Source organism: Cobetia sp. Ld8 (genome assembly GCF_045066615.1).
GTDB classification, from domain to species: Bacteria; Pseudomonadota; Gammaproteobacteria; order Pseudomonadales; family Halomonadaceae; genus Cobetia; species Cobetia amphilecti.
On record NZ_JBISHF010000007.1, the window covers coordinates 1,381,249 to 1,465,413 of the forward strand.

The window sequence follows — 84,165 nt, forward strand, 5'->3', positions numbered from 1 at the left end:
GCTCCATCAATGAATCTGCCGTCACCGGTGAGTCTGCACCGGTATTACGAGAATCCGGTACCGATAACAGCGGAGTTAGTGCCGGTACTAAGTTGCTCTCTGACGAGCTGGTGATAGAGGTCAGTGTCAATCCAGGCGAGTCACTCCTGGATCGTATGATCGCCCTTGTGGAAGGTGCCAACCGTCAGAAAACGCCAAGTGAATTAGCTTTATCAGTATTGATTACTACCCTCACACTGATTTTTCTGATTGTCATTGTCACCTTGGTGCCCATGGCAGAATTTGTCGGTATCACACCATCGCCAGTCATGTTGGTGGCACTGCTGGTATGTCTAATACCAACCACCATTGGCGGATTGTTACCGGCCATCGGTATTGCCGGGATGGAGCGGGCAATGCGCGCCAACCTCATTGCCAAATCGGGCAAGGCCGTCGAAATTGCTGGTAGCATCGATACTCTGCTGCTCGACAAGACCGGCACTATTACGCTAGGTGACCGCCAAGCTACTGAATTCACTCCTTGTGATAATGTTCCCAACGATCGGTTACGTGATATCGCGTTCCTGTGCTCGCTGGATGACCCCACACCGGAAGGGAAGTCCATTGTCAATCTGGCTCGTGATAAGGGTGCCGCACTCTCTCTAGATAATCGAGCCACATTCATACCCTTCTCGGCCTCGACACGCCTTTCCGGCATCGATTCTCCCGATGGTAGACAGCTACGAAAAGGCGCTACGAATGCCATCGCGACGTTCGTACAAGAACAGGGCGGCCATGTACCTGCCTCGTATCAGCGTCTTATAGAGCGTATTTCTCGCGATGGGGCTACGCCACTAGCAGTAGCCGAAAACGACCAACTGTTAGGGATCATCGCCTTATCCGATGTTATTAAGGACGGTATCGCGGAACGCTTTGCCCAGCTTCACGAGATAGGAGTCAAGACGGTGATGATCACCGGCGATAACCCAATCACGGCAGCAGCGATCGCAGCAGAAGCTGGGGTAGACGATTACGTAGCGGAAGCCACCCCAGAGCGCAAACTGGAGATCATTCGAAAGGAGCAGGCTTCGGGACGCTTGGTGGCAATGATGGGGGATGGCACGAACGACGCTCCGGCACTGGCCCAGGCCGATCTTGGCCTAGCCATGAATTCAGGTACCCAAGCAGCCCGTGAAGCCGGCAATATGGTGGATCTCGATTCTGATCCAGGCAAACTCCTGAGTGCGGTAGAGATCGGCAAGCAGCTACTCATTACCCGAGGGGCGCTGACTACTTTTTCGCTCGCCAATGATATCGCCAAGTATTTCGTCATATTGCCAGCACTCTTTGCCGCCAATATCCCGGCCCTACAAGCTCTGAACGTCCTCGAGCTGCATTCACCGCAGACTGCTGTGTTATCCGCTGTGATCTTCAATGCTCTCGTCATCCCGGCACTGGTGCCGTTTGCGTTGCGAGGCGTACGCTTTAACGTCTCTTCAGCGACAGAACTGCTTCGTCGAAACCTGCTGATCTATGGACTCGGTGGTATCTTGCTGCCCTTCCCTGCAATCAAGCTGCTCGACATGCTAATGGCTAGCTTTTACTAGGAGTTCGATCATGAACGCTATACCTATGACACGTATTTCAATGCTAGCGTCGCTGCGGCTAGTGATTGTACTGGCCAGCTTACTGGGATTGTTTTACCCCTTTGTGGTTACAACGTTAAGTGGCACCTTCTTTCCCCACCAAGCGACTGGCAGTATGCTATATGGTCCTCAGGGTAAGGTGGTGGGCTCAACGCTGGTGGGCCAGTCATTCAGGGGGGCCGAGTACTTTCATGGGCGTCCTTCAGCAGCCGAGAATGCCCCTAACGAAGTCTCAGGCTCCAACCTTGCACCGAGTAACCCCGCCTTACGAGCACGTGCTCTAGAGGAGGTACACCAACTGCATTTGCGCGATGGGCTTAAGCCTGGAGAAATCCCTATCGACTTGCTGGCCGCATCGGGTTCAGGTATCGACCCGCACATCTCTCCTGCTGCCGCCATGGCTCAAGTCCCTAGGATCAGCCGGGAGCGGGGTCTACAAGCATCGTCGATAAAACAGGCGATTCAGGCGGCAACTCAGTACGAAGGCTTTCTTGGCAGACCTTCCGTTAATGTCCTGACTTTGAATCTTGCCCTGGATACAGGTGCACTCGAGGGTACCTCAGATGAGCTACAAGAATACGACGAGTGACACCACGATTTCACGCCCTACCCCAGAAGCTTTTCTAAAGATCGCGCGCCAAGAGGGGCGCGGTCATCTACGAATTTTCCTCGGCGCCGCCCCTGGTGTCGGGAAGACGAGCGCCATGCTCCGAGCGGCCCATGAGCGAGCCGCCGAAGGCGAGAATATCGTGATAGGAGTTATTGAGTCTCATGGGCGGACGGAGACTGAGCAACTCTGCCATGGCCTCGACCGCATTTCGCTCGTTACGCGAGAACATCGGGAACATCAGTTTCAGGAGTTCGATTTAGATGCCACTCTCGAACACGCACCAGCAATCGTATTGGTCGATGAATTAGCCCATCGCAATATACCCGGCGGCCGTCATCCACGTCGCTATCAAGATATCGAGGAGCTTCTCGATATAGGCATTGATGTCTGGACAACTCTGAATGTCCAGCATATCGAAAGCTTGAATGACGCTGTTGCTCGTATCACTAACATTCGAATGCGCGAAACGATTCCTGATTCTCTCATTACCCGCGCCCGCGATATTACACTCATCGATTTGACACCCGAAGAGCTTATCCAACGACTAAAGCAGGGCAAAGTCTATATTCCCGAGCAAGCACGCGCGGCGTTAGACGGGTTCTTCAACATAGCGAATCTAACCGCACTGCGCGAGCTAGCGATGCAGACCATGGCAGAACGCATCGAGAACGATGTACGCGATTCCATGGGCATACATGGCGTACCTGGCCCATGGCCGGTACGTCCAAAAATTCTCGTTGCCTTGAGAGGCAGCACCGATGATGCCACTCTGATTCGTGCAACCCACCGTATGGCTGAACGAGGTAACGCTACTTGGCAAGCTGTGTATGTGGACATAGGCAATGCCGATTCTTCAGAACGCTCGGAACTTGAGAAAAGTAGCCAGTTGATCGAGCGCCTCGGTGGCGAAATTACTGTATTGTCCGGAGAAAGCCGTGTTGGCGAGCTACTTGATTATGCTCGTCGTCTAAATGTTACCACTCTCATGGTCAGTCGTTCTGAGAACTCTTTTTGGTGTAACTGGCAGCGCTCCTTCAGCAAACAACTTTTGCGGAAAGCTCATGAGTTCGACCTGATCGTCATCGCCGAAACTGAGCGATATAAGCCCTTGCATCGTATGAAGCGATCACTAGCACGATTGTCTATTCGTGAATGGCTCCTTCCAATATGTATATTGCCTATCACGCTGGGCTTGTCATTACTTATCGATCATATGATGACACTTGCGAATCTATCGCTAATCTTCTTGACAGGGGTGCTAGTAACAGCTGTCTATAGTGGCACACGGTCTGCCATGCTTAGCGCTCTACTCAGCTTTCTGGTTTATAACTTCTTTTTCACCGAGCCTCGTTACACCCTAGCGATGAGCCATCGGGATCAATTTATTACAGTATTCTTCTTTCTTGTCGTAGCCCTGATTGGTGGCCAATTGGCAGGACGAGCTCGTCGTCAATTAGTTGCCTTGCGGGAAAGCCGTGACCAAACTCAGCGACTTTTGCAGTTCTCACGTGCTTTAGCAGTAGCAGCAGATCACGCCAGTGTCCGTACTATTGGCATGAGCACTCTAGCCGATTGGTTACAAGTCCCCACAGTCTACCTAGAACTAAGTCCAGAAGATGAAGCTCCGCAAGTGACTGAGTCATATCCCGGCTTGATAACGCTGGATAATACCGCCAAGCAAGCGGCTGCGTGGTCTTATCATCAACGGAGGCGGAGTGGCCACGGATCTCACACACTAGCGATCCAGCGGTGGCGATTTATCCCATTGGTCGAGGGAGATACTACTCTAGGGGTCGTCGGGTTGGCTCTAGGAGACAGGGAGGCCCCGCTCGACCATAGTCAGGAAATTTTGACCGATACTCTGATCAACCAGCTGAGCATGGCTCTCGGACGAACACGACTGGTCAATGACCTTGGTACAGCGAAATTGGCGGAGGAGAATGAACGGCTACGCTCAGCCTTGCTCTCCTCTGTATCTCACGATCTACGTACTCCTCTAGCATCTATCATAGGGTCAGCCAGCTCTCTGAGAGATCTCGACGACCAGCTCTCCCAAGATGACAAGCGCGAACTGCTCGACGGAGTACTGAGTGAAAGCGAGCGTCTGAACCGCTATATTCAGAACCTGTTGGACATGACGCGTTTAGGCCATGGCTCTTTGAAAATCGAACGAGATTGGGTCAGCCTCAGCGATCTGATCAATGCCGCCTTGAACCGCTTGGGGTCAGCACTAAGTGATATCAGAGTCGAGCGAGACTGGGCCGATAACTTGCCCCTACTCTATGTTCATCCCGCGCTGATCGAACAGGCACTAGTCAACGTTATCGAGAATGCAGTCCGATTTTCACCTTACGATGGGCGAATCCACATTAATGCCGCCCGCCAGCACGATGATATGATTATCCGTATCACCGACGAAGGACCTGGTATTCCCGAGTACCTGCGCGAACAGGTTTTTGACATGTTCTTTACCGGTGGTGAAGGCGATCGTGGTAAACATGGAAGCGGCTTAGGATTGGCTATTTGCCGAGGTATGATCGGTGCGCATGGTGGCTCTATCGACGCCGAAGCCAATTCAGGAGACACAGGAACTCGTATTGTGATACGCCTACCATTGATTGATTCAGAAGGTATTAAACAGAAGACCGAGGGCGAGCATGGGCGCTGATCATCCCCGCATACTGGTTGTCGACGATGAAATGCAGATTCGGCGATTTTTGCGTATCAGTTTAACCTCACAAGGCTATGTCGTATCCGAAGCTGAAACAGGTGGCTTAGGACTACTCATGGCTATGAGTGACAAACCAGATCTTGTCTTGCTTGATCTAGGCTTGCCCGATATTGATGGCCAGGAAGTGCTTCGCACTATCCGCGATCAAAGCGATATTCCAGTCGTAGTCGTCTCGGTCCGTGCCTCAGAGAATGAAAAGGTCGCATGCCTCGATGCCGGTGCCAATGACTACATCACCAAACCCTTTGGCATTCAGGAACTTCTCGCTAGAGTTAGGGCAGTACTGCGACAGCGTCGTATTGTTAGCCAAGTAGATATTTCGCAACGTCTGCAAGCGGGTGAACTGATCATAGACCTCGAAACACGAAGAGTGACACTCTCCGACTGCCCGATCAAACTCACTCCCAAGGAATACGCTGTGCTCACCATGCTCACTGAGCATCCGGGTCGTGTTATTACTCAGACACAACTTCTCAAGCAAATCTGGGGCCCGATACATGTAGCAGACACTCATTATCTCAGAATCGTAATCAGCAAACTTCGACATAAACTCGGCGACTCTTCTGACAACCCCCAATTTATTCAAACAGAACCGGGAGTAGGATATCGACTATCAGATTTATAAACACCTTATAAGAGTAGAGCATCACATGCTAAAATCATCAAACTTTATCAAACCATTTATCCTACGCTATTTACTTTACACTATACAATAGATTACAGTCACTATACTCATGACAGTAACCCGCTCATATCTAGATTTTAAACTCCTACTTGAATTGCTTTCATAAAAACCTTGGAAAGCCATTAATCCGATACGCTATACCATGGCCCATAGTTAAAAATCTCGTTTAGCATAACTAAAAGCTAAGCCTTTACTACTGTAGGCATACAGTCTATAAGAAAACAATAAGCAACCTTGGAGCTTATCAATGAAAACAGACTCTAATAAAAGACCTCACTCTGAACAAGACTTTAAATCTCGCCATCTTGTTCACGAAGAACTTCCTCAAGCGCACGAAGATTCGTTAATCAGAGTCTTACACAAGATTATTCGAATTGGAGTTAAAATTCTAGCTTTTCTTATGGTGTTGGTAATCATCTGGGGTGACATTAACATCCTTTATGTGCCATACCAACAATTAGTTTCTGCTCCTTTCCTCTTGCTGGAGGTCAGTGATATATTTTGTCTTATTGCCGCTTTCATGGTAGTGTTAATTGCTATTGAAATATTTGTCAATATTCGATTTTATTTGGGGACAGATGTTTTTCCTTTGCAACTGGTAATCGCGCAGCCTTGATGGCTATTGCGAGAAAAGTAATCATCATGGACTTCAACACCATTTCTGCTCAGTATATTTATGCAACTTCTGCTGTCATCATCTCTTTAGGAATCGCTTATTGACTGGTGGCACACAAAAAAATAATGCTGCTCCGACATCAGCGCCTCGCCTTAATCAGCGGCGCCTTGCCTGCCCGCTCAGATCGAAGTCTGCGAACCCAATACTCCATGGTGGATTTGCTCCACCATGGCCTCACACGCCGCCTTCAGCGTGTAACCCTGGCAGACCACGAATTGGGCGACTCCAAACGGAATTCCGGGCTAAGCCTTCTTTTTTCGTCATCAGTCGCTTCGAAAACTCCGTCAACTCCTTCAGGGCTCATTAGTGACAGAGGCAAGCTCATTTCTGGTGGTCTACCAAGCAGGATATATCAGAAGTGACGCTTCAGGATGTGGCAGGTATCATCCCCAGCCCGTTCATCGCAGCCGAGGGAGGTTTCCATGCCGATCCTGCACAGCATCATTCACCGTATCGACAAGGGCAATAGCGAGACGCCGGCCCAGCTGGTGCCTGCCGCCACCGCCCTGCCGGCATCCGATGCACTGGAGGATCTGGTGTCCGGGCTCAATGATGCCTACCACGGCAAGGCCAAGAACTGGGGCCGTTTCAATGAAGACGCGCCTGCTGCCTTCCCCGCCGAGCTGGCGTCTTTCCTCGCAGGTGATACCGATTTCTCGAGCCTGACCCAGACGCTTGCCAGTCGACTCATGCCGTTGATCGATGACAACCTCCCGACAGGCGGCCATCTGCTGGTGGTGGATCACCAACAGGGTGAGACGCGTCATCTGTTCATGGCGTTGCTGCACCATCGTGATGGCTTCGCGATCGACGAGTCCCTCGCGGTAACGCCCGCCCGACAGCTCAACATGACCCAGATGTCGCTGGCCGCACGACTGGATATCAGTCAGTGGCAAGGCAGTTCGACGTCTCACCCCTATCTGTCCTGGGCGCGCGATCGCGGACGCACCAAGCTCGCCGAAGCTTTCGCCGAGACGCTGGGCGCACAGGAGCAGCGGGATGCCGGCCAGGAAACCCGCACCCTGCTCAAGGCGTTCAGCGACTATGTCGAGAAGGAAGACATGGCCGAGGAAGCCAGCCGGCAGAAGACCGACACCCTGGTCGATTACGCCACCGATCAGGCCAAGCTCGGCGAGCCGATCACGCTGGATCAGCTGTCAGAGCTGATCGATGAAGAGCACCCGCAAGCCTTCTACGACCACATTCGCAACAGTGACTATGGGCTGTCACCGGAAATCCCGCCGGACAAGAAGACGCTCAACCAGTTCAAGCGTTTCACCGGGCGCGCCGCGGGCGTCTCGATCAGCTTTGACTCGCACCTGCTGGGCGACTCGGTGGAATACGATGAAGCGAGTGACCGTCTGATCATCAAACAGGTCCCGACGGGCCTGCGTGATCAGCTCAAGCAGCGCTGAGCCATGCCAACTGGCAGCTGACGCGAACAGAGGTGCTCTGACCCGCCAGCAGTGCATCATAACGACAAGGGCCCGCTGCTGATGCAGCGGGCCCTTGTCGTCTACCTCTGTCTTTCTGCGCTCTTCGTCCTTCTGCGCTCTCTGTCCTTCTCGCTTGCCAAATGGCAGTGGCGGGTCACGCCACGCTCTTGAAGCGCCCCTGCACGATACGGTCAATCACCATGGCGCACAGCAGTATGGCGATACCGGCCAACAATCCTTGCCCCTTGGCGGCGTACTGCAGCGCCATCAGCACATCAGACCCCAAGCCCTCGGCACCGATCAGGGAGGCGATGACCACCATCGACAGGCACATCAGAATCGTCTGATTGACCCCTGTCATGATGTTGGGCATCGCCAAGGGAATCTCGACATCGAGCAGCAGCTTGCGTCGCGTGCAGCCGAAGGCCAATGCCGCCTCCACGATGGTGGGTGGCACCTGACGAATCCCCAATGCCGTCAGTCTGACGACCGGTGGCAGCCCGAAGATGATGGTCGCCATGATCCCCGGTGGCTTGCCGGTCCCGAAGAACGCGATGATGGGTATCAGATAGACGAAGGCAGGCATGGTCTGCATGAAGTCCAGCACGGGCTCTGTGACGGCATGCGCGTACCGATTCTTGGCACACCAGATGCCAAGCGGGACACCGATGAGCACGCAGATCGTGGCGGCGGCCCCGAGCAGCGCTATCGTCGACATGCTCTTTTCCCAGAAGCCCAGGAATGCCAGGTAGCCCAGGGCCGCTGCGGTGAAGATGGCGACTCTGGGCCCCGCCAGACGCCAGGCCATGACCAGCGTCAGGATCATGATCACCGGCCAGGGCGTATCGACCAGAATGACTTCAAGCGTGTCGAGCAGCAGGCTGATGCCGTTGGCGATGCCGTCAAAGACACTCCCGCCGTGAAGGGCGATGTAATCAAAGACACCGTCGGTCCAGCTGGCCGTAGAAGAATAGATGGCCTGATTGCTGGGGAATGCCAGCAACCAGCTGACCGGCTTCTCAACCGTGTAGCGATAGAGCGTGACCGGGTATATCAGCACCAGGGCAAGCACCCCATAGAAGAGACTCAGCCAGCTGAAACCACTACGTTCCCGCTTGTTTACCCGCCAGCGGCAGTACTTCTTCTCATAGACAGGAATCGCGACCAGACCCTGTACGACCATGATCACCACCAGGGCTACCCCACCCCACAGCATCAACTCATTGCCACCGGAGGCTGAGGCATTGGCCGCCGTCATCATCCTTTCCGCGGCTTGCTGCAGGTTATCCGAGGCACGTTGCAGGGAGTCCGCGTTGGCCGCCCCCGCCTCAAGGGCCACCCTGGCCTTCTCGGCCATTTCCTCTGACTTGGCCATCAAGCCAGTGGCGCGGGAGATCTGTTCTGCCCCAAGCTCCCCCCAGAGGCCCTTGCCGATCTGCACCATCGCCAACAGGCTGGCGATCGCACTCAACCAGAACATGCCCCAGAGATGTCGTGATGCAGCCCACAGTGGGCCAAAGACGGCAGCGGTGACATTGAAGGTCCACGCCATGCCGGTATGTGACTGCACCTTGTGGAATTGTGTCTCGTAGTACTTGCCGTTTCTGTCGGCAAAATTCTGAACCGAATGATCGGTTCCTGATACCGTCGATGGCTTCACGTTATCTTTCATCCTGTTGCCCTCCCCGGATACCCAACAGCAGCCTGTCCTTGGTAATCATGCCGACCTCCTCGCCATCGCTCTGAGTGACGAGTACGGGCAAGTCGCTGGAGGTGGATACCTCGATCAATGCTTCCAGAGACGTCTCTTGTGTGACACGTGGCGCTTGGCGCATCGCATCTGCATCACTGAGCATCTCGACATCAATCTCCTGCATGATCGCGCTGGCCGAGATGAGTTTGAGGTTCGAGATATCCTTGACGAATTCACGTACGTAATCGTCTTCAGGATGCATAACGATCTGCTCAGGCGTTCCCACCTGCACCAGCTGACCATCCTTCATGATGGCGATCCGATCGCCGATACGGATCGCCTCATCCAGGTCGTGAGTGATGAAGATGGTGGTCTTCTTGAGCGTCTTGGTCAGTGATACGAATTGGTCCTGAAGCTCACGGCGAATCAAGGGATCCAGTGCACTGAATGGCTCATCCATCAACAACACTTCTGGGTCACTGGCCAACGCCCTCGCCAAGCCAACACGCTGCTGCATCCCTCCAGAAAGTTGAGACGGATAATAATCCTCATAGCCATCGAGATTGACGAGGGACAGGGCATGTTGGGAGATATCCCAACGCTTGGACTTGGGAATTCCCTGGACCTCGAGCGGAAAGGCGACGTTATCCAGCACACTGCGATGGGGAAGCAATGCCATGTGCTGAAAGACCATGCCAATATTCTTGGCGCGTATATCACGTAATTCATCGCGCGACAGTGTCGCCATGTCTTTGCCAAGCACCTCGATGGTGCCTGAGGTAGGTTCAATGAGCCGATTGAAGTGGCGAATCAAGGTCGACTTGCCACTGCCCGATAACCCCATGATGCAAAATATCTCACCGCGCTCGACGCTGAAGGAGACATCAGAGATCCCGACGACACAGTCGTATCTGTCTCTGACACTGGCTTTGTCCAGATCCTCTTCTTCAATGGCCTTCAAGACATCCGAAGGGTTTTGACCAAAGATTTTCCAGACACCCTCCAGGCGAATGACCGTTTCCTGCATGATGCGTACCCCTTGTCCTGTCGGCAGCGCCGTGACTCTAGCCAAGCCAGTGGGCGAATCCGTGACTGATGCCCTCCCCTCATGGAAAGGCAGGAGTCGTCTCACTTGTCAGTCGATTGTCATGCATGGCGTCACTGCGCAAGCCATGACTCCACAAGATCCGCGTGGTCAGCCACCCATTCATGGGCGTAGGCCTCAGGGTCTTTCTTGTCGACGGTCAGGGCATAACTCATGTCATTGATCTGTTCGAGATCCAGATTTACATGACTCAGAAGGTTCGCGGCAGCAGGTTGCTCGGACTCGAGTTTCTTGGCGTAATGGATATAAAGCGCGGCCTCCGGCCAGGCGCTGTCGGCATTGGACTTCTCCAGCCAATCAGGGTCATCAGTCGGCTGGATGATATGCCAGGTATCCGGGTTATGCGGAGGTTCCTCAAGATGGACCAGGTCATACATCTGGAACATCTGGTGCGGGCTATAACAGAAGAAGACGATCGGCTTGTCAGCCTTGTCTGAGGCAGATAGCTCGGCGACGAACAAGGTTTCGTCCAGCTCGTAGAGCTTCATGGTTTGATCATAGCCATAGCTCTTGGCCTTGATTCTTTCGACCATGCTGGAGGCTGCAGCAGGAGGCCCCGCCCAGAGCTCGCCGTAACCATCCCCGTCACGATCAAATAGCTTCGCCGTCTCGGGATTGGTCAGATCATAGATGGACGAGATGCCATATTGCTCTGATACCTCTCGGGTCACACAGATACCCTGTGTTGCCTCCACTCCATTCATGTCCTGAAGCACGGTGCCGCGCTCCTTGACGTACTTGTCATGCAGACTCTGCTGATTGGGGAGCCACACCTCGGGATGAACGTCGATAGTGCCCTTGTCCATCGCCTCGAAGATGACGGCGTTGGTGCCATTCTGCAGCCCGACATCCAGACCGAGATAATCCTCCATCACGACTTTCAGAATGTGGCTGGTCGCCGCAGCGGTTGGCCAGTTGGGGACGCCCACGGTGACATCTGCAGCGTTTGCCAGGCCACTGGACAGGGAGAGTATCAATGTCGACGTGATATGTTTCATCGGTATCATCACTGCTTCCTTGTATTGTTGTTGTCTTGGTATGAGTGACTTACATGTTGGGATAGTTGGGCCCGCCGCCACCTTCCGGCACGACCCAGCGAATGTTCTGCGCCGGGTCCTTGATGTCACATGTCTTGCAGTGAAGGCAGTTCTGCGCGTTGATCTGGAAGCGCTTGCCTGCCGTTTCCTGCACGACTTCGTATACACCAGCAGGGCAATAACGCTGCGCCGGTTCCTCATATCTGGGCAGGTTGACGCTGATCGGAATCGACGCATCCTGCAGTGTCAAATGACACGGCTGGTCTTCTGCATGCTGGGTATTGGAGAGGTACACCGAGGAGAGCTTGTCGAAACTGAGGACGCCATCGGGTTTGGGGTACTCGATAGCACGGCATTTTTCGGCGGGCTTCATCTGAGCGTGGTCTGGGGTATCATCGCGCAGACGAAATGGCAGTTTGCCTCGGAATAGATTCTGATCGAGGAAATTGAAGGCCCCGCCGAGCACTGGTCCCAGTTTGTGCAATGCCGGCCCAAAATTGCGACTGGCATACAACTCTTCGTGTACCCAGGACGCCTTGAAGCGCTCGCGATACTCATGCAGCTCATTGCCGCCGCTATCGCCTTGTTGCAGCGCTTCAAAGACAGTCTCTGCCGCCAACAATCCCGACTTCATCGCGGTATGTGTGCCCTTGATCTTGGCGAAGTTCAGTGTGCCCGCGTTACAACCAATCAGTAGCCCGCCCGGGAAGGTCATCTTTGGCAAGGCGTTGTAGCCCCCCTTGCAGATGGCACGCGCCCCGTAGGAAACGCGCTTGCCTCCCGTCAGGTATTGCGCCAGCGCCGGGTGATGTTTGAGTCGTTGGAACTCATCGAAGGGACTGACATGCGGATTGGAGTAATTCAGATCGACGATCAAGCCGACAACCACTTGCTGCTTGTCGCCGTGATAGAGGAAGAAGCCACCTGAGGTGCCATCGCTCAACGGCCAGCCAGTGCCATGCACAACCAACCCCGGCTGATGGAGCTCCGGTGCGATATCCCACAGCTCTTTGATACCCAGACCGTAATGCTGACTGTCGGCTTCGGCGTCCAGCGAGAAATTCTGATAGAGCGACTTGCCCAGGTGGCCCCGGCAGCCTTCGGCAAACAGCGTATAGCGGGCGTGTAACTCTATCCCCTGCATATAGCTGTCGTTGGGCTGGCCATCTCGACTGACCCCCATGTCCCCGGTGGCGATACCCTTCACGGCGCCATTGTCGTGATACAGCACCTCACTGGCGGCGAATCCGGGGAATATCTCGACCCCCAATGCCTCCGCCTGCTCTGCCAGCCAGCGACACAGGTTGCCGAGGCTGACGATGTAGTTGCCCTGGTTATGAAGTGTCTTAGGCACCAGCCAATCGGGAAACTGCAACGTGCGCTCCTGATTGGGCAGGTAAAGCACCTGGTCCTCAGCCACAGGCACACCAAGAGGGGCCCCGCACGCCTCCCAATCCGGGAACAGCTCATCAAGAGCACGCGTTTCCAGAATGGCACCGGACAGGATATGGGCCCCGACCTCCGAGCCCTTCTCGACGACACACACTGTTAACTCTGTCTCGTTCGCTTGCGCCTGTTGCATCAGCCGACAGGCAGCCGATAGGCCCGATGGGCCTGCTCCGACGATGACGACATCGAATTCCATGGCTTCGCGATCATCTTGACTCATGAAGTCTTTCCTCCCCCGGTCACCGAGGTATGTGAACGCTGACGCGCCGCCGCCAGGGTATTGCGCATCAGGCATGCAACGGTCATCGGGCCGATCCCCCCAGGGACCGGCGTCAAGCCGCCGGCCTTGCTGGCCGCTGCGTCAAAATCAACATCCCCCACCAAGCGCTTCTCGCCCTTAGCGTTCTCGATGCGATTGATACCCACGTCAAGGACAGTGGCCCCCGGTTTGATGTGCTCGGCGCCGATCATTTCCGGCAACCCCACCGCGACGACGAGAATATCTGCCCGCCGACACTCCGCCACCATATCCCGACTACGCGAGTGCAGTGTGGTGACCGTGCAGTTGGCATTGAGCAGCAACTGACCGATGGGTTTGCCCACAATATTGGAGCGACCGACCACCACTGCCTTCATGCCAGATAGATCGCCAAGGCGATCTTGCAACAGCAATAGACACCCCAGTGGCGTGCAGGGCACCATGCCCGGCTCGCCAGCACTCAGGCGGCCTACATTGATGGGATGGAATCCATCGACGTCCTTGGCAGGATCGATTGCCTCGATGACAGCGCTTTCATTAATGTGCTCAGGCAACGGCAGTTGTACGAGAATGCCATCCACACTGTCGTCTTCATTGAGCAGTGTGATCAGTGACAGTAGTTGCGTCTCGGTCGTCTCACTCCCCAGTAGATGCTGGAATGAGGCGATGCCGACCTCTTCGGCCTGACGCATCTTGGTACGAACGTACACCTGACTGGCGGGATCACTACCCACCAACACCACCGCAAGCCCCGGCTGATGCCCGGTGTCGGCCACGAAGGAGGCGACCTCTTCGGCCACTTCGCCTCGCAGCCGCTTGGCGAAGGCCTTGCCATCGATCACGATGCTGCACGTCTCTTCGATTGCCTGGGAGGCACTCAGCTGATTCATTGCTTAACTCCTCTGCATCAGAACACGACAGTTCTCAACCCATTCTGGAAGACACGATGCGAGACGTGATATTTGACAGCTCGCGCCAGCGCCTGCGCTTCCATGTCACGCCCGACCTGGGTGAGATGCTTCGGATCATGGGCATGGTCGACCCGCTCGACCATCTGCTCGATGATGGGACCTTCGTCCAGGTCTCCCGTCACATAATGTGCGGTAGCTCCGATCAGCTTCACACCACGATCGTAGGCCTGGTAATACGGCTTAGCCCCTTTGAAGCCGGGCAGGAAGGAGTGATGAATATTGATGCAGCGCCCTTCCAGCTCCTTACTTAGCGTGTCGGAGAGAATCTGCATGTAACGTGCGAGGACGACCAATTCCGTATCAGTGCTACGGACGATTTCCAGCAGGCGCGATTCTTGTTGCGGCTTGGTCTCCTTGGTCACTGGCAGATGAATGAATTCGATGCCTTCGCGCTCAGCCATCTCCCGCAGGTCTTCGTGATTGGACACGATGGCCGTGATGTCGATCATGAGTTCGCCGGTCGCACGGCGATACAGCAAGTCACGCAGACAGTGATCATATTTGGACACCATGATCAGCACCTTGGCGCGTTCCGAGGCATCATGGATTTCCCACTCCATGTCGAAACTCATGGCAGTGACTTCAAAGGCCGCCTTCATCTGGTCGACCGTGAAGGTGCGATCCCCTTCAAAGACAAACTCGATGGTCGAAAAGAAGCGACCGGTTTCCTGGTCATCGAATTGGTGCAGTTCCTTGATGAAGCAACCACGGTCGGACATAAAGTTGCCCAGTGCCGCTACGATGCCGACACGTCCTGGGCAGGAGACTTTGAGGATATAGGAATTCTTGTTTTTCATGATTGTTGTTTTTACGCTCCTGGATCGGGCTCTTAGAGAGCGGAATCGAATTGCGGCATAACCTCGAAGAGATCACCGACGATGCCGTAGTCAGCGACCTGGAAGATCGGGGCATCCGGATCCTTGTTGACGGCCACGATGACCTTGGCGTCCTTCATGCCTGCCAGGTGCTGAATGGCGCCGGAGATGCCTACAGCAATGTAAAGCTCAGGTGCGACCACCTTGCCGGTCTGGCCAACCTGGTAGTCGTTGGGAACGAAGCCGGCGTCCACTGCAGCACGCGAGGCCCCCACGGCAGCCCCCATCTTGTTGGCCACGCTGTCGAGCATTGCGAAGTTCTCACCGTTCCCCATGCCGCGCCCGCCTGAAATGACCACACGGGCGGTGGCGAGCTCCGGGCCCTCGGATTGTGGCGCGGAGCGCCCCATGACCCGGGCTTTCTCTTGCGGTGACGGCGCCGGCAATGCCACACACTCTGCGCTGCCCTCCATTTCACTGAAGGCCTCGAACTTGGTGCTGCGTACGGTAATGACCTTGGTCGCCTCCTGGCTGCGATAGGTCGCCAGCACGTTTCCGGCATAGATGGGACGCTCGAAGGTATTGGCGTCCACTACCGCACTGATGTCGGAGAGTTGCGCGACATCGAGCAGCGCCGCCACTCGCGGCATCAGGTTCTTGCCGAAGCTGTTGGCTGGGGCCAGCAGGTGCGTATAGCCCTCTGCACACCCCTTGACGATCGGTGCCATATCTTCTGCTGCCGGCAGCGCGAATTGTGCTGCGTCTACCGTCATTACCTGACGAACTCCACTGAACCGAGCGGCTGCCTGGGTGACTGCCTCACAGTCATGCCCCATGACCAGCAGGTCGATGTCACTGCCTAGCTGATGTGCCGCCGTCAGTGTATTGAGAGTGGCCGAGGCAATTTCACGATTATCGTGATCCACGATGACAAGAATCGACATGACGCACTCCTTAAATGACGGTGGCTTCGTTTTTGAGTTTTTCCACGAGTTCGCCGGCCGAATTGACCAACACTCCCCCGGATTCGCGTACCGGCATCTCGCTCATCGACACCAGCTCGAGTCGTGGCGTGAGGTCCACGCCCAACTCACTGGCCTCCACGGTTTCCAGCGGCTTTTTCTTGGCTTTCATGATCGCCGGGAGTGAGGCATAACGCGGCTCATTCAGACGCAGGTCCACACTGACCACCGCCGGTAAGGACAACGCCAACGTTTCCAGGCCGTTGTCGACCTCACGCACGACTTCCAGTGCACCGTCCGTCGTGGTCAACGTCGAAGCGAAGGTGCCTTGCGGCCAGTCCATCATGGCGCCCAACATCTGGGCGGTCTGGTTGCAGTCATCATCGATGGCCTGCTTGCCCAGCATGACCAGGTCCACCCCTTCCCGCTCGACCAGCGCCTTGAAGACCTTGGCCACTGACAGCGACTCGGTACTCCCGTCGAAAGGCACATGAATGGCTCTATCAGCTCCGACTGCCAGTGCCTGGCGAAGCGTTTCCTGGGATTTGTCCGGCCCGATGGAGACGACGATGACTTCCTCGGCGACGCCGGCTTCCTTCAGTGTGATGGCCTGTTCGACGGCCACCTCATCAAAGGGGTTGATGGCCATCTTGATGTTGTCGAGATCCACCCCGGAGCCATCGGCCTTGACCCTGACTTGTACGTTGTGATCGATGACACGTTTGACACCTACCAGAATCTTCATGCGATCCCTCCACGACTAGCGTCGATTTGTATTGTTGTAAGCAACGGTGTGCGCGAGACGATGATTGTTTGAGAGGCAGTGAGTGTTTGAGAAACAGTGATTGAGAGACAGCACCTCTCGGCAGGGCCATGACGGCCCGCCAAACAACGACGACAGAGAGGTGCTCTCAACATTGCTCAACAACACGCATCACGGCACTGCAATGTGATGGCTCAAGACCTCACGCGAACGTCATGACTTGAGTAACGCATTGTCGGGATCGAGCAATGGCACCGCCACTACACGTGCCGCATGCTGCTCACCGATGATGTCGACATGCAGATCCGCGCCCTCTTCAGCGTGCTCCGGGTTCACGAAGCCCATGGCGATGTTCTTGTTGACCCGGTAGCCGTAGCCAGCCGATGTCACGGTGCCGACCACCTTGCCATCGGCGTAGATGGAATCACCGGGGTGCGCGGCAGCATGCTGGCAATCGACCACCAGGGTGACGAACTTGCGGCGCATCGGCTTGCCTTCCTTGGCCAGCAGCGCTTCCTTGCCCGGGAAGGTCGGCTTGTCCATCTTCACGAAGCGGCCCAGGTCACTCTCGAAGGGATCAAATTCGGTGATCAGATCGGCTTTCCAGTGGCGATAGCTCTTCTCGAGACGCATGGATTCCGTAGCCAGTGAGCCGAAGGGCTTCAGATCAAAGGCTTGTCCTGCTTCATCCAGCAGCTTGTAGGCCAGATAGAGTTGCTCGTTGGGGACGTGCAGCTCCCAACCCAGTTCCCCGCTGAAGCTCACCCGCAGCGCCATGGCCTCGGCATGACCGATATAGACCTTCTTGGCCGTCAGCCACGGGAATGCCTGGTTGCTCCAGTCGGTGCGAGGCGAGAGAGAGGCCAACAGATCACGTGACTTCGGCCCGCTCACGACCAGGATGGTGTGTGAATTGGTCATGGGGACCAGCTCGACACCACAATCCGGCAGGTGCGCTTTCAACCATTCCATGTCGTGATATTCGGCGGCGGCGGCAGAGCCGTACCAGAAGCGATCATCGGCCAACTTGGCCAGCGTCGCCTCACCGGCGACATTGCCCTTGTCGGTCAGGAAGTAGCACAGCCCCACACGGCCGACCTTCTTCGGCACATTGCCGCACATCAGGCTATCCAGCCATTCTGCCGCCTTGGGCCCCTTGATCTCGTAGCGGTTGAAACCGCTGACTTCCATCAGGCCGACATTTTCATGCACCGCCTTGACCTCTTCGGCGACGATCTTGTCCACCTCGGTAAAGCGGAAGCTGTGCTTGAACTCGAAGTCCGGCGTCGGCTTGTAGAACAGTGCACGTTCCCAGCCATTGACGGTGCCGAACTCGGCGCCCTTCTCTTTCAACACGGAATACAACGGCGTGGTCTTGGCCAGACGTCCCGCGTCACGATGCTCATGCGGCATGTGGAAGCGGAATTCATTCTGATAGTCCTCGATCGCCTTCAGCGCGGTGAACTCGGTATTGGCATGACCGGTGAAGCGCGCCGGGTCCAGACACCAGGTGTCCCACTCGGATTCACCATGCACAATGAGTTCGGCCAGAATCTTGCCGTGGCCGCCACCTTCGCCCAGCCCGGCACGCAGGCCGATGATGGAATAGGCATTGGTCAGCCCCGGGGTCTTGCCGACCAGCGGGTTGCCATCGGCAGAATAGGTGATGGGGCCATTGATGATGCTGTGAATCCCGGTGCGCTCCAGGCATGGCATGCGCTTGAAGACACGCTCCATGTTGTCCAAGCAGCGGTCCAGATCATCCGGGCACAGGGCATTGACGAAGTTGGGGTCGATACCGTCCATGCCCCAGGTCTTGCAGCGTTGTTCGTAGATACCGACCAGCAGACCTTTCTTCTCCTGACGGCTGTAGAAGTCATCACGCGGGTCACGTAGCAGCGGAACACGTTCCTCGCGGGCTTCCAGCTCGGGTAGCGACTCGGTCAGGAAATACATGTGCTCCATCGAGATGACGGGGTACTCGACACCCAGCATCTTGCCGACTTCGTTTACCCGGTACCCGCAGGCGTTGACGATGATCTCGCAGGTGATATCGCCATTCTTGGTCTGTACGACCCACTCGCCATTGGGTTTCTGATAGACATTCTCCACCGGGTTGTGGCGATAGATCTCCGCCCCGGCTTTACGCGCCCCACGTGCCAGCGCCTGGGTCAGCTGGGCCGGATCAATATCGCCATCGAGTGGATCCCAAAGGCCACCCAACAGCTCTTCATCGGCCTCCAGCAGCGGATGACGCTTGGCACACTCCTGAGCATCGATCAGTTCAAAGTCGACCCCCATGCCCTTGGCCAGGGAGATAAAGTGCTTATAGCCATCCATATGTTCCTGGGTCGACGCCAGGCGGATACCCCCGGTGGCATGGTGGTAATTGATGGGATGATCCGGATCCTGAGACAACTCCTTGTAAAGTTTTATGCTGTGGCTCTTCAGCCCCACCATCGTCTGAACCGCGCCGAAGTTGGTCACCTGTGCAGCAGAATGCCAGGTTGTCCCTGAAGTCAGTTCGTTGCGCTCCACCAGCACCACATCGGTCCACCCTTCCTTGGTCAGGTGATACAGCGTGCTGCAACCGCCAATCCCACCGCCGATGACTACGACTTTTGCATGTGTCTTCATTGATATTCCTCAGCTTGTTCTTATTGATAAAACATCAAACATTACCGGCACGAACGAGCTCATCTCAGCGTTGTACTTGTTCCTTGGGCGGTGTCTTTCGGCCGTGCGTCACAATGAATGAAAGCGCTTTCATTTCTAGCAGTAGAATCCAGGGCTGACAAGGTACGCCTGCTCACTTTTTTACCTCTAAGCAAATGACCTACTTCCAACCCCAGTCCAACGCGGAATCAACCAAGCTCGTTATCCAGTGGAAAAAACTGGCAAGGATTCGGCACATAGCAATTGCTATCGCCCTATGAAAGAAAGGCAGTCCTGAAAAGGGGTTGCAATCGCGGAGTTATTGGCAGGCTGGTAACACGGGAGCATGAAAAAAATCACAGCCGTCCCCTCTTCGTGATCGCCCAAGGGGCCATGGGGAGGCACCAGACGAAGGGTCGCAATGCGACAGACGGTGTTGGCAGATGAGAAATCAGAGGAAAAGCGCACCAGGCGACAGGTAGTGAAACAGGAGGCGTGTTCAAGCAGCCAGCCACATGCCATGGCCGGAGAATGATATCTCCCCCCATGGGCTGAGGGGTGAAATAAGGGTCAGACGTCAGAAAGCCATTCGCGTGACGGGCAAGCGCGGCAATGGGGAGCGCAAGAGACAAATGACCTGCTGCAGTGAACTGCCCCCTCGATCAAGAACGCGGGGGCGCACAGGAGTCGCGTACGACCAGCTCGACGTCCAGCAAGGCGGGAACCGGATGCGCCTGCTCCTTCAGTCGTGCGACCAGATATTCCGCAGCCAGTACCCCCATTCGCCGTTGCGGGGTTCGCAACGTCGTCAGGGCCGGTACCAAATGCTCTGCCAACCAAGTGTCATCAAAGCCGGTAATGGAAACATCGCGCGGCACGTCGATCCCCATGGACTTACTTTCGAAGATAGCCCCATAAGCAAAGGGATCCGAGCCACAAATGATGGCGGTTGGCTTCTTGTCTCGAGACATCAGGGTTCGAAACCCCTGCTGGCCATGCTGCACGCCGAAGGGACTCTGTATGACAGAGCTATCGGGCATGACAATTCCATGTGATGACAAGGTATCCTGTATTCCCTGCAATCGATGCTGGGCGCGATCATTGCCTTCCAGTCGTCCGGAAATCATCGCAAAGTCACGATGCCCCAAGTCCAACAAATACTGAGTTACCTTACTGGCTGCATCATGATTGTCGAAGCCGATACAAGGATGCCTCAACGTCGTATCAATTGACCAGTTGATGACATATGGGATCCCCTTAGCGTTGAGAAGGTCGTAGATGCCGTCATCTCGTGACAGGCCTACTAACAGCAATGCATCTACGCCATGCGCCACCATCTGGATGATCTGCTCACGCTCTTCATCGACATCATAGCGCGACGATGCCGCCACCATAGTATAGCCGGAATTGGAAATATATTGATGAAACTCTTCAAGTGAGTGGCCAAAAAGCGTGTTGTCCAATGATGGGACGATGGCACCGATCATGCGTGACTTATTGGATGCCAAGGCACGCGCCGCCGCATGCGGGACGTAGCCAGTCATCGAGATTGATTTCTCTATCTTGAGCTTGGTGCGCTCGCTAACGATATCAGGATTATTGAGATAACGAGAAACCGTCGCCGGCGATACACCCGCGTGTCTTGCTACATCGTCAAGTGTCACACTATTCATCCTGGATTTCGCCTTCTTGATATCCTGCCCTGGAAGATCAGCATTACATAACTGGCCTAGCAATACTTTGCCATGCGACTTTTCCTGATTTCTGTTAACACGCACGGAAGCCCCGCGTGTGCCCCAGCATAGCAACCACTCCTAGAGTAATAATCCTATCAGATCATACTTTGCGTGAGAAAAATCACACCATTCCATAACCTGGTCCAACGCAGCATCGTAAATCGTGTTGGAATCTGTTCAGCGTCGATCGGCATCCATAGATGATGCACTGATAGACGACAGACTCTCTCCTTGCAACGCCAAGGGCCCGCTGAATCGTCAGCGGGCCCCTGAGCCACCTAGTCAGTCTGCATTTTCCAGCCGCTGGAGCGCTACCTGGCGAGGATGAAGGATGTGCGAATACCTCACTACCGCCACGAAACAGGTCGCTCAGCGTATCAACGCTTTTCTGGGGCATTTCTCTCTATCATGCTGATGGATATCGCCAGGAAAAGTATATCCTTTACCAGGAAGAAGTTGGCGATCAATACGCCATCGGTCACTTTCCACACGTCGGGGGTCGTGAACAGAAAGCTCAGTGTCGTCAAGAATATGGCACTGGCCGCGAGACCAGAATAGAACGCTACTTTCCTGTACTTGAGCCCAATCAGAATACCGATAGCGACAAGGATCTCGGACAGGCCGACCAGGTTCGATACCGCTTGTACCGACATCACGTCATAGAGCCAACCCACGGCGAAATGGTTCTCGACCAGCGGCTGAATGAGGCCCGCTTCCGTGGGAGTGAATTTGTAGACTCCCAGCCATAGCAAGAGCAACGCAACACCGAATACGCCAACGTAATAGCCGATACTGCCCTGCTTGATTTCTTGATGATTACCTTGCATGCCTCATCCTCACTCCACTCATCTCGATTCACGAAACCTGTCGGCCTCAGCGTTCATCATGCTCCCCGGTAGTGATGTCTTCAGGGCTATTCTTCCTGCATGACTGATGCAATGAAATACGGCAGTTCCCAGAGCGCGGATGCAAAGAAGGGTGTTTTAGTTCTCTTCTCAGGAACGTCAGACCCCGTATCGGGCGCATCTGTTCCTGTAGCGGCCGCACCCTGCAACGCAAAGCATGCAACGCGATGCATAGAACGAAAAACACCGCTCTGCAGACTGCCAGAGCGGTGTTGGTAGTGGTCTAAGCGTGATCTTACAGTCCTTCGAGAATCTCATTCATCTGGGCCCGCACGCTCTGCAGGCCGCTGCCGGAGAGATACCAGAGGCCAGGTGAGAGCACGGTAACGCCAATGGTCTCACCGCCAGCGTCGGCCAACGCGGCTCTCAGCGCCTCAGCATCCATCGGGGTCTGACCGATGGCGGCACTGCGATCGATCACATAGAGCTCATCCGGCGCCATCTCGGCGATGTTTGCCGGTGACAGCGGGTAGAAGGTGCGCTTGCCACGGCTGACCGGCTCCACGGAATCCGGCAGCTCAGGCTGAGCGATCTGCAGAAGCTCCGTCACGACTGGCTCCTGGCTCAGGATGTAGCGACCGTCGTTATGGATCACGACCAGTGCCTCGAGATCCTCCGGCAGCCCTTCACGAGCCGTCGCGATATCCGACTCAAGCGCTGCCAAGTGCTCACGCGCCTTTTCCTCAGCATGATACGGGGACGCCAGGCTCAGTACCTTGCTGTTCAGTGCTTCGAAGTAGTCGCCTTCTTCGAGAGTGACATCACGCGTCTCCGCCACAGCCTTGAGCGCCTCAAGTGATCCAGATTGACGACCGGTGACCAGAATCAGGTCCGGCTCCAATCCCGCGATCGCCTCGACATCAGGCTCCTTGAGCCCGCCGATATCTGACCGACCTTTGACCAGATGTGACACATAGGCGGGCGCAGACTGATGTGGAACCCCGACGAGGTGCTCGGCTAAACCCAACTCATCCAGCGTATCGGTAGCGCCCCAGTCCAAACTCACGACGGAAGGGCCATGCTCTCCCCCGGCGACTTCGTGTGCCTGGGCACTAAAAGGTAAAGCAGCCAACAACAGAGTAGAGACAGACAAGGTGAGCCCAGCGACGTTCATCGACACCCCCTATATTGAATAATAATTAATATCATTTAATTTCTCAATCATATCACGGCTGTTTACTCAAAATCATGCAACTGTGCGTTGCACAACCCGCAATTTATGAGCAACTCCCTGCCACCACCGAGGGTTGCGAAAAACGCAACTCTGATAGCAAAGAAACACACCTAAACTAAAAAATACGAATGTTTATCATTTGTTTTCTTAAATACGAGAAAAAGATCGACACTGATGCGATAGCGCCTGTCGCATTCCCTACTCGAAGTCGACGTCAACAGAGCACTCAATGGCCCACAACTCTAAAAAACCTCGTGGCTCAATAACGGCATAATCGCGACCTCAAGGATCCAGGAACATGACAGCCCCCGCACTCCCCTTTGCTCGATCAGCCTTGGCTATCGGTATCGCCGCCGCTTGCCTACCTGCTGGCGTACAGGCTGACGAATCCAGCCAGTTGGAACCTGTGGTGGTGACAGCTTCCGGCTACGAACAGGTGATCTCGGATGCCCCTGCCAGTATCTCGGTCATTACCGGCGAGCAGCTCAACAAGCAGTCGTACACGGACATCACAGATGCCATGGATAATGTGCCTGGCGTCTATGTTACGGGGGGCGGAAATTCTCAGGACATCAGTATTCGAGGGATGGATAGCAGCTACACGCTTTACATGATCGACGGCCGCCCTCTCTCGGCTGGCCGCTCCGTCAATACCAATGGCAATGATGAAGGCAAGCAGATTGGCCTCCCCCCGATCTCGATGATCGAGCGAGTGGAAGTGATTCGCGGGCCGATGTCATCGCTGTACGGCTCACAAGCTATGGGCGGCGTCATCAACATCATCACCAAGAAGGTGGCGGATGATTGGTCGGGGTCTGTCACGACGGAATACACCCATTCGCTCAACGACATCAGCAATGACGGGCAGCAGCTGAGTTTCTATACCAGCGGGCCGCTCATCGAAGGCTTGCTCGGTCTCAAGGTCCACGGAAACTGGACCGGTTATGAAGAAAGCGATTACCAGGGCGGTAGCGACAATGCTGAAAGCATGCCCGACAGCGACACACGTCAAGGAGGAGCCGAATTCACGCTGACGCCGGATGAGGACAATGCGTTCACGCTCGGCTATACCGCATCCAAGAAAGAATATACTCACAATGCGGGTGTGAGCATCGCAGACGACTCCGAGACCAGTCGCTACCGCTATGACAAGGACGTCTACACCCTGGGTCACAAGGGAAGTTACGGCAGCTTCCTCACGGACACCTATCTGCAGCACGACATCTCGGAGAACGTGCTGGATTCCGATGACGAAAAGCGCGAAGAAGTCACCACGCTCAACAACCAGACTACGTACTTCTGGGGCGACCATATGCTGACCTTCGGCGGTCAGTACAAATTCGAGCAGCTGACCGATGAGACCAATGGTCTACTGGCCTCAAATGTCCCCGGCGCCGTCGACAACGTCGATCGCTGGATTGCCGCGCTATTCGTCGAGATGGAATGGAGTCTGACCGAAGATCTCAACGTCACCACCGGAGTCCGCTACGACGACGATGAACTGTTTGGGGGCCACCTCTCGCCACGCGTCTATGCCAATTATCGCCTTGACCCACAATGGACACTCAAGGGCGGGGTTTCCACGGGCTATAGTCAGCCAAGCCTATCCGCTGCGACAGAGGGCTTTGGACGCCTAACCGGTCGGGGCAGCGCCGTCATCATCGGTAACGAGGAGCTGGATCCGGAAACCAGCACTAACTACGAGCTGGGCACCGTCTTCCAGAACCAGTCAGGGACGCTCAGTGCCGGTGCTACCCTGTTCTACACCCAGTTCAAGGACAAGATCTCTGAAGACCGCCTCTGCCAAGGCCCGGATGCAGGTTTCTCCGATCCCGCCTTCCGCGAGTGCAGCTATGCCGGAACTGACTACTATTTCGTCAGCACCTACCGCAACATCGACGAAGCTGTCATGCAGGGGATCGAGCTGTCACTTGACTATGCCATCACCCCTAGCGTGAACCTGAGTTCCAGTTACACCTACACCGACTCCGAGCAGAAAAGTGGTGAGTTCAAGGGCGAGCCCTTGAACAAAGTCCCGGAACATATGCTCAACGTCGGGCTGGACTGGCAAGCGACTTACGACCTCAATCTATGGGCACAGGGGAACTACCGTGGCGAAACCAGTGATTATCTGTCACGTACCAGCATGAGCGAAGGCACGCCCAGCTATACCTTCTTCGATGTGGGTGTCGTCTATGCCTTGAACGAGAACGCTCGCGTCAAGGCAGGCCTCTACAACATCGCCGACAAGGAAGTCACCAATGACACCTACGGCGTGGTGCTGGATGGCCGCCGGTTGAACCTGGGGCTGACCATGGACTTCTGACCCTCGACCAGATCCACTCATGCTTACGCATCAAGGGGAGCCGAGGCTCCCCTTGATGCATTGCAGCTCATGGTTTCAAAACAAGACGTCAGTCATGGGGCCGGTGTCTTCATCAGCAGCTTCCATCAGATCCACGAGACTCGCTGCCACTTTCCTCCAGCAACCACTCGCGAAAGACTTGCACCTTGGCAAGCGTTGCCCCCAGGCCGATGAATCACGTAATAGGCCAAGGAAGACGCGCATATTACCTCATCGAAAAGTCTCACCAGACGCCTTCAAGCAATTACATCGTGAGCCATTACCGCACGAGCCAGTGCAATACCCTGCTTATCAATTGCAACCTGCCGCTCCGAAGCGGAGTTATTCATCGATGATCCATGACGTATTGCGAGTGGGTTACCTGGCAGTTGTTCTCAAGGATTGCTCGAACCTGTCCAGGAAGAGGTCGGCTTCCGAGCGCTCGATGCACAGTGGCGGGCGTATCTTCAAGGTACTTCCGGACTTGCCGGCCCCGCCGATCAACACGCCATTGCGCTTGAGGTCGTTGATCAACGCCGTGGTGCGCTGGGCGTCCGGCGCTCCGTCACGCGTCGGGTCACAGAGATCCAATCCCAGGAACAGCCCGGCGCCTCGTACATCGCTCACCTCCTCGAAACGTGCCTGAATATCTCGGAGCTGTCGCTTGAAGTACTCGCCTTGACGTGTGGCATTGGCCATCAGGTCTTCCTCGTCGATCACGTCCAGCACCGCCGTGCCCGCCGCCACGGCGACCGGTGAGCCGCCGAAGGTATTGAAGTAGCCCACATCGGTATTCAGGACCGCCAGCAACTCCTCGCGTGCCGCCAGCCCGGACATCGGGAAGCCGTTGCCCATCGGTTTGCCCATGGTCACCACATCCGGCATCACGCCGTGGCGCGAGAAGCCCCACATCCCCTGCCCCGTGCGCCCGAAGCCGGGCTGGACCTCATCGGAGATGAACAGGCCGCCCCGGGCCTGCAGGAGTTCGACCGCGGGCTTCAGGAAACCGGCGGGGTCTGCATAGATGCCATCGCTCGAGAAGATGGAGTCGACCAGCAGTGCCGCACATCCATGACCACGGGCCTCCAGCTGCTCGATGCCGAACCGCACCTGCTCGGCGAACCAGGCGGCCGGGTCTGCCTGCTCACTCATCCGGGAGATCGGCAGGATATGCACGTGATCCGGCGGCGTTCCCTGCTTGTAGGAGGATGGTGAGACTTCCGTCACGGCGGCCGTGTTGCCGTGATAGGCCGCCTCGGTGACGATGATCCCCTGCCGGCCCGTCCAGCCACGCGCCAGCCTCAGCGCCATGTCGTTGCTTTCACTGCCGGTACACATCATCACCAGTCGATTGAGCGTGCGCGGCAGCGTGTCCAGCAGGCGCTCGGCATAGCGATGGATGCCTTCGTGCAGATAGCGGTTGTGCACGTTGAGGGTCCCCATCTGTTCGGCGACCGCCTGGACCACGCGAGGATGGCAGTGGCCGATGGACGGCACATTGTTGTAGACATCCAGGTAGCGCTTACCTTGATCATCGAACAACCAGACCCGCTCCCCTCGTACGATGTGCAGCGGCTCCTCATAGAAGAGCATGGACGTCGGCCCTACCGTTTCCAGCCGCTTGCGTACCAGTGCGCCGATTCGCGCATCTGCCTTGTCGATGTGCGCCATGCTGAAGGCGTTCTGATCCAGAATCCCGCGTACCTTTTCCATCACGCCATCCTCACCTTGTCATTGATTGTCCGATCTGTACCTGTCCGAACAGTACTCGTCCGATCAACATCCGCCTGATCGTCGTGTTCCTGCATGCCCGGTGTCTGCACGCCCAGTGTCTGCACGACACCTTGCTGGCCCTCTCGTGACTGGCCCCCTCGTTGCTGAACATAGCGCCGCGCCATGAGGGCCGTATCCCGGCTGAAACCATCACTCAATGTCTTGCCTTCCTTGCTTTCCTGATGCGTGGCCAGCCAGGCACACAGCAGAATGCGACGCAGCATGATGAAGGTATCCAGCATTGCCTCATCTGCCGCCGAAAACTCGGCCACCGAGCGGTACCCCTTGATCCAGGCATCGCGCAGCTGCGGGACGCTCGGCTCCATCTCGTGGAAGCTGATCGCGGCAGCGAAGTCATAGGCATACCAGCAGAAGCCGCAGTCATCGAAGTCGATGATCGCCATGCTGTCCCGTGATACCAGCAGGTTGGTCAAGCGCAGGTCGGCATGGACCAGTCCGAACTGCTCTGGTGCCGTGCCATAAAGCGCGATTTCCGACTTGAGATAGGGGATGGCAGCATTGATGGCCTGGGCCTCTTCCAGCGTCATGCGCGGCGCATTTCGCCAATCGCCCCACAGCCCACGGGGTGAGATCATGCTTTCCATGTCCCAGCGCTTGCGCACGAAGCCTTCCGGCGGCTGCCAGCGACGGCTGTGTTCGTGCAGCGTGGCAGTCATCGCGCCCAGCCGTTCGAACCACTGCGGCAGACCCTCGTCGATATCCGGCTCACTGCCGACCACATGCTCGAAGGCCACCACATACAAGGATTGCCCGCCGGCGGAGATGCTCAGCACAGGGCTGGCTGTTGTGGTCATGACCGGGGCAGGCGTATTGATCCGTGCCGTCGTGCGCAGGTCATCGATCCAGGCCAACTCGGACTCGATCTCCTCCCGGCAGTGATAGTCCGGGCGGTGGACCCGAATGATGATCCTGCGCCCCTCCTCGTCATCCTCGGCCAGAAAGGTCGCGTTCTCTGACATGGTCAGCAGCGAGATCCGCGATGTTTCCGCCATGTGCCACTTTTCCAGGCAAGTGACCAACTCGTGTCTTGTTTGATTTATCAGAGCTTCCGTATACATCTCACCACCTCGCTGACATGGGAAGACCGGGGATCTTGCGGTCTCGGTGTCACACTTCGTCTGCGGTCAGAAGCCAGTGGCCAATCTCACGACCCACGATCTGGCTCACGGCATGACGCTGTGCGCGAAAGTTGCATGACTCAGACTAACGACAGCGTGAGGTGATGCGTTATCAGCATCCGGCAAAGCTGAAAACACCATCAAGAACAATGAGTTGATTGATCAATGCACGAAGATGTATCACGAACGGACGACAGTGATGCCACCTGGCGGCACGGGATTTTCGAGCATGCACCAGGCAAGTGCACACGGGAGGCATGGGACGTCAATGAGCAGGCGCACAACCTGACCGACTGGTCGCAACACTACGACCAATACGGTCAGGGCGCCTTCTATGGGCGTATCGATGAACTCCATCTGCCGGGAATGCAGGTATTCAAGGAATACACCAGTCAGGCATTGGACCAGCAATGTCATGTCTGGCCGGATTCGCTGTGGATCGGTATTCCTGCCGAGCGACAGCCCTGCCGGATCAATGGCTACGCGCTTGAGAAAGGCGACATCATGTGTCAGCCGGGTGGGCAGGATTTCGCGCTGACCACGCCCGATACCTTCGCGATCCATTGTCTCGTGCTGCGGCGTGACTGGCTGCTCGAGGTCGCAGGGGAGTCGGCACTGACGCTATTGGAAGGGGATCCGCAGCACACGATGCGACTCGGGGTGACGCAAGGGACTCGGCGAGGGGTCACCTTCCTGATGGACCGCCTGATCAAGCGACAGGGGCCGGGATTCGAGGTTCAGGTGCATCAGGGCATCCTGTCACTGGCTGTTGCCGCCATTCTTGAGGAGTGGACACCTCTCACCGACCGCTACCCCAGCTATCACCACCGACGGCAGGTAGTGGAGCGCGTACGCGAGCATGTAAACCGAGGGGAGCCTGCACCGGTCAGCATCGAGAGTCTCTGTCGTATCGCCCACGTCAGTCAGCGGACACTGCACAACAGCTTTACCAGCATCCTCGGTCTCAGTCCGATGCAGTTCATCCGCTTCAACCGACTCAATCAAGTACGGCGGCGGCTTTGCGATCCTCAGTCAACAAGCACGATCGGTCAGGTCGCCAGCGACTGGGGGTTCTATCATCTGGGCCAGTTTGCCCGGGACTATCGCCGTCTGTTCGGTGAGAGTCCCTCGAGTACTCAGGCGCGTTATCGGGCAGGATGAGGCGTGCGATGGCTACCCCGATACTGCCCAAGCTGCAAGCCGAGGGGACCTGCCCACTCGACCACGTCAACTGAACACTCAGCTGACCTCTTCCAGTAACCATTCCCGGGATGCCTGCTCGTTGATGTCATTGGCTAATGGCCCGCCAGGTAGACTTGCTTGACCACAGAGCCATTCACGACGCTGGGATGGAAGGTATTCGGCAACTGAGCCCGGCTTCTTCCAGCAACCATTCCCGAAATGCCTGTACCTTGGCCACCTGAGTGACCTCGGGCCGGTGGATCACGTAATAGGCCAGAGAGGAGGCACACATCACCTCATCAAACAGCCTGACCAGGCGCCCCGAGACAAGGTCGTCATGCACCATGACTCCACGCGCCAACGCAATGCCCTGACCATCGATCGCGGCCTGCAGCACTGCGGCAGAGTTGTTGATCTGCAGACCGCGCGATGAATCGACATCCGTGAGACCCGCCTTCTTGAACCAGCCACTCCATGACGGAAAGCCGTCATAGCCTTCCATGGACAAGTCGTGAATCAGTGTCTCCTCCAACAGGGCTGCGGGGGTCTTCAAGCTTCCGGGGTCACGCAGCAGCTGGGGCGAGCAGACGGGGTAGACCTCTTCGTGCATCAGCTCCTGCGCTACCACCCCCCTCCATTTGCCTGGCCCGTAGCGTACCCCGATATCCACCCGCTCCCGTGAGAAATCGACCGGCTTGTGATTGGTGTCCAGATGCACATCGATGTCCGGCCACGCCGTCTGAAACCGATGCAATCGCGGCAGTAGCCATTTGGCGGCAAAGGCGGGGCTGACCGTTACCGTCAATACGCTACGCCGAGTGCCATCCTTGAGGCGCTCCACCCCGAGCGACAACTTCTCGAATCCGGCACGGATATCGGGTAGTGCCTGCTCTGCAAGCTCTGTCGGGACAAGGCGTGTCTTGCCACTGCTGGCACGATGAAACAGCGAGTCACCCAGCCACTCCTCCAGTCCCCGCACAAGTTGGCCGACAGCGGCAGGGGTCACGTGCAATTCCTCTGCCGCAGCGGCAAAGCTCTTGTGGCGGGCGCTCGCTTCGAAGGCACGCAAGGCATTCAGATGATTGGGCGATGTCATTGCGATAAAGTTTTTCTTTCCCTACTGCCTAGTTAATCTCGTTTGACGAAGGAAGTGCGTGACAAGGAAGCGAAGGAAATCTTCGCGGCCAAATGACCTCAGCCATTTCAAGCCGCGGGCTATACCCCCCCCCTTCCAGCGCGCCATCGCAGTCTTGAGCGTAGTGACAGCCCTGAAAGCAGTAACGGCCCGGAAGCGGATGGCCGACCACTCTTCTCTCCCCCTCTTCCCCTTCTCCGGCCCCAGACATTATCGCTTGCTGGGGCCGGTGCCGTTGACCGACACCATCACACAATGTCCTTGCCTCTTGGAGCATCAGGTAACGGCACTGACGACAAATCGAGACAACAGGGCCTCGATCTCGACTTGTTGGGAATCTTGCCCAACCCGGCGCTCTTGGCATGCGTGCGGTGCTTATTGCGGCGTTTGGGCTGACGGAGATGCCGCCAAAGGGTCACCACCCCGTGCCTTATCGTCCCAGATCAAGGAGTAGATCCATTGATGACTGACGCTGACGCCGGCCAAGGGCGCCATGAAGCCACTGATTTGCTGTGGGCTCCACTCCTCACGTAGCCGACCGGCAACGGCGGCCATCATGCCTGGAAGGCGCTTTGTCCACTTGGTAGCAGTGCGGCGTCGATGATCACTGAGTGTCTGGGCCTGCTCGGGATCATAGCCATCAGCGGTGGCGTTACGGCGAATTTCACGGCTGATCGTGCTGCTGTGGAGGTTCAGCTCCCTGCCGATCTGGCGCTGGCTCATGCTCAAGTCATAACGGGCGTGGATCTGGTATCGTTGGGTCTGGGTCAGCTGTCGGTATTCCATACTCTGCTTCACTTTGGTCGGTGAGCCGAGAAGGGTACCGGGGCTGGACCTCCTGCCTCTACCATGCGGTCCAAAGTGCTGCGGTTATTCTATGAATCCAGGTACGACAGTCTTCCAGAGAACTAGATCCATAACACTTAAATGAGAATAGCTATATTTACTCTAGAATTGAATTTTTATTCATGGTCAAGCATCCGTATATGGCGATGAAGGCGTATACCTTAATTTTAGGGTGAACACTAGCTAAGCGTTACTCATGGGCTAGTTCAAACTATCGTTGTCATCAAGTGGAAAATAAAGCATCTCAGGTCTTTACCTCTACTAACCATCATTATAAGAATGGAGGCATGAGACTTCGGAGGATTATTATGAAGCACACCCCTGACGACCTAAAAGCATCTGACACTTCCAATAACAATCACCATATTATCCATGAGGAGCTTCCCCAAGAGCATGAGGATCCGCTCATATGTGTGTTGCACAAAATTATTCGAGTCGGAGTGAAAATACTCGCCTTGCTTATGGTGTTAGTGATCTTCTGGGGCATCATTGATATAGTTTATGTTTTATATCAACAGCTAATGTCTCCCCCTATCTTATTACTGGAAGTTAGCGATATATTTCGCCTATTTGGCGCCTTCATGGTTGTATTAATTGCAATTGAAATATTTGTCAATATAAGACTTTATCTCGGCACTGATATATTCCCGCTACAACTGGTAATAGCAACTGCGCTAATGGCAATCGCGAGAAAAGTTATCGTCATGGACTTTGGAAACATTTCTCCTCATTATGTATATGCTACCGCTTTAGTGGTACTCTCTCTAGGGATCGCTTACTGGCTTGTAGCACATAAAAAATAATGATTTTATTAAATTAAATGGAAATACAATAACTTGGCTTTTTAATTCTTGAATAACATCCGCATATTATTATGTGGGAGCTTCGGGATAGATTTTCATTACCAGGCGTCAAACAACTGAATCCTTTGGTCTATTCCATCGCATATTTGATGAGCTCTCGTGTATAGCATTATGCCTTACAAAGCCTCGCAATGAATTTGAGCAAGACTTTCGCTTCAACTGACGTTCAGCGACATAGCGATATTTCAAAAAGGGATCTCAGTAACGGCTCGGTGCATCAATAACATTGCACCTAAAAGCTATGATATGGTGATAACGCTTGCGGGGTGCGTCGTCGTACCCCGACACAGCACTTTTGCTATGATAGGTCAAAGAGTTGTATATCCGGCTGATACTTTCGAATTCTATGTAACCAATAACCCAGGATTTCCTCAAGCTTCAATCGCACGTTATAGATGAGACTAGGCCCCTTACCTAACCAGGTCCTTCGCCTATACCAACCACTCGACAGGTAGCGCAATTCGCCTCGTTTAAAACAGCTCTAGCTCTAATACACTACATACTAGAGAGACATCTCCCAGCACGCTTAGCACGGCCAACAGCCAAAGCTTGCTCGGCAATGTCACGAGAGAGAGATGCAAATGTACATTCAAAAACAATCTGATCTAGTGATAACCCTAAATCGTCATGCATTATACAAATACTTTCACCTAAGGGCTGTAAATTCCCCTTCATTGCTCTCTGCACGTATTCAAGTGGCACTATATCATCAAACATCGCGTTCACCTTAAAATGGGCTTTTCGAGGACTTCAAACTTCTATAAAGCACTGAAGAGCTAGCAGTTAAAAATCTTCTACGCCAAATCATCGGGCAATTTACTTACCTCAACTTATAACCAATTATTGCAATACTAGTGAGTAGGCTATACTCTCCCTTCAAGCAATTGATTTAACGAACGACAACTGACAACGCTGGTCTTCGCAGGAGCACCATCAACACTACCGATTTAGCAAATTTCATCCATAACAACGACACAGTATTGCATTTCTTCGCTACTAACATAGATATTCGGCTATACAAACATTATTACAGTGATAATCTGCAATCTCTTGATCAATTTTAAATTCAATATGTGCAGACTTAGCCAATGTGTAATTTAGTCCAAGTGCGCTATATTCCAAAACGACTTCTCGAAACGTAATGTTACGTTGGCAAATTTCATGCTCTATCGCCTCACCTAAAGCAGATAGTTGACCTAACCTGCCATTATCAATAAGTTCTCTAGTTAGTTGACTCATTGCAAGAAATCTCTTGAACGAAAAAATTGTAACCATAGCGTAATCAAAAGGAAGGCTTGATAGAAGTCAATGTCTCAACGATACAACAACGCATTCTGTCAATAAGAAATATTTCTAATTATCCTCTCATAGATAACCGCCTGTTATGGCGCCTGACTAAAGCGCACCCTCTCTGTTCTAGCTGGGACTCTCCTAAGTCATACCAATGCCAGCACATCACAACGTCATCGGCTGCAACTCACCCTGCTTTACTCTATGCACTGTCACCCATAGGTGGCCGCTCCGAACAATGAAAAGAACAGCAGACACGCCAAGTGACTTAACAGCTTAGTAGCAGCAGACCTAGGCCTGAATGGCATGCCAAATGCATCGCTGTGTATGCTCACCCTTCCTTGCATGATGTCGGTTTGTCGGGTGTAGCTTGTAGGGCACCCGGGCCTCAGATGCGAAGACACGACCTCAACCGTAGAAGGGTCTAGCTACTTCGTTCGGGCTCATGAGCATATCGCCATCACTACCGTGCAAAGATGGGCCGCTTATTCCGTCCTAAGGCGGCCAGCCCCCAAAGCGATGTTCTCGAGGACTACGTCCTTCACAGCAAGCCCGGCAAATCTTGATGCCATGACGTCGTTTCAAGAGATCCCAGGGCTAGAAGTCAGCGACGATCTCTAGCGTCAATGCCTCGCCGGTATTGCCAGTGAATGCTCCCCACAGTTTCCAGACCATATCGCGAGGGCTATCAAAGCCCCACGCTGCAGCGTCTAACGGATATTGGCCGCTCGCTAACAAGACACTAAGCCCGCTGGCCACTCGACGCTCTTCTCTCACCCCACCCGCGAACACACACAACAAGAACTCGCACAACTACCGTCTTCCCTTCCAATACCTTGAGCGCTCTCTGGGTATTTTCCCCCAACCTCCCCCCTTCTGCGTCCCACCAAATTCGCCCAATGGCGCTCCCCTAGAGTGGAATCTGATAGGTACGACTTGACTGCGAATACACGTCATTGAGCCGTATCGACGCTCCCCGGGAATTACTTCATAATCGCAACGCTGATGATAATGATATGCAACTGCTGGTGATGTGAACTCCTGTGCAAAAGTCAGCATCTCCCCATCGCTATCGCTGTCCCTCCACTTCTCAACGAGCACACCATGAAGCCCTTTCTCACCACGGCCACCTGCGGCCTGTTACTAGCAGTCAGCAGCAGCGTCTCTGCCGAAGCCATCACTTTGACCGACATCGCTGGCCGTCAGGTTACCGTCGATGCTCCCGTGAAGCGCATGATTCTCGGTGAAGGCCGCCAGGTCTATCTGCTGGGCGCACTGGAGCCCGAGGCTCCCTTCGACAAGGTAGTAGGCTGGCGTGAGGACTTCTCTCAAGCCGATCCGGACAACTACGCCCACTATGCCAAGCGCTTCCCCGAACTCGAGAAGATTCCGACCTTCGGCGGCTTTAAGGATGGCACCTTCGATGTCGAGCAGGCAGCAGCCCTGAAGCCGGATGTGGTGCTGATGAATCTGGAAGCCCGTCAGGCAACCGAGGACGCAGCCTATGACGACAAGCTGGCACAGCTGGACATCCCGATCGTCTATGTCGACTTCCGCGAGGATCCACTCGAGAACACCACGCCTTCCATGCGGCTGATGGGCCAGTTGCTGGGCAAGGAAGACAAGGCGGAGGCGTTCATCGCCTACACCGAAGAGCAGATGGCACGCATCACCGATGTCATCGCGAAGCAAGACCCACAGCGCCCTGACGTCTTCATTGACCGCGCCGGCGGTTACTCCGACGACTGCTGCATGAGTTTCGGGCCGGGCAACTTCGGCGAATACGTTGATCTGGCCGGCGGCCACAACATTGCCGAAGGCATCATTCCCTCCACCTTCGGCACCCTGAACCCCGAGCAGATCATCGCCGCCAATCCTGAGCATGTCGTCGTGACAGGGGGGAGCTGGAATGCCTATGTGCCGGGCGGCAAGTGGGTCGGTGTCGGCCCGGGGGCCGATCAGGGTCTCGCTCGCGAGAAGCTTCAGGCTCTGACTCAGCGCACCGCCATGACGGGCATTCAAGCCGTCGACGACGCCAACTTCCACGCCATCTGGCATCAGTTCTACAACAGCCCCTACTACTTCGTGGCGGTTCAGAAAATGGCCAAGTGGTTCCACCCGGAGCTATTTGCCGATCTTGACCCGGAAGCCACCATGCAGGAGCTGCACGAACGCTTCCTGCCCGTGGACTATGCACCTGGCTACTGGGTATCGCTGAAAGATGAATGATGTCACCTCTTCCACTCCCCTCTCGCAAGGGGGGAGTCACTACCGCGCCTCAGTGGTCAAGCGGCAGCTGATTCTAGTGTCACTGGGGTTGGCACTGTTAGTGAGCCTGTGTCTGGATCTATCGCTCGGTCCGGCACGCTTCCCTCTCGACGAGGTCATCGCGGCACTGATCTCACCGGACTCCGTCAGTAATCAGGTGCGTGTCATCCTGTGGGAGATCCGCATGCCCGTCGCGCTGATGGCGCTTGTGGTCGGTGCCAGCCTGTCGGTGGCTGGCGCCCAGATGCAGACCATCCTGAGCAACCCCCTAGCAAGCCCCTTCACTCTGGGCATCTCGGCAGGCGCAAGCTTTGGTGCAGCATTGGGACTCGCCTTCGGTGTCGCGATCATCCCGGCGGCCCTCGACTATGTCGTGCCGATCAATGCGTTCGTCATGGCCATGATCACGGCCTTCTTCATCCACGCCTTGAGCATGAAGCGTGGTGTGACGATCGAGACCATCGTGCTGCTCGGCATTGCCATGGTCTTCATCTTCAATTCGCTGATGGCCCTGATCCAGTTCTTCGCCAGCCAGCAAGCCGTGGCCGCCGTGGTCTTCTGGACCATGGGCAGCCTGACCAAGGCCACCTGGCCCAAGTTCTGGGTCTCACTCGGCGTTCTGGCGATCGTGCTGCCGCTGCTGGCACGTCATGGCTGGGCACTGACGGCCATGCGTCTGGGAGACACCAAGGCGGAAAGCATGGGCGTCAAGCCCAAGGCGCTGCGCCTGGAAGTGCTGGTGCTGGTCTCGCTACTGGCTGCCATTGCCGTGGCCTTCGTTGGCACCATCGGCTTCATCGGTCTGGTAGGGCCTCACATCGCGCGACTGCTGCTGGGGGAAGACCAACGCTTCTTCGTACCCGGCTCTGCCCTGTGCGGGGCGCTGATTCTCTCGATCGGCTCGGTGCTATCGAAGATCATCCTGCCGGGGACGGTGATCCCGATCGGTATCATCACCTCACTGGTCGGCATTCCCTTCTTCCTGTTCCTCATCCTGCGACAGAAGTCATCCTCATGGTAACGCTCACACTTGATCGCTTGTCCGCCCACTATGGTCGCCGCCAGATTCTGGCGGAGGTCACGACGCCCTGCTTTGAAGGGGGCCAGGTGGTGGCCTTGCTGGGGCCCAACGCCGCCGGCAAGTCGACCTTGTTCCGGCGTATCCTCGGGTTGATCGACGGCGGTGGGGAGGCACGCGTCGAGGGCGCGACTCGTCAGCGCCCCATCGGCTACATGCCACAGGACACCGGCGTCAATGCCGTGCTGACGGTCTATGAATCGGTACTACTGGCGCGCATGCAGGGGCGCAGCCTGAAGGTTCAGCCTGAGGACATGGCCGAGGTGGAGCGCGCGCTGGACGATCTGGGAATCAGCGCGCTTGGCGAGCGGGATATAGGTGATCTGAGCGGGGGGCAGCGCCAGTTGGTGGGTGCCGCCCAGGCGCTGGTGCAGTCACCGGAGATCCTGCTGCTGGATGAGCCAACCTCCGCACTGGATCTGCACCGTCAGCTGCAGCTGTTGACCATTCTGCGCCGCCTCGCCCGCGAGCGAGGCATGCTGATCATTGCCGCCTTGCACGACCTGGGCCAGGCACTGCGCTTCACGGACCAGGCCATGCTGCTTCAGAACGGCCGCCTCATCGCCAGCGGCCCGACCGCTGAGGTGGTCACTCCGGAGCGGCTGCGAGAGGTCTATCGCGTGGCTGCCCGCATCGAGCCCTGCTCCCAAGGGCAGCCACAGCTCATCGTCGAAGAGGCCATTTGATCTGACGCCCTTCGAAGGCGGCCAGCCCTGCTCCTGCCAGCATCAGGGGCAGGGCAAACAGGAAGCCGCTCGAGATGGGAGCATGGAAGATCAGCAGGTCCGCCAGAATCGGCCAGAGCAACGCGACATACTCGAAGGGTGCCAGGCGGGACGCCTCAGCGTAACGCAATGCCAGTGTCATGCAGATATGCGCGGCACCCCCGAACAATCCCGACAGCACCAACAGTCCCAACGCCTCCTGGGAAAGCGGCGCCCACCCCATCGGTAGCGTTGCCAGGCCTGCCAAGGCCGAGACCAGGATGAAGTAGAAGGCGATCGCCCCGGCCGTCTCGGTACGCGAGATACGCCTCACCGTCAGCAACGCACCAGTCGTCAGCAGTGCCGAGAGTACCCCCAGCACGTAGCCGGTCACATTGCCGGTACTGCTCTCGAGGTTCAGCGACGGCAGAATCAGCACCAATACTCCCGCCAAGGCCAACCCCAGCGCCAACGCCCGCTGGCGACTGAACCGCTCCCCCAGCAATATCACACCGCCCACGGCCATCATGACCGGGGTCAGCTGTGCCAGTAGCGTCGCCTCCGAAATGGGCAGCAAGGCAACCGCCGCAAAGGAGGCAAACATCGCGGCCGCACCAAAACCGGAGCGCAGCAGATGCCCTCCCGGTCGACGGGTCGCCAGACCACGCGGGAACTCCTTGCGCCACATCATGAAGATCATGATCGGAATCAAGGCAAAGGCCGAACGAAAGAACACCGTCTGCCCCACTTCCACCGCCTCGCTGACCGCCTTCACACACACCATCATGCCGGTGAACAACACACCGGACAGCAACCTGAGAACAATTCCGGCCAAGGGCCGATCCACCAACTCCGTCATGACTGTCGATTCGCTACGCGGCTGAAAGAAAGGCAGCATTCTCCCGATTCCCTCGATCGAATGCCATGACAACGTGCCACGCCAGAGGCGAATTTTCGCGATATTGAGGACAACTTCGAATAGACGCCTCTTTTCCCGCTGGGTGATATTTACGACCTCTCTTTCATCTGCTAGATTTGGTTTATCGAGGCAAAATCCTCGGTCGGGTTTGGCGACTCGAAATCATCCAAGGCGCACAAGCGCCCCAGACCATGGTTGGCGCTTTTTTTGTGGCTGCCATGCGTTATGGCGGTCGTGCGCGGGAGACCTCCGGGTCTGCCGGTTTCTTGGATGCCGGTTCGCCAACCCGTGTACGGCCGCCCCCATCACTGTTTGGCGACAGCGGGAGCGGCTCCCATATCCAAGGAGCTTCAACCATGGTCATTCAGACTACGGCATCTCCGCGTAGCCCCGATCTGCCCACCCCCTATGGCGGCTATCCCGATCCCCCTTCCCAAGACTGTCGTGCACGTATCGCTTGCGACTGCAGCGAGGTGCTGTCATGACCTCGAATTCTTCTCACACCACACCAACACCCTCATCTACTCCTCATGTGCCCTCTGCTACGGGCAAGACAATAGCTGGGTCTACCAAGACGCCTGAGACTTCAGCGTCACCTGATGACTCGTCATCTGCTGCCATTTCAGAAAGTCAACATCGCTCTCCTCCCCCTCACACCCCGAGCTCTTCAACTTTCCAAGATTCCTCGACTGCGGCAGCTTATCGGCGAGGACAGCTGATCAAACAGCACTTCCAACAGTGGCTTCAAGTACTGAAGGATAAGCCGACCCATTTCACAAAAGTCAGCTGCCGTAACGAGCTGATGAAACACCCAGAGTTGGCGGGCTACAAGCCCATTATTGTCCTGCAGCGTGTCGGTGACCTGATCGACCGCCTAGTCATTGATGGTCACGTTGTGCAATCCGACACCATCGGCAAGCGTCGTCGCGTCTATCAACTCATCGATAGCACTTCGGAGGGCCCTAATGGCACCTCACTGCCAAGTAATCGGCAGGATATCGCCACGTCGAAAACCGATGACACATCGCACCTGTCACTCGATGAAGCACTGCAGGAACAACGTCGAGTCTTGAAAAAATCCATGCGGGCCGCGAAGGCGGAAGCCGAGCACCTCTATCAGTTGGCAAAGAACTATCCAGAAGCGAAATCCGACATCGTTCCACTTCAGGAAGATGCGATTCAGCGCGCCTGTGAACTTCAGGGACAACTATCCGCCGTGCTAGCGCTCTCTGCAAAACGCCATGCTGGAGGTGCATTATGACGCCGCGTCAGATCAATCGATTACTGCCCTCTCTGACAAGCCCGACACTCAGAGCCTGGCAAGCGCGTTGTATTGAGACAGCGCTTCAACGCCTTTCGGATCAGCAGCCCCATTTCCTGTGCCAGGCCACCCCGGGTGCAGGCAAGATGCTGATGGCAGCCGTCCTGACTGAGGAGCTGATTCTCAACGGGAGCATTGAGCACGTCATCTATCTCGGCCCCACCTCCGCCGTGGTAGAGCGTGCACGTGAGACGTTTTCGCAAATTCTGGGGCGCCCCATGCAGGGCCGGCTGGGGGATGTCGGTATCGCACTGACCTATCAAGCGCTCAGCTTCCGCCTGGAGGAGCTCAAGCAACTCTGTCGCCAAGGACGTGTCCTGCTGGTCTGGGACGAAAGCCACCATGCCGCCGGCGCAACAGCATGCGCCGCAAAAAACGCCTACACCAGCTCGGCAGCCACCGGCGCCAATCAGTGGGGATTGGCGCTCTTGGCATTGGAGCGCGATGTTCGCTTTACCCTCGCCTTGTCAGGCACTCCTTGGCGCACTGATGGCAGCTGTCTCCCCATGCTGCGTTATATGGCGCCGAGTCATGAAGTCGCCACGACATCCGAGCAAGCGGTGCCAACACTGACATCGGCTGACAGTGACCGCCTCGCGCTGATCCCAGACTTCACTTATCCCCTGCGTGATGCCATCCAGGATGATGTCTGCCGTACTCCCCAGATATACCTGATAGATAACGACGACATACGCCTGGTGGCAGAACAGCAGGCGCAGCGTGAGACACTGTATTACCAAAGCATCCCGGCCTTGTTACGTCATCCCGGGGTGCATTACGCCGCCTTGCTGCGTCACCCGGGGCCTCAGCAGCATTTGCTGGACATCAGCTGCCAACGCTTGCGACAGCTTCAGGAGAAAGACCCGACCGCCGCAGGATTGGTGGTGGCATCCAATATTTCTCATGCAGAAGACATCGCCGATTGTCTGAAACAGATGGGGCAGACGGTGTGCCTAGTAACCAGCCAGACGGAAGGAGCGCACGCACGACTTGAGGCGTTTCGCTACGGCCATACCTCGTGGGTTGTCTCTGTCAACATGGTCAGTGAAGGGATCGACATTCCCCGCCTGCAAGTATGTTGCTACCTCAGCCACGTCAGAACCGAGCAGTATTTTCGCCAGGTACTGGGCCGAATCATTCGGCGTCGACATGCACAGGATGATGCGTGCTATTTCTATGCGCTCAACGAAAGCACGTTACGGCACTACGCCTACCGGCTGTTTGACGACTTGCCCGACGAGCATGCTGCGATCCAACTGGATCCCTTCTCTTACCCGACAGTACCCGCCCCAAACGTCTATCCAGCCAATGATTCGATAGGCTCCAACGATCCTGGCACAAGCGGTGAACTCCCCACGATTGAAATGAATGGCGCGCTACATGCTCAGGCCCCCATGAGTGAGTGTGTGAGCCTGTCAGAGGGAATACGAGAGATAACTCTCGATCTGGCAAATGATGTGGCGTTCTCCAACGCCTTCTTGGCGCGCCTGGTATCGCTCTGACCACAGGCAGCGATTCGGCTGCACCGCCTGCACGACCAGGCAGATGATTTCACTTTTTTTCAGCCCCACACCAGAGATAACACACACATATCATTCACTTGCTAGTGGTATCCCTCCAATGACCCTAAGCATGCGTGACTCTCGACTTTCCATGCCTTCTGAGGCATGCATTTCGGGTTGGCTGATTTACGAAGAGTGATAGCGTGAAATTGGTTGGCCGCCTCACAAGCGCATGTCGGCCATCATTCCAACTTTTCGACATCGATGGAGACCCCTCATGATGTCCAGACCACCGACAGGCATTCACCCGCCTCAAAGACGAAGACATCAGGCAATGCAAGTGATCCCCTATCAGGGAAACCAGGACTCTCTGCCGGGACTTTGCCTGACGGTCTCGGCACGAAAGCTGATCATGGCAAGCCTTGCACCGAGTACCATCCAAGCCTTCCAAAGCGACATACGGATGTTTCTCAGACGTGGCGGCACCCTCCCCAGCACCGACACGGAGATTGCCAACTACCTCACCCGGTGTTTCGAGGACGGTTATAAACCGAATACGCTCAAGCGACAGCTGTGCTCGTTACGGCGTTGGCACCTTGTCATGAATTGCCCCACCCTGGGCAATGAGCAAATGATCAAGGGGGTCATGCGCGGCTGTGCACGCCTCAATGAAGTGCCGGTGAAACGTGCACCAGCCTTGATGAGAGATGATCTGCATCAGCTGCTGAATAGCCTGGATTTGAGCGAGTTGCGAGATCTGCGCGACGCCGCCATGTTCTGCCTGACGTTCTATGGAGCATTTCGTTACAGCGAAGTCCTCAACCTTCGTGTCGAGCACCTCACATGGGATACACGAGGCGTGTTGGTCAGGCTCTCCCGCAGCAAGACCAATCAAGAAGGACGACATGAAGTCAAAGCCATTCACCATGCGGATACCTCGCTCCCCTACTGCCCCGTCAATCTCCTGTATCGCTGGCTGGAAGCCGCCCATATCCAGAGAGGTGCGGTATTTCGCAGCGTCTCGCTGGGCGGCAGGCCAGGAGGCTCGAAACTCTCTCGAACTGCCTTTCAGAATGCGTTGATCAGGGGGCTTGAGCGGTCAAACCTGGCTTCACGCGGATTCAGCACACATAGCATGCGTGCTGGCCTGATCACTGAAGCTCATCTGAGGGGGAAGAGCCTGGAGCAGATACAACGCGTGACAGGTCACAGACATCTCAGCACCTTGACGGAGTACATTCGGGTCGCAGACCCCTTCGAAAACAGCGCCAACGACTTTTGATGAACATGAGCAGCATATTACCGTTCAATAATCGATGAATTGACAAAAGCAATTGCTCGAGGCGTCGTAATATAAAACATCTACCAAGTTTGACGTCAAAAATCCCTAATGCTCTCGAAACGGTCGATTTTGACGGTTAAAAGATACCTTAGATTCTTGCCACTTGAGTTATGCTATTAGTACACACTGATTCAGCTTGGATATATCAGGAGGCGGCACTCCCAGAGATATCGTTCTACAGGTCGGGTGTATTACTCGACTGATCATCACTACTCAAAGTTACTCGCGTTTGCTGGACATGAACTCGACGAATGATTCTCTCATACGTCTCGGCCCCCCTTTGCCTATCGTTGGAGTCATCAATATGCCAGATGCTACCTATACACCGTCACTAGTGAAAATCAGCGCTGAAAAGACGCTTGTCATCTATCAGCGAGTACTCGAGGTGGACACCGCCGAGCTTATGAACGAGGAGCATGCTTTTCGACCAACGGTCGCGACAGAGAGCCTGCCCCTAGCGCCTGTCCGCTTCCGCAGCAACGTTCAGTCGACTCACACTTCCGAGGAGTTCGTGAATTTTCATGTCATCAAAGCCATCGTATCCACACAGAAAGTGCCCGTCTCACAAAGTGTATTTTGCATCGAGATCGATATCGGCAGACTCAACGAAGATGAAGTCCAGGTGGTGAGATTCTATTACCAGGTGCTACAGCCTCTGCTCGAGCTTGGCTGGGAATGGATCAATATCCACAAACTACATACCACTGGCGATTTCAAAATGAACGATAAAAAAATATGGAACTATATACTCAGAAACTTCATTAGTGATAAAAGATTACAATACGCATGGAGCAATGTAGTCACTCAACAAAACTTGCCAATAACACACAAGCAAATCTCATCAATGTTCAAGCATCGCTATTCCACTGACTCGATTAGAAAGTTTATGAACACAATAATGGATAGCGCTAATAAAAGTCAAAGTAATGCATCTAAAGATAGAAATATAGCAAACGGCGCCACTGTCGCTAAAACAAGTAAGAAGAACACCCATAGCAAAAGAAAAGATAATAGGAAGCAGCAACCAGATATCAATAAGAAAAGCAACGCTAAAGAAAAAAGCAAGCACTCGAATAACAAGGAGGAAACCGACTCGAATCCGCAAATGGGACTTGCACTTCCAAGTTCGCTTGACTGATAAACAGGAGGCTTTCACGTGAGTGAACACCAACTACCTGACCAAATATTGGCTAATTACGACCTCAATGCGATCGGGTCCCGCTGGCCCCTTGTACCGGAGTGGCTCAAGAGGAGCCTCCCACCCTTGATTGCCTCAGAATATCGCCTCAGTGCTCGCCTCTTTGCCGCCGATTACTCGGAGCCAGACCTTGTGCCCCAAGTAGAAGAGTTTCTAGAAAGCCAATTTTTTATGGAAGATGAGTCACATCGAAATCATAGAATGTCTCACTGCCTTCATTACACGGTGAACTACCGATTTACATCGCTCACTGATCCTCGCGTAAGCAGTATCCGAAAGCTGCTTAGACTGATTTTTTGTCAGCCTCGTCGTACTGTAAGACGTGGCTCTGCCATCAAATATTACACCCAGATACTTGAGCTTAGAAAGACGCTTAAGCGGCTACTTAACTGGGGCGACCTGGATGATATTCAAAACAGTTTCCCCAGACCCATTCCCCCTACCCTGGGAGAGCAGTTAGTTCCTCCTCCGGAGCATTTTTCCGATGCTGATTTGGAGCTGCTCGAACAGTTTCTTCATGCCTATGATACAGCAACTGATCGTCCATCGGAGCATCCCAACCATCTGCGCAATAAGAAAGCGACACGCGCTTTGCTTGACGAAATTTATCAGTCGAGCCAGCTCACTCGTAGCCCAATAAGAAAACAGCATAGAGCTCGAAATGAAAATCAAAAAAGACGTCAACATGTCGATACCATTCTTCGTGATTCGCCGCTTTGGGCCAGTGACAAATCTTACAAAATTCATGCTGAATATACCGACTATCGCTCCCTTGACAGGTCAATCCAAGCACTTGACCATGCCTTAATAGAGGATGATGAAGAGCTCACGGATGGCAATGAATATCAGAATGAATCATCATCTAATGATCTGAACCAAAGCAGTATCTCACCCCTCGACCCAGTGAAAGAGCTATTCCATAACACGCTGCTTTCACAAGGCGATCAGGCGCTTCACCTTGAGAGCGTACAGCTCTTGCAACAGGCCCGCAGTCTCAAGACATCTGCAGACATCAGCCTACGCCCACAAGAAGAGGTTCTAGCAGCTTTACGTATCTTCCAGCCACCGAAAGATGAGGAATTTCTCATAGAATCTGAGAGTGCTATTGCAAACCGACAAGCCTTGGCATTTCTTAGCATTCTACTTTGCAGTGGAATAGCACCTGAGCGCTTGCTGCAGACGACGGTAATCTCCCGATCCCCCAAGCTGCCCCTCAATAGCGACAGCAATCGTGAGTGGATCATCTGCCAGACGCTGGATCAAATTCCCAGCTGGTCACCGGAGGAGGGGCTACTCCACTACTCTGTCAACAAGGCACCTACCGAAACCATCATCACGTTGCCCTTGCCCAACGCTCTCAATCACTCACTCATGGCCGAAAAGGTATGGCTACCCGGCGCCCAGCCTTTCAAAGCACTGAAATCAATAATCGAGAAAAAACTCAAGCGCTGGGGGGATAATCGCCCGGGAAGTACCCTGACGTTGAGGCGCGTGTCTGCCAGTCATCATCATTGGGTGGTGCCTGCCTGTGAAGATGAAGTGATCGCGACCTGGTTGCGAGGCGAGCTCCCGCTCTCACTCTCTGCCCCGGCAACGTATCGAACGATACCTCTGCACAAGATTCAGAAGGCTTTTCTCTCGGCTCAAGCTGTGCTTGGCCTATTTCCCTTATTAGAAGAGGACTGTCGTACATCTCGCGAAGATCACACCGTGGGATCCACAAAAGCCCAGGAGACGAGCTATTTCAAACGTCCGCTTCATTTGCTGACGCAACTTACCAAGAACCACGCCATGCTGGTTACCTCATTGATTACCTCACAAGGGAATCGTAGTAACGACTTACGGGCAGTCGGCGAAGCCATTGCCCGGCAAGGTCAGATACTGGGAGCGCTGACCTTACTTGCATGGCAGCTCTGCACCTTGGCTCGCCCAATTGGATCCAAAACCCAATGTGAGCAGCTGGAAAATACGCTCTGGCTACGCGACAAGGATTCGGCTCGGGCACAGGAAAGCCGCCAAATTCCACTTGTCCCTGCCCTTGGCGCATTGCTCCGGCTTCAGCATGAGTGGCGGGAGGAATGGCAACGATGGTGGAAACGCCACGGTGGCAAAGCAGACTTTCTTAGGCATGAACAAGTCGCCTACCCCGTTCAATGGAAGTTCAATGCCTCGACAATGATGTTGACGCAGCAACGCATGCAGCATGCTGACTGGCGACAGTGGCTCAAGGATCTTCCAACATTCATGCCTTCGCCTTTGGCAACTGAATTGAGCCAGTGGGGCCACCAGCCTTCCAATATCACGCGCCACAGCATGCTCACCGCGCTCCAATCGCGACTTTCTCACGCTGAATTTAGCGCACTCGCTGGGCACACCACCCAGGGGCACTCACTCCAATCCCCGGCCAGTGATCGGAGCCTGATTCAATCGGCGACACGAAGCGCACTAACCGATATCGCCAGACTATGCGGCTTGACACCGGATCTGCTTCACAGAGACGACCTCCCATGGCCCATTGAGCACGCCGGACCAGCCATTCAAGGAGATAGAGGATGAGCGCTGTTACCACCATTGATCTTCGGAAGAAAACCGATGTACCTGCCCAGGTCACGCACCAAGAGCTTACAACTCCGAAGCTGTCTCCGATCGAGCTTTCGAAAACACTGGGTAGGATATTCCGTCGCTGGGATGATCCAGGTCATCGCCTTTTTTCCTCATCTGAAGAGCTCAGACATTTCCGCAAGAATGTCGCACGCTACGCCTGGCGACGGCATAAGAAAAAGGTAACCAGAGCACAGGCTAGAGCGCAAAGTGCGCCTTCCACCAAGCCGTCTCGCGCTCGACACAATGCCACACGCTTGAACCAGCGAGCTGTACAAGCCTTGATTCGCAACGCCATCCAGCTTGCCAAGGAAGCTGAACTCGACTTCAGCTCCCGAAAGGTCACCAAGGAAGTCGCGCTTGTACTGACTCATCTCAACCGAGAGCCTGACTTCGAGGCTACGATTCCGACCAGTATCAAACGCCCGGTCAGACCCTCATCCGCGGCTACCTCATCACGAGATATCAAGGTTCAGCGACGGGTGCTGGATTCAGTACGCGCCCTGCAGCGCATTCCCGCCAACCAATGTACGCCAGAGCAGTCTCTTCTCTTCCTGGCCTTGAGCATGGGTACCCTGCTGGGGATGGAGGAAGAAGTGATTCGCCATACCTTGCTGAACTTGAGCTCAGAGCATCTGCCACGCCTGAACACCAAGCGCGGTCCCCACCATTGGTTCATCGGCTGCCTGCCAGGGTTATCTCGAACACATCCAGCCCATTACCGGCTAAAAATCCCGAATCATCTCAGAAGGCTACTCAGGGCTTGCCGTCAGTCCCCTGTCCCATCACCAGCCACCTCCTCCCAGCAAGCAGATGTATGGTGGTTCTCCTCGGATGCTACGCTGGATCTGAACAGTCCATTGGAAGCACGAGCTACCCATCTGGACCAGCTCTTGGTCACCGGTCTGTCACAGCTACTAGATAGCCAGGCATCACGCAGGACTGGTTCCTCCGCTTCGCTGAAGAATGCCCGATCATTGCTTCGTCATGCCTTCCGGTGCACGACATTATTGGGCCCTGCGCCCCTCTGGTCACAGCTGCTTCGACGCTATCCCCTGCCAGTGTGTAGCTGGCGTTCTCCTTGGCAACATGACGAAAGCCTCTTTTTTTCGGCGGCATCCCGCCCTACCTCCGGTACGTCAAGCGCTTCCGGCGCCATGGATGCCTCTGAACCGGAAGACATCGAGACCGATCTTCACACCCCTGAACTTCTTATGGGAGGAGGCGACAGGAGCAACGAATCGTCACCATCTACCTCTTCCCGATACCGGCAGGATCAACTATCAACAGACTGGTATGTGAAAGCAGGCAACCAACTATATGCGTATATCACCGAACTGGAGCATGAAGGTCTGATAACCCCCAGAGGGGAATCTGCGATCCAGCGGCATGACGCCATTACGTCTCGCTACGCGAAGAAGCTGATACACATGCTGGGCGAAGACAGCTACCCACTCTGGATACTGCTATGGCTGTCTTATCAATCGAGCACTCAAGGCAACAAAGCCAGCACGCTCAGGACTTACCTGAGTCGACTGACGCCCACCTCCTTGATGATGTTGCCCGATATCCCATGGTTGACGCTCTGGGATGGAGAACTGATGGAGGCGATCAGCGAACAGCTACCGACTCAGAAAGGCTGGGACACTTCGACGTCCCACAACTTCTTCCAGACGTTCAATCAGTTCATCAGCTTCTGCCAAGGTAACGATCGATTAACGGGTATCCCCCCCGTACAGGGTGAGGGAGGTCGCTTCATCAGTACATTGCGTACACATCTGATCATGCCGCACGAAGCGGAACATCTGACCCGAGCGCTCTCCCGAAGACGGAGTGGATTACGGCGCAGCTGGCTGATCGCCTTCCTGCTTGGCTACTACGGGGGCCTGCGAGCTGGAGAAGTCATGGCATTGACACTACATGACGTCATCATCAATCAGCCAGGAGAGGACGGCCCCACCTACTGTTACGTAGAAATCCATGCTGGCAAGACTGCAAATGCTCGGCGCAGCGTTCCTCTTCATCTTCTGATATCCCCAGAGTTGATGACGCTGGTGAGAGAGTGGATTGATAGACGCCGAGAGTCCTTTGCTGGCCAGCAGCGTTTGAAGAACATTGCCTTGCTGGGGCCAGAAAGCTCTCCGCTGGGCTATTCAAGAGAGAGCCTGCTGACCCCGCTCATGGCATGGGCCCGGGAGTCTCTCCGCGGTGCTCTCACACCCGGATTGGAGCTGGAGGACATCCACTTCGACTTTCATCTCTTGAGGCACAATGCAATCTCGTGGCTCGTACTGCGCCTCTACAGCGACGACTACCCTCAGCTTCTGGATCGTCTTTCCTCCGCCTGCCGAGGGCATTGGTCCTTCACTCCTGCAGCACAGGCGAACTGCCGCCGAGCGGTCTACGACGTACTGGAAAAAGATGCCAAGGCACGAGGTCACCGTCTCGAGTTACTCGCCAAGTTGATCGGGCACCGCAACTCTCAAACACTGACATATCACTACACGCACGTGCTGGGTGAGATACATGGTGAGGTACTTCTAGAGCTGATGAAGCGACGCTGAAGGCGAAGGCCGCATACTCGCATACTGGCTGTCGCCTATCGAAGCCGAAGCGCAGGTGGTCGACGGGCTAGAGATAGCCCAACCCCGATGCATCACCCTCCATCACTTGCGGTGTTGCACTCAGAGTCCACCTGCGCCATCTCACGCCCGGCGGTCGGAATGAATCAGGAGGTGCAGTAGGCCGTCCGAGTCTGTACACACGGATGGGGCATTAGCAGTTCATGCGTGGTGCGATGATCTCCTTGATACTTTGAAAGACTGATCGCCCCAAATTGTCCTTAAAGAGAAAAATCAAAGCGCTCACAGCTCGCATACTAACCATTTTCCCTGCAGGGAAAATTTATGGTTAGCTTCGCTATGTCTGGCTAATTATCCCTATAGGGATAATTTTCTGGATTCATAGAATAATTGCAGCACTTGTTCCCTAAATCCAAGCATCACACCGCCTGTGTTGCACGACACTCCGGATAGGCCGAGCATCCCCAGAACTGTTGGCCCTCTCGCGCACCGGCCTTGACAGTGCGCAGCACCATCCGGCTGCCGCATTTCGGGCATTCACGTCTCGCCTGTGGTTCATTGCGCTGTTTGAGATGCTGTACATGGGCACGCTGCGTCGCCCGAGTCGGTGCCAGACGCCCTGTCAGCAGCGCCTCGTGCATGGCCTCGACCTGCGCCTCGCTGAAGACGGGGGTCTTAAACGACTGTACGAAGGGAACGAAGTCAGTGCCGCGCGTCACGTTGGACGGCATCTCACCTTTGAGCCTGGCCCTGCCGATGAAGATGATCACCGAATGCAGGTGTTCGAATGGCACGCCAAGCGTCGTCTCCAGCGCCTTGAGGTGACGGTAGTTCTGACGTAGCGGGTTCTGGAAGCTGAACGATTGGCGAGGAAACTGCTGGGTCCAGTTCGCCTCATGCTCACTGCCGAAGATCCAGCCCTTCATGTTCTTGGTTTCCAACACGAAGCAGCCGTAACGCGACAGCAGCACATGATCGATCTGGGTAGTGCCGTTCGTGGTATTGAGGGTGACATTGTGCAAGGCCCGATAGCCCTGCTTGCCGAGTCGGCGCGCCATCCAGCGCACCCGCCACTCGCCGATGCGACCTTTCATGCGGGGAGACTTGAGATAACGACTGACGCAGGAGGCCAGCACGAGGCATAGCAGTACACTCATCACCGACGCGATGTTCGATGGGACAACCACTGTCATGACTCCTGGTGCAGCCTGTACGGAAAGGAATCAAGCGGGGTGATTCGTCCAACCGAGAGTACTGAGTCGTGATGAAAGAGCGATAAGGCTGCGGCGCGCTTGCGGCAGGCCAATGCAGATGAACACTGACCGCGCCCGATGGCTGGGCGCGGTGCAGCAAGCGCAGGATTCTAATGACTGACCAGCGATCAAGCCACTGTTTTCATTAACTTATTGGGCATTAAACAGCGATGAAACGAATTCATTGACCGGGTCTGGCAAGAGATCCTGAGGATGATCCCCTCCCATGGTGGCCAGCCCACTCTTGCCCTTGGCTATCGCGGTGGCTTCCGTGGTATTCGTCGCAACGTCTATCACCTGCATCTTGACCTCGACTCGGTCAGGCTTGCCCGACCACTCAGTGGCCCTATCCTCCCAGTGCAAGATAGTGGGATAGACCAGATAGAGAGCGCCAGCCTCCATAGCAGCTTCCCACGCATCGTCTCTTGACTGCGTTGAGTTGCCGTAATTCACGCTATCTACGTGCTTGAGAAACGCGCCTTGAATTATCTGAGCGGTCGTCATGCCAGAGCCGGTATAACGCTGAGAGCCATAAACACCATCTCTTGGCACTGATACATAGATAGTGTCAGAGGAATCCAGGGAAAATGTCGGTGAACCAGCCGACTTCGTGAGCTGATGGCTATCCGCACATGCCGCTAACAGCAACATTGCCGAGAATAATGACAGCGCTCTTATCATTTTTCGCATCTTGTCATCTCCGTCCGAGTTGGAGTTATCAAGCTATAGCTCATGTTAAACATGCGGTGATTTGGATCAGCGGGTCAAGCCAGGGCTGCTAGCCTGGTGCCCTGAGTGGCATCACTACGCCTCCAGCGTGACCTTGTCGGCATCAAACGCCAGTCGCCCGGCGATCGCCTGCATTTCCTCGATAGGATGATCGTAACTCCAGGCGATATCGGGCAGATCCGGTAGCGAGTAATAGGTGCTGTCGCCCTTGAAGGGACAATGGGTGACGGTGTGAGAGACCGAGAGCTTCGCGATCGCCACATCGGCGCGCGGCAAGTAGAGCCTCGGCGGATAGCCCTTCTCGCGCAATTCCAGCGCGGGGCCGGTGTCAGCGATCACTGTCTTACCGACCAGGATTCGCACCCGCGAGGATAGCGGGTGCAGCGTGATACGCGGTTCTGGTTGGTCGGCCATGAACACTCCTTTACAGGTTGGCAGATGAAAGCGGCAGATGAAGGCACTTGGCAGCGAGTCATGAAGGACTTCAGCCCATCACGCACCATCATCCTTGGCGAGCCGAAAGCCAGAGAACGCCCAGCGCGCCTCGGGCGGGAAGAAGTTGCGATAGGTCGCGCGGATATGATCGGCAGGCGTGGCGCAGCAACCCCCGCGGAGCACCATCTGACCGGACATGAACTTGCCGTTGTACTCCCCCAAGCTGCCCGGCAGTTTGCGAAAGCCCGGATACGGAAGATAGGCACTGCCCGTCCACTCCCAGACATCGCCGAACATCTGACCCGGCGTGCCTTCGGCTCTCGCGGCCGCGACTGGCTGCAGATGATCCTGATCGACGAAGTTGCCCGTAAGTGGGACATCCTGACCGACTGTCTCCCACTCGGCCTCGGTGGGCAGGCGCGCGCCCGCCCACTGGGCGTAGGCATCGGCCTCGAAGAAGCTGACATGGCAGACCGGCGCGCTCAGATCCACCGGCACCAAGCCACCCAGCGTGTAGTGATGCCAGACGCCGTCGCGCTCGACCCAGTAAAGCGGCGCCCGCCAGCCTTCCGCCTTGACCGTCGCCCAGCCATCCGCCAGCCAGTGCTCGGGGGTGGCGTATCCGCCGCCCTGCATAAACTCGAGAAACTCGCCGTTGGTCACCGGACGGTCGGCCATCTGGAACGCTTCGACGAACTGACGGTGACAACCCATCTCGTTGTCGTAGGCGAAGCCGCCTCTGGATGCGTCATGGCCGATATCGCGAATCCCGGCAGGATAGGCCAGCCAGCCGAGCGGCGGCACTTTCTGCGCAGATGTCGGTGCCAATCCCGGAGTCAGATCATCTCGATAGGCCGGACACAGCGGGTTCTGCGCCAGGATGTGCTTGATGTCCATCAACAGCAGCTCCTGATGCTGCTGCTCATGAGGCAGCCCCAGCTCCAGGCGGCGAAGAATCTCGGGCAGATGTTCCCGTGGCGGATTCTCAAGCAGCGCCTGCATGGCCTGATCGACGTGCGCGCGATAGCGATAGACATCGTCGACGGTCGGGCGCGAGATCGTGCCACGCTCGGCGCGCGGGAACGGTACGCCATGGGTCTCGTAGTAGGAGTTGAAGAGGTGGTCGTAGGCGGGGTCGAGCGTCTGATAGTCCGGCTGAAACGGCTTCAGGATGAAGGCTTCGAAGAACCAGGTGACATGGGCGATGTGCCACTTGGGCGGGCTGACATCTGCCATACTCTGCACCATGTAGTCTTCCTTGTGCAGCGGCGCACAGATCGCCTCGGTGGCGGCGCGTACCCGCTGGTACGCGCGTAGCCACTCCTTGGCATGCAGGCTATCGGGTCTTTCGATGACGGTGTCATGGGCAGATGACATGATGGCTTCCTTTGCGAGTCTGGTTCTCTCCCTGAAACGTGATCGGACAGGCTTGGACGGCCAGCACGGCTGACACGCCTCCCCTGCCCCATCAACGCTTGGCCGGGATGATGTCCCCACCCTATCACTCGTGCGGCTGATGCCAACTCTTCAAGGGCTCTGGTCTTTCCTCTGAAACTAGGTCTGCACCTTGATCTCCCCCTGATCTGATCTGCCCTGATCTGCCCTGGCCTTCACTTCGCCGTAACGCACGTCCCGCTGCAAGTGTCTTGCCTGAGCGCGCCAGCCTCAGTTCTGCATCGGGATGTTCTCTTCCCAACGAAAGCCGATACCGCCGCCCTGCCATACACCATTCTCCAGCGGGCTGGGGCCATGGATATCCACCTGCAGCGGCAGGCCGAAGCCAGGTGCCAGATCCTGAGTGCCACGCACGGTACTGCGATGCATGATCCGCAGGCCTTGCTCCTGTGCCGGCAAGTGCGCGCCGGGCGCGGCCCGATGGGCCACCGCCAGGTTATCGATGAACACGCAGTCGTTTTCCTGGTACTCGAAGTCGAGGGCGTAACCCTCGGTGAAACCGGCATTCAGGATGGCGTTGTACTCACGGCAGAGCTGCGTCAGCTCTTCGGCGGTCAGCAGCCGGAAGGCTTCCTGGTCGGGTAGCTTCTCGATCACTGCGCCGGTCATGCCCAGATGAAGCCAGATGCACTTGCGACCGGTGATGGGGTGTTCGTGTACCACAGGATGTACGGCCCCGGAGGAGGAATTCACTGAAGCAAGACGGCGCCAGAAAGCCTGACGCTCGGCAGACAAGGCGTCATGGGCCGCACCCTGATGGGCAAAGCAGGTACCGCCGCCTTTCTCGGCCGGACGGATGATGTGGTAGCCCGAGTGCGAAAACGTATCGGTATTGAAGCTGCCGTCGTTATGCCATTGCGGCCCGACACCGGGGATGCCGTGACGGCGATCGTTCGACAGCCGGAAGATGTGCCGGTTGCCATCGGGCGTGGCCGGATGCATCCCATGGGTACTGTGCAGCTCCTTGCCGCCCCACCAGCAGCTGGCGCGCAGAAAGTCATCGGCCTCCAGGGGCGTATCGCGCTTGAAGACCAGGAAGCCGCGCTCGGCCATGATCTGCTCCAGCGCCTCAAGCACTGGCGCGGTCGGCGCGTCCTGAGCGGATAGATCGATCCCCCGCACCTCGGCGCCAATCGGCTCCAGCGGAGTGATGCTGCCGCCGAATTGCTCGATGACAGCTACCTGTGCCGGGTCGAACGGAACGCCCGGTGCTGACTCGGCTACCTCAGTGCGTGTTGGATTCGCCATGACACTGACCTCCTGTCGCGGCTCCCACGCTGGCGAGACGCTGATGTGTCATCAGGCCGCGCTATCGCTGCGCGACGACACTCGCGGCTCACAGACTCTCAGCGTGGGATGAATGTATCAGCATTCTCGCAAACACATTTCCATGCGCCAAACCCCAGCCCATCTCATCCCGTACGCCGCGAGTGGCCCATCAGGGTGACGCAGGTCAATCACATCACTCGTATTTCTTCTGCCAACTCTTCACGGCGATCCGCTCCTTGAGCAGATCCAGCATGTCGATCAGCACCTGCTCGGTGATCTGCTCCGTCCTCGGGTCAGTGCGCGACCAGGCATCGAAACCACTCTCTGCCAGATGCCCCACTAATGCCGAGAACTCCTTGGAGCGCAGGCCGACGAGCGCTTCATCGACGAGATGGCAGGCCAGATCCGACAGCGAACTTTCCAGCCCTTTCGTCAGCTGAGTGCCCATGGGCAGGCGCGAGACACGCTGGAGCTCCGGACTCTCGGCGAGGGTGCGGCTGACCAGCCCCCGCACATAGCGCAGGGTATCGTCGCGATTCTGGGTGTAGACGTCCCCCGCCATGGTCTCGAGGCGCTGGGTAATTTCACGGATCAAGGCCTGCTTGCGAGGCTCCACGACACGCTCGATCACCGAAGATGAGAGATCATCGCTGTCGCGCAACTGCTGCTGGACGTTATCGAGCATGCGCAGGGAAATACGGTCCGTCAGCTCCTCCAGCAGGATATCGAGATACTTGGCCGCCACGCCGTAGACGTACCAGCGGCGAACATCGATCAAGCCGAGACGTTGCAGGCGGAACAACAGCGAGATCACACGCAACACACGCAACAGGCGGAAGCCACTCAGCGGGATACACCCCAGCACGTCATACCAGTGCACGAAGGGATAGAAGAACCAACGGTGATAACGCCGCTCCGCAATGGCCACTGCCCACCCCGCCAGCACATCGAGCAGGAAGACGGCGACGAACGCCAGGTCGATGGAGAGGAAATTGGCGTGGATGTTCTGCTCATAGGCCTCATGCAACCCGGGTGTCACGGCCTCGAAGGCCGTGTTCAGTGGTGGAATCAGGAAGAGGCTATCGAACAGCAGCAATGCCAGATTGGCGATCACGAGCACGATGATGAACAGATCCCACCACAGATGTATCCGCTCCCTGGCGGACGAGGGCGTGCGGGTGGCTGGCATGACAACTCCTTGGCGATTGTTTCAGAATGCGTAACGCGTCTTCCTGATTCAGCCTACAACGCTTCAGATGACCACGCTGGCGATGTTGCTGTTTGCGAGAGCCTCCAGCGCTCCCGGAACACAGCCCTTGAAAGCACAGCCCCGAAATCGCCGTAGACAACCTATTAGTGAGGGAGACATCCGCATGAAACAAGCGCAAGTGATGACATGGGCCGCCGTGATGAGCGCAGCACTCACCCTGGGCGGCTGCGCAGGCGCTCAATCCTCTAAGGATTATCAAGGCGTCGACGAGCCGCTGGAGAACACCTATTGGAAACTGGTGGCACTCGATGAGCAGCCGACACCCGTAATGGAAGGCAAGCGTGAAGCCCATATCGTCTTGCATACCCCTGACTCTTCGACACAGAACTCGCGAGTGGCTGGCTCCACCGGCTGCAATCGCCTGATGGGGGAATATCACCATGATGAGCAAGAGCTCGGCTTCGGCCGTCTGGCCACCACGCGAATGGCGTGCCCCGGTGAAGTAGCAACGCTCGAACGCGATTTCCTCGCGACACTCAATGACGTGTCGGGCTGGCAGATAGACGGCAAGACACTGACGCTGACCGATGAGCAAGGTGTGTCGCGTGCCCGCCTGGAGGCCGTTCACCTCTACTGATCCCTATCGCTGGCCGCTCAGTGCAGGGTGAAGCTGGACTGAATACTCTGCGCAACAGACCAGACACCACAACGCCGCCTCCCGTTGCCGGAAGGCGGCGTTGTGTCATGCGATCAGCCCTTGCCGTCAGCCACTGAGCTCAACCTTGCTCTCTGTGCTGACTCAATGCTGGCTCATTGCTGACTCACAGCGTGAAGCCACCATCGACGGCGATGGCCTGCCCTGTCACGTGTTCGGCCTGGGCGAGGTAGACCACCAGCTGCCCCATGTCCTCAGGTGTTTGGGCGACTCCCTGGGGCAGCAGGCTCTTCTGCAGGCGCTCCCATGCAGCGGGCTCGCTTTCGCCTTCCTGACTCCAGCGTGCCGAGAGCCCGCTCTCGCCCCGCCACATGCCGGTACCCACCACGCCCGGGCAGATCGCATTGACGGTGATGCCTTCCGCTGCCACTTCCTTGGCGACGGCATTGGTAAAGCCGATGACCGCGAACTTCGAGGCACAGTAGTGCGACAGATCAGGGAAGCCGACCTTGCCGGCCATCGAGGCCACGTTGATGATCCGCCCGACGCGGCGTGCGCGCATCACGGCGACCTCGGCCTGAGTACACAGGAAGGTACCGCGGGCGTTGACGTTCATGACGCGGTCCCACTCCTCCATCGTCAGCGCGTCGATGGAATGGATGCCGATGATGCCGGCATTATTGACGGCGATATCGAGCGGGCCGAGTCCGACTTCGGCCTCCTCGATCAAGCGCCGCACGGACGCCGCATCCGCGACATCGACCTGTAGCGCCAGACACCGTCTACCCAGTGCCTCCACTTTTGCCGCCGTCTCGCGGGCGATGGCGAGATCCAGATCCGCCACCACGACATCCACGCCCGCCTTGGACAATGCCAGCGCGATCCCCTGCCCAATACCGCGCCCACCCCCTGTCACCAGTGCAATCCTGTCGTTCAGCTGCATGAGTCGTCTCCTGAATCTCTCACTGAAATCTACAAATGCTGCGCTGCTGCCATGGCGCTGGCACACGGTCCAGCGCCACTGGCCTCAGCTCAGGTGGTGGACTTCCTGAAGGCCGTAGACCGGCGTCGGGATACCCTCGAGCCGCGCCTTGAGCTGCAGCGCCAGATACTGGGAATAGTGGCGGGACTGGTGCAGGTTGCCGCCGTGGAACCATAACGCCTGCTGCTGGGTCGGCTTCCACATGTTGCGCAGCTCGCCCTCCCAGGGCCCGGGGTCCTTGAGCGTATCGGAGCCCATGCCCCAGCATTTGCCGACCTTGTCGGCGACGTCCTGCGAGATGATTCGTGCCGCCCAACCGTTCATCGAGCCGTAGCCGGTGGCATAGACGATCAGATCAGCGGGCAACTCCGAGCCGTCCGTCAGAGTGACCGAGCGCGGATTGATGCGCTCGATGCCGACGCCACTGCGCAACTTGATGTCACCATTGGCGACCAGATCACAGGCGCCCACATCGATGTAGTAGCCGGAGCCGCGGCGCAGATATTTCAGGAACAGGCCCGAGTCGTCATCGCCGAAATCGAGCAGGAAGCCTGCCGCCTCCAGCCGACGATAGTAGTCCGCATCACGCTTGCGGATCGCCTCGAAGATCGGGCGCTGGAAGTCAGGCAGTATCCGGTAGGGGATCGAGGCAAAGATCAAATCCGCCTTGTGGTGATCGATGCCATTTTGCACCGCCTGCTCGGAATAGAGCGGCCCCAGCGCCTCTTCCATCAGCGAGTTGGACTTCACCACATGCGTGGAGGAGCGCTGCAGCATCGTCACATCCGCGTCGTGCTCCCACAGCGCGGCGCAGATATCGTGAGCGGAATTGTTGGCGCCCACCACGACCACCTTCTTGCCACGATAGGCGTCCGGCCCCGGATGCTGACTGGAGTGTTGCTGCTCGCCTTCGAAGGACTCGGCCCCCGGGAAGTGCGGCACGTTAGGCATGCCCGACATGCCCGTGGCCAGCACCAACTGCTTGGGACGCAGGGTCACGGGCTTGCCGTCGCGTACCACCTCGACCACCCACTCGCCGCTCGCCTCATCGAACTGCGCACTTTCACAAGCCGTGGAGTTCCAGTAATTGAGCTCCATGATCTTGGTATACATCTCCAGCCAGTCCGCGACCTTGTCCTTGGGGGCGAACACAGGCCAGTTTGCTGGGAAGGGAATGTAGGGCATGTGGTCGTACCACACCGGATCATGCAGACACAGGGACTTGTAGCGATTGCGCCAGGCATCGCCCGCGCGCGGATTCTTGTCGATCACGATGGTTGGCACATCCATCTGTCTGAGCCTTGCGGCCAGCCCGATGCCGCCCTGACCGCCACCGATAATCACGCAATACGGCTGGCGCTCGTAGCCCAGCTCGGCCTCTTCGCGCTGACGCGACTCAAGCCAGGTCTCACGCTGCTTGTTGGCACCATGCTCGGCGCCCTTGGGGCGTTGCATGCCCAGCGGCTCCGGGAATTCCTTGAGTTCGCGCATGGCAGTCAACAGCGTCCAGCAGCGCCCCTCCTTCAGGCGCAACAAGCCCTTGCCGCGTGCATCTGCGGTCTCGAAGGTGAACCAGGCTTCGACGATGCCGCCGGCCTCACTGGCCTCGCCATCCAGTTGCCAGCGAGAGGGAGCGACATGCTCAAGGGTCGCCGCGAGCATCGACTGGATCTCGTCCTTGCCCTCCGACGTCTTGAGATTCCAGGTGAAGGCGATCAAATCGCGCCAGTAGCATTCCTCGCCAAACAACGAGAGAACCCGGGCGATATCGCGCTGAGTCAGGGAGGACTCGAAATCATCGAGCCATTGCTGAGCGATCTGAGTTGGCGTGCGTGCGGTCATGGCGTTTCTCCGCGTGTTGTTGGATGTTGTAGTCACGCCTTCCATCCAAGGCATCAAGCATGCCAGCTTTGTCATGCACGACTGACAAAGCTCGTAAGCACTTGTCGTGAATGACAAAAATTCGCCACTACCGCGCCACCAACCTCCTCGCCTCGCCGGGCTCTCCACCTTCCTTGTGACAACTGTACGCCGTACGCCTGACACGGGGCGTTACACCTGTAACGCCCCGACCAAGGATGCAGGGCAGGGTGATTGACGCTCCCGCCACACCGCATACGCTTGAAGGAGCACACGCCGCTTTTGCTATGGACGCTGTTGTGACAACCGCGATTGCCACTTTCACAAGAGCCATCGCCACTTGCACGAGAGCCATAGCCACTACCAAAAGAGCCGTCCCGAGACGGCCAGCGCCGAGGCAGCCATGATCCGCCAACTCGAAACGATGCAGCCCGACAAGCGGCAGCATATCCAGACCCTGATGCAACTGGGCGAAGGCCGCGACGTCTTCCCTGAGACGCAGCGCGATGTCATCCGTCGTTCCTGGCAGCGCTGTCTGGAGGAATATCAGCTGGACCCTAGCCGCCCTCGCCCGGTCCGCGTTCTCACCCAGCAGGCGCTGCGCGATCATCAGGAGTCGGCGGATGAGCTGCTGCATGTGGCGCGCGCCGGGGTGGAGCGGCTCTATAGTCAGATCGCACAACATGGCTATGCGCTGATCCTCACCGATCAACGCGGCATCGCGGTGGATTTTCGCGGTCAGCGTGATCAATTGAGTGAGCTGCGGCGCGCCGGCCTCTATCTCGGCTCGGACTGGAACGAGCGCTATGCCGGCACCTCGGCGGCGGGCACCTGTCTGCACGATGGTGCAGCCGTCACCTGCCACCAGCGTGAGCACTTCGACGCCACGCACATCGACCTGACCTGCACCGCAGCCCCCATCACCGATCCCCAGGGCCGAGTGATCGCTGCTCTCGACATCTCGGCGCTGAAGTCACCCCGCCCGCAGGAGAGCCAGACCTTTGCGCTCTCCCTGGTCACCCTGCACGCTCGCATGATTGAGGATGCCTACTTCCTGCATCGCTATCGGGATTGCCTGATCCTGCGCTTCGACACCGCCCGGGAATTTGTGCACCTGAATGGTCGTGGCCTGTTTGCCATTCAGGAAGATGGCAAGGTGATCGCCGCCAACCACGAAGGCCGACGCCTGATCGATGCGCATCTGGAGCGCTGGCCACCGTGGACGGTCTCCACCCTGCCCGCCGTCACGCAACTGTTCGATGGGGAGCTCAATGAGCTGTTGAGCATTCCGCATGCAAGCCGGGATCAGATTCGCGCCTTCCGCCTGCGGGCGGATGACGCCATCGTCTTCGTGACGCTGATCGAGCCACGCGGCTATCCAGTGCGGGCCCTCCCCACTGTCAGTCAGCAGGATGACCCGGTGCCCGAGCTGGACCAGCTCGCGGGAGATGACCCTTCCATGCACCGGCTGCTCAAGCTGGCGCGCCGCATGCGCCATGAGAGCGTGAGCATCCTGATTCGTGGCGAAACAGGTACCGGCAAGGAAGTGTTGGCGCGGGCGCTGCATGACAGCGGGCCACGCGCCAAGGCGCCCTTCGTGGCGGTGAACTGCGCCGCCATTCCGGAATCGCTGATTGAAAGTGAACTCTTCGGCTATCTGCCGGGCGCCTTCACGGGAGGAAGGCCCAAGGGCATGCGCGGCCTGATCCAACAGGCCGACGGCGGCACGCTGTTTCTGGATGAGATCGGTGACATGCCGCTGCCGCTCCAGTCGCGCCTGCTGCGCGTGCTCGCCGAGCGAGAGGTGTCGCCACTGGGGGCCGAGACGCCCATCAAGGTGGATATTCGCGTCATCACTGCCACGCATCGCGATGTCACGGAGCTGATCGCCAGCGGGCAATTCCGCGAAGACCTCTACTACCGACTCAATGGCGCCGAACTCCTGCTACCTGCATTGCGTGAGCGCGCCGACCTCCACTACCTCATTCGCCAGCTGCATGCGGAGCTACAAGCCGAACGCGACCAGACACTCCACCTGCGCGCCGATGCCATCAGTGCGCTGCTGAGTCATCACTGGCCGGGCAATATCCGCCAACTGCGCAATGCGATTGCCTTCGCGATGGCCACCGCGGAAGGCGATGAAATCACCCTGCATAATCTGCCGGAGGTCTGCCAGACCCACACCGGCAGCGCCCGCGGGGCTGCCAGCCCGCTTGCCGCTGCCACCCCCTTTGCCTCCGGCGCTTCCCCGGACCCGGCCTCTCCTGCGCTCGCGTCTGCTGGGGCTGATGCGGGCGCCAGCGAACTGCTCGAGCTGTTGCGTCATACGGACTGGAACGTCAGCCAGGTCGCCCGCCAACTCGATGTCTCACGCCCCACCATCTACCGCCGCATGCGACGCCACGGCCTGGTGGCGCCCAATCATCAGCCGCTCGCCTCATGAGCCAGCTGCATCTTCTTGGCCGAGAATGAATGGCGTGAGGGGTGCATCAGAATGTCGTGCCCTGAAGCGTCAGGTGCTTGCCACACACGCTGGCCCGAACGGAAGTTCGGGCCAGCGTGTATTCTTAATATCTGCGCTGTAATGATCTATTAACGCGACCAGACCCAGTAGGATCCGATCCCCTCTTGGCATCATGGTGTTTAAAATATGACCGCAGTAACTTTGCGATGCAACAATGGAAGAGAATTTTCATGCCAACCAACAAAATGGCAAAATAAATTCAAGCGATTACACATGCAGGCAACAGATAGAGCAGAAATCGAAGACACAATACGCGTAGGGTAATCGAATATTTTATTGGCAGAACCCATGACATGTCCTTGAAGATCGCCATCAAGAATATTAGACTTAAATAAATCTTGATGTATATTGGATGTAACTCTATTCTCTTGGACATGGACACGATGGCCACATTTATACCCGCGCTTACCACTATATCAAGAATGACAGCTGGAGAGCGTCGCTTTGGCCGACGATTGGACTCTCTGCTAGAAGAGGATTATCTCGTCTGGTACGACATTCCTATAGGCCGTAAACGCCGATTTCCTGATTTCATTATCTTGCATCCTGCTCGCGGCTTGCTGTTCCTCGAAGTCAAGGACTGGAAAGTCGAAACCATTCGATCGATAACTCCTGATACTGTCGAGATCGACACTCAAGAAGGTAGAAAGACTGTTAGTAACCCCTTAGTGCAGGCGAGACAGTGCGCCTACTCAGCTATAGATCAACTTAAGTGTGACCCACAGCTCACTCAAGATAGTGATCGCTATCAAGGTAAATTATGCTTCCCATACGGACACGGGGTAGTATTTCCCAATATCACACGTCGCCAATGGAATAGTATCGTACCGGATACAGAGCAAGAGCTACTACTACCATCAAATCGTATAATTTGTAAAGATGAAATGGTTACGACAATAGACCCTGAAGTATTCCAAAAGCGTCTATGGGACATGTTCGATTATCAATTTGGCGAAAAGCTCACCATTCCACAGATTGATCGAATTCGGTGGCGCCTCTTCCCAGAGGTCCGAATTGATGCCCCCACAGGAGACCTATTCGCAGAAAAAGAAGAAATAGATGAAAATCTTACGAACGCACCAATTCCTGATATTGTACGTGTCATGGATCTGCATCAAGAGCAGCTCGCCCGGAGCATGGGGGATGGTCATCGTGTCATCCATGGGGTAGCCGGATCAGGTAAAACATTGATTCTCGGTTATCGTTGCCTGCATTTGGCACAGGCCTCCAGCAAGCCGATTCTTGTATTATGCTTCAATATAACCCTTGCTGCACGGCTGCGCTGTTTTATTGAAGAGAAAGGAATTAGCGAAAAAGTTAAAGTTCATCATTTCCACGAATGGTGTAGTCTTCAACTAAAGACCTATCACGTCGACATAATTGAAGGCCAACAACCTATTTGGGAAAAACAAGTAGAAAGTGTCATTCAAGCAGTAGATAAGTCGCACATCCCTAGGGCCCAATATGGTGCGGTAATGATTGATGAAGGACATGATTTTGATCAAGCCTGGCTTAAATTGATCGTCCAAATGATTGATCCTGATACCAATTCATTGCTGCTGCTTTACGATGATGCACAATCTATCTATCAAAAAAACTCACTCTCCTTTCCTCTTTCGGCCGCCGGTGTTCAAGCGAGAGGGCGAACTACAATACTCAAATTTAATTACCGTAATACCCGAGAGATTCTGAACTTTGCCTACGACTTTGCCAAAGACTTCCTGAAAGCACATGACGCTGATGATGATCATATTCCGCTAATAGCTCCAGAAGTCGCTGGAGTAAGCGGCCCTGAACCAGTATTTCGCCTATTAAATAGCCAAGACCATGAGTCGGAGTACCTGGTCCGCTGTATCAAGACTTGGCGCGAAAAAGGATACAAATTAAACAGTATCGCAGTTATCTATACTGAGAATAAAAAAGGACGACTTTTTGATAAGGCATTGCGTGATGCAAAAATCCCGACCCACTTCATGCAAAGCAAGAATGATAAACAAACATACAATCCTCAAGATGACTCAGTAGTAATACTTAGCCGACAAAGCAGCAAAGGGCTTGAATTTGACACTATAGTACTATGTGGTCTAGGCGCATTAAATGAGAAAGAATCAAAGCAAGCTCAAGAAGCGCGTTTACTATATGTTGGTATGACGAGAGCCCGACGTCACCTGCTGATCACCAGTAGTAAGAGCAACTGGTATACAAAGCGGATATCGGAGATGGCTCGCACTTAGATGCCCTGATTCAAGCAATAAGCGCAGCACCTGCGGTATCCAAGCCTCCTGAGTATTCCCCCAGAAATGCCTGCGTCGGTGTCCGATAGCCAAGTCGTTTACGAGGGCGGCCTTTCAGCTTCAGACCACTTTGCGCAGCTTGGCATCGGTGGCCTGGCGGAAATCCGTTTCTTTGGGGAAGTACTGCCGCATTAGGCCATTGGTGTTCTCGTTGGTACCACGCTGCCCGGAGCAGTAGAATTCACAGAAGTACATTCCCCCTCTCACAGCCTTGACCACCACTTTATGGCTGGCGAACTCCGAATCATTATCTAGCGTGATCGTCTGGATCGCTCCCGACACGGCTTCAACAAGCGGACCGTGGCCGCTTACGTTAGCTCGGCCAAGTCCAGGGCAGACGTACCGCCAGTGGATAGCCGCTGCGTCACACGACCAGCGTGACCAGGCCTGACTGCTTGTGGTCCTGAATCACGGTGTCGCCCTCCCAATCTCCGATAAAGCGCCGATCATCAAATTCATCTGGGCGGTGCTCGATCCCGACTCGGTTAGGGATCTTGCCCAACCCAATGCTCTTGGCGTGCGTGCGGTGCTTATTGTGGCGTTTGGGCTGACTAAGATACCGCCAAAGATCACCACCCCATACCTTGTCATCCCAAATCAAACATTAGATCCATTGATGACTGACACTAACGCTGGCCTAAGGCGCCATGAAGCCACTGATTCGTTGTGGAGGCCCAGCTCCCTGCCGATCTGGCGCTGGCTCATGCCCAATTCACATTGGGCGTGGCTCTGGCATGAATCTTTCGAGATATCGTGTCTGCACGCTCATCATGAATTTTACTCAACTTGAACATTAAAAAATCCAGTTTGTCTCATGGAGCCAGGCACTAGATACTCACCTGCATCAGATCGTTGATGAAGACTTCCCATGACGCTGCACTTCACAGCCAGCACACGGAACGTGATGGCGAGCAGCGTGCCTCTCCCGGCATGGATGCGTTCTCACAGAGAGCAACCCGCTCACGAGACGCCTGAAAGATCACGGGAAGATGTCGACGACACAGTGAATTTTCTCTCTCAGGATCAGGGTGAACGCCATGAGCAACGAATTCGGTTTCAGCATCAACAGTCTGCGCTTTGACGAGAACTACGTTCCGGCGGAAAACACCCGCCTGACCACCAACTTCGCCAACCTGGCGCGTGGCGAAAGCCGTCAGCAGAACCTGCGCAGCACGCTGAACATGATCAACAACCGATTCAATGCGCTGGCCAACTGGGACAACCCCAAGGGCGATCGTTACTCCGTCGAGCTGGACATCATCTCCGTCGAGCTGAATCTCGATGCCGCGCGTTCCGACAACGCCCTGCCGATCATCGAGATCCTGCAGACCACCATCGTCGACCACCAGACGAATCAGCGCATTGACGGCGTGACCGGCAACAACTTCTCGTCCTACGTGCGCGATTATGACTTCAGCGTGCGGCTGCTGGAGCACAACAAGGGCAAGGACTCCTTCAGTGTGCCGGAGCAGTTCGGCGTGCTGCACGGCAATCTGTTCCAGGCCTTTGTGGGTTCTGCTGCCTACAAGGAATGCTTCAAGAAGCCGCCGATCATCTGCATCAGCGTCTCGACCACCAAGACCTACCAGCAGACCGAGAATGTGCACCCGATCCTCGGGGTGGAATATCGCCAGGACGACGATTCCCTGACCGATGCGTACTTCAGCAAGATGGGCCTGAAGGTGCGTTACTTCATGCCGCCGGGCAGCGTTGCGCCGCTGGCCTTCTATCACACCGGCGATCTGCTCAACGATTACAGCAATCTGGAGCTGATCAGCACCATCAGCACCATGGACACCTTTCAGAAGATCTATCGTCCCGAGGTCTACAACGCCAATTCCGTGGCCGGAAAGTCCTATCAGGCGAGCCTGAAGCAGCAGGACCATTCACTGACGCGCATCGTGTACGACCGCGAAGAGCGCAGCCAGCTCGCCATCGAGCAGGGCAAGTTCGTGGAAGAGAGCTTCATCAAGCCCTACCAGAACCTGCTCGAGCAGTGGTCGGCCAACTGGGCCGCCAACCAATAAATTCATCATTGATCAGCTCACCAATCCGCAAACAGCGCGCGCTGATCGACGAACGACATTCGCTATCTGAACCATTCCAAGGACAAGGTTATTCATCATGACGAGATTACTCCCGACCTCCACCGCTGGCAGCCTGCCGAAACCGTCCTGGCTCGCTGAACCGGAGGTCCTGTGGTCCCCCTGGAAGCTCGAAGGTGAAGCACTGATCGCGGGCAAGCAGGATGCCCTGCGCGTCTCCCTGCAGGAGCAGCAGCACGCCGGGATCGATATCGTCAGCGATGGCGAGCAATCGCGTCAGCACTTCGTCACCACCTTCATCGAACACCTGAATGGCGTGGATTTCGAGAAGCGCGAAACCGTCAAGATCCGTGATCGTTACGAGGCCAGCGTGCCGTCCGTGGTCGGCCCGGTCTCTCGCCAGAAGCCGGTGTTTGTCGAAGATGCCAAGTTCCTGCGCTCGCAGACTGATCAACCGATCAAGTGGGCACTGCCTGGCCCGATGACCATGGTCGACACCCTCTTCGATGGTCATTACAAGAGCCGCGAGAAGCTGGCGTGGGAATTCGCCAAGATCCTCAACGAGGAAGCCAAGGAGCTCGAAGCGGCAGGCGTCGATATCATCCAGTTCGATGAACCGGCCTTCAACGTGTTCTTCGATGAGGTGAATGAATGGGGCATCGCCACGCTGGAGCGTGCGATCGAAGGCCTCAAGTGCGAGACCGCCATCCACATCTGTTACGGCTACGGCATCAAGGCCAACACTGACTGGAAGAACACCCTGGGCTCCGAATGGCGTCAGTACGAAGAAGCCTTCCCCAAGCTTCAGCAATCCAACATCGATATCGTCTCGCTGGAATGCCACAACTCCCACGTGCCGATGGAGCTGATCGAGCTGATCCGTGGCAAGAAGGTCATGGTTGGCGCCATCGACGTTGCCAACAACACCATCGAGACGCCGGAAGAAGTCGCCGAGACCCTGCGCAAGGCGCTGCAGTTCGTGGATGCCGACAAGCTCTATCCCTGCACCAACTGCGGCATGGCCCCGCTCTCCCGTGAAGTCGCCCGCGGCAAGCTGCAGGCACTCAGCGCCGGCGCCGCTATCGTGCGCAAGGAACTCGAAGCACAGCGCTGATCGCTTGGCCGAGACAGAGCGCGGGCCAGGGCACAGCACTGACAGATAGCGTCCAGCTAGTTCCAAACCGAGTTGGCCCGACGATAGTGCTCGAAAGTGAAAGCAGCAGCGGCTGATACCGCCGCAAACAAAAATGGCCATCGTGAAGGATTCACGACGGCCATTTTTTCATCACTCACATCCTTGTCACTCAAGCCCCCAGTCTCGCGCTATCGCTGCAGCCCCTCCCCCACGGCTGATCATTACCACCTCCCCACTCTCCCAGGATTTGCCATGTCACTCTCCGATACTGACACCAAAGCTGACACCACCATCGACCCCGCCAGTTTCCGTGAAGCCCTCGGCCACTTCGCCTCCGGCATCACCATCATCACTACCCAGGTCGACGACGAACCGATCGGCTTCACCTGCCAATCGTTCTACAGCGTCTCGATGAACCCGCCGCTGATCTCCTTCAGCGTCAAGGCCAGCTCCTTCAGCTACCCGAAGATCCGCCAGGCAGAGCGCTTTGCCGTCAACATTCTCTCCAGCGAGCAAAGCCATGTCTCCAACCAGTTCGCCATGCGAGGCGCGGACAAATGGCAAGGCATAGACTGGCAGCTCTCCCCCCTCGGCAACCCGGTGATCAATGACAGCCTGCACTGGCTCGACTGCAAGATTCACGCAGAGCACCCCGCAGGTGATCACCTGATCGCGATCGGGGAAGTGAAGGGAATGAATCTGGATGTGGTAGGGACGGCGCAGCCGTTGTTGTATTTCAAGGGGAGATATTGCGATCTTGAAGCGACGGATGTGTAACCTCTGAAGCATCGCCACATGAAGATACAAGAAGAAATCCTGAAGTCTGGTGATTACCACATCTTGATGGGGTAGTAAGAGGCTTGGGCTACTGATTGCCATGACTCATGGCCTGGTAGTGAAGGCTTAGAGCAGAGGGGGTTTTCGCTCTACAGACAGATAACGAACTCAGACAAGGCAGGCGTGTTTTAATTCAACAATATCCACGCCTGCTTCACTCATGAAAACTCGTGATCACATCCTTGTTGAAGACAGTAGCACCAATGAGCAAGCCCCTTGCCCCTATTAGCGCCTCGGATCTTGAGCCGCACTTCTCTATCTCGTTTCTCAAGGCTCAAGCACCACCTTGGCCGCTGAGGTCTGGCCAGCCGCAAGCTTGGCAAATGCATCAGCTCCCTCTCCCAGCGAGCGAACCTCCACCCAGTCAAGAGGCCCCAGCGCTTGAGAGTCCAACAAATCGACAGTCGCTCTCAGGTCTGAAGGGGTATAGGTGTAGGCGCCAAGGAAAGTCACCTCCTTGAGGGTGATGGCTCGGACATCCAGCCCCCCCTCATTGTCCTGCAGACCGAGGTGCATGATTGCGCCGCCAGGGCGCACTGAACGAACAGCCATGTCCCGGGTAGGCGCAGCCCCAACACAATCGAAGACGGCTTCCCAAGCACCATCCCCAGGTGATGTGCTCAGAGGATCAAACACGCAAAGCCCTGCTTGCTCAGCGGTCTGACGACGCAACGGGTTGGTATCAGCGAGCTGAAGATGGCGCACTCCTTTATGGCGCAATATCAATCCAGCCAACAGCCCCACGGCACCGGCCCCGATGACCAGCACCCGAGCTTCGGAGAGCGGCCGGGACAGGAACCGCTCCAGTCTGTTGATCCCGTGCAAAGCGGTGGCAGCCGGCTCTGTCAGCGCCGCTGCTACGGCAGGCAAGGAGTCGGGCAGCTCTATCAGACAATGATCCGGGATGGTCAGCGTCTCGGCGAAGGTCCCGGGTCGCGTCATGCCAATCATGGTGCGATTGCTGCAGAGATTCTGGCGCCCTTCGAGGCAGTAATCGCAGTGCCCGCAGACGATCAGCGGATTCATCGTTACCCGCTTGCCCGTCAGAGCTCCTTCCACGACCTCCCCGGCAGCCTCGTGCCCCAGAACCAATGGTGGCTGTCGACGTGGATCATGACCATGGAAGGCGTGTAGATCGGACCCACAGATGCCGGTGGCCTGGATGCGTACCCGGGACTCGCCCTCGGCCAATGGTGCCTCTTCGGTCTCTCGCAACTCGAGCCGCTCGGGGCCCACGTAGTAGAGTGCTTGCATGAGACATCTCCTTGAAGGTGAGTCTTAACGGGCCGTGAAGCCGCCGTCGACATACAGGGTCTGCCCAGTCACATAACACGCTGCCGGGGAGGCCAGAAAGACCGTAGGTCCCGCGATATCATCCAGAGTACCGTTGCGCCCGATGGCAGTTCGCTGAGCCAGTGCCTCGGCTGAGGCGGGATCATCAAAGACCGGAGCGGTAAGCTCGGTTGGGAAGAACCCTGGAGCAATGGCATTGACATTGATTCCCTCGCTCGACCAGGCCTCCGCCATGGCGCGTGTCAGCTGCACGATCCCTCCTTTCCCCGCACCATAGGGCGCACTGTTGGGGAATGCGCGCTGGGATTGCAGTGAGGCCAGGTTGATGATGCGTCCGTATCCCAGCTTCCGCATCCCGGGCACCAAGGCTCGGGAGAGGAAGAAGGGAGTCCCCAGGTGCAACTGCAGCGTCAGCTGCCACGAGGCCAGATCGACTTCGTCGATAGGCTGACGCAGATTGACACCTGCAGCATTGATGAGGATGGAAACAGGACCAAAAGGCTCAGCGGCCTGCCGGGCAACCTCCTCCAGAGAAGCTGAATCGGCAAGGTCAGCGACAAGGGCAGCCGCCTGGCCGCCCTTTTCTCTGATCGCCGCTACGCTCTCTTCCAAGGCTTCTGGGCGGCGAGCGGTGACGACAACTTTCGCTCCCGCTGCTGCCAGGGCCTCGGCCATGGCTCTCCCGAGGCCACTGCTACCGCCAGTGACCAGGGCTACCTTGCCGTCGAGATCGAAGACTGGCTGCATCTCATACCTCCTCGGGGATCACTAGATCGAAGCGCTCGTCGGGATAATACTTGGCCAGACGAACGTCACCTGTGCGTGCATGTCCCTCCATGCCCTCACAGCGAGAAAGACGGGCGGTGGCAGCTGCCACACTGCGTGTCGCTTCCTGATTTTGACGCTGATACGTCACGATCTTGAGGAATTTCTGGGCGCACAGGCCGCCGGTATAACGAGCTGCACCTTTGGTCGGCAGGATATGGTTCGTCCCGGAACACTTGTCCCCGAAGGCTACTGTCGCTTCTTCACCGACGAACAAGGAGCCATAACTGGTAAGCTGGCTCATCCACCAATCGAGATCGGAAACCTGAAGCTCCAGGTGTTCGGAGGCATAGCTGTCGCTGACCTTGACGACTTCCTCACGGGAGTCGCACAGGATGATCTCTCCATAATCGCGCCATGCTGCATCGGCCGCCTTGCGCTGAGTCTCAGGCAGAGCTTCGATCAGACCCGGCATCAATTCTGTCACGGCATCTGCAAGCTCACGCGAGGTGGTAAAGAGCCAAGCGGGGGAGTCCGGGCCATGTTCGGCCTGCCCGACCAGGTCTGCCGCGACGATTGCAGGGTCCGCGTTCTCATCAGCGATGATGCCGATCTCGGTCGGGCCAGCGAACATGTCGATGCCACAACGACCGAAGAGTTGCCGTTTGGCCTCAGCCACGAACCGATTGCCAGGCCCGACAAGAATGTCGGCCGGCTTGCCTGTGAACAGACCGAAGGCCATGGAAGCGATCCCCTGCACCCCTCCCATCTGAAGAATGGTATCGGCACCGGCCAGGTCCATGGCATAGAGAATTGCCGGATGAATGCCATTTTCGTCTCTGGGAACAGAGCAGGCCACGACATTTCTGACGCCCGCCGTCTTTGCTGTAGCGACACTCATGATCGCAGACGCGATATGGGCATAACGTCCGCCGGGTACATAGCAGCCGGCCGTTTCCATCGGGATCAACTTCTGACCGGCGAACAGCCCCGGTGACAGCTCACGCTCAAACTCGCCGATACTGTCGCGCTGGGCCTCTGCGAAACGGCTGACCCGTTCATATGCGAAGCGGATATCCTGCTTGAGCTGTTCAGGCACCTTACTCTTCGCTGCCTCGATCTGTTCGCGGCTGACGATGATATCCCCTTCCCAGCCGTCAAGGGTTCGACAGTATTCCTTTGCCTTGGCTTCTCCTTCGGCCTCGATCTCCGCCAGCATGCGAGTAACGATTTCCTGAGTCTGGTCGTAGCCGGTAGACGAGTTTTTCTCGGCTTTCTTGTAATAGTGAATCGCCATTTTCATCAGCCTCTCAGTGTTGTTGTCAAAAGAGCTCGAAGGAGCCCGAGTTCCATAAATGTGGCAAGCCCTGTCGAGCAGCTTGCCAAGCCGTGACGTGCCTCATGCACCCCTGCAGCTTCTGGTTGCTGGCGAATACCAGCCACGTATTGCCAACGAATTCTTGTAAGCGCTTACAATCAGTTGAGGGATAAACTGGATGATTTGATTGTTCGTTCATAACCCCCAGGTCGACAGCCAAGGTACGAAAGCGATCAGCAACACTATCAGCAGCATGCCGAACACGAACGGTAAGGCGTATCGAGCAATGGAAAGTATCGAGCAACGCGTTAGCCCGGAAACCACGAAGAGATTGAGCCCCAGTGGCGGCGTGATGAACCCAAGCCCCAGAGTGGTAACCATCATGATGGCGAAGTGGAAATCATTCATGCCTGCCTGATGCGCCACCGGCAGCAGAAGAGGCGCGAGAATCACTATATTGGGCGTCGTTTCCATCACGCAGCCAGCCAGGATCAGAATGCCGATCATCAGTAGAATCATGACTGTTGAGGAATCGGTCAGCTCACTGATACCACTTACCAGGGACTGCGGTATCGCCAGACTTGCCAGCGTCTGAGCCAGAGGAAGAGACACGGCGACGATGGGCACGATGACACCACATACACGTGCCGATGATTCAAGCATTCTCGGTATGTCGCCAAGGTTGAGGCGCTTCTGATGAAATCCGATCAGAACCACAACCACCACGGCGATTGAAGCAGCCTCCGTCGGGGTAAAGAGGCCGGAGTAAATTCCCCCGAGAATCACGACCGGGACGAACAGTGCCCAACGAGCATCCCAGACCGTTGCGATCCAGCGGCGCCAGGAGAAAGGCTCGCGACCACCCTCGAAACCATGCAAGCGATTGACCACCACATTCGTGGTCATCACTGCAAGCATCACCAGCACCCCGGGAATGGCAGCAGCCAGGAACAAGGTAGATGCTGACATCCCCAGTACTAACCCCATCACGATATAGGCAATCGACGGTGGGATAAGGATGCCAGTGCAGGCGCCCGAAGCGACAAGCGCACAGGCTGCCGGCAACGGATAACCACGCTCTACCAGGCGATGGATGGTCATGCGGCCTACGGCTGCCGCACCCGCGGCATCTGAGCCAGAGATACAGGCAAAGAAACCACAACCCAAAGTAGTGGAACTTCCGAGCCCGGTGCGCATGCCTCCGACGGTAGCCTCGGCGACATCGAGCAACTTGTCCGAGAGCCCGGAACGTACCAGTGCGTCCCCAGTCAGGATAAACAACGGTACGGCAATCAGAGCAAAGGCATTTATCCCTTCGAACAGAGATTCGCCAAAGACCGAAAGCGGGAGTGTTTCAGTCATCGTCAACATTCCGAGGGTGCCCAAGCCAATGGATACCCAGATAGGAACCCCGAATACGATCAAGCCAACCAATATCGCCAGAGGAAGGTAGAAGGTCCACCCCAGATTTGCGGCGGCCTGTTGCAGAGCTAGAAATTCCATGACCGCCTCCTCAGTCGAATAGCTTGTGGCCACCGAAAGGCGGTTCACCGCGACGCATACGGCGAATGTCCGCCAACATGGTCTGAATGACTCGCCAAGCGATCAGCAGGAAACCAACGGGAATTGCCATGAGAAAGATGGCTTGTGACAATCTCAACCCTGGTGATACGGAGCCAAAGTTCATCGATGTCAGTACTGGTGATAGTGATAACCAGAGAGCCCACACTGCCAGGACCAAGGTGGCAATGTCGGAGAGCCACCAGGCCAGACGCTGTATCCGTGGGCCGCCAAGATTGACCAATACATCGATACGGATATGGGCGCGATCACGGACTGCGGCTGCCGCTGCTATCCAGACAAGATAAATGAAAGCATAGCGGGCCAGCTCTTCTCCCCACACCGAAGAATAATTCAGTGCGAATCGCCGAATGACCTCAATAGCCACAGTCAGAATAATCAGTGCATAGAAGGTCAACAGAAGCCACCGCTCACCCTTGCGATCAACTTGATCACACTTGAGGCGTAATGCCCGCCAGGAATGCTTCTTAGACATCACTATCGACGTAGTAGCCATTCGACACCTCCGTAGCGGCTAACAACCGATCGAATTCTTCGAGTGACCCAGCCAGTGTTCGCTTGGTATCGTCCCAGGCCGGTAGCTGATGGCCGCACTTGGCTTTCCATTGGTTCAACTCGCTCTCCGTGGGAGAGTAGACTGTAACGCCAGCCTGGCGCATTTGATCATGCGCATAGGCACGCGCCGCAGGTACCTTGGCCAGGTTCTCACGAAATGTGACATCCGAAGCTTGCAGAATAGCGTCCTGAATCGCCGCAGGCTGTGTATCAAACCATTCCTTGTTGCAGGTATAGACTTGTGCATCTGGCACAGACTGTATATTCGAGATGTGGGACAGAACATCAGTAAACCCGAACACTAACAAAGCCTGAACACTCGGATCGAGGGCATCGACAACCCCTTGCTTCATTGCTGATGAAGTCTCCCCCCAGGAGACGGGAGTGGGATTGGCTCCCGCTAATCGATAGACTTTCTGTAAAATCTCAGAAGCTGGAACTCGGAATTTTACCCCCTGGATATCTTCTGGAACGCGAACAGGCCCATCCAGAAGTCCCTCTCTAACGGCAACCGTCCGCGGGTCTATGCAGATATAATTAAGTACCTTGAATCCTCGCTTCTCGATCTTGTGGTGAACAACGTCACTCCAGGTCTTGGACGTGAGCAAATTGACCATCCGTTGGTTTTCACCACACCAATAAGGAATGTTGACCAGGTCGACTTCTGGAGCGAATGACGAGAGATTTGAAAGAGAGTGTTGTGCCATGGCGATAGTGCCATTCTGCACCTTGGTAATCAGTGCGCTACCCGCTCCGAGCTGACCACCCGGAGACAACTTCACGTAAAGACGCCCATCGGTAAAATTCTGTAAATTCTCCTTGAAATTCAACTGCATGATTGGATATGCACGCGATGCACCCAATGCATAACCAGTCGCCATAACCAAGGTAGTGTCCGCAGCAGCCTCACGCTCATTCTCTTCCTGAGAAGTCGCCGCCATGGCGCGTTCAGAGAACAGGGTGCCACCTACGGCTCCAATGACTGCAGCGCTGAAACCATAACGGGCCGCTGTCTGCATGAAGTGCCGCCGCTCCGGTTGGCTGGGCTCCTCTGAGGTGTGCTTCATGTGGCGTAGGGTTCTGATAAGGCGCGCCATGATCAAGTCTCCGCTGTATTGTTATAGTTGTATTGGAAATTACGTTCAGTGCCTTTGACTATCTTGCCTGGAGGCTACCTGTATTCGCTCGCTCTGCAGACAGCCGGTGATAAAGCACGCTATCGTCAAGACAAGGAGCACAGCCTCCTCTGCCGGCGCCACTTCCAGAGTTCCTGGCCAAAACCTTTGCATTACGATATTGGCAAAAAACAACAAAGTCATAATCAAGGCAGCTCGCAGCCCCCACCTAGTTGATTTTTCTTTCTCATAATCATCACTGACAGACATGATCATGACTCCTTTCGCATGGCTTTATGGCATATGAAAATAATACAATTACCAACAATCGTCGCTCATAGCTTGCAGGGACATGCAACAGACCCCATATTCACTTCAGGCCATTATCTCTATCGACCCAGAGCCTGAATTTCTCAGACGAGGAATTGTATGCGCTTACAATTTCCACTCTTTTGAAACTAGACTCATATATATGACCTGTCCATCTATCCTTTCGTCTAGCCATGATGCTGAATAAATCATGAGGAAAAACCCAGGAGAGAAATGCGAATGACAAAGGCTTCTCAACGATATTTACTCGAAGATGTTGCGCGTGCGGCGGGCGTTTCGACCGCCTCCGTGTCTCGTGTACTCAACAAGGCCCCTCATGTCAGCGAACGGCTAAGGGCACGTGTCCAGGAAGCCATTGATCAATTGGGATATGTCCCTCACGGTACTGCTCGAGCACTGGCAACGAGTCGTATCGGAGCCATAGCAGCGCTTATTCCAACACTCGATAATCCAATCTTCAGTGCCATGATCGCGGGACTGGAGAGGAGACTTAAGCAGCACGACTATCGTCTACTGATCGCGACATATCATTATGACCTCCAGGATGAAGTGGAGGCTCTGAGGGGCATGATCCAACAAGGTATCGATGGTGCTGTATTGATTGGCCACGAACACCGCCCGGAAATCCTGAACCTTCTCAAACTATATGATGTGCCCTACCAGAGTTGCTGGCATGGGGAGCATGACCCTGATTGGCCAAATGTCGGTTTCGACAATGCCACACCTGCCTTCCAGCTCGCCGAACACCTAGTCACCCTCGGGCATCGGGATATCGCCATCGTATCTGCACCGACCAAGAGCAATGACCGCGCTAGATCACGATTGAAAGGTTTCCGAGATGCTCTTCTTTCTGCCGGCATTTGCATAGATGAAGGCCGTATCATCACTATCGACTATGGCATTGCAGAGGGATCATTCGCCTTGAATAAGTTGATGAGCACCTCTCCTCGGCCTACTGCGATCCTTTGCGGGAATGATACGCTTGCCTTTGGTGTGATGCTGGCCGCCCAGCGATCAGGATTGAGCATCCCCGAAGAACTTTCAGTAACGGGCTTTGACGACCTCCCCCAGGCACGATTCATGTCACCTGCACTGACCACCGTTGCAGTGCCTGCAACCCATATCGGTACCTGTGTGGCAGATACCCTGGTGGCTCGCATCAATGGGCAAAGCGTGACACATCATCATCTGATGGAGGCCCCCTTGGTAATCCGTGAATCTACGGCCCCGCCCAAAAGCCGATAATCTTCAATTCGAGGCGGCATGAGCCTCCAGTTCAGCAACAAGCGATGCCGGTAGTGACATATGGCCTCTTCGCTCACGGCGTAACGCATAGCGCCGATCTCCAGGTAATCGCACTCCCGGTTGGTCCTGCATGGCCGCAAAGAGCTGCTCAGCGTGATCGACGAAATCCGCCGAGAAACGGCTTGGATCGAAAAGCAGGATCAGTTGGCCGATATTCGGAGCTCCCCCCTCAGCATCGAAGAAAGAGGATGCTTGAAACCCGAAATGGCTCCCGGCAAGCCCCGCCGTCAGTAACTCCACCATCAGAGCCAAAGCGGCTCCCTTGGCATCCCCAGCGGGTACCATGCTGCCTGACAGCGCTTGATCAGGATCAGTAGTAGGCCGGCCTTGCTCACTCAAGGCCCACCCCTCAGGAATTGGTTCGCCCTTCTTTTTGGCCAACATCACCTTGCCACGAGCCACCTTGGATAAAGAGAGGTCAATCAGCAGCGGCTCACCGTCACGGCGTGGGCAAGCGAAAGCGATGGGATTGGTGCCAAACAGCGGTTTCGTTCCTCCCCAGGGCGCCATGGCAGAGGGAGCGTTGCTGAAAGCCAAAGCCATGTAACCACGACGAGATGCAGCTTCAACGGGAGCGCCAGCGACGCCAAAGTGGTGGGAACGCGCAATGGAGACTGCGGCAATGCCAAATCGAGATAGGCATTCATACCCAGCCTCCAGTCCACGCGCGATGGCGGGGAAAGCCAGACCGTGCGCTGCATCAACACGAATCACGGCACCATCGGCCTCGACCCGCGGAACCGCGCCAGCATTCACTTTGCCATTGGCCGCCTGGTCCAGGTAGAAAGGCAGACGAGACAGGCCATGGGACGGCAGACCATCACGCTCGGCAGCCAATAATGCCTCGACAGTGATCCGAGCCTCACTCTCTCCAAAGCCACGCCCACACATGGCAGCCATGGCCAGCTGTCGTGCCTGTGATACTTCGAGCTCGATGTTGGCATTCATGCGCCGACCTCCAGTTGCCCCAAAACCTCGCGAACATTGTCCGCGGTCATTTGGCTGATACGAGCATTTGACTGCTCGGTGACACCGGCGATATGGGGCGTCAGGATGAGATTCGGGACTCCCTGAAGCAGCGATCCCGCTGGGAGGGGCTCCTGTTCGAAGACATCCAGCAGTGCTCCAGCCAGGCCGCCTTGACGCAGAGCGGTTGCCAAAGCCTTCTCATCGACGATGCCCCCTCTGGCAGCATTGATCAGCACAGCATCTGACTTCATGTGCGCAAGAGCCTTCGAGTCGATGAGATGATGAGTCGCCTCAGTCAACGGCACATGCAAGCTGACCACATCAGACTCCGCCAGCAATGAGTCCAGGCTTTGATGGCGTACGACGGTAGGCCAGCCCTTCAGTGCATCGAGTGCCAGATGAGGGTCGAAAATCACTACCTGCATGTCCAGTGCAAGTGCGCGACGCGCCGTTTCCCGAGCGATGGCTCCGAAACCTACCAATCCCAGCACGCTACCCGCCACCTCGCGTCCAATGAGCGACTGACGCGGCCACTTTCCTGCCAGCATGTCTTGACTGGCCATATAGGCTTGGCGGCGCAACATCAGGGCGCCGCTCAGAACGTACTCGGCAACCGAGCTGCCATTGCCCCCATGAGCCGGTTTGACGATGACTCCAAGGCTTTCGCATTCAGGCAAGTCGATGTTGTCCAGCCCTACACCGAGGCGGCCGACCACTTTCAGACGGGTAGCTGCTTTCAGTAGCTCGCCATCTACTCGAGTACGGTTGCGCACGATGAGGCCATCAGCATCCGCGACTGCAGCTAACAAGGAGCGCCGATCGTCGACCAGGTCAGTATCGAAGACCACCTCGAAATGACGCTCTAGCTCTTTGACGACGCCCTCATCCATGAATTCTGTAATCACTATCTTTGGCATGACACTTACCTCCTTGTCGGAAATTCGACTCCAGTGTTGGCTTTCATCCGGAGCCTTACCCCAGCCACCATCGGCCTACTGGCAGCGGTACATGAAGCAGCAATGCGAAAAGTCCGTAGAAAAAAGCGACCAGAATGGCGCCGATGGCCAGGTGTGCCAACAACCTGCGTGATGTCCAGCCCCCATGTTGAGCAATCATCATCAATAGGAAAAAGCTCGTCAGCCCTGCTGTCAGAAAGCCTATCCATGGCATGGCCAGAGCCCAGGCCACCATTGCCACAACCAGCAGCAACCTGCGAGGGGCCGATCCTCGTGTTCTCTGCGCATTCCCTTGCACCCCTCGCAGCATCAACTGCACTAGCCGGAGCACACCCGCCATCAGGATCACCACAGCAATGGTGGCGGGAAAAACGGCACCGAGCTGGCTCATGTCTCGGGTCTGCCAGAGGCAGATCACACTTACGGTCATGAAGAGAGCCGGCATAAGGAACTCAGCCCGCCCAGAACACTCCGCCTGGACCTTGCGAGAAACCACTGTCATCAGAGCACCTCCTGGTGGGTATTACCCTCTGCAGAAACGCTCCGCCGAGCACGGAATGTCTTGATCATTGGGTAGAAGACACTGAGCAATGACAAGGTGATGATCGTCAGCGAGATCGGTCCTCCGAAGAAGGTCATGCCATATGAACCGCTGGCACGGCCCATCAGGAAACCTTGTACGAACCCCTGCTCAGCAATGGGGCCAAGGATAAGTCCCAGCACGATGGGAGACGGCCGAAAGCCATAGCGGTTGAGCAGCCAGCCCACAATGCCGAGGGTCAGCATAATGATCACATCACTGACGCTATTGCGAATGGCATATGTGCCGATCACCGTCATGAAGGCGATAGTGGGCACCAATAGTGCCTTGGGAATAGTTATGATCGACTTGAAAGCGTAGCGCCCGATCAACAACCCGAGCGGCAAGAGCAAGCAGGTGGCCAGGAAGAGTCCGGCAACAAAGGTGTAGGTGATGCTGGCATTGGTCGTGAATAATTCTGGCCCGGTGCGAAATCCTTGTACCAGCAACGCCCCCAGGATCACTGCATCCGGCGGAGTTCCGGGGATACCCAGTACCAGTGTCGGGATAAAACCGCCGCCTACGGTGGCGTTGTTGGCGGACTCGGTAGCCAGTACCCCCTGGGGATTGCCCTTGCCGAAAGAAGCGCTGTCTCGAGCAGTACGCCTCGCTTCGGAGTATGCGACCAGGCTGGCGATGGAGCCTCCGGCACCAGGCAGGATCGCGACCCCCGTGCCGATCGTTGCAGAGCGCAGTAAATTGAACTTGCCACTCAATACATGGCTTATCCCTTCACGCAGACGGATCCCTCGCTGCTGCTCACCTAACTTGAGGTGCGCCTCGGGCGTCGCGACCAGATCGATGAGCACGGGGATGCAATACAGCCCTATCAAGGCAGACACCGTCTCGATACCGCCCAGCAGTACCGGGGTTCCAAACGTGTAACGAATATCCCCGCCGACAACCGCCACCCCTACCGTCGAGAGCAGCAGCCCCAGGCCCGCTCCCATGAACCCTTTGAGAGTGGAGCCCTCGGACAACGCGGAAATCAAAGTCAGTCCAAAGATCGCCAGCCAGAAATACTCTACAGGCCCGAAGCTCAACGCCACTTGTGCCAACAGGGGCGCCAGGGTCAACAGCGCCAGCACCCCGACCAATCCCCCTGCCACCGAGGCCAGCGTAGAGAGCGTGACAGCCAGATCGCCATCTCCTCGCTTGGCCATCGGAAAACCGTCGAAGGTGGTGGCGATAGCCGAGGGGGTCCCTGGGGTATTGACGAGAATGGCGGAATAGGAGCCACCATAGATTGCGCCAGTGTAGATGGCGCCCAGCATGATCAGCGCAGATTCCGGCGCCATCCCGAAGGTCACGGGCACCAGCACAGCCACCGCCATCGTAGCGGACAGACCCGGCAGCGCTCCGATAATGATCCCCGAGGTGACACCGACCAGCGCCAACCCCAGATTGATCGGCGACAGGGCCGCCAGTGCATAGGCGAGCATATCCATTGAGACACCTCCTTGAAGTCAGTCGATCAGGCCAGACTCACGTGCGGATGCCTCGTAGACACGCTGCTGCTCACTGATGAAGGTATCCATATTCTCCAGCGGGACATCTATCAGCATGAAACCAAGGTCCTGCATCTTCTGCTGGAACTCCGGGTTGCGGTTAATCTGCTGGAAGATGTCGGATAGCGTCTTCTGCACCTTTTCTGGCGTTCCCTTCGGCACCGCCATGCCACGGTAAGCTCCCCCTACCATGTCGTAGCCGAGCTCGCGGAAAGTGGGTACATCAGGGAACAGGGGGTGGCGCTCCTCTGCCGATACAGCCAACATGCGCAGCTTGTCCTGATGGTTGGCTGCAACCGTGGTATAGCCCCATTCCGCCTGGACCTGGCCACCAAGCAGTGCCGTCACGGCCGCGCCAGTGCCCTTGAAAGGAATATAGGTAGTCGTCACATCTGCAAGCTGTTGGAACCGAGTATTGGCAACGTCATTTGCACTATAGGTACCGCTTCCCGACAAGGTGACGGCACCGGGCGCGTCCTTGGCGGCTTGTATCAAATCGTCGAGGGTCTTGTAGGGACTGTCGTTGCGAACCAGGATGGCATCGGGTGAGTAATGGAAATAAAAGAAATTGTCGAGGTCCTCGGTCTGGAAGCCGACATTCTTGCCCAAGGGTTTAAGAATGATATGCGGGAGATTGGAGCCCATGATCGTGTAGCCATCTTTGGGCATTTGCGAGAGTTGAGACCAGCCTACCGCCCCGCCACCACCAGGCATGTACTGAACGATCAGCTGCTGACCGGTAATTTCCTGAAAATACTTCTGTTGAAGCCGTGCACTGATATCGGATTCCCCCCCTGGTCCAAAGGGGATCACATACTGCACATCCCCGGCAGGAAACTCCTCTGCCGAGGCATTGGTGAGAAAACTAGATCCCAAGGCCAGGCTCAGGACAGCGACTATCCTTGACAAGCGATTGAAACGCATGGCTTTTCTCCAGATATTATCGTTGTATTGTGAAAGCCACCAAGACAGATGCACTCAGAAGCCGAGGTGTTCTCCATTGCTCCTTGCGATTAAATATTAGCAACTACTTATATTAAAAGGTGTCCAGCCACCGAAATGTGACTGAACACCCGCTTCTGATTAGGCGCTTTCGTATAAGCGTGTCAGTACAAACTCACGATGCCCAAGTGCCTCAGCATTGGTATTACGCCCATTGGCCGTGCGCAGCATCATCTCGAGCAGCTGATCACCAGCCTCTTGCATGTTGATCTCACGATTGAGCAAATGTGATACATCGACGTCGATATGCTCGCCCATGGTGCGTACGGTACGCGGATTTGCACAGATCTTGATGACAGGCAGGATCGGATTACCGATCACGTTCCCCTGCCCCGTGGGGAAGAAGTGCACCACATATCCAGAAGCGGCACAGAGTGTCACCATTTCCGCAGCAGCAGATGATGAGTCCATGAACCACAGGCCAGGTTTGTCAGGCATTTCAGCCTTGTCGATCACGCCATCGACGCGGCAACGATGGCCAATCTTCTGAATATTGCCCAAGGCTTTTTCCTCGATGGTGGTCAAGCCCCCCTCGATATTGCCCTTGGTCGGCTGCGATTCAGATAGATCACTGGTCTTGTGCCGATCGATCATCGCGCTGTAGCGATCAAACATTTCCTGGAATTTCTTGCGCACCTCAGGGGTGGCACAACGTTCTGCTACAAGATGCTCACCACCGGTAAGCTCGGATGTCTCACCGAAGACCAACGTACAACCTGCCTCATAGAGCTTGTCAAAGGCATCACCGACGGTCGGGTTGGCACCGCAGCCAGAAGTCGTGTCGGACTCGCCACACTTGGTCGAGACCCACAGCTCGCTGACATCACACTCCTCGCGCTGTAGCTCACTGGCGTACTGCACGTATTCTCGAGCGACCTTCGCGGCAGCACAGATGGTGTTGTGATCGCCATTCTGCTCGATCCAGAAGCCTGACACTGGCTTGCCAGTTGCCTTGATGCCATCCACCACCTTGTTGGTCCATCCCGGCTCGATGCCGATCACGATCACGGCCGCCACGTTGGGGTTGCTACCGGTGCCGATCAACGTCCGGAAGTGAAGATCGAGATCTGGCCCGAACTGCAGACGCCCATAAGGATGCGGCAGTGCCAGAGCACCCTTGATATTGTTGGCAACCGCCTCTGCAGCAGCATTGGAAATATCGTCAACCGGCAGCACGATAACGTGGTTACGTACCCCAACCCGGCCATTGTCACGACGATAGCCCATGAACTTGCGTCCCTTGAGTTCCATGATTACCACCTCTTGGTTTTGACGTTGTGGACGTGAAGATGCTCACCCTTGTTGATCGGCTGTACGACTCGGCCGATATCGACGCCGTACTTGACCACCGTATCCCCTTCGGCCAGGTCACGAATTGCCAGCTTGTGACCAATGGGAATCGCATCCAGAACTTCGAAGGTGACGGTCTCATCCTGATGCATGACCCAGCCGGTCAACTTCTGTCCGGCTTGAACGCCTTCGACCACCACCACCCCGACCGCATCGTCAGCGTCGTGAACCACGAAATCGATACTCATCGATACTTCCTCCCGCTTATGAACCTTCTCGACTGAAACCCCATCACGTGTCAGATGAGGCATTGGAAAACGGATCAATGTTGCCAGCCACAACTCATGTATATGACATATGACACAGGGCAGTCAAGTATCATGTATATGACATATGTGATAGACTTTGGTCACGCATGCGGGAAAAATATCGAGCAGAACCCTCTGACACCGGAGACAGGGATTGCCAATGAATACAGATGTCACCCCGGCCTATCGGCCGCTGTACCAGCAGATCAAGGAAGTGCTGATGGGCCGTATTGTCTCGGGAGAGTGGGCCCCGGGAACCTTCATTCCCAGCGAATCCGCTCTCTCCCAGGAATATGGCGTCAGCGTAGGGACATTGCGCAAAGCACTGGATTCCTTGGTCAATGACCATGTGGTCATCCGGCATCAAGGGAAGGGAACGGTGGTGGCGACACATGATGCTGATCGCTCACTGTTCCAGTTCTTTCATATCGTGAGGCACGACGGCGAGCGTTGCCTGCCGATCTCACGTGTGCTGGTCAGGGAAGTACGAGAAGCCAATGCGACAGAAGCCGCGGCATTGGAAATCAAGGAGGGGGAACAGGTCGTACATATACGCAGGGTGCGCGAACTGAAAGGGAAGCCAGCCTTACTGGAAGACCTGGTGGTCTCTTCGGCGCTCTTTCCCGCGATGGAATATGAGCCTGAAACACTACCCAATACGCTCTACCAGCTCTATCAGCAGCGCTTCGGGCTCAGTGTGGCCAAGGCAGAAGAGAGACTCTTTGCCGTTGCAGCGGGCAAGGCAGAGCAGGAGCATCTTGGCGTGATGCCAGGGACGCCTCTGCTGGAAATTCATCGGGTCGCACGGAATCTACAAGGAGAAGCATTGGAGTTCCGAGTCTCGCGTTGCGAAACCCAGCAGCATTGCTACTTGAACGAGCTATGATCCCCTGACAACGGACAAGCATCACCGCTTTTCAGGTGAGAGCGGTGTGCTTCCCGACATCAGGCAGAAGGCCTGACTTGGCGAGACACAGCGCGTGCCAAGACATAGAACTGACAGATAGCGTCCAGCTAGTTCCAAACCGAGTTGGCCCGACGATAGTGCTCGAAAGTGAAAGCAGCAGCGGCTGATACCGCCGCAAACAAAAATGGCCATCGTGAAGGATTCACGACGGCCATTTTTTCATCACTAACATCCTTGTCACTCAAGCCCCCAGTCTCGCGCTATCGCTGCAGCCCCTCCCCCACGGCTGATCATTACCACCTCCCCACTCTTCCAGGATTTGCCAT

69 protein-coding genes (1 of these 69 only partly in view) are annotated in these 84,165 nt (G+C 56.1%); 27 read left to right on the top strand and 42 right to left on the bottom strand.

Translation table 11 applies throughout. The features are described from left to right. From kdpB to ACJJV2_RS10615, 7 genes are all read left to right on the top strand, one after another. Positions 1-1,586: the 3' portion of a potassium-transporting ATPase subunit KdpB gene (kdpB, locus tag ACJJV2_RS10585; RefSeq protein ID WP_405280600.1), read on the top strand. It extends 454 nt beyond the left edge of the window; 1,586 of the gene's 2,040 nt are visible here — the last part of the coding sequence; its start codon lies off the left edge, out of view; it ends in the stop codon at positions 1,584-1,586. 10 nt (positions 1,587-1,596) lie between these two features. After that, positions 1,597-2,214, top strand: coding sequence for a potassium-transporting ATPase subunit KdpC (gene kdpC, locus ACJJV2_RS10590; RefSeq protein WP_405280603.1), 618 nt, complete (start codon positions 1,597-1,599; stop codon positions 2,212-2,214). Further along, complete coding sequence (locus tag ACJJV2_RS10595; protein WP_405280606.1) at positions 2,189-4,903, top strand: DUF4118 domain-containing protein; 2,715 nt, start codon at positions 2,189-2,191, stop codon at positions 4,901-4,903. The genes kdpC and ACJJV2_RS10595 overlap by 26 nt, the downstream gene beginning before the upstream one ends. Beyond that, on the top strand, positions 4,893-5,591 hold the full coding sequence (locus ACJJV2_RS10600; protein ID WP_405280609.1) for a response regulator: 699 nt from the start codon (positions 4,893-4,895) through the stop codon (positions 5,589-5,591). The genes ACJJV2_RS10595 and ACJJV2_RS10600 overlap by 11 nt, the downstream gene beginning before the upstream one ends. Positions 5,592-5,898: 307 nt before the next feature. Then, the gene (locus tag ACJJV2_RS10605) at positions 5,899-6,267 is read left to right on the top strand and encodes a phosphate-starvation-inducible PsiE family protein (protein ID WP_405280612.1); all 369 of its coding nucleotides are present in this window, start codon (positions 5,899-5,901) and stop codon (positions 6,265-6,267) included. A 26-nt stretch (positions 6,268-6,293) separates the two neighbouring features. Then, positions 6,294-6,371 (top strand): hypothetical protein, encoded by a 78-nt coding sequence (locus ACJJV2_RS10610; protein ID WP_405280762.1) that lies wholly within the window; start codon positions 6,294-6,296, stop codon positions 6,369-6,371. A gap of 378 nt (positions 6,372-6,749) precedes the next feature. Next, the gene (locus tag ACJJV2_RS10615) at positions 6,750-7,742 is read left to right on the top strand and encodes a nucleoid-associated protein (protein ID WP_131431768.1); all 993 of its coding nucleotides are present in this window, start codon (positions 6,750-6,752) and stop codon (positions 7,740-7,742) included. Positions 7,743-7,917: 175 nt separating this feature from the next. Here ACJJV2_RS10615 and ACJJV2_RS10620 read toward each other — a convergent pair whose 3' ends face one another. The 12 genes from ACJJV2_RS10620 to ACJJV2_RS10675 form a co-directional block, all read right to left on the bottom strand. Then, complete coding sequence (locus ACJJV2_RS10620) at positions 7,918-9,435, bottom strand: ABC transporter permease (protein WP_405280616.1); 1,518 nt, start codon at positions 9,433-9,435, stop codon at positions 7,918-7,920. Continuing rightward, entirely contained in the window at positions 9,425-10,483 is a 1,059-nt protein-coding gene (locus ACJJV2_RS10625; RefSeq protein ID WP_054556098.1) for a glycine betaine/L-proline ABC transporter ATP-binding protein, read from the bottom strand. Before ACJJV2_RS10625 ends, ACJJV2_RS10620 begins: the two co-directional genes overlap by 11 nt. 131 nt (positions 10,484-10,614) lie before the next feature. Further along, positions 10,615-11,568 (bottom strand): glycine betaine ABC transporter substrate-binding protein, encoded by a 954-nt coding sequence (locus ACJJV2_RS10630; protein WP_165874018.1) that lies wholly within the window; start codon positions 11,566-11,568, stop codon positions 10,615-10,617. Positions 11,569-11,608: 40 nt separating this feature from the next. Then, complete coding sequence (locus ACJJV2_RS10635; protein WP_405280620.1) at positions 11,609-13,267, bottom strand: electron transfer flavoprotein-ubiquinone oxidoreductase; 1,659 nt, start codon at positions 13,265-13,267, stop codon at positions 11,609-11,611. Continuing rightward, positions 13,264-14,196 (bottom strand): bifunctional methylenetetrahydrofolate dehydrogenase/methenyltetrahydrofolate cyclohydrolase FolD, encoded by a 933-nt coding sequence (folD, locus tag ACJJV2_RS10640; protein ID WP_131431766.1) that lies wholly within the window; start codon positions 14,194-14,196, stop codon positions 13,264-13,266. The genes ACJJV2_RS10635 and folD overlap by 4 nt, the downstream gene beginning before the upstream one ends. 17 nt (positions 14,197-14,213) lie before the next feature. After that, positions 14,214-15,074 carry a formyltetrahydrofolate deformylase gene (gene purU / locus ACJJV2_RS10645; RefSeq protein WP_054555821.1) on the bottom strand — a complete coding sequence of 287 codons (861 nt, stop codon included), beginning with the start codon at positions 15,072-15,074 and terminating at the stop codon, positions 14,214-14,216. Between the two features lie 32 nt (positions 15,075-15,106). Further along, on the bottom strand, positions 15,107-16,036 hold the full coding sequence (locus tag ACJJV2_RS10650) for an electron transfer flavoprotein subunit alpha/FixB family protein (protein WP_054555820.1): 930 nt from the start codon (positions 16,034-16,036) through the stop codon (positions 15,107-15,109). Positions 16,037-16,046: 10 nt separating this feature from the next. Then, positions 16,047-16,799, bottom strand: coding sequence for an electron transfer flavoprotein subunit beta/FixA family protein (locus tag ACJJV2_RS10655; protein WP_131431764.1), 753 nt, complete (start codon positions 16,797-16,799; stop codon positions 16,047-16,049). A gap of 231 nt (positions 16,800-17,030) precedes the next feature. Beyond that, positions 17,031-19,454, bottom strand: a complete 2,424-nt coding sequence (locus ACJJV2_RS10660) for an FAD-dependent oxidoreductase (RefSeq protein WP_131431763.1) — start codon at positions 19,452-19,454, stop codon at positions 17,031-17,033. 680 nt (positions 19,455-20,134) lie between these two features. Continuing rightward, positions 20,135-21,136, bottom strand: a complete 1,002-nt coding sequence (locus ACJJV2_RS10665) for a LacI family DNA-binding transcriptional regulator (RefSeq protein WP_165873914.1) — start codon at positions 21,134-21,136, stop codon at positions 20,135-20,137. A 449-nt stretch (positions 21,137-21,585) separates the two neighbouring features. Next, positions 21,586-22,035, bottom strand: a complete 450-nt coding sequence (locus ACJJV2_RS10670; protein WP_405280627.1) for a DUF417 family protein — start codon at positions 22,033-22,035, stop codon at positions 21,586-21,588. 313 nt (positions 22,036-22,348) lie between these two features. Beyond that, positions 22,349-23,119, bottom strand: coding sequence for an ABC transporter substrate-binding protein (locus ACJJV2_RS10675; RefSeq protein WP_165873913.1), 771 nt, complete (start codon positions 23,117-23,119; stop codon positions 22,349-22,351). A gap of 466 nt (positions 23,120-23,585) precedes the next feature. Between ACJJV2_RS10675 and ACJJV2_RS10680 the strand changes: the two genes are divergently transcribed. Next, positions 23,586-25,613, top strand: a complete 2,028-nt coding sequence (locus tag ACJJV2_RS10680; RefSeq protein WP_131431759.1) for a TonB-dependent receptor domain-containing protein — start codon at positions 23,586-23,588, stop codon at positions 25,611-25,613. Between the two features lie 396 nt (positions 25,614-26,009). Here the strand turns inward: ACJJV2_RS10680 and ACJJV2_RS10685 are convergent, their stop codons facing one another. Together ACJJV2_RS10685 and ACJJV2_RS10690 are read right to left on the bottom strand one after the other, a co-directional pair. After that, complete coding sequence (locus tag ACJJV2_RS10685; RefSeq protein WP_131431758.1) at positions 26,010-27,344, bottom strand: aspartate aminotransferase family protein; 1,335 nt, start codon at positions 27,342-27,344, stop codon at positions 26,010-26,012. Further along, complete coding sequence (locus ACJJV2_RS10690) at positions 27,344-28,417, bottom strand: phosphotransferase (RefSeq protein WP_286173703.1); 1,074 nt, start codon at positions 28,415-28,417, stop codon at positions 27,344-27,346. The genes ACJJV2_RS10685 and ACJJV2_RS10690 overlap by 1 nt, the downstream gene beginning before the upstream one ends. Positions 28,418-28,708: 291 nt before the next feature. On the opposite strand from ACJJV2_RS10690, the gene ACJJV2_RS10695 reads away from it, so the two are divergent. After that, the gene (locus ACJJV2_RS10695) at positions 28,709-29,704 is read left to right on the top strand and encodes a helix-turn-helix domain-containing protein (protein WP_131431756.1); all 996 of its coding nucleotides are present in this window, start codon (positions 28,709-28,711) and stop codon (positions 29,702-29,704) included. Positions 29,705-29,879: 175 nt separating this feature from the next. On the opposite strand, the gene gcvA is transcribed toward ACJJV2_RS10695, so the two are convergent. Together gcvA and ACJJV2_RS10705 are read right to left on the bottom strand one after the other, a co-directional pair. Beyond that, entirely contained in the window at positions 29,880-30,821 is a 942-nt protein-coding gene (gcvA, locus tag ACJJV2_RS10700) for a transcriptional regulator GcvA (RefSeq protein ID WP_131431755.1), read from the bottom strand. 414 nt (positions 30,822-31,235) lie between these two features. Continuing rightward, positions 31,236-31,646 (bottom strand): helix-turn-helix domain-containing protein, encoded by a 411-nt coding sequence (locus ACJJV2_RS10705; RefSeq protein ID WP_131431754.1) that lies wholly within the window; start codon positions 31,644-31,646, stop codon positions 31,236-31,238. Positions 31,647-32,014: 368 nt separating this feature from the next. On the opposite strand from ACJJV2_RS10705, the gene ACJJV2_RS10710 reads away from it, so the two are divergent. Further along, the gene (locus ACJJV2_RS10710; RefSeq protein WP_131431753.1) at positions 32,015-32,509 is read left to right on the top strand and encodes a phosphate-starvation-inducible PsiE family protein; all 495 of its coding nucleotides are present in this window, start codon (positions 32,015-32,017) and stop codon (positions 32,507-32,509) included. A gap of 1,056 nt (positions 32,510-33,565) precedes the next feature. On the opposite strand, the gene ACJJV2_RS10715 is transcribed toward ACJJV2_RS10710, so the two are convergent. Further along, on the bottom strand, positions 33,566-33,808 hold the full coding sequence (locus ACJJV2_RS10715; RefSeq protein WP_131431752.1) for a hypothetical protein: 243 nt from the start codon (positions 33,806-33,808) through the stop codon (positions 33,566-33,568). Positions 33,809-34,963: 1,155 nt separating this feature from the next. Between ACJJV2_RS10715 and ACJJV2_RS10720 the strand changes: the two genes are divergently transcribed. Genes ACJJV2_RS10720 through ACJJV2_RS10730 form a run of 3 tightly spaced genes read left to right on the top strand, consistent with a single transcriptional unit; the run spans position 34,964 to position 37,891 of the window. Further along, a complete protein-coding gene (locus ACJJV2_RS10720; RefSeq protein WP_131431751.1) occupies positions 34,964-36,088 on the top strand; it encodes an ABC transporter substrate-binding protein in 1,125 nt (374 codons plus the stop codon). Next, the gene (locus ACJJV2_RS10725) at positions 36,081-37,148 is read left to right on the top strand and encodes an iron ABC transporter permease (RefSeq protein WP_131431750.1); all 1,068 of its coding nucleotides are present in this window, start codon (positions 36,081-36,083) and stop codon (positions 37,146-37,148) included. Before ACJJV2_RS10720 ends, ACJJV2_RS10725 begins: the two co-directional genes overlap by 8 nt. Further along, entirely contained in the window at positions 37,142-37,891 is a 750-nt protein-coding gene (locus ACJJV2_RS10730) for an ABC transporter ATP-binding protein (protein ID WP_131431749.1), read from the top strand. Before ACJJV2_RS10725 ends, ACJJV2_RS10730 begins: the two co-directional genes overlap by 7 nt. Here the strand turns inward: ACJJV2_RS10730 and ACJJV2_RS10735 are convergent. Further along, positions 37,869-38,768: a DMT family transporter gene (locus ACJJV2_RS10735; RefSeq protein WP_131431748.1), complete on the bottom strand. Its 900-nt coding sequence runs from the start codon at positions 38,766-38,768 to the stop codon at positions 37,869-37,871. The genes ACJJV2_RS10730 and ACJJV2_RS10735 overlap by 23 nt on opposite strands. Positions 38,769-39,309: 541 nt before the next feature. Here ACJJV2_RS10735 and ACJJV2_RS10740 point away from each other — a divergent pair. The 6 genes from ACJJV2_RS10740 (at position 39,310) to ACJJV2_RS10765 (ending at position 49,356) form a co-directional block, all read left to right on the top strand. Continuing rightward, positions 39,310-40,089 (top strand): hypothetical protein, encoded by a 780-nt coding sequence (locus ACJJV2_RS10740; RefSeq protein WP_131431747.1) that lies wholly within the window; start codon positions 39,310-39,312, stop codon positions 40,087-40,089. After that, entirely contained in the window at positions 40,086-41,651 is a 1,566-nt protein-coding gene (locus ACJJV2_RS10745; protein ID WP_131431746.1) for a DEAD/DEAH box helicase, read from the top strand. Before ACJJV2_RS10740 ends, ACJJV2_RS10745 begins: the two co-directional genes overlap by 4 nt. Before the next feature lie 334 nt (positions 41,652-41,985). Then, positions 41,986-42,933, top strand: a complete 948-nt coding sequence (locus tag ACJJV2_RS10750; protein WP_165873912.1) for a site-specific integrase — start codon at positions 41,986-41,988, stop codon at positions 42,931-42,933. A 364-nt stretch (positions 42,934-43,297) separates the two neighbouring features. Beyond that, a complete protein-coding gene (locus ACJJV2_RS10755) occupies positions 43,298-44,131 on the top strand; it encodes a hypothetical protein (protein ID WP_131431744.1) in 834 nt (277 codons plus the stop codon). A gap of 18 nt (positions 44,132-44,149) precedes the next feature. Continuing rightward, a complete protein-coding gene (locus ACJJV2_RS10760) occupies positions 44,150-46,747 on the top strand; it encodes a hypothetical protein (RefSeq protein ID WP_131431743.1) in 2,598 nt (865 codons plus the stop codon). Continuing rightward, positions 46,744-49,356, top strand: coding sequence for a site-specific integrase (locus tag ACJJV2_RS10765; protein WP_131431742.1), 2,613 nt, complete (start codon positions 46,744-46,746; stop codon positions 49,354-49,356). Before ACJJV2_RS10760 ends, ACJJV2_RS10765 begins: the two co-directional genes overlap by 4 nt. 437 nt (positions 49,357-49,793) lie before the next feature. Here the strand turns inward: ACJJV2_RS10765 and ACJJV2_RS10770 are convergent, their stop codons facing one another. The 6 genes from ACJJV2_RS10770 to ACJJV2_RS10795 all read right to left on the bottom strand — a co-directional run bounded on the left by ACJJV2_RS10770 (position 49,794) and on the right by ACJJV2_RS10795 (position 55,704). Beyond that, positions 49,794-50,567 carry an NERD domain-containing protein gene (locus ACJJV2_RS10770; protein WP_405280643.1) on the bottom strand — a complete coding sequence of 258 codons (774 nt, stop codon included), beginning with the start codon at positions 50,565-50,567 and terminating at the stop codon, positions 49,794-49,796. Positions 50,568-50,777: 210 nt separating this feature from the next. Then, on the bottom strand, positions 50,778-51,317 hold the full coding sequence (locus ACJJV2_RS10775) for a DUF4823 domain-containing protein (RefSeq protein WP_131431741.1): 540 nt from the start codon (positions 51,315-51,317) through the stop codon (positions 50,778-50,780). 114 nt (positions 51,318-51,431) lie between these two features. Then, on the bottom strand, positions 51,432-51,770 hold the full coding sequence (locus ACJJV2_RS10780) for a DUF427 domain-containing protein (protein ID WP_131431740.1): 339 nt from the start codon (positions 51,768-51,770) through the stop codon (positions 51,432-51,434). A gap of 78 nt (positions 51,771-51,848) precedes the next feature. Then, positions 51,849-53,168: an ergothioneine biosynthesis protein EgtB gene (egtB, locus tag ACJJV2_RS10785; protein ID WP_131431739.1), complete on the bottom strand. Its 1,320-nt coding sequence runs from the start codon at positions 53,166-53,168 to the stop codon at positions 51,849-51,851. Between the two features lie 288 nt (positions 53,169-53,456). Further along, positions 53,457-54,494, bottom strand: a complete 1,038-nt coding sequence (locus ACJJV2_RS10790; RefSeq protein WP_131431738.1) for a TauD/TfdA family dioxygenase — start codon at positions 54,492-54,494, stop codon at positions 53,457-53,459. A gap of 214 nt (positions 54,495-54,708) precedes the next feature. Continuing rightward, a complete protein-coding gene (locus ACJJV2_RS10795; protein WP_131431737.1) occupies positions 54,709-55,704 on the bottom strand; it encodes an ion transporter in 996 nt (331 codons plus the stop codon). A 184-nt stretch (positions 55,705-55,888) separates the two neighbouring features. Between ACJJV2_RS10795 and ACJJV2_RS10800 the strand changes: the two genes are divergently transcribed. After that, the gene (locus ACJJV2_RS10800) at positions 55,889-56,362 is read left to right on the top strand and encodes an META domain-containing protein (RefSeq protein ID WP_286173701.1); all 474 of its coding nucleotides are present in this window, start codon (positions 55,889-55,891) and stop codon (positions 56,360-56,362) included. A gap of 184 nt (positions 56,363-56,546) precedes the next feature. Here the strand turns inward: ACJJV2_RS10800 and ACJJV2_RS10805 are convergent, their stop codons facing one another. Both ACJJV2_RS10805 and ACJJV2_RS10810 read right to left on the bottom strand, forming a co-directional pair. After that, positions 56,547-57,323: an SDR family NAD(P)-dependent oxidoreductase gene (locus ACJJV2_RS10805; RefSeq protein WP_131431736.1), complete on the bottom strand. Its 777-nt coding sequence runs from the start codon at positions 57,321-57,323 to the stop codon at positions 56,547-56,549. 84 nt (positions 57,324-57,407) lie between these two features. Then, positions 57,408-59,204 (bottom strand): NAD(P)/FAD-dependent oxidoreductase, encoded by a 1,797-nt coding sequence (locus ACJJV2_RS10810; protein ID WP_131431735.1) that lies wholly within the window; start codon positions 59,202-59,204, stop codon positions 57,408-57,410. A 421-nt stretch (positions 59,205-59,625) separates the two neighbouring features. Between ACJJV2_RS10810 and ACJJV2_RS10815 the strand changes: the two genes are divergently transcribed. Next, positions 59,626-61,665, top strand: coding sequence for a sigma-54-dependent Fis family transcriptional regulator (locus tag ACJJV2_RS10815; RefSeq protein WP_286173700.1), 2,040 nt, complete (start codon positions 59,626-59,628; stop codon positions 61,663-61,665). Between the two features lie 464 nt (positions 61,666-62,129). Then, the gene (locus ACJJV2_RS10820) at positions 62,130-63,980 is read left to right on the top strand and encodes a DEAD/DEAH box helicase (RefSeq protein ID WP_131431734.1); all 1,851 of its coding nucleotides are present in this window, start codon (positions 62,130-62,132) and stop codon (positions 63,978-63,980) included. A 120-nt stretch (positions 63,981-64,100) separates the two neighbouring features. On the opposite strand, the gene ACJJV2_RS10825 is transcribed toward ACJJV2_RS10820, so the two are convergent. Both ACJJV2_RS10825 and ACJJV2_RS10830 read right to left on the bottom strand, forming a co-directional pair. Next, positions 64,101-64,322: an IS30 family transposase gene (locus tag ACJJV2_RS10825; RefSeq protein WP_165873911.1), complete on the bottom strand. Its 222-nt coding sequence runs from the start codon at positions 64,320-64,322 to the stop codon at positions 64,101-64,103. An 82-nt stretch (positions 64,323-64,404) separates the two neighbouring features. Beyond that, positions 64,405-64,641 carry a hypothetical protein gene (locus ACJJV2_RS10830; protein WP_131431732.1) on the bottom strand — a complete coding sequence of 79 codons (237 nt, stop codon included), beginning with the start codon at positions 64,639-64,641 and terminating at the stop codon, positions 64,405-64,407. A 436-nt stretch (positions 64,642-65,077) separates the two neighbouring features. Between ACJJV2_RS10830 and ACJJV2_RS10835 the strand changes: the two genes are divergently transcribed. The 3 genes from ACJJV2_RS10835 to ACJJV2_RS10845 all read left to right on the top strand — a co-directional run bounded on the left by ACJJV2_RS10835 (position 65,078) and on the right by ACJJV2_RS10845 (position 67,997). Next, complete coding sequence (locus ACJJV2_RS10835; protein ID WP_131431731.1) at positions 65,078-66,067, top strand: DUF1852 domain-containing protein; 990 nt, start codon at positions 65,078-65,080, stop codon at positions 66,065-66,067. 97 nt (positions 66,068-66,164) lie between these two features. Continuing rightward, positions 66,165-67,199, top strand: a complete 1,035-nt coding sequence (locus ACJJV2_RS10840; protein WP_054555785.1) for a methionine synthase — start codon at positions 66,165-66,167, stop codon at positions 67,197-67,199. A 273-nt stretch (positions 67,200-67,472) separates the two neighbouring features. Next, positions 67,473-67,997, top strand: a complete 525-nt coding sequence (locus ACJJV2_RS10845) for a flavin reductase family protein (RefSeq protein ID WP_131431730.1) — start codon at positions 67,473-67,475, stop codon at positions 67,995-67,997. Positions 67,998-68,324: 327 nt separating this feature from the next. Here ACJJV2_RS10845 and ACJJV2_RS10850 read toward each other — a convergent pair whose 3' ends face one another. The 7 genes from ACJJV2_RS10850 to ACJJV2_RS10880 all read right to left on the bottom strand — a co-directional run bounded on the left by ACJJV2_RS10850 (position 68,325) and on the right by ACJJV2_RS10880 (position 74,954). Continuing rightward, positions 68,325-69,311: an alcohol dehydrogenase catalytic domain-containing protein gene (locus tag ACJJV2_RS10850; protein WP_131431729.1), complete on the bottom strand. Its 987-nt coding sequence runs from the start codon at positions 69,309-69,311 to the stop codon at positions 68,325-68,327. A gap of 24 nt (positions 69,312-69,335) precedes the next feature. Then, positions 69,336-70,097, bottom strand: coding sequence for an SDR family NAD(P)-dependent oxidoreductase (locus ACJJV2_RS10855; RefSeq protein WP_131431728.1), 762 nt, complete (start codon positions 70,095-70,097; stop codon positions 69,336-69,338). Position 70,098: 1 nt separating this feature from the next. Continuing rightward, on the bottom strand, positions 70,099-71,418 hold the full coding sequence (hisD, locus tag ACJJV2_RS10860) for a histidinol dehydrogenase (protein ID WP_279830937.1): 1,320 nt from the start codon (positions 71,416-71,418) through the stop codon (positions 70,099-70,101). 210 nt (positions 71,419-71,628) lie between these two features. Continuing rightward, a complete protein-coding gene (locus ACJJV2_RS10865) occupies positions 71,629-72,936 on the bottom strand; it encodes a TRAP transporter large permease (protein WP_131431727.1) in 1,308 nt (435 codons plus the stop codon). Between the two features lie 10 nt (positions 72,937-72,946). After that, positions 72,947-73,510 carry a TRAP transporter small permease gene (locus ACJJV2_RS10870; RefSeq protein ID WP_205741698.1) on the bottom strand — a complete coding sequence of 188 codons (564 nt, stop codon included), beginning with the start codon at positions 73,508-73,510 and terminating at the stop codon, positions 72,947-72,949. Next, a complete protein-coding gene (locus tag ACJJV2_RS10875; RefSeq protein ID WP_205741697.1) occupies positions 73,482-74,666 on the bottom strand; it encodes a TRAP transporter substrate-binding protein in 1,185 nt (394 codons plus the stop codon). The genes ACJJV2_RS10870 and ACJJV2_RS10875 overlap by 29 nt, the downstream gene beginning before the upstream one ends. A 45-nt stretch (positions 74,667-74,711) precedes the next feature. Further along, positions 74,712-74,954: a hypothetical protein gene (locus ACJJV2_RS10880; RefSeq protein ID WP_131431726.1), complete on the bottom strand. Its 243-nt coding sequence runs from the start codon at positions 74,952-74,954 to the stop codon at positions 74,712-74,714. Positions 74,955-75,233: 279 nt separating this feature from the next. Here ACJJV2_RS10880 and ACJJV2_RS10885 point away from each other — a divergent pair, with 279 nt between their 5' ends. Then, positions 75,234-76,259 carry a LacI family DNA-binding transcriptional regulator gene (locus ACJJV2_RS10885; protein WP_165873910.1) on the top strand — a complete coding sequence of 342 codons (1,026 nt, stop codon included), beginning with the start codon at positions 75,234-75,236 and terminating at the stop codon, positions 76,257-76,259. 3 nt (positions 76,260-76,262) lie between these two features. Here the strand turns inward: ACJJV2_RS10885 and ACJJV2_RS10890 are convergent, their stop codons facing one another. From ACJJV2_RS10890 to ACJJV2_RS10920, 7 genes are all read right to left on the bottom strand, one after another. Continuing rightward, a complete protein-coding gene (locus tag ACJJV2_RS10890) occupies positions 76,263-77,267 on the bottom strand; it encodes an Ldh family oxidoreductase (protein WP_131431724.1) in 1,005 nt (334 codons plus the stop codon). Next, entirely contained in the window at positions 77,264-78,205 is a 942-nt protein-coding gene (locus ACJJV2_RS10895) for a hydroxyacid dehydrogenase (protein ID WP_131431723.1), read from the bottom strand. Before ACJJV2_RS10895 ends, ACJJV2_RS10890 begins: the two co-directional genes overlap by 4 nt. A gap of 55 nt (positions 78,206-78,260) precedes the next feature. Further along, complete coding sequence (locus ACJJV2_RS10900) at positions 78,261-78,746, bottom strand: tripartite tricarboxylate transporter TctB family protein (protein WP_131431722.1); 486 nt, start codon at positions 78,744-78,746, stop codon at positions 78,261-78,263. Then, a complete protein-coding gene (locus tag ACJJV2_RS10905) occupies positions 78,746-80,272 on the bottom strand; it encodes a tripartite tricarboxylate transporter permease (RefSeq protein WP_131431721.1) in 1,527 nt (508 codons plus the stop codon). Before ACJJV2_RS10905 ends, ACJJV2_RS10900 begins: the two co-directional genes overlap by 1 nt. 18 nt (positions 80,273-80,290) lie before the next feature. Next, positions 80,291-81,256: a tripartite tricarboxylate transporter substrate binding protein gene (locus tag ACJJV2_RS10910; RefSeq protein ID WP_131431720.1), complete on the bottom strand. Its 966-nt coding sequence runs from the start codon at positions 81,254-81,256 to the stop codon at positions 80,291-80,293. 159 nt (positions 81,257-81,415) lie between these two features. After that, the gene (locus ACJJV2_RS10915) at positions 81,416-82,585 is read right to left on the bottom strand and encodes a UxaA family hydrolase (RefSeq protein ID WP_131431719.1); all 1,170 of its coding nucleotides are present in this window, start codon (positions 82,583-82,585) and stop codon (positions 81,416-81,418) included. Positions 82,586-82,587: 2 nt separating this feature from the next. Next, on the bottom strand, positions 82,588-82,872 hold the full coding sequence (locus ACJJV2_RS10920) for a UxaA family hydrolase (protein WP_131431718.1): 285 nt from the start codon (positions 82,870-82,872) through the stop codon (positions 82,588-82,590). 220 nt (positions 82,873-83,092) lie between these two features. On the opposite strand from ACJJV2_RS10920, the gene ACJJV2_RS10925 reads away from it, so the two are divergent. Next, on the top strand, positions 83,093-83,818 hold the full coding sequence (locus ACJJV2_RS10925) for a GntR family transcriptional regulator (protein ID WP_131431717.1): 726 nt from the start codon (positions 83,093-83,095) through the stop codon (positions 83,816-83,818). The last annotated feature ends 347 nt before the right edge of the window (positions 83,819-84,165 follow it).

Bases quoted from the DNA above. Each gene is read 5' to 3' on its own strand.
- ACJJV2_RS10880 (WP_131431726.1), bottom strand. From the start codon at position 74,954: ATGTCTGTCAGTGATGATTATGAGAAAGAAAAATCAACTAGGTGGGGG.
- ACJJV2_RS10635 (WP_405280620.1), bottom strand. From the start codon at position 13,267: ATGAGTCAAGATGATCGCGAAGCCATGGAATTCGATGTCGTCATCGTC.
- ACJJV2_RS10660 (WP_131431763.1), bottom strand. From the start codon at position 19,454: ATGAAGACACATGCAAAAGTCGTAGTCATCGGCGGTGGGATTGGCGGT.
- ACJJV2_RS10790 (WP_131431738.1), bottom strand. From the start codon at position 54,494: ATGGCGAATCCAACACGCACTGAGGTAGCCGAGTCAGCACCGGGCGTT.
- ACJJV2_RS10765 (WP_131431742.1), top strand. From the start codon at position 46,744: ATGAGCGCTGTTACCACCATTGATCTTCGGAAGAAAACCGATGTACCT.
- ACJJV2_RS10770 (WP_405280643.1), bottom strand. From the start codon at position 50,567: ATGACAGTGGTTGTCCCATCGAACATCGCGTCGGTGATGAGTGTACTG.
- ACJJV2_RS10875 (WP_205741697.1), bottom strand. From the start codon at position 74,666: ATGGCGCGCCTTATCAGAACCCTACGCCACATGAAGCACACCTCAGAG.
- ACJJV2_RS10685 (WP_131431758.1), bottom strand. From the start codon at position 27,344: ATGGAAAAGGTACGCGGGATTCTGGATCAGAACGCCTTCAGCATGGCG.
- ACJJV2_RS10625 (WP_054556098.1), bottom strand. From the start codon at position 10,483: ATGCAGGAAACGGTCATTCGCCTGGAGGGTGTCTGGAAAATCTTTGGT.
- ACJJV2_RS10885 (WP_165873910.1), top strand. From the start codon at position 75,234: ATGACAAAGGCTTCTCAACGATATTTACTCGAAGATGTTGCGCGTGCG.
- ACJJV2_RS10735 (WP_131431748.1), bottom strand. From the start codon at position 38,768: ATGACGGAGTTGGTGGATCGGCCCTTGGCCGGAATTGTTCTCAGGTTG.
- ACJJV2_RS10915 (WP_131431719.1), bottom strand. From the start codon at position 82,585: ATGGAACTCAAGGGACGCAAGTTCATGGGCTATCGTCGTGACAATGGC.
- ACJJV2_RS10610 (WP_405280762.1), top strand. From the start codon at position 6,294: ATGGACTTCAACACCATTTCTGCTCAGTATATTTATGCAACTTCTGCT.
- ACJJV2_RS10690 (WP_286173703.1), bottom strand. From the start codon at position 28,417: ATGGCGGAAACATCGCGGATCTCGCTGCTGACCATGTCAGAGAACGCG.
- ACJJV2_RS10730 (WP_131431749.1), top strand. From the start codon at position 37,142: ATGGTAACGCTCACACTTGATCGCTTGTCCGCCCACTATGGTCGCCGC.
- ACJJV2_RS10745 (WP_131431746.1), top strand. From the start codon at position 40,086: ATGACGCCGCGTCAGATCAATCGATTACTGCCCTCTCTGACAAGCCCG.
- purU (WP_054555821.1), bottom strand. From the start codon at position 15,074: ATGAAAAACAAGAATTCCTATATCCTCAAAGTCTCCTGCCCAGGACGT.
- ACJJV2_RS10725 (WP_131431750.1), top strand. From the start codon at position 36,081: ATGAATGATGTCACCTCTTCCACTCCCCTCTCGCAAGGGGGGAGTCAC.
- ACJJV2_RS10715 (WP_131431752.1), bottom strand. From the start codon at position 33,808: ATGAGTCAACTAACTAGAGAACTTATTGATAATGGCAGGTTAGGTCAA.
- ACJJV2_RS10695 (WP_131431756.1), top strand. From the start codon at position 28,709: ATGCACGAAGATGTATCACGAACGGACGACAGTGATGCCACCTGGCGG.
- ACJJV2_RS10920 (WP_131431718.1), bottom strand. From the start codon at position 82,872: ATGAGTATCGATTTCGTGGTTCACGACGCTGACGATGCGGTCGGGGTG.
- ACJJV2_RS10620 (WP_405280616.1), bottom strand. From the start codon at position 9,435: ATGAAAGATAACGTGAAGCCATCGACGGTATCAGGAACCGATCATTCG.
- ACJJV2_RS10895 (WP_131431723.1), bottom strand. From the start codon at position 78,205: ATGCCAAAGATAGTGATTACAGAATTCATGGATGAGGGCGTCGTCAAA.
- ACJJV2_RS10870 (WP_205741698.1), bottom strand. From the start codon at position 73,510: ATGGCTACTACGTCGATAGTGATGTCTAAGAAGCATTCCTGGCGGGCA.
- ACJJV2_RS10680 (WP_131431759.1), top strand. From the start codon at position 23,586: ATGACAGCCCCCGCACTCCCCTTTGCTCGATCAGCCTTGGCTATCGGT.
- ACJJV2_RS10925 (WP_131431717.1), top strand. From the start codon at position 83,093: ATGAATACAGATGTCACCCCGGCCTATCGGCCGCTGTACCAGCAGATC.
- ACJJV2_RS10775 (WP_131431741.1), bottom strand. From the start codon at position 51,317: ATGCGAAAAATGATAAGAGCGCTGTCATTATTCTCGGCAATGTTGCTG.
- kdpC (WP_405280603.1), top strand. From the start codon at position 1,597: ATGAACGCTATACCTATGACACGTATTTCAATGCTAGCGTCGCTGCGG.
- ACJJV2_RS10905 (WP_131431721.1), bottom strand. From the start codon at position 80,272: ATGGATATGCTCGCCTATGCACTGGCGGCCCTGTCGCCGATCAATCTG.
- ACJJV2_RS10650 (WP_054555820.1), bottom strand. From the start codon at position 16,036: ATGTCGATTCTTGTCATCGTGGATCACGATAATCGTGAAATTGCCTCG.
- ACJJV2_RS10810 (WP_131431735.1), bottom strand. From the start codon at position 59,204: ATGACCGCACGCACGCCAACTCAGATCGCTCAGCAATGGCTCGATGAT.
- ACJJV2_RS10820 (WP_131431734.1), top strand. From the start codon at position 62,130: ATGGCCACATTTATACCCGCGCTTACCACTATATCAAGAATGACAGCT.
- ACJJV2_RS10795 (WP_131431737.1), bottom strand. From the start codon at position 55,704: ATGCCAGCCACCCGCACGCCCTCGTCCGCCAGGGAGCGGATACATCTG.
- ACJJV2_RS10805 (WP_131431736.1), bottom strand. From the start codon at position 57,323: ATGCAGCTGAACGACAGGATTGCACTGGTGACAGGGGGTGGGCGCGGT.
- folD (WP_131431766.1), bottom strand. From the start codon at position 14,196: ATGAATCAGCTGAGTGCCTCCCAGGCAATCGAAGAGACGTGCAGCATC.
- ACJJV2_RS10840 (WP_054555785.1), top strand. From the start codon at position 66,165: ATGACGAGATTACTCCCGACCTCCACCGCTGGCAGCCTGCCGAAACCG.
- ACJJV2_RS10890 (WP_131431724.1), bottom strand. From the start codon at position 77,267: ATGAATGCCAACATCGAGCTCGAAGTATCACAGGCACGACAGCTGGCC.
- ACJJV2_RS10605 (WP_405280612.1), top strand. From the start codon at position 5,899: ATGAAAACAGACTCTAATAAAAGACCTCACTCTGAACAAGACTTTAAA.
- egtB (WP_131431739.1), bottom strand. From the start codon at position 53,168: ATGTCATCTGCCCATGACACCGTCATCGAAAGACCCGATAGCCTGCAT.
- ACJJV2_RS10910 (WP_131431720.1), bottom strand. From the start codon at position 81,256: ATGCGTTTCAATCGCTTGTCAAGGATAGTCGCTGTCCTGAGCCTGGCC.
- ACJJV2_RS10865 (WP_131431727.1), bottom strand. From the start codon at position 72,936: ATGGAATTTCTAGCTCTGCAACAGGCCGCCGCAAATCTGGGGTGGACC.
- ACJJV2_RS10750 (WP_165873912.1), top strand. From the start codon at position 41,986: ATGCAAGTGATCCCCTATCAGGGAAACCAGGACTCTCTGCCGGGACTT.
- ACJJV2_RS10850 (WP_131431729.1), bottom strand. From the start codon at position 69,311: ATGCAAGCACTCTACTACGTGGGCCCCGAGCGGCTCGAGTTGCGAGAG.
- ACJJV2_RS10600 (WP_405280609.1), top strand. From the start codon at position 4,893: ATGGGCGCTGATCATCCCCGCATACTGGTTGTCGACGATGAAATGCAG.
- ACJJV2_RS10845 (WP_131431730.1), top strand. From the start codon at position 67,473: ATGTCACTCTCCGATACTGACACCAAAGCTGACACCACCATCGACCCC.
- ACJJV2_RS10855 (WP_131431728.1), bottom strand. From the start codon at position 70,097: ATGCAGCCAGTCTTCGATCTCGACGGCAAGGTAGCCCTGGTCACTGGC.
- gcvA (WP_131431755.1), bottom strand. From the start codon at position 30,821: ATGACATCGCCCAATCATCTGAATGCCTTGCGTGCCTTCGAAGCGAGC.
- ACJJV2_RS10655 (WP_131431764.1), bottom strand. From the start codon at position 16,799: ATGAAGATTCTGGTAGGTGTCAAACGTGTCATCGATCACAACGTACAA.
- ACJJV2_RS10615 (WP_131431768.1), top strand. From the start codon at position 6,750: ATGCCGATCCTGCACAGCATCATTCACCGTATCGACAAGGGCAATAGC.
- ACJJV2_RS10800 (WP_286173701.1), top strand. From the start codon at position 55,889: ATGAAACAAGCGCAAGTGATGACATGGGCCGCCGTGATGAGCGCAGCA.
- ACJJV2_RS10780 (WP_131431740.1), bottom strand. From the start codon at position 51,770: ATGGCCGACCAACCAGAACCGCGTATCACGCTGCACCCGCTATCCTCG.
- ACJJV2_RS10670 (WP_405280627.1), bottom strand. From the start codon at position 22,035: ATGCAAGGTAATCATCAAGAAATCAAGCAGGGCAGTATCGGCTATTAC.
- ACJJV2_RS10815 (WP_286173700.1), top strand. From the start codon at position 59,626: ATGATCCGCCAACTCGAAACGATGCAGCCCGACAAGCGGCAGCATATC.
- ACJJV2_RS10720 (WP_131431751.1), top strand. From the start codon at position 34,964: ATGAAGCCCTTTCTCACCACGGCCACCTGCGGCCTGTTACTAGCAGTC.
- ACJJV2_RS10710 (WP_131431753.1), top strand. From the start codon at position 32,015: ATGAAGCACACCCCTGACGACCTAAAAGCATCTGACACTTCCAATAAC.
- ACJJV2_RS10740 (WP_131431747.1), top strand. From the start codon at position 39,310: ATGACCTCGAATTCTTCTCACACCACACCAACACCCTCATCTACTCCT.
- ACJJV2_RS10630 (WP_165874018.1), bottom strand. From the start codon at position 11,568: ATGATACCGATGAAACATATCACGTCGACATTGATACTCTCCCTGTCC.
- ACJJV2_RS10595 (WP_405280606.1), top strand. From the start codon at position 2,189: ATGAGCTACAAGAATACGACGAGTGACACCACGATTTCACGCCCTACC.
- ACJJV2_RS10755 (WP_131431744.1), top strand. From the start codon at position 43,298: ATGCCAGATGCTACCTATACACCGTCACTAGTGAAAATCAGCGCTGAA.
- hisD (WP_279830937.1), bottom strand. From the start codon at position 71,418: ATGAAAATGGCGATTCACTATTACAAGAAAGCCGAGAAAAACTCGTCT.
- ACJJV2_RS10835 (WP_131431731.1), top strand. From the start codon at position 65,078: ATGAGCAACGAATTCGGTTTCAGCATCAACAGTCTGCGCTTTGACGAG.
- ACJJV2_RS10900 (WP_131431722.1), bottom strand. From the start codon at position 78,746: ATGACAGTGGTTTCTCGCAAGGTCCAGGCGGAGTGTTCTGGGCGGGCT.
- ACJJV2_RS10705 (WP_131431754.1), bottom strand. From the start codon at position 31,646: ATGGAATACCGACAGCTGACCCAGACCCAACGATACCAGATCCACGCC.